Source organism: Herbaspirillum sp. Sphag64 (assembly GCF_014192645.1).
Lineage (GTDB): Bacteria > Pseudomonadota > Gammaproteobacteria > Burkholderiales > Burkholderiaceae_D > Herbaspirillum.
In genome coordinates, this window is record NZ_JACHYE010000003.1 from 1 (window position 1) to 114276 (window position 114276).

At 54.7% G+C, this 114276-nt stretch carries 111 protein-coding genes and 2 tRNA genes (1 of these 113 only partly in view); 78 read left to right on the forward strand and 35 right to left on the reverse strand.

Translation table 11 applies throughout. From position 1 onward, the window contains the following. Positions 1 to 184: 184 nt before the first annotated feature. The gene (locus FHW66_RS07165) at positions 185 to 745 is read right to left on the reverse strand and encodes a phasin family protein (RefSeq protein ID WP_183379094.1); all 561 of its coding nucleotides are present in this window, start codon (positions 743 to 745) and stop codon (positions 185 to 187) included. 282 nt (positions 746 to 1027) lie between these two features. Here FHW66_RS07165 and FHW66_RS07170 point away from each other — a divergent pair, with 282 nt between their 5' ends. Continuing rightward, complete coding sequence (locus FHW66_RS07170; protein WP_183379095.1) at positions 1028 to 1930, forward strand: histone deacetylase; 903 nt, start codon at positions 1028 to 1030, stop codon at positions 1928 to 1930. Between the two features lie 19 nt (positions 1931 to 1949). On the opposite strand, the gene FHW66_RS07175 is transcribed toward FHW66_RS07170, so the two are convergent. After that, a complete protein-coding gene (locus FHW66_RS07175; RefSeq protein ID WP_183379096.1) occupies positions 1950 to 2798 on the reverse strand; it encodes a helix-turn-helix transcriptional regulator in 849 nt (282 codons plus the stop codon). 106 nt (positions 2799 to 2904) lie between these two features. Between FHW66_RS07175 and FHW66_RS07180 the strand changes: the two genes are divergently transcribed. Both FHW66_RS07180 and pbpG read left to right on the forward strand, forming a co-directional pair. Continuing rightward, entirely contained in the window at positions 2905 to 3723 is an 819-nt protein-coding gene (locus FHW66_RS07180) for a class I SAM-dependent methyltransferase (protein WP_370543435.1), read from the forward strand. A gap of 439 nt (positions 3724 to 4162) precedes the next feature. Continuing rightward, the gene (pbpG, locus tag FHW66_RS07185; RefSeq protein WP_183379098.1) at positions 4163 to 5260 is read left to right on the forward strand and encodes a D-alanyl-D-alanine endopeptidase; all 1098 of its coding nucleotides are present in this window, start codon (positions 4163 to 4165) and stop codon (positions 5258 to 5260) included. A gap of 104 nt (positions 5261 to 5364) precedes the next feature. Here pbpG and rhaI read toward each other — a convergent pair whose 3' ends face one another. Both rhaI and FHW66_RS07195 read right to left on the reverse strand, forming a co-directional pair. Further along, positions 5365 to 6660 carry an L-rhamnose catabolism isomerase gene (gene rhaI, locus FHW66_RS07190; RefSeq protein ID WP_183379099.1) on the reverse strand — a complete coding sequence of 432 codons (1296 nt, stop codon included), beginning with the start codon at positions 6658 to 6660 and terminating at the stop codon, positions 5365 to 5367. 84 nt (positions 6661 to 6744) lie between these two features. Beyond that, positions 6745 to 8877 carry a bifunctional rhamnulose-1-phosphate aldolase/short-chain dehydrogenase gene (locus FHW66_RS07195; RefSeq protein WP_183379100.1) on the reverse strand — a complete coding sequence of 711 codons (2133 nt, stop codon included), beginning with the start codon at positions 8875 to 8877 and terminating at the stop codon, positions 6745 to 6747. Positions 8878 to 9161: 284 nt separating this feature from the next. On the opposite strand from FHW66_RS07195, the gene FHW66_RS07200 reads away from it, so the two are divergent. From FHW66_RS07200 to FHW66_RS07250, 11 genes are all read left to right on the forward strand, one after another. Next, positions 9162 to 9962: a DeoR/GlpR family DNA-binding transcription regulator gene (locus FHW66_RS07200; RefSeq protein ID WP_183379101.1), complete on the forward strand. Its 801-nt coding sequence runs from the start codon at positions 9162 to 9164 to the stop codon at positions 9960 to 9962. 96 nt (positions 9963 to 10058) lie between these two features. Next, the gene (rhaS, locus tag FHW66_RS07205; RefSeq protein WP_255458862.1) at positions 10059 to 11081 is read left to right on the forward strand and encodes a rhamnose ABC transporter substrate-binding protein; all 1023 of its coding nucleotides are present in this window, start codon (positions 10059 to 10061) and stop codon (positions 11079 to 11081) included. Between the two features lie 102 nt (positions 11082 to 11183). Then, positions 11184 to 12809, forward strand: a complete 1626-nt coding sequence (locus FHW66_RS07210) for a sugar ABC transporter ATP-binding protein (RefSeq protein WP_183379102.1) — start codon at positions 11184 to 11186, stop codon at positions 12807 to 12809. 27 nt (positions 12810 to 12836) lie between these two features. Beyond that, a complete protein-coding gene (locus tag FHW66_RS07215) occupies positions 12837 to 13895 on the forward strand; it encodes an ABC transporter permease (protein ID WP_183379103.1) in 1059 nt (352 codons plus the stop codon). Then, entirely contained in the window at positions 13892 to 14917 is a 1026-nt protein-coding gene (locus FHW66_RS07220; RefSeq protein WP_183379104.1) for an ABC transporter permease, read from the forward strand. The genes FHW66_RS07215 and FHW66_RS07220 overlap by 4 nt, the downstream gene beginning before the upstream one ends. 13 nt (positions 14918 to 14930) lie before the next feature. After that, positions 14931 to 15272: an L-rhamnose mutarotase gene (locus FHW66_RS07225; protein ID WP_183379105.1), complete on the forward strand. Its 342-nt coding sequence runs from the start codon at positions 14931 to 14933 to the stop codon at positions 15270 to 15272. Between the two features lie 30 nt (positions 15273 to 15302). After that, positions 15303 to 16730: an FGGY-family carbohydrate kinase gene (locus tag FHW66_RS07230; RefSeq protein ID WP_183379106.1), complete on the forward strand. Its 1428-nt coding sequence runs from the start codon at positions 15303 to 15305 to the stop codon at positions 16728 to 16730. A gap of 167 nt (positions 16731 to 16897) precedes the next feature. After that, positions 16898 to 17452: a fasciclin domain-containing protein gene (locus FHW66_RS07235; protein WP_183379107.1), complete on the forward strand. Its 555-nt coding sequence runs from the start codon at positions 16898 to 16900 to the stop codon at positions 17450 to 17452. 109 nt (positions 17453 to 17561) lie between these two features. Further along, on the forward strand, positions 17562 to 18281 hold the full coding sequence (locus FHW66_RS07240; protein WP_370543434.1) for an RNA polymerase sigma factor: 720 nt from the start codon (positions 17562 to 17564) through the stop codon (positions 18279 to 18281). After that, positions 18278 to 19042 (forward strand): anti-sigma factor domain-containing protein, encoded by a 765-nt coding sequence (locus tag FHW66_RS07245; protein ID WP_183379108.1) that lies wholly within the window; start codon positions 18278 to 18280, stop codon positions 19040 to 19042. The genes FHW66_RS07240 and FHW66_RS07245 overlap by 4 nt, the downstream gene beginning before the upstream one ends. A 95-nt stretch (positions 19043 to 19137) precedes the next feature. After that, complete coding sequence (locus FHW66_RS07250; protein ID WP_183379109.1) at positions 19138 to 19932, forward strand: EAL domain-containing protein; 795 nt, start codon at positions 19138 to 19140, stop codon at positions 19930 to 19932. A gap of 33 nt (positions 19933 to 19965) precedes the next feature. On the opposite strand, the gene FHW66_RS07255 is transcribed toward FHW66_RS07250, so the two are convergent. Further along, positions 19966 to 20757 carry an IclR family transcriptional regulator gene (locus FHW66_RS07255; protein WP_183379110.1) on the reverse strand — a complete coding sequence of 264 codons (792 nt, stop codon included), beginning with the start codon at positions 20755 to 20757 and terminating at the stop codon, positions 19966 to 19968. Positions 20758 to 21000: 243 nt separating this feature from the next. Between FHW66_RS07255 and FHW66_RS07260 the strand changes: the two genes are divergently transcribed. The 13 genes from FHW66_RS07260 (at position 21001) to FHW66_RS07320 (ending at position 32558) form a co-directional block, all read left to right on the forward strand. Then, the gene (locus FHW66_RS07260; protein ID WP_183379111.1) at positions 21001 to 22017 is read left to right on the forward strand and encodes a sulfate ABC transporter substrate-binding protein; all 1017 of its coding nucleotides are present in this window, start codon (positions 21001 to 21003) and stop codon (positions 22015 to 22017) included. 107 nt (positions 22018 to 22124) lie between these two features. Beyond that, entirely contained in the window at positions 22125 to 22715 is a 591-nt protein-coding gene (gene ssuE / locus FHW66_RS07265; protein WP_183379112.1) for an NADPH-dependent FMN reductase, read from the forward strand. A gap of 104 nt (positions 22716 to 22819) precedes the next feature. Next, the gene (locus FHW66_RS07270) at positions 22820 to 23806 is read left to right on the forward strand and encodes a sulfonate ABC transporter substrate-binding protein (protein WP_183379113.1); all 987 of its coding nucleotides are present in this window, start codon (positions 22820 to 22822) and stop codon (positions 23804 to 23806) included. 32 nt (positions 23807 to 23838) lie between these two features. Beyond that, positions 23839 to 25020 carry an FMNH2-dependent alkanesulfonate monooxygenase gene (gene ssuD, locus FHW66_RS07275; RefSeq protein ID WP_183379114.1) on the forward strand — a complete coding sequence of 394 codons (1182 nt, stop codon included), beginning with the start codon at positions 23839 to 23841 and terminating at the stop codon, positions 25018 to 25020. A gap of 32 nt (positions 25021 to 25052) precedes the next feature. Beyond that, a complete protein-coding gene (ssuC, locus tag FHW66_RS07280) occupies positions 25053 to 25886 on the forward strand; it encodes an aliphatic sulfonate ABC transporter permease SsuC (RefSeq protein ID WP_183379115.1) in 834 nt (277 codons plus the stop codon). Positions 25887 to 25908: 22 nt separating this feature from the next. Continuing rightward, positions 25909 to 26754 (forward strand): ATP-binding cassette domain-containing protein, encoded by an 846-nt coding sequence (locus FHW66_RS07285; protein ID WP_183379358.1) that lies wholly within the window; start codon positions 25909 to 25911, stop codon positions 26752 to 26754. A gap of 52 nt (positions 26755 to 26806) precedes the next feature. Continuing rightward, positions 26807 to 27022: a molybdopterin-binding protein gene (locus FHW66_RS07290; protein ID WP_183379116.1), complete on the forward strand. Its 216-nt coding sequence runs from the start codon at positions 26807 to 26809 to the stop codon at positions 27020 to 27022. 26 nt (positions 27023 to 27048) lie between these two features. After that, complete coding sequence (locus FHW66_RS07295; RefSeq protein ID WP_183379117.1) at positions 27049 to 27903, forward strand: EAL domain-containing protein; 855 nt, start codon at positions 27049 to 27051, stop codon at positions 27901 to 27903. A gap of 1 nt (position 27904) precedes the next feature. Continuing rightward, entirely contained in the window at positions 27905 to 28480 is a 576-nt protein-coding gene (locus tag FHW66_RS07300) for an alpha/beta hydrolase (protein WP_183379118.1), read from the forward strand. A gap of 221 nt (positions 28481 to 28701) precedes the next feature. After that, a complete protein-coding gene (gene cysT / locus FHW66_RS07305; RefSeq protein ID WP_183379119.1) occupies positions 28702 to 29571 on the forward strand; it encodes a sulfate ABC transporter permease subunit CysT in 870 nt (289 codons plus the stop codon). Between the two features lies 1 nt (position 29572). After that, complete coding sequence (cysW, locus tag FHW66_RS07310) at positions 29573 to 30505, forward strand: sulfate ABC transporter permease subunit CysW (protein WP_255458863.1); 933 nt, start codon at positions 29573 to 29575, stop codon at positions 30503 to 30505. 3 nt (positions 30506 to 30508) lie between these two features. Next, complete coding sequence (locus FHW66_RS07315) at positions 30509 to 31579, forward strand: sulfate/molybdate ABC transporter ATP-binding protein (protein WP_183379120.1); 1071 nt, start codon at positions 30509 to 30511, stop codon at positions 31577 to 31579. Positions 31580 to 31628: 49 nt separating this feature from the next. Further along, positions 31629 to 32558: a CysB family HTH-type transcriptional regulator gene (locus FHW66_RS07320; protein ID WP_183379121.1), complete on the forward strand. Its 930-nt coding sequence runs from the start codon at positions 31629 to 31631 to the stop codon at positions 32556 to 32558. 95 nt (positions 32559 to 32653) lie between these two features. Here the strand turns inward: FHW66_RS07320 and FHW66_RS07325 are convergent, their stop codons facing one another. The 4 genes from FHW66_RS07325 to FHW66_RS07340 are packed head-to-tail and all read right to left on the reverse strand — an operon-like array spanning position 32654 to position 36186. After that, entirely contained in the window at positions 32654 to 33787 is a 1134-nt protein-coding gene (locus FHW66_RS07325) for a hypothetical protein (RefSeq protein ID WP_183379122.1), read from the reverse strand. After that, positions 33787 to 35625 carry a carbamoyltransferase gene (locus FHW66_RS07330; protein ID WP_183379123.1) on the reverse strand — a complete coding sequence of 613 codons (1839 nt, stop codon included), beginning with the start codon at positions 35623 to 35625 and terminating at the stop codon, positions 33787 to 33789. The genes FHW66_RS07325 and FHW66_RS07330 overlap by 1 nt, the downstream gene beginning before the upstream one ends. 1 nt (position 35626) lies before the next feature. Continuing rightward, positions 35627 to 35776, reverse strand: coding sequence for a DUF5989 family protein (locus tag FHW66_RS07335; protein ID WP_183379124.1), 150 nt, complete (start codon positions 35774 to 35776; stop codon positions 35627 to 35629). 8 nt (positions 35777 to 35784) lie between these two features. Continuing rightward, positions 35785 to 36186 carry an SxtJ family membrane protein gene (locus FHW66_RS07340; RefSeq protein WP_183379125.1) on the reverse strand — a complete coding sequence of 134 codons (402 nt, stop codon included), beginning with the start codon at positions 36184 to 36186 and terminating at the stop codon, positions 35785 to 35787. A gap of 281 nt (positions 36187 to 36467) precedes the next feature. Between FHW66_RS07340 and FHW66_RS07345 the strand changes: the two genes are divergently transcribed. Continuing rightward, entirely contained in the window at positions 36468 to 37106 is a 639-nt protein-coding gene (locus tag FHW66_RS07345; RefSeq protein ID WP_183379126.1) for a tRNA-uridine aminocarboxypropyltransferase, read from the forward strand. Positions 37107 to 37115: 9 nt separating this feature from the next. Here FHW66_RS07345 and FHW66_RS07350 read toward each other — a convergent pair whose 3' ends face one another. Continuing rightward, positions 37116 to 37595, reverse strand: a complete 480-nt coding sequence (locus FHW66_RS07350; protein WP_183379127.1) for an Lrp/AsnC family transcriptional regulator — start codon at positions 37593 to 37595, stop codon at positions 37116 to 37118. Positions 37596 to 37736: 141 nt separating this feature from the next. On the opposite strand from FHW66_RS07350, the gene FHW66_RS07355 reads away from it, so the two are divergent. The 3 genes from FHW66_RS07355 to FHW66_RS07365 all read left to right on the forward strand — a co-directional run bounded on the left by FHW66_RS07355 (position 37737) and on the right by FHW66_RS07365 (position 40315). Then, the gene (locus tag FHW66_RS07355; RefSeq protein ID WP_183379128.1) at positions 37737 to 38810 is read left to right on the forward strand and encodes an ornithine cyclodeaminase; all 1074 of its coding nucleotides are present in this window, start codon (positions 37737 to 37739) and stop codon (positions 38808 to 38810) included. After that, positions 38807 to 39715 (forward strand): arginase, encoded by a 909-nt coding sequence (rocF, locus tag FHW66_RS07360; RefSeq protein WP_183379129.1) that lies wholly within the window; start codon positions 38807 to 38809, stop codon positions 39713 to 39715. Before FHW66_RS07355 ends, rocF begins: the two co-directional genes overlap by 4 nt. Positions 39716 to 39955: 240 nt before the next feature. Beyond that, complete coding sequence (locus tag FHW66_RS07365; RefSeq protein ID WP_183379130.1) at positions 39956 to 40315, forward strand: hypothetical protein; 360 nt, start codon at positions 39956 to 39958, stop codon at positions 40313 to 40315. Between the two features lie 73 nt (positions 40316 to 40388). Here FHW66_RS07365 and FHW66_RS07370 read toward each other — a convergent pair whose 3' ends face one another. The 4 genes from FHW66_RS07370 to FHW66_RS07385 form a co-directional block, all read right to left on the reverse strand. Then, entirely contained in the window at positions 40389 to 41423 is a 1035-nt protein-coding gene (locus FHW66_RS07370; protein ID WP_183379131.1) for a quinone-dependent dihydroorotate dehydrogenase, read from the reverse strand. A 72-nt stretch (positions 41424 to 41495) separates the two neighbouring features. Further along, positions 41496 to 42230: an arginyltransferase gene (locus FHW66_RS07375; RefSeq protein ID WP_183379132.1), complete on the reverse strand. Its 735-nt coding sequence runs from the start codon at positions 42228 to 42230 to the stop codon at positions 41496 to 41498. Positions 42231 to 42335: 105 nt separating this feature from the next. After that, positions 42336 to 43073 (reverse strand): leucyl/phenylalanyl-tRNA--protein transferase, encoded by a 738-nt coding sequence (gene aat / locus FHW66_RS07380; RefSeq protein ID WP_183379133.1) that lies wholly within the window; start codon positions 43071 to 43073, stop codon positions 42336 to 42338. Between the two features lie 118 nt (positions 43074 to 43191). After that, positions 43192 to 43782 carry an NUDIX hydrolase gene (locus FHW66_RS07385; RefSeq protein WP_183379134.1) on the reverse strand — a complete coding sequence of 197 codons (591 nt, stop codon included), beginning with the start codon at positions 43780 to 43782 and terminating at the stop codon, positions 43192 to 43194. A gap of 243 nt (positions 43783 to 44025) precedes the next feature. Here FHW66_RS07385 and FHW66_RS07390 point away from each other — a divergent pair. The 5 genes from FHW66_RS07390 to FHW66_RS07410 all read left to right on the forward strand — a co-directional run bounded on the left by FHW66_RS07390 (position 44026) and on the right by FHW66_RS07410 (position 49585). Continuing rightward, positions 44026 to 44102, forward strand: a tRNA-Met gene (locus tag FHW66_RS07390). A 330-nt stretch (positions 44103 to 44432) separates the two neighbouring features. Continuing rightward, positions 44433 to 45869, forward strand: coding sequence for a TIR domain-containing protein (locus FHW66_RS07395; RefSeq protein WP_183379135.1), 1437 nt, complete (start codon positions 44433 to 44435; stop codon positions 45867 to 45869). Between the two features lie 291 nt (positions 45870 to 46160). Beyond that, a complete protein-coding gene (locus FHW66_RS07400; protein WP_183379136.1) occupies positions 46161 to 48425 on the forward strand; it encodes an AAA family ATPase in 2265 nt (754 codons plus the stop codon). Between the two features lie 43 nt (positions 48426 to 48468). After that, entirely contained in the window at positions 48469 to 48741 is a 273-nt protein-coding gene (locus FHW66_RS21205) for an HNH endonuclease (protein WP_183379137.1), read from the forward strand. Beyond that, on the forward strand, positions 48698 to 49585 hold the full coding sequence (locus tag FHW66_RS07410; protein WP_183379138.1) for a hypothetical protein: 888 nt from the start codon (positions 48698 to 48700) through the stop codon (positions 49583 to 49585). The genes FHW66_RS21205 and FHW66_RS07410 overlap by 44 nt, the downstream gene beginning before the upstream one ends. Before the next feature lie 267 nt (positions 49586 to 49852). On the opposite strand, the gene FHW66_RS07415 is transcribed toward FHW66_RS07410, so the two are convergent. From FHW66_RS07415 to FHW66_RS07450, 8 genes are all read right to left on the reverse strand, one after another. Further along, positions 49853 to 50179 carry a RidA family protein gene (locus FHW66_RS07415; protein WP_255458876.1) on the reverse strand — a complete coding sequence of 109 codons (327 nt, stop codon included), beginning with the start codon at positions 50177 to 50179 and terminating at the stop codon, positions 49853 to 49855. Between the two features lie 154 nt (positions 50180 to 50333). After that, positions 50334 to 51758, reverse strand: coding sequence for an NAD(P)/FAD-dependent oxidoreductase (locus FHW66_RS07420; protein WP_183379140.1), 1425 nt, complete (start codon positions 51756 to 51758; stop codon positions 50334 to 50336). Continuing rightward, positions 51755 to 52066, reverse strand: coding sequence for a (2Fe-2S)-binding protein (locus FHW66_RS07425; RefSeq protein WP_183379141.1), 312 nt, complete (start codon positions 52064 to 52066; stop codon positions 51755 to 51757). The genes FHW66_RS07420 and FHW66_RS07425 overlap by 4 nt, the downstream gene beginning before the upstream one ends. Beyond that, positions 52059 to 53165 (reverse strand): FAD-binding oxidoreductase, encoded by a 1107-nt coding sequence (locus FHW66_RS07430; RefSeq protein ID WP_183379142.1) that lies wholly within the window; start codon positions 53163 to 53165, stop codon positions 52059 to 52061. The genes FHW66_RS07425 and FHW66_RS07430 overlap by 8 nt, the downstream gene beginning before the upstream one ends. Continuing rightward, positions 53162 to 53962 (reverse strand): ABC transporter permease, encoded by an 801-nt coding sequence (locus FHW66_RS07435; RefSeq protein WP_183379143.1) that lies wholly within the window; start codon positions 53960 to 53962, stop codon positions 53162 to 53164. The genes FHW66_RS07430 and FHW66_RS07435 overlap by 4 nt, the downstream gene beginning before the upstream one ends. Next, a complete protein-coding gene (locus FHW66_RS07440) occupies positions 53959 to 54831 on the reverse strand; it encodes an ABC transporter permease (RefSeq protein WP_183379144.1) in 873 nt (290 codons plus the stop codon). Before FHW66_RS07440 ends, FHW66_RS07435 begins: the two co-directional genes overlap by 4 nt. Next, complete coding sequence (locus tag FHW66_RS07445; protein ID WP_183379145.1) at positions 54828 to 55892, reverse strand: ABC transporter ATP-binding protein; 1065 nt, start codon at positions 55890 to 55892, stop codon at positions 54828 to 54830. Before FHW66_RS07445 ends, FHW66_RS07440 begins: the two co-directional genes overlap by 4 nt. A gap of 24 nt (positions 55893 to 55916) precedes the next feature. Then, positions 55917 to 56948, reverse strand: coding sequence for an ABC transporter substrate-binding protein (locus FHW66_RS07450; protein WP_183379360.1), 1032 nt, complete (start codon positions 56946 to 56948; stop codon positions 55917 to 55919). 278 nt (positions 56949 to 57226) lie between these two features. Here FHW66_RS07450 and FHW66_RS07455 point away from each other — a divergent pair, with 278 nt between their 5' ends. From FHW66_RS07455 to FHW66_RS07475, 5 genes are all read left to right on the forward strand, one after another. Beyond that, complete coding sequence (locus FHW66_RS07455; RefSeq protein ID WP_221196951.1) at positions 57227 to 58126, forward strand: LysR family transcriptional regulator; 900 nt, start codon at positions 57227 to 57229, stop codon at positions 58124 to 58126. 226 nt (positions 58127 to 58352) lie between these two features. After that, positions 58353 to 59354, forward strand: a complete 1002-nt coding sequence (locus tag FHW66_RS07460; RefSeq protein ID WP_183379146.1) for an ABC transporter substrate-binding protein — start codon at positions 58353 to 58355, stop codon at positions 59352 to 59354. Beyond that, the gene (locus FHW66_RS07465; RefSeq protein WP_183379147.1) at positions 59335 to 60180 is read left to right on the forward strand and encodes an ABC transporter ATP-binding protein; all 846 of its coding nucleotides are present in this window, start codon (positions 59335 to 59337) and stop codon (positions 60178 to 60180) included. Before FHW66_RS07460 ends, FHW66_RS07465 begins: the two co-directional genes overlap by 20 nt. A 59-nt stretch (positions 60181 to 60239) precedes the next feature. Further along, positions 60240 to 61106: an ABC transporter permease gene (locus FHW66_RS07470; RefSeq protein ID WP_183379148.1), complete on the forward strand. Its 867-nt coding sequence runs from the start codon at positions 60240 to 60242 to the stop codon at positions 61104 to 61106. A 134-nt stretch (positions 61107 to 61240) separates the two neighbouring features. Next, positions 61241 to 62119, forward strand: coding sequence for an MBL fold metallo-hydrolase (locus FHW66_RS07475; protein WP_183379149.1), 879 nt, complete (start codon positions 61241 to 61243; stop codon positions 62117 to 62119). Positions 62120 to 62130: 11 nt separating this feature from the next. Here the strand turns inward: FHW66_RS07475 and FHW66_RS07480 are convergent, their stop codons facing one another. Continuing rightward, on the reverse strand, positions 62131 to 62748 hold the full coding sequence (locus FHW66_RS07480) for a LysE family translocator (protein ID WP_183379150.1): 618 nt from the start codon (positions 62746 to 62748) through the stop codon (positions 62131 to 62133). Between the two features lie 101 nt (positions 62749 to 62849). Between FHW66_RS07480 and FHW66_RS07485 the strand changes: the two genes are divergently transcribed. Beyond that, positions 62850 to 63746, forward strand: a complete 897-nt coding sequence (locus FHW66_RS07485; RefSeq protein WP_183379151.1) for a LysR substrate-binding domain-containing protein — start codon at positions 62850 to 62852, stop codon at positions 63744 to 63746. Positions 63747 to 63750: 4 nt separating this feature from the next. On the opposite strand, the gene FHW66_RS07490 is transcribed toward FHW66_RS07485, so the two are convergent. The 6 genes from FHW66_RS07490 to pxpB all read right to left on the reverse strand — a co-directional run bounded on the left by FHW66_RS07490 (position 63751) and on the right by pxpB (position 69057). Beyond that, the gene (locus FHW66_RS07490; RefSeq protein ID WP_183379152.1) at positions 63751 to 64755 is read right to left on the reverse strand and encodes a DUF2891 domain-containing protein; all 1005 of its coding nucleotides are present in this window, start codon (positions 64753 to 64755) and stop codon (positions 63751 to 63753) included. 104 nt (positions 64756 to 64859) lie between these two features. After that, positions 64860 to 65813 carry a DUF979 domain-containing protein gene (locus FHW66_RS07495; protein WP_183379153.1) on the reverse strand — a complete coding sequence of 318 codons (954 nt, stop codon included), beginning with the start codon at positions 65811 to 65813 and terminating at the stop codon, positions 64860 to 64862. Next, positions 65810 to 66547 carry a DUF969 domain-containing protein gene (locus tag FHW66_RS07500; protein ID WP_183379154.1) on the reverse strand — a complete coding sequence of 246 codons (738 nt, stop codon included), beginning with the start codon at positions 66545 to 66547 and terminating at the stop codon, positions 65810 to 65812. The genes FHW66_RS07495 and FHW66_RS07500 overlap by 4 nt, the downstream gene beginning before the upstream one ends. A gap of 66 nt (positions 66548 to 66613) precedes the next feature. Beyond that, positions 66614 to 67354: a 5-oxoprolinase subunit PxpA gene (pxpA, locus tag FHW66_RS07505; RefSeq protein WP_183379155.1), complete on the reverse strand. Its 741-nt coding sequence runs from the start codon at positions 67352 to 67354 to the stop codon at positions 66614 to 66616. Between the two features lie 39 nt (positions 67355 to 67393). Continuing rightward, on the reverse strand, positions 67394 to 68407 hold the full coding sequence (locus tag FHW66_RS07510) for a biotin-dependent carboxyltransferase family protein (RefSeq protein ID WP_183379156.1): 1014 nt from the start codon (positions 68405 to 68407) through the stop codon (positions 67394 to 67396). Beyond that, positions 68404 to 69057: a 5-oxoprolinase subunit PxpB gene (gene pxpB / locus FHW66_RS07515; protein WP_183379157.1), complete on the reverse strand. Its 654-nt coding sequence runs from the start codon at positions 69055 to 69057 to the stop codon at positions 68404 to 68406. Before pxpB ends, FHW66_RS07510 begins: the two co-directional genes overlap by 4 nt. A gap of 171 nt (positions 69058 to 69228) precedes the next feature. On the opposite strand from pxpB, the gene FHW66_RS07520 reads away from it, so the two are divergent. The 21 genes from FHW66_RS07520 to FHW66_RS07620 all read left to right on the forward strand — a co-directional run bounded on the left by FHW66_RS07520 (position 69229) and on the right by FHW66_RS07620 (position 88542). Continuing rightward, entirely contained in the window at positions 69229 to 69759 is a 531-nt protein-coding gene (locus tag FHW66_RS07520; RefSeq protein WP_183379362.1) for a winged helix DNA-binding protein, read from the forward strand. A gap of 36 nt (positions 69760 to 69795) precedes the next feature. Next, positions 69796 to 70776, forward strand: a complete 981-nt coding sequence (locus tag FHW66_RS07525) for an NAD(P)H-quinone oxidoreductase (protein ID WP_183379158.1) — start codon at positions 69796 to 69798, stop codon at positions 70774 to 70776. A 77-nt stretch (positions 70777 to 70853) separates the two neighbouring features. After that, positions 70854 to 71618, forward strand: coding sequence for a triose-phosphate isomerase (gene tpiA / locus FHW66_RS07530; protein ID WP_183379159.1), 765 nt, complete (start codon positions 70854 to 70856; stop codon positions 71616 to 71618). Positions 71619 to 71672: 54 nt separating this feature from the next. Then, positions 71673 to 72080 (forward strand): preprotein translocase subunit SecG, encoded by a 408-nt coding sequence (gene secG, locus FHW66_RS07535; RefSeq protein ID WP_183379160.1) that lies wholly within the window; start codon positions 71673 to 71675, stop codon positions 72078 to 72080. A 109-nt stretch (positions 72081 to 72189) separates the two neighbouring features. Beyond that, a tRNA-Leu gene (locus FHW66_RS07540) sits at positions 72190 to 72274 on the forward strand. 117 nt (positions 72275 to 72391) lie between these two features. Further along, positions 72392 to 72751, forward strand: coding sequence for an NADH-quinone oxidoreductase subunit A (locus FHW66_RS07545; RefSeq protein WP_183379161.1), 360 nt, complete (start codon positions 72392 to 72394; stop codon positions 72749 to 72751). 3 nt (positions 72752 to 72754) lie between these two features. Continuing rightward, positions 72755 to 73231 (forward strand): NADH-quinone oxidoreductase subunit B family protein, encoded by a 477-nt coding sequence (locus FHW66_RS07550; protein WP_183379162.1) that lies wholly within the window; start codon positions 72755 to 72757, stop codon positions 73229 to 73231. Between the two features lie 18 nt (positions 73232 to 73249). Further along, complete coding sequence (locus tag FHW66_RS07555) at positions 73250 to 73846, forward strand: NADH-quinone oxidoreductase subunit C (protein WP_183379163.1); 597 nt, start codon at positions 73250 to 73252, stop codon at positions 73844 to 73846. Further along, on the forward strand, positions 73846 to 75099 hold the full coding sequence (locus FHW66_RS07560; protein ID WP_183379164.1) for an NADH-quinone oxidoreductase subunit D: 1254 nt from the start codon (positions 73846 to 73848) through the stop codon (positions 75097 to 75099). The genes FHW66_RS07555 and FHW66_RS07560 overlap by 1 nt, the downstream gene beginning before the upstream one ends. A gap of 77 nt (positions 75100 to 75176) precedes the next feature. Continuing rightward, entirely contained in the window at positions 75177 to 75668 is a 492-nt protein-coding gene (nuoE, locus tag FHW66_RS07565; protein WP_183379165.1) for an NADH-quinone oxidoreductase subunit NuoE, read from the forward strand. Further along, entirely contained in the window at positions 75665 to 76960 is a 1296-nt protein-coding gene (gene nuoF / locus FHW66_RS07570; RefSeq protein WP_183379166.1) for an NADH-quinone oxidoreductase subunit NuoF, read from the forward strand. The genes nuoE and nuoF overlap by 4 nt, the downstream gene beginning before the upstream one ends. A 132-nt stretch (positions 76961 to 77092) precedes the next feature. Beyond that, positions 77093 to 79417 carry an NADH-quinone oxidoreductase subunit NuoG gene (gene nuoG / locus FHW66_RS07575; protein WP_183379167.1) on the forward strand — a complete coding sequence of 775 codons (2325 nt, stop codon included), beginning with the start codon at positions 77093 to 77095 and terminating at the stop codon, positions 79415 to 79417. Then, positions 79417 to 80496, forward strand: coding sequence for an NADH-quinone oxidoreductase subunit NuoH (gene nuoH, locus FHW66_RS07580; RefSeq protein WP_183379168.1), 1080 nt, complete (start codon positions 79417 to 79419; stop codon positions 80494 to 80496). Before nuoG ends, nuoH begins: the two co-directional genes overlap by 1 nt. Positions 80497 to 80527: 31 nt before the next feature. Further along, the gene (gene nuoI / locus FHW66_RS07585; protein WP_183379169.1) at positions 80528 to 81016 is read left to right on the forward strand and encodes an NADH-quinone oxidoreductase subunit NuoI; all 489 of its coding nucleotides are present in this window, start codon (positions 80528 to 80530) and stop codon (positions 81014 to 81016) included. Between the two features lie 114 nt (positions 81017 to 81130). After that, positions 81131 to 81775, forward strand: coding sequence for an NADH-quinone oxidoreductase subunit J (locus FHW66_RS07590; protein ID WP_183379170.1), 645 nt, complete (start codon positions 81131 to 81133; stop codon positions 81773 to 81775). Between the two features lie 15 nt (positions 81776 to 81790). Beyond that, entirely contained in the window at positions 81791 to 82099 is a 309-nt protein-coding gene (gene nuoK / locus FHW66_RS07595) for an NADH-quinone oxidoreductase subunit NuoK (protein WP_183379171.1), read from the forward strand. 115 nt (positions 82100 to 82214) lie between these two features. Then, positions 82215 to 84314 carry an NADH-quinone oxidoreductase subunit L gene (nuoL, locus tag FHW66_RS07600; RefSeq protein WP_183379172.1) on the forward strand — a complete coding sequence of 700 codons (2100 nt, stop codon included), beginning with the start codon at positions 82215 to 82217 and terminating at the stop codon, positions 84312 to 84314. A 27-nt stretch (positions 84315 to 84341) separates the two neighbouring features. Then, a complete protein-coding gene (locus FHW66_RS07605) occupies positions 84342 to 85835 on the forward strand; it encodes an NADH-quinone oxidoreductase subunit M (protein ID WP_183379173.1) in 1494 nt (497 codons plus the stop codon). 190 nt (positions 85836 to 86025) lie between these two features. Next, positions 86026 to 87537 carry an NADH-quinone oxidoreductase subunit NuoN gene (nuoN, locus tag FHW66_RS07610; protein WP_183379174.1) on the forward strand — a complete coding sequence of 504 codons (1512 nt, stop codon included), beginning with the start codon at positions 86026 to 86028 and terminating at the stop codon, positions 87535 to 87537. Positions 87538 to 87559: 22 nt separating this feature from the next. Further along, on the forward strand, positions 87560 to 87874 hold the full coding sequence (locus FHW66_RS07615; RefSeq protein WP_183379175.1) for a DUF2818 family protein: 315 nt from the start codon (positions 87560 to 87562) through the stop codon (positions 87872 to 87874). 104 nt (positions 87875 to 87978) lie between these two features. Next, the gene (locus FHW66_RS07620; RefSeq protein ID WP_183379176.1) at positions 87979 to 88542 is read left to right on the forward strand and encodes an NUDIX domain-containing protein; all 564 of its coding nucleotides are present in this window, start codon (positions 87979 to 87981) and stop codon (positions 88540 to 88542) included. A gap of 68 nt (positions 88543 to 88610) precedes the next feature. Here the strand turns inward: FHW66_RS07620 and FHW66_RS07625 are convergent, their stop codons facing one another. After that, complete coding sequence (locus FHW66_RS07625; RefSeq protein WP_183379177.1) at positions 88611 to 90287, reverse strand: electron transfer flavoprotein-ubiquinone oxidoreductase; 1677 nt, start codon at positions 90285 to 90287, stop codon at positions 88611 to 88613. A 313-nt stretch (positions 90288 to 90600) separates the two neighbouring features. Between FHW66_RS07625 and FHW66_RS07630 the strand changes: the two genes are divergently transcribed. The 11 genes from FHW66_RS07630 (at position 90601) to FHW66_RS07680 (ending at position 101801) form a co-directional block, all read left to right on the forward strand. After that, on the forward strand, positions 90601 to 91011 hold the full coding sequence (locus FHW66_RS07630; protein WP_183379178.1) for a thioesterase family protein: 411 nt from the start codon (positions 90601 to 90603) through the stop codon (positions 91009 to 91011). Between the two features lie 126 nt (positions 91012 to 91137). Further along, a complete protein-coding gene (locus FHW66_RS07635) occupies positions 91138 to 92301 on the forward strand; it encodes an ABC transporter substrate-binding protein (RefSeq protein WP_183379179.1) in 1164 nt (387 codons plus the stop codon). A gap of 209 nt (positions 92302 to 92510) precedes the next feature. Next, entirely contained in the window at positions 92511 to 93401 is an 891-nt protein-coding gene (locus FHW66_RS07640; RefSeq protein ID WP_183379180.1) for a branched-chain amino acid ABC transporter permease, read from the forward strand. A 4-nt stretch (positions 93402 to 93405) separates the two neighbouring features. After that, positions 93406 to 95388: an ATP-binding cassette domain-containing protein gene (locus tag FHW66_RS07645; RefSeq protein ID WP_183379181.1), complete on the forward strand. Its 1983-nt coding sequence runs from the start codon at positions 93406 to 93408 to the stop codon at positions 95386 to 95388. A gap of 1 nt (position 95389) precedes the next feature. Beyond that, on the forward strand, positions 95390 to 96118 hold the full coding sequence (locus FHW66_RS07650) for an ABC transporter ATP-binding protein (RefSeq protein WP_183379182.1): 729 nt from the start codon (positions 95390 to 95392) through the stop codon (positions 96116 to 96118). Positions 96119 to 96201: 83 nt separating this feature from the next. Further along, a complete protein-coding gene (gene glp, locus FHW66_RS07655) occupies positions 96202 to 97434 on the forward strand; it encodes a gephyrin-like molybdotransferase Glp (protein WP_183379183.1) in 1233 nt (410 codons plus the stop codon). Between the two features lie 78 nt (positions 97435 to 97512). Further along, positions 97513 to 97770, forward strand: a complete 258-nt coding sequence (moaD, locus tag FHW66_RS07660; protein ID WP_183379184.1) for a molybdopterin converting factor subunit 1 — start codon at positions 97513 to 97515, stop codon at positions 97768 to 97770. Positions 97771 to 97836: 66 nt separating this feature from the next. Next, complete coding sequence (locus FHW66_RS07665) at positions 97837 to 98493, forward strand: bifunctional 2-polyprenyl-6-hydroxyphenol methylase/3-demethylubiquinol 3-O-methyltransferase UbiG (protein ID WP_183379185.1); 657 nt, start codon at positions 97837 to 97839, stop codon at positions 98491 to 98493. Positions 98494 to 98536: 43 nt separating this feature from the next. Next, a complete protein-coding gene (locus FHW66_RS07670) occupies positions 98537 to 99913 on the forward strand; it encodes a gluconate:H+ symporter (RefSeq protein WP_183379186.1) in 1377 nt (458 codons plus the stop codon). 29 nt (positions 99914 to 99942) lie between these two features. Next, a complete protein-coding gene (moaE, locus tag FHW66_RS07675; protein ID WP_183379187.1) occupies positions 99943 to 100413 on the forward strand; it encodes a molybdopterin synthase catalytic subunit MoaE in 471 nt (156 codons plus the stop codon). A 62-nt stretch (positions 100414 to 100475) separates the two neighbouring features. Next, positions 100476 to 101801: an Nramp family divalent metal transporter gene (locus tag FHW66_RS07680; RefSeq protein WP_183379188.1), complete on the forward strand. Its 1326-nt coding sequence runs from the start codon at positions 100476 to 100478 to the stop codon at positions 101799 to 101801. 22 nt (positions 101802 to 101823) lie between these two features. On the opposite strand, the gene FHW66_RS07685 is transcribed toward FHW66_RS07680, so the two are convergent. From FHW66_RS07685 to FHW66_RS07700, 4 genes are all read right to left on the reverse strand, one after another. Next, positions 101824 to 102723, reverse strand: coding sequence for an HlyD family secretion protein (locus FHW66_RS07685; RefSeq protein WP_183379189.1), 900 nt, complete (start codon positions 102721 to 102723; stop codon positions 101824 to 101826). A gap of 51 nt (positions 102724 to 102774) precedes the next feature. Beyond that, positions 102775 to 103011, reverse strand: coding sequence for a DUF1656 domain-containing protein (locus FHW66_RS07690; protein ID WP_370543433.1), 237 nt, complete (start codon positions 103009 to 103011; stop codon positions 102775 to 102777). 16 nt (positions 103012 to 103027) lie between these two features. Then, on the reverse strand, positions 103028 to 105217 hold the full coding sequence (locus FHW66_RS07695; RefSeq protein ID WP_183379364.1) for an FUSC family protein: 2190 nt from the start codon (positions 105215 to 105217) through the stop codon (positions 103028 to 103030). Positions 105218 to 105303: 86 nt separating this feature from the next. Next, positions 105304 to 106821, reverse strand: a complete 1518-nt coding sequence (locus tag FHW66_RS07700; RefSeq protein ID WP_183379190.1) for an efflux transporter outer membrane subunit — start codon at positions 106819 to 106821, stop codon at positions 105304 to 105306. 198 nt (positions 106822 to 107019) lie between these two features. Here FHW66_RS07700 and FHW66_RS07705 point away from each other — a divergent pair, with 198 nt between their 5' ends. From FHW66_RS07705 to FHW66_RS07715, 3 genes are all read left to right on the forward strand, one after another. Beyond that, positions 107020 to 107961, forward strand: coding sequence for a LysR family transcriptional regulator (locus tag FHW66_RS07705; RefSeq protein ID WP_183379191.1), 942 nt, complete (start codon positions 107020 to 107022; stop codon positions 107959 to 107961). Between the two features lie 142 nt (positions 107962 to 108103). After that, complete coding sequence (clpB, locus tag FHW66_RS07710) at positions 108104 to 110710, forward strand: ATP-dependent chaperone ClpB (RefSeq protein WP_183379192.1); 2607 nt, start codon at positions 108104 to 108106, stop codon at positions 110708 to 110710. A 332-nt stretch (positions 110711 to 111042) separates the two neighbouring features. Then, positions 111043 to 112767: a diguanylate cyclase gene (locus FHW66_RS07715; protein WP_183379193.1), complete on the forward strand. Its 1725-nt coding sequence runs from the start codon at positions 111043 to 111045 to the stop codon at positions 112765 to 112767. Here FHW66_RS07715 and FHW66_RS07720 read toward each other — a convergent pair whose 3' ends face one another. Then, positions 112768 to 113700, reverse strand: coding sequence for a LysR family transcriptional regulator (locus FHW66_RS07720; protein WP_183379194.1), 933 nt, complete (start codon positions 113698 to 113700; stop codon positions 112768 to 112770). A 107-nt stretch (positions 113701 to 113807) separates the two neighbouring features. Here FHW66_RS07720 and metE point away from each other — a divergent pair, with 107 nt between their 5' ends. Beyond that, a protein-coding gene (gene metE / locus FHW66_RS07725; protein ID WP_183379195.1) for a 5-methyltetrahydropteroyltriglutamate--homocysteine S-methyltransferase crosses the window boundary here: on the forward strand, positions 113808 to 114276 show its 5' end (the start). It continues 1556 nt past the right edge of the window; only the first 469 of its 2025 coding nucleotides appear in the window; its start codon is at positions 113808 to 113810; the stop codon falls past the right edge of the window.

A 114276-nucleotide genomic window follows, 5' to 3' on the forward strand; every position in this document is an offset into this window, starting at 1 on the left:
CGTTGCACTACCTCATGCTTGAATTTCGTTTCGTACTTCGCCATGAAAAACACCCCAAAGGTTGGATTGGTGTCCAACTTTTGGGGTGCGGTTCACTTAGCCGAGGCATTTGCAAAAGCAGGCGGTCATGAGCAACCCACCTGCCGAGGAGAAAGCGGGGAAGCGCGCAGGCGCTTCCAGTCGCTTATTTCTTGCGCGAAGTAGCCTTGACGGTGGCTTGGGACAATTGTTCGACTGCACTCGAGACATTGCTTTCCAGCGCTTCGGCTGCCTGCTTGGCGGTCTTGCTGAATTGTTCGTAACCGGCGTTGAAATTCCCGATCGTGCTCTTGACCAGTGAAATTGCCGACTCAGACCCTGCCGGAGCGTTCTTTGATGCTTCATCAATCAGCGAGATGACCTTGCGATTGGCTTCGGCGATCTGTACTTCTGCCGTCTTGGTCAATTCTGCCTGGGTTGAAGAAAAGATACCTGCCAGATGACGGCCATAGGCCAGGCTCTTTTCCACTGCTGGTTGAGTATGGGCGCTCGAGAGCGAGAAAAATTCCTGTGCATCTTTTGCAGACAGCAGCTTGTGTGCTGCATCCTGACCTTCTTCCAGAGAAGATTTGGTCGCTTTCAGATTCAGGTCGATCAGTTTTTCCACGCCTTCAAACGTCTTGTGGGCAAATTGGTTAAACAACGCAATTTGCGCTTCTACGTTGGCTTTGGTCGCTGCAGAAAATTGTTCAGTGAAGGTTGTCATATGCTCAGTCCTTTGGTCCTAATCAAGTAGATACAAGTAGATAAAGCGAAAAAGTATATGCACCCGTTTTTTTACAACTCGATTTGTGCGGTGCACAATATGGATTCTAAGATAACCCAATCCATTGTCAATAGGCACAATTGACTTTTTAAAATAATTCTGGGTAGTTTTTGATTTGCCGCATAAAACCTCTTTCATCTTGGCAATATGGCCATCATGGCGTGATGTTTGTGTTCAAGGCGGTGAAGCAAGTTGATGTAAAGAAATAAGTGAGGAATTTCTGTGCGTGCGTATTACAGTGACCATTTTGTCTTGCCTTTGCCGCCAGGCCATCGGTTTCCGATGGCTAAGTACCGGATGATTCGGGAAGGGGTGGCGCAAGGTGTCGTATCGGTCGAGTTTCATGAGGCAGCTGCAGCTACCGATGGCGTGCTGGCATTGGCTCATCATCCGGTCTACGTGGATCAGGTATCGCGTGGTGTATTGCCTGAGCGGGTGCAGAAAGACATTGGTTTTCCCTGGTCACTGCAAATGGTGGAGCGCTCCCGACGTTCTACCGGCGCCACCATTGCCGCCTGTCGCAGTGCGCTGGAACAAGGAGTCGCCGTCAATCTGGCAGGCGGAACCCATCATGCTTATGCTGACCGCGGTGCCGGCTTTTGCGTATTCAATGATGCGGCCGTGGCAGCGCGCTTGATGCAGGCAGAACGGCGCGTCAAACGCGTTGCAGTAGTTGATCTCGATGTGCATCAGGGTAATGGTACCGCCTCCATTCTGGCCAATGACGATTCAGTGTTCACCTTGTCGCTGCACGGTCAGAACAATTATCCGTTCGAGAAAGAACGCAGTGACCTCGACGTGGCCTTGCCCGATGGCGTCACTGATGATGATTATCTGGAAGCGCTCGAGGGTGCCCTGTCACAGCTCATGCAGCGCTTTGTGCCAGAGCTGATCATTTATCTGGCAGGAGCCGATCCGCACGAAGGAGATCGGCTGGGCCGCATGAAACTCACTCTGGCAGGACTGGCAGCGCGTGACCGACAGGTCTTTGCGCTAGGGCGACAACATCGGATCCCCATTGCGGTGGCGATGGCAGGCGGCTACGGCAAGAAAATTGAAGATACCGTTGCAGTGCACGTGCAAACGATCTCGATTGCGGCTCAATATACGTCAAATATTGTATAAATCGCTCTAAAATTCAATATCATTCATCATCTTTGTCTTTTGTTGTCGCACTGCTGTTACTGGTCTCAGCAGTGTCGGCTGGCATGAGTGTGACCAGCTTCAGGTCAGGTCGGTGTGCAACCCGGAAGTTGACCTGCTGATAGGTCAGCAAGCCGCGCGCCGGGTGATGAAACTGGCGCCTGCCACCTTCCCGTTCCACGACATCCTGCAAGCGCCAGGCCCGCTTGAACAAACTGCTGCGTGCAGACAAGTCTTCCACCATGCGATGCAATTGCGGGTCATCCAGATAATGTCCGCAGTCGGCGCGGAACTCTGCCACCAACCTGTGCGCGCGTTGCTCCCAATCGGTAATGAGATGTTGTGAGGCCGGATTGCAAAGCGTAAAGACCAACAAATTAGTGCTCTCGCTACGACTACTGAGCCAGCCGACGAACAAGCTGCGCGCGGGGCTGTTCGAGGCCAGAGCATTCCAATACCTATCCAGAACGTAAGCCGGTGCTCTGATGCTGTTGACCACGGCCAATATGTCTTCAGGCACAGGCTCATCATAGTCACTGGGTTGCGCCGGATCTTTCTTCTCTGCCAATTCAAACAAATAGGCGCGCTTGGCACGCGGCAGGTGGAGCGTGTCTGCAATTCTTGCCAAGGCCTGAGGCGAGATCGAGTCCGATCGACCCTGTTCGATCCAGGTGTACCAGGTCACGCTGATGCCGCACAGTTGTGCCACTTCTTCGCGCCGCAGGCCTGGTGTACGCCGTCGTGTTGCATGGCTGAGATGTCCCACGCCCGCTTGGGCCGGCGTGATTTGTTCGCGTTGCGACTTGATGAATTCACCCAGTGCGCGGCGCTTGTTGTCGTCAGTGAGCATGATCCTGTTATCTTTAGTAATAGTATAAATGCTGAACTTGTACCAGCATCCAGGATGATTAGACTAGCGTTGCCGTGTGCGGTCAATAGGGATCGCCGTTTGGTTAATTCGTCAACTTCACCATCTTAAGGAGCCTGTCATGCGTAGTCACAATCAGCTTATTTCGGAACAATTCGGCAGCACCGCTGCTGCCTACCTGACCAGCGCAGTGCATTCGCAGGGGGCGGATCTGCAAGAGCTTGCAGCCTATGTTGCAGCCAGTGCCACTGACAATGCCGGTGGTGTCAAAGCAGTCAGGGTACTGGATCTCGGATGTGGCGGCGGGCATGCCAGTTTTGCCATGGCAGCTCATGCGGCGGAAGTGGTCGCTTATGACTTGTCGGCATCGATGCTGGAAGTGGTACATCAGGCCGCACGGGAACGCGGCCTCGGCAACGTTGTGATTCAGCAGGGCAGTGTTGATCAATTGCCCTTTGCCGATGCCAGCTTTGATCTGGTGTGCACGCGCTACAGTGCGCATCATTGGCGTGGCTTGCCCCAGGCTTTGCTGGAAGTGGTGCGGGTGCTCAAGCCGGGTGGTCGTTTTATCCTCATCGATACGGCGGCACCTGAGGATGTTCTGGCTGACAGCTATGTGCAAGCGATCGAACTGTTGCGTGATACATCACATGTGCGAAACGTCAGTCCGTCTTCCTGGAAAAAGCTGCTGAGCCAGGCTGGGCTGGTGATTGCGTCCGAGAAAACATGGAAGTTGCCGCTAGAGTTCTCTTCCTGGATCGCCCGCATGCGCACACCGCCACATCATGTACGCGCAATCGAGTCGCTCTGGCAGTCGGCACCCGCAGAAGTACGTGAATATTTTCGGCTCGCGGAAGATTATTCATTCGAGATCGATACAGTCATGATCGAGGCAATTAAGCGTTGATGATGTCAATACGGCGATGAATCTGCAATGGTTGGCAAAGCTGGTCTAGAGCAGGCAAGATTGGTGACGAAAATCTTGCCTGCAGGTCAACCTGGCATGGAAGATGTTCGTTAATCGCAGCACATCCTGCCGATTCAGCACAGAGAATTGCCGCAAGTTTATGCCTTTGTTGTTTCGATGGCATGGCGCTTGAGCAGCCTAGACTGATATCATGCGTGGGTTTTAATTTAATGTGCTGGCGGATCGGTTTTACGCGAACCGGAAGGCCCGGGGAAACCGAGAAAAACATTACATCGAGTTGTTCCTAACAACGTTCCGTAATTTTTCTAGAATTTTGTTTAAATAATTGCGCTAACTGCCTAATTATCTTGCGATTTTCCCTTGGTTTGCTACACTGCCAACAGTTTCATGTACGTATTATTCAGGGGGAGATCCGCCAATGCTTAAATCTGCGCTAGCTGCAACTACGACGCTTCTTTTTGTGCTGGTCACGATGGGCCCTGTTGCCGCACAGGATGCGGGTACCGCCAACAAGACGCCAACCAAGAAGACAGCCTTCAGGAAGCCTGTCGTCAAGAGTAGGCCAGCCGCCGCTCGCAGAGTGGTAGCGGTCAAGCCTGCGCAACATCGCCGGGTGGTACGTAAGGTGGTTGCTGTGAATCATCGGCCAGGTATCCAGCGAGCATCATTTATTCCAGTCGCACCTGTAGAAACCGCCGGTGATCTCGCTGGTCTGAACCGTACTCCTGATCCCTTGTCGCTGCGCTCCAATGTGGCATTGGTGATTGATCAGGCAACGTCGCAGGTATTGTTTGAAAAAAATTCCACAGTCGCTTTGCCGATTGCTTCGGTGACCAAGCTGATGACGGCAACCGTTGTTGTCGAAGCGCATCAGAACATGGATGAAGTTCTCACCGTGACGGAAGACGACGTCGATCGTGAAAAGCACAGCAGCTCGCGCCTGCGTGTGGGTGCGCAACTGTCGCGTGATGACATGCTGCACATCGCCCTGATGAGCTCTGAAAATCGCGCTGCTTCGGCACTGGGACGTAATTATCCGGGTGGTGTCACAGCCTTTGTTGCGGCCATGAATGCCAAGGCTCGTGCGCTTGGAATGACCGATACCCACTACGCCGATCCAACCGGTCTGGACAGCCGTAATGTGGCCAGTGCCCGCGATCTGGCCAAGCTGGTCGTGTTTGCCTACAACTATCCTATCCTGCGCCAATATTCGACTGATGCAAAATATGTCGTCGAGCCAAGCGGTCGTCCATTGCAATATGCCAGCTCCAATCGTCTGGTTGCCAGCAAGGATTGGGATATTGAATTGCAAAAAACAGGTTTCATCAATGAAGCAGGTCATTGTCTGGTCATGCTGACCAAAATCGATGGCCGTTCGGTGCTGATGGTGTTCCTCGACTCCAAGGGCCGCGCTTCCCACGTCGCCGATGCTGCGCGTATGCGGCGCTGGTTGACCGAGCAGGGGCCGCAGAATCTGACACGCATGAATTTGCGTGCCCGTGCTGACGAAAGTTGATCTTATCGCTAGCGTGCAGCAGTGGCGCTTGCATCAGCCAGTCAAACAAAAAGGCGAACCATCTGGTTCGCCTTTTTGTATTGCAGCGTCTTTTTATATTGCACTCAGACGATGCCGCTGCTGCTGACTCCGCTGCGTGCAGGGCGCTCCTCATGTTTCTGCTCACGATAGCCACTGACGCGATAGCAATGGACCGGATCTGCAGCACCGCCGGCACGTACGCGGGCCATGGCCATAATCGGGCCGACATCAGTGCGGAATGCCTGTTTGAGCATCTGTGCTGCCATCAAGGCATCATTGTTTTGCTGATAATGTCCCAGAATGCTGAGATCCACCAAGGCTGATTGCAGATACGCACGTTGTACTTCCACGGCGCTTGTCATCAGACTCTCGATTGGATCGGTCACATTATGCGACTGGTCCAGCATGTAGGCAGGCTTGAATTGCGCGCCATCGCGGATTGCCGCATCGCGCAACTCATTGAAGATGAGGAACAGCTGGAAAGGATTAATGCTGCCAGAATCCAGATCATCGTCGCCATACTTGCTGTCGTTGAAATGGAAGCCGCCGAGTTTTCCGAACTGCGCCAGACGTGCCACGATCATTTCGATATTGGTATTCGGTGCATGGTGCCCCAGATCAACCAGACATTTGGCTTTGGGACCGAGTTCTGTCGCGCAGGCGAAGCTGGTGCCCCAATCGGCAATGGTGGTGGCGTAAAAGGCTGGTTCAAACAGCTTGTGTTCAATATAGATGAGCCAGTCAGGCGGTAGCGCATCATAGATGTCGCGCATGCTTTCCAGATAATTCTCCAGCGCAGTGCGTAAATTATGTTGTCCGGGGAAGTTGGATCCATCACCCACCCACACGGTCAATCCTTTCGATCCCAGACTATGTCCAAGCTCGATGCAGTCGATATTGTGTGCAACCGCCTGCGCACGCACGGCTGGATCGCGCGCAGTCAGGCTGCCATATTTGTAACTCAATGCCTGACCAGAGGCATCCTGGAACGTGTTTGAGTTGACGATATCAAAATGCAGGCCCCGCGCCTCGGCGATTTCGCGTAGTGCACGTGGATCCTGAGTGCGATCCCAGGGGAAGTGCAGCGATACGCCCGGCGTCGCGCGGGTAAGCTGGTGGATCGTTGCGCAGTCATCAATTTTTTCGAAAACATTGCGTGGCTCACCTTGTCCCGGGAAGCGGGCAAAGCGGGTACCGCCGGTACCCACACCCCAGCTCGGTAGTGATACGGCAAAGTCAGCCGCCATCCGGGTCAATGTTTCAATATCGATACCGCGGCGTTGCAGCACGCCGGCCAGAGCATCATAGTCAGCTTGCAGCTGGCTGCGCAGACGCGCATTCTGCTGGGCGATGAAATCGTCTTGGATCAGGTAGGGCATGTTGTCTCCATAGTTTGTTTTGTGGTCTCGGCGCAGTGCGCCGGACATGTCTTATCAGTGATGGTGATCATTTACCGAGCGTATTTAACGTGTAAAGGCCGCGGCATTGCCTGCATCAACGTTGAGAATATTGCCGGTGCTCTTCGCCGATTTTTCGCTGACGAAGAAATAGACCGCCTCTGCAATATCTTCCGGCAAGACGCTGCGCTTGAGCAGGCTGCGCTGGCGATAGAATTCCTCAATATTTTCCGTTTCGATCTTGTTGGAGGCGGCGCGCTCCTCCTTCCATTTTCCATCCCAGATGCGCGAACCACGAATGACAGCATCGGGATTGACGACGTTGACGCGGATGCCATGCGGTGCACCTTCGAGCGCAATGCAGCGTGCCAGATGAATCTCGGCAGCCTTGGCGGTGCAATAAGCCGAGGCGCCGGCAGAGGCAACCAGACCATTCTTGCTGGCGACGTAGACAATACTGCCACCCAGTCCCTGCGCAGTCATGCTGCGGAAGGCGCTGCGACTGACCAGAAAATAACCGGTTGCCAGCACTGACATGTTACGTTCCCAGACGTCAAGACTAGTATCTTCGAGCGGAGATGCTGAGGCGATCCCCGCGTTGGAGACCAGCAAATCGATGCCACCGAAGCGCAGCGCAACGCTCTGCAGCACTTGTTCGACTTCACCTTCTTTGGTGATATCGGCACGCGCGACGCTGATGGCATCCGGGCCGCCTTGCTTGAGCAAGCTTTGATAGGCACTGTCAATCGCGCTCTGATCAATATCGGTCAACATCACGCATGCACCTTCGGCCAGCAGTTGGCGCGCTACCGCCTGACCGATGCCGCCGGCACCACCGGTCACCAATGCGACTCGTCCGGCGAGGCTCTTGGGCTTGGGCATGCGTTGCAGTTTGGCTTCTTCCAGCAGCCAGTACTCGATGTCAAAAGCTTCCTGTTCCGGCAGACCGACATAAGTATCGACGCCGTTGGCGCCGCGCATGACATTGATTGCATTGATATAGAACTCGCCGGCGATACGCGCAGTTGCCTTGTCCTTGGCAAAGGACAGCATGCCCACACCCGGGATCAGATAAATGATCGGATTGGCATCGCGCATGGCTGGGCTGTTGCTGCGACGGCAGCGTTGGTAATAGGCGCTGTAATCTTGACGATAATCTTCCAGCGCCTGATCGAGGCTCGCAACCAGTGCGTCGAAATCGGGTGCCGCGGGTGAGAAGTCCAGCACCAATGGCCGGATCTTGGTGCGCAGGAAATGATCGGGGCAAGAGGTGCCAAGCGCCGCCAGTGCAGACAGATCGCGACTGCAGACAAATTCCAGCACAGCGGCGCTATCGTCGAAATGCCCCAGCTTGAATTCCTGCTTGCTGATCTTGCCGCGCAGCAGTGGCATCAGCCGTGCGGCAAGGGCGGCGCGCTCGGCAGCTGGCAGGGCGCTATGTAGCGTGCCGCCAAAGGCGGGTGTACGGCTATTGGCTGCCAGCCATGTGTCGGCACGACGAATGATATCGATGGTTGTTTCATAGCAGGATTTGGCGCTATCGCCCCAGGTGAACAAACCATGTCCCTCCAGGACGATGCCCTTCAGCTGTGGCTGTTCGCGTGCCACTTTTTCCAGCTTCAAACCAAGGTCATAGCCAGGGCGTTGCCACGGCAACCAGCCCAGTTCGCCGCCGAAGATGCTGGCGGTCAGCGCCGCACTATTCTTGCAGGCCGCAATGGCAATGACCGCATCCGGATGCATGTGATCCACGTGAGCGTGCGGGATATAGGCGTGCAACGGTGTATCAATACTGGCCGCTCGCGGGTTCAGATTGAAGGTGCAATGCGGCAGATACGCGACCATCTCATCTTCATGTTCGAGGCCGCGATAGCGGGCACGCAAGGCTTGCAGCTTCTCCATGTACAGCGTCGAAAATCCATCAAGGCGAATACTGCCAAGATCACCACCCGAACCTTTGACCCAGAGCACCTCGGTAGCCTGCCCCGATAGTGGATCCTGCATGCTGATCTTGGCAGAGGTATTGCCGCCACCGAAATTGGTGATGGCCTTGTCAGCCCCGAGCAAATTGGAACGGTATAGCAGCAGTTGTGGTTCGTCGAGCGTGGCTGCATAGGTGTTATCCCAGGCGGAAACAATGCGTGGCGTACTGGTCGGGGCGGGCGCAGATTTGGCATCTGCAAAGAGGGTCGTTGTCATGGCGTCTCCGGTAATGTTTTATAGGTAATCTGAAGCGGATGTGTTGCGGGCCTTCCTGATCTGATCGGACCCTGATGCACAGAATGAAGTAGAAAACAGTCGACAATCAGAGTCAATCGTTCTGCAATCAACTTTTTGATTGATTGTGAAGTAATCATCAAGTTGATTGATTGTGGATTGACTTGTTTTTCGTGGATCGCTTAGTCTTGCAGCATAACGAAAAGCACTGAAATGGATGTCGTGGCAATGACCACGATGCGCAGTGCCACATGATGGAGACAAGCATGATCAACCACAAACGCCGCAAGCGGCTGCTCGGGCTGGTGAGCGACCATGGCAACGCTACCGTTGAGCAATTGTGTCAATGGCTCAATGCGTCGGCCGCGACGGTGCGACGTGATATTGCCTGGCTGTCCGAGCGCAATATGCTCAACCGCATTCGTGGCGGTGCCGAACAGGTCGCGCCCAAACGCAATCCCTATGCGCTTTCGGGAGAAAGCTTTCAGGCGAGTCTGGCCTGCTTTCCTGCACAAAAGCGGGCTATCGCCAAATATGCTGCCAGTCTCTGTGAAGATGGCCAGACCATCATCATCAACGGTGGCACCACGACCTTCATGATGGCCGAATATCTGGCCGACAAGCAGCTCAAGATTCTGACCAATTCCTTCCTGATGGCGGAGCGACTGCTGACCACTAGTGAAAACCAGATCATCGTTCCCGGCGGTCAGGTTTATCGCGAGCAGAACGTGATCCTGAGCCCCTTCGACAACGACATTACCCAACACCATTACGCCGCTAAGATGTTCATGGGCGTATATGGCCTGTCGATGCTGGGACTGATGGAAGTTGATCCGCTCCTGATTCAGGCAGAAAAGCGTCTGATCGGTCAGGCAGAAGAGTTGATTGTACTGATCGATAGTTCCAAGTTTTCCCGCAAGGCTGGTTTGATTCTGTGCGCACTGAACCGAGTCAATTGTCTGATCACCGACGATCAGGCTAGTGATGCGGCGGTACAGATGCTGGAGCAGGCGGGTGTCAATGTCGTGACGGTGGCAGCAACACCAGAACTGGCGCTGGCGGACTGAACGTCGGCTACCGGAACAGACCCGGCAGCGACTGCAGCAAAAGGCCAATCGTCCATTCGAGTGTGGCCTTCATTTCACTATAACAGGAGACATTTCATGATAAGAAGAACCGCAGCTACTGCCGCATTGCGCGCAGGGATCGCGACCCTGCTGGTCGCTACATTCGGCTGGACTTTACCAGCCATCGCCGCAGACAAGGTACGTATTGCGATGGTCGTCAAGAGTCTGGGTAACGGCTTTTTCGACGCCGCCCATGAAGGTGCGAAGGAAGCGGCACAACAGCTCGGTGACGTCGAGATCATTTACACCGGCCCCACCACACCGACGGCAGAAGGGCAGATTGAAATCATCAATTCTCTCATCAGCCAAAAGGTCGATGCCATCGTGATCTCGGCCAATGATGCCAACGCCTTGGTGCCGATTACCAAGAAGGCGATGCAACGTGGGATCAAGGTCGTGTCCTTTGATAGCGGTATCGCCCGTCAGGGGCGCCTGATGCAACTCAATCCGTCCAATGCCGAGCTGATCGGTCGCAAGCAGATTCAAATGGCATCTGAAGCCATCGGTGGTAGCGGCGACGTCGCCATTCTGTCGGCCACGGCGCAGGCGACCAATCAGAATATCTGGATTGGCGAAATGAAGAAGGCGCTGGCTAAACCGGAGTTTGCCAAAATCAAGCTGGTCGCAACCGTCTATGGTGATGACCAGTCCGACAAGAGCTATCGCGAAGCGATTGGCCTGTTACGCAGCTATCCCAACCTGAAGGCCATCATTGCGCCAACCACCGTTGGTATCAACGCCGCTGGTAAAGCAGTGGTCGACGAGAAGCTGGTGGGCAAGGTCTACGTCACTGGTCTGGGATTGCCATCGGAGATGGCAGGGCATGTTAAGAGTGGTGCTGTGAAGAGCTTTGCAATTTGGAATCCGATCGATCTCGGTTATGCCTCCACCTATGCGGCCTATGAGTTTGTCAAAGGCCGCGCCCAGGGTAAGCCGGGCGAAACGATTGCTGTTGGCCGGATGGGTAGCATCAAGCTCGACGACAGCGGTGAAGCTGCGCTGGCACCGCCGTTCACTTACGACGCCAGCAATGTCGATAAATTTGCCAAGATTTTCTGATCTGCGTCAGGTCGGGACGACTTGATGCCCACCGGTGTCGTCCCGCGCATCACGATTTGCGTGGGGGTGTTCTCTGCATTCCAATATCATTACTGAACCGACATGTCTTCTTCTGTCTTATCTGTCCATGACAGCCTGTTTTCGGGCTCGCAGCTTGTCCCTGAAGGTATTGCGTCGACTGTGGCCGATCAGGCGCAGGCACCAGTACTGGAATTGTCCGGCATCAGCAAACGCTTTCAGGGCATTGTAGCGCTCCAGGATGTCGGCTTTTCCCTGCGTCCTGGCGAAGTCATGGCCTTGCTGGGCGAAAATGGTGCCGGCAAATCCACGCTGGTCAAGATCCTGACGGGAATTCATCAACCCGACGAAGGCGCGATCCGGCTTGGTGGCAAGACAGTCTCGTTTGCCACGCCGCAGGCTGCGATACAAGCGGGTATCACGGCGGTACACCAGGAAACCGTCATGTTTGAAGAGCTGACGGTGGCCGAGAATATCTATATCGGCCGTCAGCCGTTGCGCGGCATGCCGGGACGGATTGATTGGCAACGCATGCAGAGCGAGGCGGCGCAACTATTTGCCCGGCTTGAGGTCGAGTTGCCGGTGACGGCGAAGGTCAAGGACCTGAGCGTGGCGCAACGGCATTTTGTTGAAATTGCCCGTGCCTTGTCGCAGCAGGCACAGGTGGTCATCATGGATGAGCCGACTGCGGCTTTGTCACAGCGCGAAATCCGTGAACTGTATCGGATCATCGGACAGCTGCGTGCTAGCGGTACGGCCGTGATTTTCATTTCACACAAGTTCGATGAGATATTTGCTGTTGCCGATCGCTACACGGTACTGCGCGATGGCTGCTTCATCGCCGCTGGCGCGTTGGCTGATATCAGTGAACCGCAACTGGTGGCCCTCATGGTCGGACGCGAAGTCGGGCAAGTCTTCCCCCATCACGAGATTGCCGACCCTGAGGCTGCACCGGTGGTGCTGGAGGTGGAGCATTTTTCGCATCCGACTGAATTCCACGACGTCAGCTTCAGCTTGCGGCGCGGTGAGGTCATCGGATTTTATGGCCTCGTCGGTGCCGGTCGTTCCGAGTTGATGCAGGCCTTGTTTGGGCTCTCTCCAGCGGCGCACGGCACGTTGCGTATGGAAGGCCAGACCTTGCGGATTACCTCGCCAGCACAAGCGATTGCGGCCGGTATCGCCTATGTGCCGGAAGATCGTCAGCATCAAGGTGTCTTGCTGTCATTGCCGATATTTCAAAATATTACCTTACCGGTGCTCTCCGGTTTTGGCTTCTTTTTACGCCGGCATCGCCGGCGCGAAATGGAGATCAGCCGGCGTTTGAGCACCCAGCTTGAACTCAAGGCAACCCATTTTCATCAGCAGGTTGCGCAACTCTCAGGCGGCAATCAGCAAAAGGTGGTGCTCGCCAAATGGCTGGCGACCAATCCACGCGTAATCATTCTCGATGAGCCAACCAAAGGCATTGATATCGGCTCCAAGGCAGCGGTACACCGGTTCATTAGTGAGCTGGTGCAACAGGGGCTGGCGGTCATTCTGGTCTCGTCCGAGTTGCCGGAGGTACTGGGCATGGCGGATCGAGTGGTGGTGATGCATCAGGGTACCGTCCAGGAGGAGTTTGCGCGGCATGAGGCAACGCCGGAACTGCTCATGGCCGCCGCCTCAGGAAGTAGCCAGCATGCGCCGGCGCCATGCCATTTTTCTTCATAGATCTGCCTTTGTTTTGTGGAGTCGTTCATGTCAGTAACATCTTTTTCTGGTACCGCTACTGGCTTCGGTGCCAGAATTCTGCGCGGCCCGCGTGAGCCATTGCTGGCGCTCCTGATCACGCTGTTGATCGCACTGGTTGGCTGGCGTGCTCCGGTGTTCCTGAGCCTGCACAGTATGGACAATTTGCTCACCGACAGTGCCTTGATCATCATGTTGGCGCTGATCCAGATGCTAGTGATCGTGACCCGCGGAATTGACTTGTCGGTAGCATCGAATCTGGCCTTGTCGGGCATGATGGCGGCACTGCTGGCCATGCATTTCCCGCAACTTCCGGTCGAACTGGTAATTCTGTTCTCGGTGGCGATTGGCCTGACACTGGGCTTGCTCAACGGTTGGTTGATTGGTTATCTCTCATTGCCGCCTATCGTGGTCACGCTGGGTAGCATGAGCGTCTATCGCGGCCTGGTCTTTGTGCTCTCCGGCGGTGCCTGGGTCTCGTCGCGCAATATGCCGGCCGACTTCATTGCTTTTCCACTGACGCGGCTGGCCGGACTGACCTATCTGGTGTGGCTGGCGCTGCTGGCGGTGATTGCACTCTGGTCACTGGTACGCTACACCCGTTTTGGCCGCGATCTGTATGCCATTGGTAATGATCCAGTAGCGGCTGGTTATGTCGGTATCAAGGCACCTCAGCGGCTGCTTTGGACCTATGGCCTGTCGGGCGCGATGGCAGGCTTGTGTGGATATCTCTGGGTGGCCCGTTATGCCGTGGCCTATTCTGAAATTGCCTATGGCTTTGAGCTGACCGTCATCGCTGCCTGCGTGATCGGTGGGATCAGCATTGCCGGTGGTGTCGGCAATATCAGCGGGGCAGTACTGGGGGCATTATTCCTGGCGGTCATCAGCAATGCCTTGCCGATCGTACAGATTTCACCGTTCTGGCAAAGTGCCCTGACTGGCATCGTGATCCTCTGCGCTGTCATCATCAATGGCCGTGGTGAGAAAAAACGTCACAAGCAAATCCTGCCTTTACATTTTCACGCTGTCAGTAAAACCAGCAAGACCATCACGAGGATGCCGTCATGAGCACAACAAGTCTCCCCCCATCGCATACCTCTTCGGTCAATCCATCCCGTTATCGCATCAATGACCGTGGGCAGTGGCGTCTGGCAGATGTCCTCAATCACTGGGAATTTTTACTGGGCATGCTGTTGCTGGCAGTGTTTTGCATCAACAGTCTGTTTTTGCCGCATTTTCTGGATATCTATAACCTGGCCGACAGCACCTTCAATTTCAATGAAAAGGCCTTGATTGCGCTGCCGATGGCCTTGCTGATTATTTGCCGGGAAATCGATATTTCGGTCTCGGCCATCATTGCACTATCGTCGGTAGCCATTGGACTGGCCAATCACGAAGGGATACCCGCGCCGGGCCTGTATGTGATCGGCATTGGTACCGGCGCACTGTGTGGTTTGCTCAATGGTACGCTGGTGACCCGATTCGCACTGCCATCGATTGTTGTCACGATTGGGTCCATGTCGCTGTTCCGTGGACTGGCCAGCGTGGTTCTGGGGGATCAGGCATTCACCAATTATCCCGAGTTACTCAGCGATTGGGGGCAGGGCTACTTCTTTGAGATCGTGCCGCGGTCGTTCGTCATCCTCATCGTCGCCGCGATCCTGTTTGCCCTGTTGCTGCATGCCACCGTCTGGGGCCGTCGTTTATACGCGATTGGTAACAATCCGGTAGCCGCGCGATTTTCCGGGATTGCAGTGGACCGTTATCGGCTGATGCTGTTCATCCTCACCGGTGCCATGGCGGGGCTCGCCTCCTGCTTGCTGACCGGTCGCATTGGCAGCACCCGCCCCAATATCGCCATGGGCTGGGAGTTGGAAATCATCACCGTCGTCATTCTGGGCGGTGTCAGTATCAGCGGCGGAGCCGGTAGCATCGGTGGTGTGCTGTTGGCGGTGCTGACGCTGGGCATGGTTACCTACGGTCTGGCACTGGCAAATATTCCCGGGATCATCATGACCATCGTGATTGGCTTGCTGCTGCTGATCACCATTGCTGTGCCACGTCTGTTGCGCGGCAAGCAGCGCCGCTAGCCAAGGAGTGCAGATGGAACAAAAAGAACAAAGAGAACAGAACGCACAGATCGCCTTCACGATGCAGTTGCGAGCAGGCTGTGCTGACGAATACCGCCGTCGCCACGATGCGTTGTGGCCCGAGCTGGGGGAGCTGCTGCGTGCTGCCGGAATCAGTGACTACAGCATCTTTCTCGACGCTGACAGCGGCAAACTGTTTGCCGTGTTACGGCGCAGCGGTGCCCATGGTATGGATGATTTGCCCTCACACCCGCTCATGCAACGCTGGTGGCGTTACATGGCGGATTTGATGGAAACCGGCCCTGATCAGCGTCCACTGACGTTCGATTTGCAGCCGCTATTTCATCTGGAATAAGTGTTTTTCACCGCGAAGGATCGGGAATTCATGGTTGAAGCCTTAGCCGTGTTCGATATCGGCAAAACCAATATCAAACTGACACTGGTCGATGACGATGGCCGCGAACTGGTGGTACGTCGTCGCGCCAATGTGATCCGTCATGATGGCCTGTATCCGCATCATGACGTCACAGCAATTGAAAGCTGGCTGCTGGCTACGCTGAAAGAGCTGGCCCAGCAGGCCAATATTACCGCCATCGTACCCATTACCCACGGCGCGACTGCGGCGCTGGTGGATGCGCTTGATCTGGTATTGCCCATTGTCGATTACGAGCAAGGTTTGCCCGATGCCGCACTGGCGCAACAGTATGAGGCGCTGCGTGCACCATTTGGCCAGACCTGTTCACCTTTGTTAGGGCAGGGCCTGAATCTGGGACGTCAACTCCATTGGCTACAGCAGCGCTATCCTGATGCCTTTGGCCGCGCACGTCATCTCCTGATGTATCCCCAGTATTGGGCCTGGCGACTCTGCGGCGTGGCCGCCGCTGAAGTGAGCTCGCTGGGCTGCCATACGGACTTGTGGCAACCCGCACAGGCTGATTATTCGACACTGGTCAGTACTTGCGGCTGGTTACCGCTGATGCCGCCGCTACGCGCTGCCTGGGATGTGTTGGGGAACTTGCAGCCCCATCTGGCAGCGGCTACCGGGCTTTCGCCCGCATGTCGCATTCTGTGCGGAGCGCATGACAGCAATGCCTCGCTGCTGCGCTATCTCAAGGCGACGCGAGAAGGTCCGCGGACGGTGCTTTCCACTGGAACCTGGGTCATTGCCGCCGCGCTGGATGGCCGAGCAGAGCACTTGCAGGAACAAAGCGACATGCTTTGCAATGTCAATGTGCTGGGCCAGCCGGTCAGCTGCATGCGCTTCATGGGCGGTCGGGAGTTTGCCGAGCTGGCTGGCTCGCCGACCCAGGTATGCGACATCGCTGACCTTCAGATGCTGATCGATCAACACAGCATGGCTTTGCCAAGTTTTGCCGACTGCGGTGGACCTTTTGCCGGTAAAGTCGGACGTTTGCTTGGGCCATTGCCAGCATCCGCGGCGCAGCGCTATGCCATGGCAACGCTGTATTGTGTCTTGATGACCGAATATTGTCTGGAGTTACTCGATGTCCAGACGCCAGTGGTGGTAGAGGGAAGTTTTACGGCCAATCCATATTTTGCGCCTTTGCTCGCCAGCCTCGCCGGTACGCCTGCCGTCTATTGCTCTAGCGATAACAGCGGCACCACGGCTGGTGGCTGGCTGTTACACCACTGGCAGGAAAATGAGCGGTCTGCCCAACTAACGCTGCCTGCCGTGGCTACGCCGTTGCCATTACGCGGCTGGCAAGCCTATCGTCAGCAGTGGCGCATACTGATAGAGGAGCTCTCCGAGGCGGGCATTGCATCGGCGTCGATTCCCGTCACCATTGCCTGATCAGATGCACGTGAGGACAAGATCAACCTGAACCATCGTGATGGAAAGGGTATTTACACAATTCTGAAAAAAGTTGAATCCAAATCGACACCGGCTTCGTATAAGACTATGCGTGACAAAGCAGTCATTGCCTTACGATCAATCGATTCAACTTTAAAGGAATTGCCATGAACAAGCTGACTCAAGCGCTGATTTTTTCAGCCGCCCTAGCAACAACTGGTCTGGTCGCAGCCGCCGACACCGTCATGGTTGGCGGACAAAGCATGTTTCCGACCAAGGATATCGTCGATAACGCCGTCAATTCTGCCGATCACACCACACTGGTGACAGCGGTCAAGGCTGCGGGTCTGGTCGACACTCTGAAGGGCAAGGGTCCCTTTACCGTATTTGCACCGACCAATGCTGCTTTTGCCAAGTTACCGGCAGGGACGGTCGATAGCCTGGTCAAGCCAGAAAACAAGCCCACATTGACCAAGATCCTGACCTATCACGTGGTCGCCGGTAAATACGACTTCAACGCTCTGGCCAGCGCCATCCAGCAGCATGCAGGTATGGCCGAGCTGCCAACGGTCAGCGGCGGCAAACTTATGTTCATGATGAATGGTGCACACAATATCCAGGTCAAGGATGAGTCAGGTAACGTCGCCAGCATCAGCACCTACGACGTCTATCAATCCAATGGCGTCATCAACGTCATCGATACCGTTCTGATTCCCAAATAAATGTGAGCCAATATTGCCACGCATGGCGGTGATACGCCTGCGTGGTGGTCACTAGCAATAACGATTGGAAGCTACTAACTAGCATGGATAGATTCATTCTGGATGCGTTTTGTCGTATTTTTGTTGTCTTGTTGTCGGGCCGTTCGGGCTCGACAATCTACGCCATAATCATGGTCAGGCGAGCGAAGGTGCACCAGCAACCGTGCCAACGTCGGCATTACCATCGAACTGGATTTGTATGGCGTTTCCCGATAACGAGCAATTAAAGCGCTTGCTGGCGGCTGTTGCCAGACAAGATCGACAGTCTTTTGAGCAACTCTATACGGCGACGGCACCCAAGTTGCTCGGCTACGCCATGCGCGTGCTGCGGCAGCAGGAAATCGCTGAAGAGGTCTTGCAGGAGAGCTTCGTCAACATATGGAGCCACGCGGCCGACTACCAAAGCAGTCTGGCGGCCCCATTGACCTGGATGACTTCCATCGTGCGCAACAAGGCGCTCGATTTTCTGCGCAGCCCCAATGAACTCACCTCAACTCAACACAACAGCCTGGAAGACCCGGATATGCAAGACCTGATGCTCTCTCTCGAAAGCGCAGCCCTCAAGCCAGCCGATGCCTTGCAATTCAGTCAGGAAGCGCTGGCGTTGGCGCGTTGCCTGCAGCGGCTCGATGGCGCGCAGCGTCAGGCCATTGCAATGGCGTTCTATCACGATCTCACTCATGGTGAGGTCGCCAGCCAGCTCAATCTGCCATTGGGAACCGTCAAGACCTGGATTCGGCGTGGCCTGTCCAGTCTGCACGGCTGTATGAGCAAGTTGGGAGGCGTATGAACATTCGTCACAACGAAGTACTACGGGAAAAGCTGGCCGCCGAATACGTGCTCGGGACTTTGCGGGGCGGTGCGCGTCGCCGGCTTGAATCCTGGCTACTGGAAGATGCGGCCTTGCGGCGTGCTGTCGCTGAATGGCAGGACAGGCTGCTGCCGTTGTCGGAGATGGCTGCCAGAGTGCTGCCGTCGCCGCAGGTCTGGCAAGGCATTGATCGTCAGATCACTGCTGAGATTGCAGGTAAGGCGGGCAAACCCGCGCACTGGCTCGATAGTCTGCGCTTCTGGCGCGCACTCAGTATGGCTTCGTTCGCATTGTCACTCGTGCTGGCGGCTTTTATCGTGCTGCATTCGCAACAGCGTTCACCATTGGATGATTCCTCCACGATGCAGGCTAGCCTCGATCAGCAGCACGCAGCCACTGCCGGTGTCAGCTACGTTGCTGTCCTTACCGGCAAGGATGCGCAAGCCGCCATGGTAGTGACCGCTGACCAGACACGCCATCAATTACAGGTCAGGGTAGTCATGCCACAGCCGGTTACCAGCAACGAAGATTTGGAACTGTGGGCCTTGCCCGAACAGGGGCCTCCGCGCTCGCTGGGATTGCTGGTCAATCAGGGCGAGGCTATCGTTACGCTGCCCGACAGTCTGATGCTCGCACAGGTACCCGCGTTGGCAGTGTCACTGGAACATAAAGGCGGTTCCGGGAATCCAAATGCGCCCGGTGGGCCAGTGCTGCTCAAGGGAGAGTTGATCAAGATCTGAGGAAAATAGAGCAGCTTCAGGGAGGCTGAATTATTGGTAACATAGAGGCTTTTAAGCGCTGACGTTATCACGGCAAAGTGCGCACTGGAGCATCCATGATCCCAATTTCAACAGAGTCTGCAGGCGCGTCCCATCATTCCGGGCAGGAGACCGCCTGCGGTGGTTGTGGCGACAGCGCACAATTGGACATCGAATTCGAATATGCCTATCAGCCTATCGTCGATTTCAATACACGCTCTATTTACGCCTATGAAGCATTGGTGCGCGGCCCTGAAGGGGAGTCTGCAGCCAGTGTTTTGGCGCAGGTGAATGACAATAATCGCTATCGCTTTGACCAGGCCTGTCGGATGAAGGCGGTTGAAGGCGCATCTCGCTTGGGGATGCGCGAACTCCTCTCGATCAACTTCCTGCCCAATGCAGTGTATCGGCCAGAGGTCTGTATTCGCAGTACGTTCGAGGCCGCGCGCAAGCATAACTTTCCGATTGAAAACATCATTTTTGAAGTCACAGAAGGTGAACGGGTTCAGGACCGACCGCATCTCGTCAACATCTTCAGGGAGTATCGGCGCTTTGGTTTTCAGACAGCGATTGATGATTTCGGTGCCGGTTACGCCGGGCTAAACCTGCTCGCCGAGTATCAGCCGAACCTGGTGAAGATCGACATGGACCTGGTACGCAACGTCGATCAGAGTCGCCCGCGTCAGGCGATTGTGGCAGGCATCGCTGCCATCTGTCGTGATCTTGACATACGCGTGCTGGCCGAAGGTATTGAGACCCGTGCTGAACGGGATTTTCTGTTGAGAGCTGGTATCAGCCTGATGCAGGGCTACTGGTTTGCCAAACCGGCATTCAAGTCACTCGCGGTAATTGTGGACGCAGCCTGGGAATGATTGCGGCAGCCTTGCCACTGGCAGATCCTAGGATCACTTGCTCTGCTGATCGACATCAAAGCCCAGCGCAGACGAAATCTGTGCGGCGGTATTAATCAGATCATCTACCCAGTCTTCCTGCAGACGATCAGCCGGTGCCGAGATCGACAAACCGGCGACCAGCTTGCCGGAATCATCCCGGATACCGGCAGCCATGCAACGTACACCCAGCTCCAGCTCTTCGTTGTCACGCGCATAGCCGAGCGCACGCACCATGCTCAACTCGCGCTCCAGTTTGGCCAGATCGGTAATCGAATTCTTGTTGTGGCCCGCCAGTCCGGTACGGGTGGCATAGGCACGCACGGCCTTTGGGTCATCAATGGACAGGAACAGCTTGCCGGTTGAGGTCAGATGCAATGGTGCACGACCGCCAATCGCGCGCACCACCTGCATACCCGAACGCTCGGAGAAAGAGCGATCAATGTAGACGATTTCATCGCTTTGACGCACAGACAGGTTGATTGTTTGATGGGTCTTGCGATGCAGGGCGCGCATGAAATCCAGCGCTGCTTCGCGCACGCTGAGGCGGCTCTTGACGATATTACCCAACTCCAGCAAACGCATACCAAGACGATAGCTACCTGGCTCCGAGCGATCCACAAAGCGCTTGGCTACCAGATCATTAAGAATGCGGTGGGCAGTGGAAGGGTGCAGTTTGGTGGCGGCAGACAACTCCTTGAGGCTGACCGGGTCGGGATACTGGGCGAGCGCATCCAGCAGGGAGACCAGTCTTTCAATGACCTGGATGGAGATGGCGCCTGTCTCGTCGGTGGCTTCTTTTTTCATGTCCGTATTTGATGCATTGCAATAACGCTTTTATACCACATTGTGAAAAAATCAAAAAGTATGGCTATGTGCTTATATGGTTTTTAAGCAGTTTGCGAACTTCTATATTCAGCGCGATTGCGATTGCATATCTGTTTTTCGCATAATCAGAGAAGAAAGTATTCGTTCGTTTTTTTATAGCCACTCATTAACCTGTGCTCTTCCCGAAATCAAGCAATGAAGTAACAGAGAAGAGAGAAACAGATGCGCCTCAAAAAATGGATCAAGTCAGTCGCCGTAGCCTCCTTGTTCGCACAGATGGTGCCGCTGGCGCATGCTGCTGACATTTCCTTGCTCAATGTATCTTATGACCCGACGCGGGAACTCTACGCCGATTACAACAAGGCATTTGCCAAATACTGGAAAGCCAAGACCGGTGACAACGTGACCATCAAGGCCTCCCATGGTGGTTCCGGTAAGCAGGCGCGCTCCGTCATAGATGGCATCGACGCCGACGTTGTTACGCTGGCGCTGGCCTACGATATCGATGAAATCGGCGAAAAAGCCAAGCTGGTTGCGCCTGACTGGCAAAAGCGCCTGCCGAACAACAGCTCACCCTATACCTCCACCATCGTGTTCCTGGTGCGCAAGGGCAATCCCAAGCACATCAAGGATTGGGATGACCTGATCAAGCCCGGCGTGTCCGTGATTACACCGAATCCCAAGACTTCCGGCGGTGCCCGCTGGAACTACCTGGCAGCCTGGGCCTACGCCCTCAAGAAGGGTGGCAATGACGCTGCTGCACGTGACTATATCGCCAAGCTGTTCAAGAACGTACCCGTCCTCGATTCGGGTGCGCGTGGCGCCACGATCAGCTTTGTCGAACGCGGTCTTGGTGATGTGTTGCTGGCCTGGGAAAACGAAGCATTGATTTCGCTCAAGGAATGGGGGCCAGACAAGTTTGAGATCGTCGCACCGTCGATTTCGATCTTGACTGAACCACCGGTTGCCGTGGTTGACAAGGTGGTGGATCGTCGTGGCACCCGCAAGGTCGCTGAGGAATATCTGAACCACCTCTATAGCGACGAAGGACAGGAAATCATTGCCAAGAATTACTATCGTCCGATCAATCCGAAGATCGCCGCCAAGTATGCCTCGCAATATCCCAAGCTCAATCTGGTGACAGTCGACAATACCTTCGGCGGTTGGCAGAAAGCCCAGAAAGATCACTTTGCTGACGGCGCCAGCTTTGACCAGCTGTATGTCCCCAATCGCAAGTAAGACCGAAGTCTGGCTGGTCTGGTGACAGTCATTCGAGCGTAATAGTAGTCGCTCACCCGAGCGGGCTGGGCGACCAGAAGTAACGACTTATCCATACGATTTTGATCATGACGATTCTTTTGCTGGCAGGTAGTCCCTCGGCTCCATCCCGATCCACCCGCTTATTGCATCATGTTGGCGAGAAGCTGGCAGCCCTTGGGCATCGCTATACCAAACTGGAAGTGCGTGATTTGCCGGGACAGGCACTGGTGCGCGCCGATTTCAATGACAGCACGATCAAGGCTGCCATCGCGCAAGTGGCCGAAGCGTCCGCCGTCGTTGTCGCCACGCCGGTTTATAAAGCCGCTTATAGCGGTGTGTTGAAGGCTTTTCTGGATCTGTTGCCGCAGTTCGGTCTGACCGACAAGCTGGTATTGCCGCTGGCCACCGGCGGTAGTCAGTCACACATGCTGGCACTCGATTACGCGCTGCGTCCGGTGCTGTCGTCATTGGGCCCGAAGCATGTGTTGCCGAGCATTTATGCGACAGAAGCGCAGGTGACGTGGTCCGAGCAGGACGGGCTGGTCCTTGATCGCCCGATTGTCGAGCGCGTCGAAGAAGGCGTGAACCAGCTGTCGCTGAGCTTGTATGCGTTGCAGCAGCTTAACCCGGGAGCGTTCGCCGATGTGCCGTTCTCGCAGATTCGCTGTAGCGTCTGAGATCAATTTAACGCCTAGTAATCATTACCGCAGGTCGTCCGGGAAGCACCAGTTTGCTGGTGCAGCGGGGACCGCTTGTCTACAAATTCGGGAGAAAGAAGTTCATGTCCATTTTTACTGATCGTCCGTCTACACAAGCAATCCGTCGCCGCACACTTGGTGCACTCTGCGCCCTGACCCTGATGACCACTGTCGGTCTGTCTGTCTGCAACCTGGCGCAGGCAGAGTCCAACACCGTCTTGCGTATTGGCTATCAAAAGGCAGCCAGCACGCTGGTGCTGCTGAAGGCACATGGCGCACTGGAAAAGCGCCTGAAGGCACAAGGCGTTGAGGTCAAATGGGCTGAGTTTGCAGCCGGACCACAATTGCTCGAAGCCCTGAATGTCGGTTCGGTTGATTTTGGATACGTTGGTGAGGCACCACCGGTGTTCGCACAGGCCGCCGGCGCCAATTTTGTCTACAGCGCCTATGAAATTCCAACGCCGGATGCCGAAGCCATTCTGGTGCCGAAAGACTCGACATTGAAGTCGGTCGCTGATCTGAAGGGCAAAAAGGTCGCCTTCAATAAGGGCTCTGACGTGCACTGGCTGGTTGTCGCCTTGCTCAAGAAGGCAGGCCTGCGCTACAGCGATATCGAACCGGTCTATCTGGCGCCTGCCGATGCCCGCGCGGCGTTTGAAAAAGGTGCTGTTGATGCCTGGGCAATCTGGGATCCGTTCCAGGCAGCCGCCGAGAAGCAATTGCAAGCACGTCGTCTGGCCTCTGGTGTCGGTGCCGTCAGCCATCATCAATTCTTCCTTAGTGCCCGTCCGTTTGCGGAAAAACACGCTGATGTGCTGCGTATCGTGCTGGAAGAAGTGTCTCGCGAAGGGCAATGGATCCGCGCCAATACGGCGCAGGCAGCAGCCCAGCTAGCACCGATTCAAGGACTCGATCCCGATGTGATCGAAGTCGGTCTCAAGCGTTACGCCCATATCTTCAAGCCGGTTGATGCACAGGTGCTGGAAGAGCAGCAACGCATTGCTGACACTTTTTACGAACTGAAGCTGATTCCCAAGAAGATCAACGTCAGTGACGCCATATTGAAATAAATAACGCTGCTGTTTTTTATTCGGAGCAAGACATGAATGTTTTCTGGTTTATCCCTACCCATGGCGACAGCCGCTATCTTGGTACCGCCGAGGGTGGACGTCTGGTCAGTCATGACTACATGAAGCAGGTTGCTGTTGCGGCTGATACGCTCGGCTACGATGGTGTCCTGCTGCCTACCGGGCGGTCCTGTGAAGATGCCTGGGTGACGGCTGCCAGCCTGATCGGAGAAACCCGACAACTGAAGTTTCTGATCGCAGTACGCCCCGGACTGACAGCGCCAACCCTGTCGGCACGCATGGCAGCGACCTTTGACCGGCTCTCGGGCGGACGCCTGCTGATCAATGTCGTCACCGGCGGCGATCCGGTTGAGCAAGAGAGTGATGGTGTTTTTGGTACGCACGCCGAACGCTATGAGATTTCAGATGAATTCCTGAAAATCTGGCGCGATGTACTCGCCAAAACCCATACCGGTGGCGAGACCAATTTTGAAGGCAAGCATCTGAGCGTGAAGGGGGCCAAGGCACTCTATCCGTCGATTCAGAAGCCTTATCCACCGCTGTATTTCGGTGGTTCATCGGACGAGGCCATTGACCTTGCCGCCGAGCAGGTTGATGTCTACCTGACCTGGGGCGAGCCACCGGTAGCGGTCGCCGAAAAAATTGCCAAGGTGCGCGCGCGTGCCGCCAAGGCTGGTCGCACCCTGCGCTTCGGTATTCGCCTGCACGTCATCGTCCGTGAGACCAATGAGGCTGCCTGGCGTGCCGCTGACGAGCTCATCAGCAAGCTCGACGATGCCACCATTGCCAAGGCACAAGCCAGTTTTGCCAAGATGGATTCGGAAGGGCAACGTCGGATGGCAGCATTGCATGGTGGCCGCCGCGACAAGCTCGAAGTCAGCCCTAATCTGTGGGCTGGTGTCGGTCTGGTACGCGGTGGTGCCGGCACTGCCCTGGTGGGGGATGGCAAGACCGTCGCTGCGCGCATGCAGGAATATGCTGACCTGGGTATTGATACTTTCATCTTGTCTGGTTACCCGCATCTGGAGGAATCCTATCGCTTTGCTGAACTGGTCTTCCCGCTGTTGCCGCGCAAACTGAAAGAGAGTCTGCCGGGCTTTAATCTGACCGGTCCATTCGGTGAAATTGTCGGCAACATGCATGTGCCGACGGCGCCCGGATCGTCGAGCACAGCGCCACAGACCGTTGCCAGTTGAGGGGCGCAAACGTCAGGAATGAAGGAGTTGTCATGAGTAGCAGCATCGTCAGCGCGTCAGCCGGAGCCGTCAGCAGTAAAGTCGGGCAGCGCGCCGCAGCCGCCAAAGGCGTGATCGGATCGCAGTTGCTGGCATGGGCTTTGCCCGTCGCCTTGATTGTGATCTGGGAGATTGCTGCCCGCGTTGGCTGGTTGTCCAGCCGCATTCTGCCGGAACCATTGGCGATCCTCAGCGCTGCGTGGAACCTGGCTGTCACAGGCGAATTGTGGACCCATCTGTGGGTGAGTACCTGGCGCGCGGCCAGCGGCTTTGCGGTCGGAGGCGGTCTGGGCTTGTTGCTGGGTCTGCTCACCGGCAGTTTTCGCAAGGCCGAGTTGCTGCTCGATACCAGCCTGCAGATGATTCGTAATATCCCGGCATTGGCGCTGATTCCGCTGGTCATTCTATGGTTTGGCATTGATGAGACCGCCAAGCTGTTTCTGGTCTCGGTAGGCGTGTTCTTCCCAATCTATCTCAATACCTTTCACGGCATTCGTTCGGTTGACCGTGGCCTGATTGAGATGGCAAAGAGTTATGGCTTGTCTGGCTGGCCGCTCTATCGGGACGTGATTCTGCCTGGGGCCTTGCCGTCGATTCTGGTGGGCGTGCGCTTTGCACTGGGATTGGTCTGGGTTCTGCTGATCGTGGCGGAAACCATCTCCGCCCAGGCGGGTATTGGCTACATGACCATGAATGCACGGGAATTTCTGCAGACCGATGTGGTACTGGTCGGTATTCTGCTCTATGCCTTGCTAGGCAAGCTGGCCGATGTGCTGGCGCGCTGGCTTGAGCGATTCTGGTTGCGTTGGCATCCGAACTATCAGTAAAGATTTCAATGAGGACCGCATGATGCAGATCAATCTCGCAGAAAACAGCCAGATACAGCAGACCAGCAGCGCCCATGCCAACGGCGTACGCGTGGTTGTGCAGGGTCTGTCCAAAACGTATGGCCAGCGTGACGTGCTGAAGTCAGTCGGTCTGACGGTAGAGCCGGGCGAATTTGTCGCCATCGTTGGCCGTAGCGGTTGCGGCAAGAGTACCTTGCTGCGCCTGATCGCCAAGCTGGAACATGCTAGCGCTGGCGAGCTCCTTTTTACCGAGGCAGGTATAGCAACGACCGAGCCGCAAACGCGCATCATGTTTCAGGATTCGCGTCTGCTGCCCTGGAAGCGCGTGCTGCAAAACGTCGCGCTGGGCTTGCCCAAGACCGCGCTGGGCAAGGCAGCACAGACGCTGAGCCAGGTTGGCCTGAGTGAACGTGCCAACGAATGGCCGGCAGTGCTGTCAGGCGGTCAGCGACAACGGGTTGCATTGGCCCGTGCGCTGGTACATGAACCCGAATTGCTGCTGCTGGATGAACCATTGGGTGCGCTCGATGCGCTGACCCGGATCGAAATGCAGCAACTGATCGAGTCACTCTGGCAAGCACGTGGCTTTACCGCAGTGCTGGTCACTCACGATGTGCAGGAAGCGATTGCACTGGCTGACCGCGTTGTCCTGATTGAAGATGGCAAGATCACCCTCGATCAGACGATCAATTTGCCACGCCCACGGGCACGCGGCAATCCCGAGTTTGCGCATCTGGAGGCGAGCATTCTGGCGCGCGTGTTGCAGCAACCGGCGATCGCACTCGACAGCACACTGGGCGATATCTCATTGCAAAAGACCGTCGGTCAGGTGCAGTGGGCCGTCTAGGCAAGACAAGATTGAAATTTTTTTCCAACCGTAGTGACTCAAGGAGCCAAGCATGACCATTCAAGCTATCAACGTTCGTAACCAATTCAAGGGTAAAGTGAAGACCATCATCGAAGGTTCGGTCGTCTCCGAAGTCGATGTTGAAACCCCGGCCGGTATCGTCACCTCCGTCATCACCACACGTTCCGTCAAGGATCTGGGTCTGGTGGTTGGCAGTGAAGTGGTGGCGCTGGTCAAGGCGACTGAAGTATCGATCGCCAAACTGTAATCACGATCAGTTTCTCAGGAGTACCTATGAAGTATCCAGCCCTGGAAAAATATCTTGCTCGCCTTAACGACACCGTCAAGGAGGAGTCCAGGGTATGGCTGGATGCGCAGGGAAGGGCGCAGGGGAAGTATTTCAATACGACGCTCACCTCCGCATTCCAGCCGATTCGGGTGGTCGCCAGTGGGACCGAAACACCCGCGACTGTCGTGGCCCATGAAGGCTTTGCCCGTAGTTATTCGCAGGACGATACTGGTCTGCATCTCTGGCGATTGCTGGATCAGGCCGCCAGCGATGATGAATCGGTGGCGCTGGATCGGCTGTGCCGGGTCTTGCACGCGGTCAATTTCTATCGTCAGATAGAAGACCAGAGCAAACTGCATCTCAGCGTGCATGCGCGTCTTTTGGCAGCGGTGGATAGCAATCACGGGATTGCCTTCCGGCGACTCTTGAATCTGCTGGAGCTGCCGCACGACAATATTGTGCTGCAGATGCCCGTGGTCACGCAAAGTCAGGGCTGGTTACTCAATTACGTACTCGATAATTACCGTCGCAATGGCTTCAAGCTGGGCGTCGGTGCCGTCGATGCGCGCGATGCGCTGTTCCTGCTGGACAAGGTTCGACCTGACATGATCAAGGTCGATGCCCGTGAAATTACTTATCCGGCTGATATCGAACGTCTCTTGATCAAGGCCGCCACCAGCGGCGTGCAGATTGTGTTCAAGCGCGTGGAAAATCCGCAGGTGGCACAACTACTGACCGAACTCAGCGCAGTGCTCGGGCAGACAGTATATGGGCAAGGCTATATTTGGGATATGCCCGGCTCAACGCTGGCCACTACCGAAAACAGTGGCAGTGCACTCACCCACAACAAGGTAGCCTGACATGCCAGCCGTGCAGACCAAGCCCATCGTGGTCAATCAAGGCCGCAGTCTGGCCGATTACCGGGTGCTCGTGCTGCCGGGTTTGTATGGCAGTGAACCGGCGCACTGGCAATCGCGCTGGGAGCGTTTGTATCCAGCCTTTGAGAGAGTGGTGCAAGACGACTGGGACACACCGGCGCTACCCGTCTGGTCGCAGCGCCTGCAACAGGTACTGCATACCAGTGGTCAACCAGCCATCATTGTGGCGCACAGCTTTGGCTGTCTGACCACAGCGCATCTGGCCAAATTGCAGCAGGATGACGGCTTGATTGCGGCGGCACTGCTGGTGGCACCAGCCGACCCGGAAAAGTTCAAGGTAGTGCCAGAAGTGCAGACCACGCTGCCGTTCCCCTCGCTGGTGGTCGGCAGCAGCAACGATCCCTGGATGACGGCCAGTCGCGCCAGATACTGGGCCGGGCAGTGGGGCAGTGACTTTGTGCAGGCGGGTGCCTTGGGTCACATCAATGCCGAGTCGGGTCTGGGAGACTGGATCGAAGGTCAATGCCTGTTGCTGGATTTACTACAGCGCATCACCTGAACATAGCATTTTTGAGGCGCTGGGTTAGGCAAATTTCTAGATGCTTATTCCATATACATCTATGAACATTCCAAAAAGTTACTTCGTTTTATAACATCGCGATGCGAATATCGACTCCCGTTAGTCGTATTTGTAATAAGAACGCCTAAACAAGCCTGATAGATAAGGCTAACAAAGCAATCCCAACCGGCTGCCATGACAGAACTGAAGGAAAGTTGAAAGTGACTGTATCGCTCGCTGCACCCGTGATCCCTGCCAGAAAGACGCCTTTTCGCGTCTTGCCGGGCTTCAGGCTGTCACTCGGGTTCACCTTGTTTTATCTGACGCTGATTGTGCTGATCCCGCTATCGGCAATCTTCCTCAAGACCTTCACCATGACCTGGGTGGACTTCGTCGCCGTGGTCACCTCGCCACGGGTGGTCGCTTCGTATCGCCTCACATTTGGCGCATCGCTGCTGGCGGCGCTCCTGAATGTAGTCTTCGGCGGCATCGTGTCGTGGGTGCTGGTGCGTTATCAATTCCCAGGTAAGCGCATCATTGATGCGCTGGTCGATTTGCCCTTCGCCTTGCCCACCGCCGTGGCGGGTATTGCGCTGACCACCCTGTATTCGAGCAATGGCTGGATCGGCCGGTATCTCGAACCACTCGGTATCAAGGTTGCCTTCACCCCGCTCGGCGTGCTGGTGGCGCTGACCTTTATTGGCTTGCCATTCGTTGTGCGCACGGTACAACCGGTGCTTGAGGATGCTGAGCGCGAGCTGGAGGAAGCTGCAGCCAGTCTCGGTGCCTCAAGGCTGCAAATTTTTTGGCGTGTGATCTTGCCGACCGTGCTGCCGGCTTTGTTGACCGGTTTTGCGCTCTCGTTTGCACGCGCGACAGGGGAATACGGATCGGTCGTTTTCATTGCCGGCAATATGCCAATGGTCTCCGAAATCACGCCGCTATTCATCATCACCAAGCTGGAGCAATACGACTCTGCCGGTGCCACCGCGATTGCGGTGGTAATGCTGGTGGTATCGTTTGTCCTCCTGCTGAGTATTAACTTGCTGCAGGCCTGGACGCGTCGTCGTGGTCGCGCCGGGAAAGACTGATATGAGCGCTGTTATTGCTGCGGTGCCGACGCAATCGACGCCACCGATTCATGCCCCCGCACAACGCGGTCCACGAACCCCCGCCGCCACACTAGAGCCGTTGTGGGTTCGAGTGAGCTTGCTAGTGGTCGCATTTGCGTTCCTCACCCTGTTCCTGTTTGTTCCGCTGATCGCGGTTTTCTATGAAGGCTTACGCAAGGGCTGGGATGTCTATGTGGCTTCCATCACGGAAGACGACGCCTGGTCTGCCATCAAGCTGACCTTGCTGACGGCTGCCATTGCCGTACCGCTCAATCTGGTGTTTGGTGTCGCCGCCGCGTGGAGCATTGCCAAGTTCGAGTTCCGGGGCAAGCAGATATTACTGACCCTGATTGATCTGCCGTTCTCGGTCTCGCCGGTCATTTCCGGCTTGATCTATGTATTGCTGTTCGGTCTGCAAGGTTACTTCGGCCCCTGGCTACGCGAGCACGATATCAAGATCCTGTTTGCGGTACCCGGCATTGTGCTGGCGACCGTGTTTGTCACCTTCCCGTTTGTCGCACGCGAACTGATCCCGTTGATGCAGTCGCAGGGCAGTGAAGAAGAAGAGGCCGCACTGGTACTCGGTGCTTCCGGCTGGAAGACGTTCTGGCATGTCACCTTGCCTAACATTAAATGGGGCTTGCTGTATGGCGTGATTCTCTGTAACGCCCGTGCCATGGGTGAGTTTGGTGCCGTCTCGGTGGTGTCGGGACATATCCGCGGCGAGACCAATACCATCCCCTTGCAGGTCGAAATTCTCTACAACGAATTCAATATCGTCGGCGCATTCGCAGTGGCTTCGCTCTTGGCCTCACTGGCCTTGGTGACACTGGCCATCAAGAGTTTTATCGAATGGCGCTTGCATCAGCAGCTATCGGCACAGTCGGCGACTAACCAGCCGCATCAGGAGTAAGGCATGAGCATCGAAGTCAAGAATATCCATAAAGGTTTTGGCAATTTTGTTGCCCTCAACAATGTGTCGCTCAATTTCCCTGCCGGGGAATTGACCGCCTTGCTGGGGCCATCTGGCTGTGGCAAAACAACCTTGCTGCGCATCATCGCCGGTCTGGAGTCGCCCGATGCCGGACAGGTATTGCTCGATGGTGAGGATGCGTCGTCGCGCCATGTTCGCGAACGTCAGGTCGGCTTTGTGTTCCAGCATTACGCCTTGTTCAAGCATATGACCGTGTTTGAAAATATTGCCTTCGGTCTGCGCGTTAAACCACGCAGTCAGCGGCCATCGGAAGCGCAGATTCGCGACAAGGTCACACGATTGCTGGAGCTGGTACAGCTGGACTGGCTGGCGGATCGCTACCCGCCGCAACTCTCCGGTGGTCAGCGTCAGCGTATTGCGCTGGCCCGGGCATTGGCAGTTGAGCCGCGTGTGCTGCTGCTCGACGAACCATTCGGTGCACTCGATGCCAAGGTCCGTAAGGAGCTGCGCCGCTGGTTGCGCCGTCTGCATGACGAGCTGCATGTGACCAGCATCTTCGTCACCCATGATCAGGAAGAGGCGCTGGAAGTGGCCGATCAGATCGTGCTGATGAACAAGGGTAATGTCGAGCAGATTGGCGCCCCGGCCGAGGTCTATAACCAGCCGGCTTCACCGTTCGTCTACAGCTTCCTGGGCAATGTGAATCTGTTCCATGGCCGCGTGCATGAGGGCGTACTGGATACCGGTACGGTCAGTTTCGAGGCTCCCGAACATGCCCGCGCACAGGACGAGAAGGGCGTTGCCTACGTGCGGCCCCATGATCTCGAAGTCGAGCGTTATGCCGCCGGTGCCGATGGCATTGTCGCGACCTTGCAGCGGGCGCATGCGATCGGCCCGCTGGCGCAGCTGGAGCTGGAACGTCAGGACGAGAAAGGCCTCATTGAAGCCGTCATCTCGCATGAGCGCTTTCGTGAACTGAACCTGAAAGAGGGCGAAACCCTGGTGCTGCGACCACGTCGCCTCCAGGTTTTTGTCGATAAGCCGGCTGCGTGACATCTCAGTCAATCCGCTACAACACTAGAATAGAAGCAGGACAACGATCATGAATTTTCAACAATTGCGCTCCATCCGTGAAGCTGCTCGCTGCGGCTTCAATCTGACGGAAGTCGCCAATGTGCTGTTCACTTCTCAACCAGGTGTGAGTCGGCAGATTCGCGAGCTCGAAGATGAGCTCGGGGTCGAGATTTTTGAACGCAACGGCAAGCGACTGATCGGCCTGACCGAACCGGGTAAAGGCATTTTGCACATCATCGAACGCTTGCTGCTGGAAGCCGAGAACCTGCGCCACGCGAGTCAGGAATACGCCGGTGAGCAAAGTGGTACGCTCAGCATTGCCACTACCCATACGCAGGCCCGTTATGTGCTGCCACAGGTGGTGCAAGCCTTCCGCAGCAGCTTCCCGCAGGTACGTATCGCCTTGCAGCAAAGTGCGCCAGAGCATATTGCCGAGTGGGTGATCTCCGGCAAGGCCGATGTTGGCATTGCGACCGAAGGTCTGAGCCAGTTCAAGGATCTGGTGTCTTTCCCTTGCTATACCTGGAGCCACGCGGTGGTGGTACCGCAGGGCCATTCGCTATTGAGCCTGTCGCGTTCACTGACGCTGGACGATCTGGCCGAGCATTCATTGATTACGTACGATGTCGGCTTCACCGGTCGTGGTCACATTGACGCAGCGTTCCGCGATGCCGGTATCGACAAGGATATCGTCCTCACCGCCATGGATTCAGACGTGATCCAGCAATATGCAGCGCTCGGTCTGGGTGTCGGGATCATCGCCTCAATGGCGGTTGAACAGGGCAAGCATCACGGCTTGCAAGCCATTGAAGCGTCTCATCTTTTTGCGCCCAACATCACGCGACTTGCGGTGCGTCGCGGTGCTTATCTCAGGGCCTACACTTATGATTTCATTCTGCAGTTTGCACCATCGCTCAAACGTGGTGACATCATTGCGGCATTGAACGAACAGGTTTGATGTTGTCGTCAGCGGCGTGAAGCAATCCCTGTAAAACGGCCCTCACATAGTGAGGGCCGTTTGCATTCAGGCTATTCATCCCGGCATTGCCAGCGTCAGTGCGGCAATGTCCGCAGCAGCAAATCCGCACGCGCCTTGTTGGCCTGCATCGAAGGATGCTTGTCCAGCGGGCTGAGGAAATACATCATCGGTGTTTGCTCGCTGGTCGGCGCCAAGGTCATATCGATCACCTTGATACCATCCTGACGCAAGGTATCCATGATTTTTTCGTTTGACCAGTTGGTCCCTTGGAAGAAATCCTGATCCGCCTTGATAAACCCGATCACAAAACTCTGGCCACGAGCCTGCGAGATCGCCTGCATCTGCTTGATGATGGCCAGATATAAGGCAATTTGCTGGTCCTGCGTGCCGCCATAATGCAGCAGTGTCTTCAGAGACGCCACCAGTGCCGAGCGCTTGGTAATGGCATTGCCGCCACAGAAACCATCACGCACCAACTCGCCATTGGGGGCAAGCCGGTAACGCGGCGTACCTGCTGCATAACTTGGGATGCAGGCCGAACGATCGGCATGCCACGGTGCCGTCAGCAGGAAGTTGATCTCACCGGTCGGCTTGCGATCACTCTGCATGATTGCCAGCGCCTGATGCACGCCATAGCCACTGACACCATAATTTTTGACCTCGACATCCTTGCCATCCTGCTGCGCAAAATAGGGCAGGGACTGGTTATCCTGCAAGCCTTCGCCGAAGGTAAAGGAACAGCCAAAGAAATTGATATGCAGATGTTTTCTGCCATCTAGCGCCACCTTGCCCGGTGTGATCCGGAAGCCATCGGTGCCAATCGAGTAGATGACGTCATAGACCACGTTGTCCTTGTCATCGAGCGAGCGCGCCGTGTGTTGGCCCGGACGCGGCTGCGGACCGATATCCGACTTGAACCAGAAGTCGTTGACGAAGCCGGACGTCGGATCAAAATGGGTTTCCACCTTGATCGGGCTGAACACCGTCAATACTGTTTCGGCAATGGCCAGCGAGACTGTCAGTGAGGTCAGAAACAGAAACACATTGCGTCCACGCGTCAAGCCAATGGTCATCGCCAGCCAGAGCAGGCCAAGCGACCACAACATCAGGCTGACGTTTTTTTCATGCAGGCTCAGCGCGCCAGCAACTATCGCTGCCACCAGCGCGATGGCGGCAGACAGCACGCCCCAGGTTTTCTTCGTCATCATCAATCCAGTTCGTAAGCGCCTTCGTAGCTTTGCTTGAGGCCAGGGTCCTGCTCATGTTTGTGCAGCAAACAGTTACCCACGACCAGCATCTCGATCTCGGACCCCATAAAGCAGCGGAAGGCATCCTCGGGTGTCGACACAATCGGCTCACCGCGCACATTGAAGGAAGTATTGACCACCACCGGGCAACCGGTGAGCGCCTTGAAGCGGCGAATCAACGCCGCATAGCGCGGATTGGTATCGGCATGCACCGTCTGGATACGCGCCGAATAGTCTACATGCGTGACGGCCGGCACGGTCGAGCGTGGCACATTGAGTTTGTCGATCCCGAACAGTTGCTGCTCTTCATCTGTCATCGCTATCCGCTTTGATGCCGTGACGTCGGCCACCAGCAGCATATAGGGACTATCGGTGTCGATATCGAACCAGTCCGCCACATCCTCACGCAATACGCTGGGTGCAAACGGACGGAAGGATTCACGATACTTCACCTTTAAATTGAGCAGCTTCTGCATCTCCGGCGAGCGCGGGTCGCCCAGAATCGAGCGGCCGCCTAGCGCCCGTGGCCCAAACTCCATCCGTCCCTGATGCCAGCCGAGCGCCTTTCCTTCTGCCAGACCCTGTGCCGCAGCATTGATGGTCTCATCGTCGCTAAGCGTCGTGAAGCGCGCACCGGCAGCCTGCAGGCGGCGCTCAATGTCGTCCTGGGTATAGCTGGGACCGAGATAGGAGCCATGCATGGCATCACGTCCCGGCGTCACCTGGCGAGGCTTGTCATGCACCATGTAATAGGCAGACAGCGCAGCACCGACGGCACCGCCGGCATCACCGGCGGCAGGTTGAATCCAGATATGGTCAAAAATCTTTTCCCGCAGCAGCTTGCCATTGGCCACGCAATTGAGCGCTACGCCACCGGCCAGACACAGGTTCTTCATCCCGGTCGATTTCGCAATACCACGCGCCAGACCGATCACCACTTCCTCGGTCACCGCCTGCAACGACGCTGCCAGATCCATCTCGCGCTGTGTCAAAGGCGATTCAGGCTTGCGCGGCGGCGCGCCAAACAGTTGGTCAAAACGTGCATTGGTCATGGTCAGGCCGGTGCAGTAATTGAAATACTGCATATCCAGCGCAAAGGAACCATCTTCCTTGATATCAAGCAGATGCTCGCGGATCAGCGCGGCATATTTCGGCGTGCCATAGGGTGCTAGTCCCATCACCTTGTACTCACCCGAATTGACCTTGAAGCCGAGGTAATAGGTCATGGCTGAATACAACAGCCCCAGCGAATGCGGGAAGTGGATTTCCTTGTGCACTTCCAGCTTGTTACCACGGCCAATGGCCAGCGAAGTCGTGGTCCATTCACCGACGCCATCCATGGTCAATACGGCCGCTTCCTCAAAGGGGGAAGGGAAGAAGGCGCTGGCGGCATGGCTCAGATGGTGTTCCGAGAACAGCAAGCGGCTGGCACAATCAAAATCCTTGCCCCACAAGGCTTTGAGCGCATCCTCGATCGCCCGTTTCTGAAACAGTTTGTCCTTGAGCCACACCGGCAGCGCTTTGGCAAACGACACAAAGCCACGGGGAGCAAAGGCGAGATAGGTTTCCAGCAGCCGTTCAAATTTCAGGAAAGGCTTGTCGTAGAAGACCACATGATCAATCTCCGCAGGCAGGCAGCCAGCCTGCTCCAGGCAATAGGCAATCGCCTGCACCGGGAAGTCCTGATCATGCTTCTTGCGTGTAAACCGCTCTTCCTGGGCTGCAGCAACGATCTCGCCATCGACCACCAGACAAGCTGCCGCATCGTGATAGAAGGCGGAAATGCCAAGAATCTTCATATCAGAACAGCGTATAGATGAACGGTGCGAGGATCGAGGTCTGCGCAAAAATCAGCAAGGCCCCCAGCAACACCATCACCACAATCATTGGCAACAGCCACAGTTTTTTACGCTTGCGCAGAAACGACCACAGTTCGGACAGGAAAGACATGGACCGCCTTAAAATTGGTTTTTGAAAGAAGAAGCATCAGGGCCCGGAGGCGTGCGATCAATCCAGTAGCTCGCTACCTTGCGGCTATTGGCGCGCATTTTTAAGGAGTCGCGTCCCAACAGCCGCTGAAACAGGCCCACAGGCGTAATGCACAGGAAGAAAATCGCTCCCAATACCACCGGGCTGACAATTTTACCCATCACGTTACCCAGCAGAAACCAGGCCTTGGTCAACGGCGCAAGCACCCTTGGCAACAGCAGCGCCGCCAGCAAGAACAGCAGTGCCAGTATCAGCAAGGGCAACACGCCCGGACGATGATGATGCGCCGCACGCAGGCCAAGCCAGGCGAACAGCACGGCAAACATCAAACCAAATTTGCGCTCCGAAGAGAGAGGGAAGAAGGGTTGCATCAACAAAAATTATCCTGGTATGCCGTCACACGAAGTTGCTTCGGAAGTTGTCAGCAGTATATCGATACAGGAAATAATTTGAAATTAAACTAGAAGATTTTGTTGTTTAAAAATCAATTATTTGCGATATATTTTGAGTATTGTGTCAGGATTTTTACCAACGTCCCAAAACTGCGCAGGAGGTTATCGAGTCACGGCAAGCAGCAGTTCAGACCGCATCGCGCGTTATACTGCGGCCCGCCCACTATTGCAGATCGCAGTAAAAGAAAGGACATTCTTCCATGCCGCTCACCTCCAGCGCCCGGCGTGCCAGTTGTGAACGCTGTCAGCGACCACAGTCGGCCTGCATTTGTCAGTGGATTTGTCCTGTCACGCCACACCATCAGGTACTGGTCTTGCAGCATCCGCTGGAAGTGAAACAGGCAAAAGGCAGTGGAAGATTGCTACAACTGAGTCTGCAGGGCAGTCAACTGGTGGTTGGTGAACAATTCGATGTGGCGCAATTGCAGGACCTGCTGTTTGGTGTCTGGCCCGGTGCAGATCAGCCAGTCGAGCGAGTTCAGCCTGTATTGCTATATCCGGAAACCGGGCAAACTGCCTCACCGCCGGTGATGGTGCCCGCGCAGCAGCGACTCAGATTGGTGATCCTGGATGCGACCTGGCGCAAGAGTCGCAAAATGCTGTATCTCAACCCGATGCTGCAGCAATTGCCACGCCTATCCCTACAAAATCCGCCGCCGTCGCACTACCGCATTCGCAAAGCGCATCGGCCGGATCAATTGTCGACGCTGGAGGCAAGCTGTCATGCATTGGCACAACTAGAGCAGGGACAGGAGAAGGAGCGTTATCTGCCGCTGCTGCAGGCGTTTGATGGTTTTGTCGGGCAGCAGGCTGCTTATGCTTCCGGCTCACCAGATTGAGCACGAACCTTATCCCTTATCCAACTGCGCTTGCAGATCTAGCGGCAAGCCCGACACCGGTTTGACTTCCTCCATGCAAATCATCGATCGCAGGCCAGCCACGCCCGGTACCTGCATCAACCGATCCGTGAGGAAGTGCGACAGGCCCTTCAGATCACAGGCGACCACCTTCAGCAGATAGTCGAAGTCCCCCGAAATGGTGTGACATTCAATGATCTCCGTAAATGCCTTGATCACCTGCTCGACTTCCCGCACCTGCTTGAACTGCGCCCGATCCAGCGACAGGGCAACGTAGGCAGTCACCTCCAAGCCCACAGAAGAGGGCGCCACCAGCGCTGCATAGCGCCGGATCACACCCTGCTCTTCCAGCATGCGCACCCGGCGCAGACATTGCGGTGCCGACAGATGGATGCGCTCGGACAATTCGACATTGCTCATGCGCCCATCCTGTTGCAACAGTTCAATGATCTTGATGTCGATTTTATCCATGTGATTTCTTTAAATATGAAATAAAACTGCATTTTAATAGAATAAATCGCATGATAACGAAAGCATATTTCTATAAATATTCAGTAAAATTTCTTCGTTACCACTGCCAAGGCAGCTGCGGAAACCTTGCTGCCTCCTATCATGAAGAGCCTCGTTCACTACATCGGTACGCAGGAATTGCAAGCGTTTCTGCGCCATCATCCGGTACCGCAAGTCATCGACGCGATTGCTGGCTATATCGAATCCGACTACCTGCGCTGGCACGCCTTTGACAAAACAGCCCGTCTGGCCAGCCATAGCAAGATTGGCGTGATTGAGCTGATGCCTATTTCGGACGGTCAGCTGTACAGCTTTAAATACGTCAACGGCCATCCCGCCAATACCGCAGCAGGCTTGCTGACCGTGACCGCGTTCGGTGTACTGGCCGATGTAGAGACTGGATATCCACGGCTGCTCAGCGAGCTCACCATCACGACTGCCTTGCGCACTGCGGCGACCTCGCTACTGGCAGCGCGTGCCATGGCGCGCAAGGGAAGCCGGGTCATGGCCTTGATCGGCAATGGCGCACAGAGTGAATTCCAGGCAATCGCCTTTCACTGCCTGCTGGGGATAGATGAAATCCGTGTCTTTGATGTCGACCCAGCCGCGACCGACAAGCTATGTGCCAATCTGCGAGCCTATGCCCAGCTCACCGTGCGACGTGCTGCCAGCGTCGCCGAGGCGGTGCAGGGCGCAGATATTGTCACCACGGTGACCGCCGACAAACGCAACGCGCTCATTGTGACGCCAGAGATGGTCGCGCCCGGCATGCACTTCAATGCCGTCGGAGGAGATTGCCCCGGCAAGACCGAGTTGCATCCGGCGATTCTGGCGCAGGCAAGGGTGGTGGTAGAGTTTGAGCCGCAGTCGCGTATTGAAGGAGAATTGCAGCAAATGCCGGCAGATTTTGCCGTCACCGAGTTATGGCAAGTGTTGCATGGGCAAGCCACGGGGCGCGGCAGTGATGCGGAAGTGACGGTGTTTGATTCAGTGGGTTTTGCGCTGGAAGATTTTTCTGCCTTGCGTTATCTCGATACCCATCTCTCCGACTATGCGCAGGTGATTGGCCTCATCCCGCAACTGACCGACCCCAAAAATCTGTACGGTGCGATTGCGCCGCACAGCCCGGCAGTGCGGATACCGGAACTGGTTTCTTTGATCAAGGAAGTGGAATGAAGACAATTCGACTCATCGGCGCGCCCACCGACATCGGTGCCAGCCGCCGTGGTGCCTCCATGGGGCCAGAAGCCCTACGCGTGGCAGGACTGCAGCAGGCATTACAGGAACACGGCTTGCGCGTGATCGACAGCGGTGATGTCAACGGCCCGGCCAACCCCCAGCTGCCACCAGTGGATGGCTTTCGCCATCTGCCCGAAGTAGTGGCCTGGAACGTACAGATCCATGCTGCCGTGCAGGCCAGTTTGCAAGAACATCAGTTGCCGATCCTGATGGGTGGTGATCATGCGCTCGCCATCGGTTCCATCAGCGCCATTGCCCAACACTGTCGCCAGCACGGAAAGAAGTTGCTGGTGCTGTGGCTGGATGCGCATGCTGACGCCAATACCCACACCTCGACACCAACCGGCAATATTCACGGCATGCCGGTCACCTCGCTACTCGGCATCGGGCCGGCTGCGCTCACCGGTATCGGTGGCAAAACGCCGGCGCTGCTTCCCGATGCGATTCGCCAGATCGGCATCCGCAGCGTTGACCGGGAAGAAAAGCAGCATCTACGTGAACTAGGCCTGCAAGTGTTTGACATGCGTCACATCGACGAGCATGGCATGCGCGTGACGATGGAACAGGCACTGGCTGGCATCGATGCCGACACCCATCTGCATGTCAGCTTCGATATTGATTTTCTGGACCCGGCGGTGGCGCCCGGTGTGGGCACGGCGGTACCGGGCGGTCCAACCTATCGCGAAACGCAGCTCTGCATGGAGATGATTGCCGATACCGGACGTCTGGCCTCGCTCGACATCATGGAGCTCAATCCTGCCTGTGACGTGCGCAATCAGACGGCAGAGCTGGTGGTGGAATTGGTGGAGAGCCTGTTTGGGAAGTCGACGTTGATACGCTGAAGAGATAATCAAACAATGCTTTGAAAGGATCTGGTCGCTTGCTACATAAAATCTCTGGATTATCGAGCAAGGTCTCTTCTTGAGCGATTCGTGCAGGATTTTTCATTGACCCCTGTTTTATCGAACGGTATCCTTTGCACGTCCCTGATAAAGAGGGGAACTGGTTTGACGACCTGATTGCGTAGTTGGTGAAAGCCGCGTCTTTACGACGCATTTTTGTGTTTATCCAACGGAGGCTCCATGAGCAATCACGACAGTAATTCAACCCGTCATTCCACCAACACCACTTCCGCATCTGATGCACCCACGCACGAAGATTTCCACTGGATAGAAGGCCCGCAGCAAGGCAGCCTGTATGGCAATCTTCTGGAAACCACGCTCGATGTCAGCGCCGGCATTCATGCCTGTCTACAGATTATTTATACCAATACACTGGAACATGCCGCCAACGACGATGCCGATGACGGTGAGAAGGCATCACCGGCGGTGAGTGTGATGCACGCTGATCAGTTGATGCGGCTGGCAATTGTGTCTGCAGGCTTGCTACGCGATGAGGCGTGGCGGCAGGTGGAGGATTGCAATGAGGTTGAAGTTAGTTAATCAGTGAAGCTATCGCCATAAAAAAACGCCATTGCAACTACATGCAATGGCGTTTTATTTTGTCCAGCCAGAATCAACGCAGCGCGTCAGCACATTCCTTGACCAGTGCCGGGCCACGATAGATCAGCCCTGAATACAACTGCACCAGCGCAGCACCTGCCTGCACCTTGGCTTTGGCATTGCTGCCACTGAGAATACCGCCGACGCCGATGATCGGCAGCGCATCACCCAGCTCGGCCTTGAGGCCACGCACCACACGATTGGATGCTTCGAATACCGGTGCGCCGGACAGACCACCGGTTTCTTCTGCATGCTGCAGGCCGGTGACCGCATCACGGCTGATGGTGGTGTTGGTGGCGATGACACCATCAATCTTGTGACGCAGCAGGGCATCGGCGATGTTTTTGATCTGCTCGGTGTCGATGTCGGGTGCGATTTTCAGCGTCAATGGCACGTAGCGTTTGTGCTGGTCTGCCAGACGCAGTTGCGCCTCCTTGAGCTGGGATAGCAGTGCGTCGAGCTCAGAGGCACCTTGCAGCTGGCGCAGGTTCTTGGTGTTGGGCGACGAAATGTTGACCGTGACGTAGCTGGCGTAGGGATAAACCTTTTCCAGGCAATACAGGTAATCGTCAGCGGCACGTTCAATTGGGGTATCGAGGTTCTTGCCGATATTCAGACCAAGTACGCCTTGCTTGCTTTGGTAGAAGCGCGAGGCTTGTACGTTGGTGACGAAGGCATCGACGCCGCCGTTGTTGAATCCCATCCGGTTGATCACGGCATGCGCAGCTGGCAGACGGAAAATACGTGGCTTTGGATTGCCGGGTTGGGCGCGCGGCGTGACGGTACCGATTTCGATAAAGCCAAAACCGAGTGCGGCCAAGCCATCGATATAGGCGCCATCTTTGTCGAGACCGGCGGCCAGGCCGACCGGGTTGGCGAAGCGGATACCCATGACAGTACGTGGGTCGTCAGCTGGTTTGGCGATCAGTTTGGTCAGGCCAAGTGCGGCGGCACGGCGCAGTGCTGGCAGGGTCAGGTTGTGGGCGGACTCGGCGTCGAGAGAAAACAGCAGCGGACGGACCAGGCCGTAGAGGGAATTGTCAGGCACGATGGGCGGCAAGGAGTGAAAAAGTGCCGCTATTTTAGCGTGTCTGCGTGTATTTTCTGGAAAAACTGCGTTCTAGAGCGGGTCTTGTAGCAGAGCCCACTCTCCATTCTGCAAAGCTTCCAGCGGCTGGAAGTTGGTCTTGTAGGCCATCTTTGGGCTTTGACGGATCCAGTAGCCGAGATACACATAAGGTATGCCGAGTTGCCGGGCCTGCTCAATTTGCCACAACACGTTGTAGGTACCGAATGAGCTGCCGGGGATATCGGGGTCGTAGAAGGTGTAGACCGAGGACAAGCCATCATCAAGCACGTCGATAATGCTGATCATGCGCAATGTGCCATCGGGCTCGCGGAATTCCACTAAGCGGGTATTGACCTTGCTCTGCAGCAGGAATTGCGCATATTGGTCGCGGCTGTCCTGATCCATGCCGCCGCCGGCGTGGCGCACGGATTGGTAGCGCAGATACAGTTCGTAGTGCTCGTGGGCGTAATTGAGGTTGGTAACCAGAGTCATGAGTTCCTGGTTTTTGCTCCAGGCGCGGCGCTGGCTGCGATTGGGTTCGAACTCGTTGACCCGGATACGCACCGGCACACAAGCTTGGCAGCCGTCACAATAAGGGCGGTAGGTGAAGATACCGCTGCGCCGAAAGCCAGTCTTGACCAGTTCGGAGTAGACATCAGCATTAATCAGGTGCGATGGCGTGGCAACCTGTGAGCGGGCTTGCTGGTGATCGAGGTAGCTGCAGGGATAGGGTGCCGTTGCATAAAACTGCAAGGTGGAAAACGGCAGGTCTTTAAGGTGCGTCATGAGCGTCCTGAGAAGTCCTTGATGATCCCTCGCCCGGCATGCGCTGGCGGGCGGGAGATCACCACTATCGTTGTCACAAAATCGATGGATTTCTAGTAATTTACACTACTTTTTCTGGATGCTGGGGGTGGGAAACAAATCAAGTGGATGCCAGAAATTGATTTGGGGTGTGTCGATGGCGCTGCGCAAGTGTTGGAGGAACTCACTGCGCGGTATCGGTGCTGCACCGAGCGACGCCAGATGTTGGGTTTCCTGCTGACAGTCGATCATCTTGACGCCTTGCTGGCGCAGAAAATGGACCAGATAGGCGAGTGCTACCTTCGAGGCATCGCTGACGCGAGCAAACATCGATTCGCCATAAAACATGCTGCCGATGCTGACACCATAGGCACCACCGACCAGTTTGCCGTCAAGCCAGACTTCGGAGGAATGGGCATAGCCTGCGCGATGCAGGCCGTAATAGCCGTCGACGATGTCTTTGGAAATCCAGGTGCCGACTTCGCTGCGGCGGGGCTCGGCGCAGGCGCGCATGACCTCGCGGAAGGCAGAGTCGAAGCGCACTTCCCAGCGATGGTCGGTATGACGGCTGCGCTCGATCTTGCGCAGGGTCTTTTTGAGACTATCGGAGATGATGAAGCGGTCGGTGTAGAGCACCATACGCGGATCGGTGCTCCACCAAAGGATCGGTTGGCCTTCTGAAAACCAGGGGAAGATGCCTTGCCGGTAGGCTTGCAGCAAACGCTGTGGAGATAGATCAGCACCCGCAGCCAACAGGCCGGCCGGATCGGTCAGTGCCTTGGAGACATCAGGGAAGGGGGTGTTGACATCCAGCCAGGCAATCATGTCGCGCCCCGTTTCTTAGAACGTGGTGACTAACACCGGAATGTACTCAAGTACATGAAGATGTTGAGCACTGGTTGGCGGACAATCAGGGGCACGCAGTACGATCATAAACACGTTCTTAGTCAGGTTGCATCATGCGTTTACGGATATCTTCGGTATGCAGGCCAAAGACTGGCTGACTGTCGCCATCACTGTCTTTGTGATGGCGTTGCAGATCGGCGAAGAAGGAGCGCAGCGTATATTCGACGGTCGGGAAGGCGATCTCACCCCAAGGGATATCGGCTTCCTTGAACATGGCCACTTCCAGGCTTTCGGTACCGGCGGCGTAATCGAGATCTTTGAGCTGGGCGAGGTAAAACAGATGGACCTGATGTACATGCGGCACATTGATCATCGCAAACAAAGCGCCGAGCGTGATGTGGGCACCGGCTTCTTCCTCGGTTTCACGCAGGGCGGCATCGGTGGTGGTTTCTCCGTTTTCCATGAAGCCGGCAGGCAGAGTCCAGAATCCGTAGCGGGGCTCGATGGCCCGCCGACACAGCAGCACTTGCACTTCACCTTCGACTTCCCAGCGCGGAATGGAGCCAACTACCAGTTTGGGATTCTGGTAGTGAATCGCGCCGCAATTGCTACAGACGAAGCGCGGGCGATTGTCGTCAGGAGGTATCTGTAAGGAAACCGGATGCGCACATTCAGAACAAAATTTCATAAAACCCGTCAATTTTTTGGTGTCCTGTCGACAACTCGGGAGAAATCGTCGTTGCCTGGATCATTCCTGGAAAAAGTGTGAATCGAAGTGTAACACTGTCGTTAGCAGGGATAGGAAGTCGCGGCGACTCTTTTATTATTGTCGCTGGCGCCGCTATGTGGGCGATGTTTTCTGTAGGATAAAACTATTTCAACGAATGGTTTGCATAGTTTCGATAAATCGCATATACTTTCATTCTTCAGACGCGGGGTGGAGCAGTCTGGCAGCTCGTCGGGCTCATAACCCGAAGGTCGTAGGTTCAAATCCTGCCCCCGCAACCAAATTGTCTAAAACCGTTGATCGCTTATGGCTTTCAGCGGTTTTTTGCATTTCGGCTGGTGTGCCACTAAGTGAGCCACCTACACATGCCACAGATCAAGGCCCCAAGGTTGTATCTCAACCGTTGCGGAGTGTTCTACTTCCGCTTAAAAACCAAAGAAAAAGACCGGAAAGTCAGTTTCCGCACGAAATGCCCGGTGACTGCTAACATTGTTGCGTTACAACTTAACGCAGTCATTGAACGGGGTCGGGCAATGAACATAGGGATTAGTGTTTGTTAAAATTTTTTACCGAGGGCGAGGACCAAGTAACAGAAAAATTGAGGATAAGAAATGACGAATACGCCGGCACCAAAACTTTTTATTTCGTACAGTTGGACGACGCCGACCCATGAACGGTGGGTTATAGAACTTGCAGAACGCCTCCGTGATGACAATGTAGATGTCATTTTGGACAAGTGGGATCTTCGAGAAGGTCATGATGCCCATGCATTCATGGAGAAGATGGTTTCTGATGACGAAATAAAAAAAGTAGCCATGATTTTCGACATCACCTATGTCGAAAAGGCCAACAAGCGAGGTGGCGGCGTAGGAACGGAAACGCAGATCATCACCGGTGAAATATACGGTCAGACCGATCAAGATAAGTTTGTAGCCGTTATTGCGGAGAAAGATCCCGATGGAAAGGCCCCTGTTCCCGTGTACTACAAGGGGCGGATTTACATCGACTTGACGGACGCCGACCGCTTTGAAGCCGAGTATGAAAAATTACTCCGCTGGATCTACAACAAACCTCTCTACGTCAAGCCAAGCCTTGGAAAAACGCCGGAATTTATTTTGGGTGAGACCGTCCGAGCATTTGGAAATCGCTCGTCAATGAAACGTGCGATTGATCATCTGCGGGAAGGTAAGAACACGGCATCTGCCATTTTGGAGGAATATCTATCGAGTGTTTCTTCTGCAATGGAAGAAATGCGGATTAAGAAAGAGGCTTCCGTGGAGTTTGACGATCAGATCGTTCAATCCATCGACAATTTCTTAGTGACCCGAGATGACGTTATTTCTGTGATGCAGGCTGTTTCGAGATATCAGCCCACGGAAGACAATGTGAAGAAGATCCATAGGTTTTTTGAGGGATTGCTTCCTTATTATTCACCACCAAGTAATGTTTCAAGTTACCAGTCATGGGACTTTGATAATTTCTTTTTCATCGTTCACGAATTGTTTTTATACACTGTCGCCATCTTCATTGAGCGAGAGCAATTTGAGCAAGCCCGGGCCTTGATTGCCACGGATTTTTATGTCGGTAACAGAGGTTCGTATGGTGATGGTCCAATGATTTCTAGCGAAATGATTGATCAAAACATGGATTCATTGGAGCATCGCAACCAGCGACTTATCCTAGGGAAAAAATCGCTCAGATCACAATTACTGCACGACCGAAACAAAACCTCTGGCGTTCGGTATGACATTCTCGCTCAGGCGGATCTTGTGATTTATTTGAATTCGATGCAGCACCAGGGTTATTGGTGGCCCTATACATTGCTTTATTTGGGGCATGGCCGATCACCGCTTCCCGTGTTCGCTCGATCTTCGTCCAAGAAGTATTTTGAAAAATTTAAGGCTGTGATTGGACTGCCTTCTGTGGAGGTGTTGCGTGCATTGATCACAGAGTTGACGGCGGTCGGAGGAAGAATGCACCGAGCTGGCCAGTATGGATTCTCTATTGAATGGCTGACCGGGATTAATGAAATTGCAAAAAAGGACTGATTCCCAACGTAAGGTCATTTTTTAAGACTGTGAAATGACGTCAAATTGATTGAAGACTATGGTCTTTCAGCGTTAAACAACGGAACAGGATCCAAGTCATTTTCATGAGGTCTGTTCCTTTTTACTGGATGCAACGACCATCACAGATTTTCAATGGTTCTTTCTCGATTCACGGTTCCATCACTTGAAAGTTGATAAATAAAAAAACGGGACTGCTGCTAATATGAAATCCATAAAAACAATGAAGCGAATCGGGAAATCGCTTTTTGATAAATAACACTAGGGGAAGAAATGCTTAAAAGCATTCAAAAGATCAAAGGACTGGGAGTATTCAACGATTACGTCATGCCAGCGGGAACCACCGAATTTGGCGTTAAGAACCTGATTTACGGCTGGAATTATTCCGGGAAAACCACGTTGTCACGGCTGATCTCCTTGCTGGAACATAAAAAGCCTGACCCCGATCTACCCAACGTCTCTTTCTCAATCTTGAGTGGTGCGGACGTGATCAATGAGATCAACTTTCAAACCTCCTCGGTCGTATGCAGGGTCTTCAATTCGGATTTCATCACCAAGAATATCAACTTTGCCGGCAATCCCTTTAAGCCCATTTTGCTGTTAGGTGCAGATGCAGGAGATGCCCAAAAGAAAATTGACCGATTTCAGGAGTATCAAGAGAACATCTCCGCAAGGGTCGTTAAAAAGAACAAAGCCTTTGCAGACGCAAAAGCAGCAATGGATCGAGCCAAAACGGATAAAGCCTCTTCCGTAAAGGCTACGATGTCTTTGGTGAAGGCATATGGAGCTTCCCATCTTGATAAAGACATTCAGACCATCCGTAATCTCTCGGTCACGGATCATGAATTGCTGCCTGCAAATTATGAGGCCGATTTGAAATTGGCCAGAACGTCTGATCAAGACCAACTCGCTTCCATTCCGAAATTGTCGTATGCCTTGAATTACGATCAACTCCATAAGAAGGCAGAAACGCTACTTTCAACAAAACTCAACCTAACCAACACCATCGACTATCTGTTGGAGCATCTTGCTGTTTCGAATTGGGTGGAGACGGGATTAGACCTGCATGCCGATAAAGCAGAATGTGAGTTTTGCGGAAATACATTGACCGAGAAGCGAATGCAGGAATTGAGGGATCATTTCTCTCTCGACCTTGCAGATCACAAACACGCCCTCAATACTTTAAGAGAACAGGTGTCGTCTGCGAGAGTTGTTTACAGCCCCAATAAAGCCTCGGAATTCAATGCTCAATTTCGAGAGCAGTTCACGACCTTGAATGCCACGTTAAAAACGGCGGTCAGTGCTTACAACGCGGCCCTCGATGTGCTTGATGATAGAGCTAAAAAGAAATTTGATGCCCCAACGGTTCTCGGTATGCTCGCCGCAATTGATCCGAAAATTCAATCCGATTTATCGGATTCGATCGACGCCATCAATGTCGTGATTGCCGACAACAACAAGATATCCAATAATTTTTCATCCGAAAAAGAGCAAGCGATTGATCGGTTGAAAATGCATTTCGCACAAGCTTTCATCAAAGAAAAGAAACTTCAAGAGTTTGAAGACAAGCAGGCCATGTTAGAGCGGCAGGTTAAACGGTGCATGGGGTATCTGGCCAATATCGGCGTAGAGATTGAAAAATTACAAGCCACGATCAGTCAGGCCCAGCGTGGCCGAGAAGAGATCAACCTTCTCATTGAGCGATTGCTCGGAAGCGATAGTGTCCAGATTGTCGTGGCGAAGGTGGCCGATAAAGAGCAGTTTCAACTCATCCGAAAAGGCGGGAAGCCTGCAAACCATTTAAGCGAAGGTGAAAAGACAGCGATTGCATTCTCGTTCTTTATTACCTCCTTGAAAGAGATCAAGGATTTCAGTCAAGCCATCATTTACATCGACGATCCGATTTCGAGCCTGGACAGCAATCATATTTTTCAAGTGAATGCGATCATCAAAGAGACATTCTTTTACAAAGACCCGAACGACAAGCAAGCACCGGTCACGACAACGTGCAAACAGATTTTTCTGTCCACGCATAATTTCGAGTTCTTTTCATTGCTCAGAGAACTGAAGCCCGATGGGAAGGCATCGAGCCATTACTTGGTTAAAAAGATTTCGCCATTGTTCTCAACGTTCGGCAACATGCCCAAGTCGATGTATCGCTATTCGTCTGAATACCATTTCCTCTTTGACGTGCTGAATGGATTTCATACAGCACCGGCAGAAGATAAGACTGATTTGAAATTGTTGATGCTGCTACCCAACGCGGTTCGACGGTTCGTGGAACTCTATACGTATTCAAAGTATCCCGGCCAGAAAGACATGACGGTGGATCAGCGGGCGGAAATATTGTTCGGTGGGGAGAAGTCGAAACGGCTGTTGAAGGTGTTTCACTATTTTAGCCATGCTAACAACATCGAACGAATGGTGGAGCAAAACGATTTGATGTGTGATATCGAGGGGGCGGTGGATGACCTGATGACGCTACTCAATGAGAAAGACCCGCTCCACATGGAGGCGTTGAAAGCATCTCTTGCATGATCTGCTTTACCGATAATTCACCGTCTAGACTAATGGTTTGCGAATGAATACTAAGAAATGTCAGTTATGCAGGGATGAGTTGAATCACTCCAACGATTCAAAGGAGCACATCATCCCCAATGCAATCGGGGGTAAAAAGAAGGTTTCGGGTTTCATTTGCAAGTCGTGTAACAATAAGGCCGGCGAGACTTGGGACGCCGAGTTGGCTTCCCAGTTGAACTGGTTTTCCCTATTTTTTTGGAATTGTCAGAGAACGTGGAACTCCGCCTTCCATGACGGTAGAAACGAATATTGGGAAACTCATTCTTCACTATGATGGCACGCAGTCATTGACTAAGCCCATCTATGAAGTGACCGAAAATGACGGAATTGGAACGCTAAGAATTCAAGCCCGTACCGAAAAAGAAGCCTATCAATTGCTGCGGGGCGCTAAGTCTAAATATCCAAATTTGGATGTTGATGAGGTGATGAAACAAATGCAGGTGACGGATGACTACACTCCACGAATCGTCAATATGTCGATTGAACTTGGTGGTGAGGAATGTGGTCGTTCGGTGGTGAAATCTTGCCTTGCATTAGCCTCTTTCCGGGGAATCGATATTGATCAATGCTCTCCTGCTGACCACTATCTGAATTACGGTGGTTCGGCAAATTTTGGGGGCTACTACGACAGTGATTTAGTTTTGAATAGACCGCCTGATAGCATCTTTCATTGCGTTGCTGTTACGGGTAACTCCAAATCCCAAATGCTCCTAGGTTATGTCGAGTATTTCAGTGTTCAGCGTGTTGTCGTTTGTTTGTCTGATACGTATGAAGGAGATGACTTTGAGTCCATGTACGCCATTGATCCACGTGATGGAAATGAATTGGAGCTGAAAGTAGACCTTTCATTTTCGAAGGCTGATGTGGCAGCGATATGCGACTACAAAAGAGCCTCACAGGAGGGCATGCACTTTGCGGTGGGGGAAGTTATGCGGATAGGCTACGCGGCCTCCCTCGAGCGTCAGAAGAATAAAGTGCTAGGAGAAGCCGTTGACTATGGTCTTGCAAATTGCGGGGCAAAGGAAGGGGATATTCTCACTGAGGAACATCTCAGAAAATTGTCCCAGTTGATCGCGGAAAAAATGACGCCATACCTTTTGCAAAGAATTAAAAAATAGTACTACAACTACTTTCATATAACACTGAGGAAAAATTATTGCTGTTTCGGGGAGATATCTTCCACCACCTGAAAGATATTGCTCAATAACAGCTAATTTGAATTGTGTTGGGTATTTAGCCAATGAAAAACCCCGAAAGTTGATCTCCAACTTTCGGGGGGCAGTTTGTGGCAGTTTTTTCCTGACGACAGCCGATGTGGCGTGATAATCAGGAAAGCAAGCATTGCACATCACCGTAACTGATGAGCTGTTTCTTTCTGTTAACGCTTAATTTGGTGCAGCAACAACCGTCATTTCCACCAGCAAGCTAGCAGCGCCAAGCTTGGCTTCAACGGTCGTTCTTGCCGGTGCGGTGCCTGGTGTCACCCATTGATCCCAGACCGCATTCATCGCTGCGAAGTCGTCGATATTGCGTAGATAGATGGTGGTGGAGAGCAGTCGGTCCCGGCTGCTTCCTGCTTCGGCCAGCAAGCTGTCAATACGGGACAGTACCTCCTGTGTCTGTGCTGTGATGTCACCGGTCGCACTCTCGCTACCGTTAGCGGTCTGCCCGCACAGATAAACCAGACCGCCATAACTGACGATCTTGCTCATCCGCGAATTAGTGTGTTTTCGTTCAATATCGCTCAAATTAATCTCCTGGTTGAAAATACGTTCTACCGTACAAGTAGTCTTGCCAACGTCAATAGCAAGACCATTTAGCAAGACCATGTTCAGGTGTGGCCTGATGAAATCTGCTGTGTCGTCATTACTCTGCTTGCGTCTCTTTTTCGTTCGCCAGCGAGGCCAGCGACGCGAGCGACCCCAATGACACCGGCTTGAGTGGTGTGCGTATGTGATAGGCACCGACCTCTGCAGGCGATTTTTGGAGTTCCGTAGAGAGGATTTGGGTAACCGTTAATCCGCACATCCGACCTTGGCAAGGCCCCATGCCACACCGGCTGAAAAACTTGGTCTGATTGGGGCCTTGGCAGCCCAGACGGGCCATCTCGCGGATGCGACCGGCACTGACTTCTTCACAACGACAGACGATTGTTTCATCGCTCGGGTTCGCCAGCCATTGCGGCGGCCGGTAGAGGGCATCCAGGAAAGGGCGAATACGCAGATGCTGCGTCAACTTCTGACTTTCTACCTGGGTGAGGCGAGCATGATCATCCTCATTCAAACGTCCCAATACGCTGGCTGCACCAAGTGCAGCTAAGGCACCGCTTGCTTCGGCAGCTCTGGCACCGGCAATTCCTGAACCATCACCAGCAATGCGAAAGCCAGTCAGCGACGTTTGGCCCCAGGCATCGACAACTGGTCGCCAGGCTACCTGAGTGTCGTCCCAATCATGGGCGACGCGAAGTTGACGGCTGAGTTGCGTATTTGGGACCACACCATGATGCAACAGCACGACGTCGGCATCCAGGCGATGATGGATGCCATTGGCGGTAAACACCACTGCTTCGGCGTGCTCTGTGCCTTCGATGCGTACCTCCGTGACTGCCGAAAACAAAGGGATTGCTGCGCGGCGCAAGCGCCACAGCATGCGCATGCCTTTAAGTAGATAGGATGGTGCCAGCAGGGCTGCTCCGATATGCGCCAAGGCTTTCTGCCGGTTTTCTCGCGGTGAAGTTTCGACGATGCCTGCAATCGATGCGCCGGCATCGAGCAATTGGCAGGCTACCAACAACAGCAAAGGCCCCGCACCCACCAAAACAACCCGTCCCTGAGGCACGATGGCAGCACTCTTCATGGCAATCTGTGCCGCGCCTGCGTTGAGCACACCGGGCAGCGTCCATCCCGGGATCGGAGAAGGGCGCTCCATTGCGCCGGTGGCGGCAATGAGTTGTGGTGCACGTACGCGCGATGAGCGGCCATCCTGCTGTACCGTTACCGTGAGGTCGGGGGCTACCTCCCAAACCATAGCGCCGAAGCGACGTTCGACGTTGGCCTTGGACAGACGGTCAGACAGTGTCTTGCCGTGACGATAATCAGGGCCAAGCAACGCAGCAACGGAGGGCGCTACGGCTGTGATGTTGCGATAAATCTGTCCACCCGGTCGCGGCTGTTCGTCGAGCAGCAGCGTCTTCAATCCCTGAGCCGCGCCGGTCAACGCGGCGGCCATACCGGCCGGCCCTGAGCCGATGACGATGAGATCGTGTGTGAATGTCAATGTCGAGGTCGTCATTTCACATCTCCTACCCGACGGGCGCCATCTTGCAGGCGTACTGTCATTCCCGCATGCACTTCGATCATGCACGATTGCGTATTCTGTACGCCATCGACTTCAACGAGACAATCAAAGCACACGCCCATCAGACACAACGGTGCCCGTGGTTGGCCCGATATTGCAGTGTGTCGAAACGGAACCACGCCTGCATTGAGGAGTGCTGCGGCCAACATTTCCCCCTCACGTGCTTGTACCGACCTGCCGTCGACAACAATTTCCACGAGAGGACGCAGTTCCTCCGTAGAAGCCAACATTGTTTTAAACATCGAAGCGCTCCGATTTGAAAGTATGAATTTCTGGCGGCTCGCTGGCGCCGCGCATCCAGTCCACCAACGGACCAGCATGCATGGCGGCCAACGTGATGCCACTGTGGCAAGTCACAAGAAAAGCACCAGGGCAGTCGCCAGACTCCTGATAGATGGGATAACCATCCGGTGTCATGACCCGGAGAGCACCCCAGGTACGCACGATGTTGGCATTCTCCAGAATCGGGAAGTAGCGTCGCGCACGGTGGGCGATCCGGGCTAACTGGTCAATTGTGGTGCCGTCATCGAATCCCACGCCTTCTTTTGAGTCGCCAATCTGGACAACGCCTTCTCCGGTCTGCCGCACATGCACAGAGGGGTGGCGCAAGAAGGGTTGCATGCGTTCCGTGACGAGCACCTGGCCTCTGTTCGGTGCAATCGGTGCCTGCATGCCGACCATGGGTGCCAGGTCCCGGTTTCCAAGTCCGGCGGCAAGAACCAGACGGCCAGCAACGTGCTCGCGGCCATCGGTCCAGACATGAAATGCCCCGTCACGATGTTCAATCCGGTCACAGTGGACACTGCCAATCATCTCCCCACCGAGCATCCTGAAATTTTCGGTCAGGGCACGTAGCAGTCGTAAAGGACTGACATGACCATCAAGCTGCCCGTAGACGGCACCAACCACGTCAGGCCCGATATGGGGAGAGAGTTCGCGCAGGCTTTGCGGATCCAGTACTTCAAACGGATAGTGCGTGCCAATGGCGCTTCTCAGCGTCTCAAGACTGGCGACGTACTCGCGCAACTCAGCTTCTTCAAGGCAGATGGTTAGTCCACCTACTTGAGAAAGTTCAAGATCGACACCGGATGTCTGCGTCAATTCTTTCGCAAACGATGACCACCGACCGACCGAGGCCATGGTCCAGCGTGCATAGTCGGGATTGCTCAACCCTTTTCCCTGCAGCCAGACCAGTCCAAAGTTACCGCGTGCGGCACGAAAGGCGTCATCGCCTTCGTCCAGCAAGCGTACCTTTTCACCGGCTTTGGCAAAACCATAGGCGATGGACATCCCGACCACGCCACCGCCAATGATCAGTGTGTCTATGTCACGTATTGTCATGAAGTTTTCCCAACAAGAATGCGATCAAGTCCGTAGAAGCGATCAAGTAAGACCATCAATACCAGCGTCAAGACAATCAATACCGCCGACACGGATGCCAGCAGGGGATCAATCGTGTTGGCGATGTGGTTGTACATCTTGACCGGTAATGTCTCCGTCCCGGATGAAGCTACAAAGATGGACATCGTGAGTTCGTCGAAGCTGTTGATGAAGGCAATGATCCAGCCGCCAGCGACACCGGGGAGGATAAGCGGCAGCTCAATGCGACGAAACACGGTCCAGGGCGAAGCACCCAGTGACTCGGCTGCCTGCGACACGGTACGGTCAATGCCGGTTGCCGCAGCCACCACCAGGCGCAGCGCATACGGCAGCACAATGACGGTATGCGCCGCGGTTAATCCTGACAGCGTGCCTGGCAATTCCAGCAGGGTAAAAAAACGCAACAGCGCAATGCCGAGTACAACATTGGGCACCATCAGTGGGGATAGCAAGATGCTGAGAATTGCTTCCCGCCCACGAAAGCGATGCCATGCGATTGCCATGCCAGCCGGCACCGCTAGCAAGGTTGCCAGCGTTGCCGCAACCACGCCCAAGGTCAGGCTGCGATAGAAGGCATCGATGAAGCTGTCATCTTTAAGAATCGCCAGATACCAACGAAACGAGGCACCATCAAAGGGCATGGCGATATAGCCCTTGTCGGTGAACGATACCAGCACAACGACCAGCAGCGGCGCCAGCATGAACGCCCCAAACAGCCAATGGAATATCAGCAGGGGAAGTGGAGTGCGATTTTTCATTGAAACACCTGCTTGTAACGACGCTCAACCCAGCGGTTCACACCGATAGAAATCATCAGCACGATGACCAGAAGAACCACCGATAATGCAGCCCCCAAAGGCCAATTCAGATTGCCCAGAAATTCATCATAAATACTGGTTGGCACGACCTTCAGGCGTCGTCCGCCAATAATGGCAGGCGTTGCAAATGCGCTGGCTGCCAACGCAAATACGATGAGACCGCCAGAGAGCACGCCGGGAATAACCTGCGGGAAGACGATACGAGCCAGCATGGTCGGCAACCCTGCACCTAGCGATTGCGCCGCCTGTTCAATGGCCGGATCAAGTTTTTGCAAAGAAGCCCAGACGGCCAGGACCATGAACGGTACGAGCACATGGACCAGCGCCATCACGACACCGCCCAGCGTAAACATCATCTTGATCGGTTCAGACACGACCCCGGTTGCCATCAGAACCTTGTTGATGACGCCTTCGTTGCCGAGCAAAATCGCCCAGCCTAGCGTGCGCACGACCACGGAGATCAGCAATGGACCGAGAACAATCACCATGGATACGGCCCGCCAACGGGCGCTCAGGCGACTGAGAACGTAGGCTTCTGGCACGCCAAGCACAATGCAGATGAGCGTGACCATGACAGACATGCCAAAGGTACGCGCAAAAATGGTGTGAAAATAACCATCGCTGGCGATGTCGGCATAGTTGGCAAACGTGATCTGCTCGCCAACACCACCTCCGGGTAAAAAGGCAAAAAAACTCAGTGAGAGGGTGACGATCAAAGGCAAGGCAACCAATGCCAGCACGACCAACATGCCGGGAGCGGAGAGCCAGTAGGGCAGTTCATTGCGTCTGGAACGCGTTCCCGCAGTCATGACTGCACACCTGCGGCAGTTCCTTGCCGCACGACGAGTCGCGCATGTTCGGGAGGCCAGTGAAGACCAACCTGGTCCCCTTCAGCAGCTTGTGGGGCACCGGCATTGACGTGCGTCAGCTGTACGCTACCCAAAGGCGTCTCGACCTGGAACAACCAGTGATTGCCAAGGAATACTCGGGCACTGACAACCCCTTGGAGTAGGGCATCCGTGCGAGTTGAAAACTGGATTTTCTCGGGCCGCACAATGTACTCAAGAGAGCCGACACACTCGGTATCGCTGGTCGGTAAAAAAAGCTCCCCGACCTCCACGCGTGCAGAGGTCTGCGAGCGCCTGCCCTCAAAAACGTTAGCCTTTCCCAGAAAGGTGGAGGAGAAGCGACCATTGGGATGTTCGTACATATCAAACGGTCGTCCGACTTGCTCAATACAGGCTTTGTTCATCAAGACAACGCGATCTGACAGCGTCATCGCTTCGGCCTGGTCGTGCGTGACCATGATTGTGGTGACACCGACGCGATGTTGCAGTGCACGCAGTTCAATCTGCATTTCCTCGCGCAATTTGGCATCGAGTGCCCCCATCGGCTCATCAAGCAGCAATACCGGTGGTTGAATCGCAAGCGCACGCGCCAGAGCGACGCGCTGACGTTGTCCACCGGACAGCTCCCTTGGATAGCGGTTTGCCATTGCGCCAAGGTGAACCAGCTCCAGGGTGGAGGTCACGCGCTTGCGACGCTCCCCGGATGGAACGCCCTGCATTTCCATGCCAAACGACACATTGTCTGCCACAGTCATGTGCGGAAACAGCGCATAGTTTTGAAAGACAATCCCCAAGCCGCGCCGACTAGGTTTGACATCAGTGATATCGCGCCCATCGAGGTAAATACGACCAGTGGTCGGCTGGACGAATCCTGCCACCATCTGCAAGGTTGTCGTCTTGCCACACCCCGAAGGGCCTAACAAACTGATGAATTCTCCCTTTTCCACCGACAGATCACAGGCAGCAACGGCGGTAACATCACCGTAGCGCTTGGAGAGTCCTTTCAATGTCAGAAAGCTCATAAGATATGTCTCGTCCGTAATCTCTTACTGTTCAACTTCCCGGTTCCAGCGATTGGTCCATTCAGCGCGCTTGGTATTGATGACATCGTAGTTGGGGGCAAACAATGCGTTGACCTTCTCCGGACCATAGACGACCTTCTTCATCACCTCAGCAGAGAGCTTGGTGTTCTTGTTGACGGGGCCCCAGCCCTGCGCCGTAGCAAGAATCGACTGCACCTCCGGGGACAGGATGTACTGCAAAAACTGCTGGCCCAATTTGGCCTGAGGGGCACCTTCGACCACGCAACCTGCGCTCAATAGCGTCACGGCACCCTCTTTGGGATAAACAAACTCGACTGGTGCGCCTTGGTCTATGACGGTTTGTACGCGACCGTTACCCCATACGACAAGGGCGGCTTCGCCGGTCTGGAGCATTTGCGCCATTTTTCCTGGTGATGGCTCCCATGCCAGGACATTGGGGGCGACCTTCTTGATCATGACGTTGAAACCGGGATCCATTTTCTGCTCACCGCCGCCATTGAGCTTTGCCATCATCACCAGTGTCAGGAGACCATATCCGTTCGTGATGGGAGGGATGACAATTTTCTGTTTGTACTTCGGATCGGTGAGATCCATCCAGGAGGTCGGTGCTTTCCAGCCGTTCTTGGCAAAAATCTCCTTGTTGTAGGCAAGTCCGGTTGCAATAAAGCCGATACCGACGGACTTGTCGCCGATCATGCGGGCATTCGGATAGACCTCCTTGAGGGCCGCACTGTCTTCGACTTTGGTACACAAATTCTGTCCTACAGCCTGGTACATCGGGCCATCGTCGATCATCGCAACAGAAAGCTCCTGGCGGCCCTTTTGTGCCTGAAGCTTGGCCAAAATATCGGTTGAGTTACCCGGCACGTAGACAAGCTTGGCGCCAGTTTTTGCTTCAAAGGGGGGAATAATTTTGTCTTTAAAGAACTGCTCGACGGAGCCACCGTAACCGCCGACATACATCGTCTCCGCGGCATGCGCACTTGAAATATTCACCAACGTCAGTAGGGTCATCACACTCAGATATTTGCGCATCATCGGATTCCTTTGAAAGTGGTTGTCGAAAATTTAGCCATTCGCCATTCGTCATTCGCCAGTGGCAGCCTTGGCGAGTTAGCTTTTGCGTAGTCTATGCTTTATACAATTTCTTAAATATTAAAATTTTTGGTGTTGCTTATGTCTAAATGTTATACATTCAGAAGCAAGGGAGACCAGAGGGGGAAAACGTAAAAAGTAGGCGCAAACGATGCGATACTGAAGTTCGTTAGCTATCTTTTTTATCCTGCTTACTGTGCTGGAGTGCTGAGTCTTATATGCGTAATAGCGTGAATCTGCGACAAATCGAGGCGTTCTATTCCGTCATGCGGATAGGAACAGTGGTTGGTGCAGCGAAGATGATGAGTGTGACCCAACCGGCTATCAGTCGAGCGATTGCCCATCTTGAGATTCGTATTGGTTATAAGTTGTTCGAGCGCACTGGGCGCAAGCTGGTGGCGACACCCGAGGCGCAAGCGCTGTACAGTGAAATCGAACCAATCTATGGCAGCCTGGACAGAATTGCCCAGGTTGCGTATGACATTGGTCACCAGCGTTCCGGGGCACTGCGTGTGGCGACCTTGCCAGCAATGTCGCAGAGTTTGATTCCGCGTACCATTGCGCGCTTTCTGGCAACGCGTCCCCAGGTCACTGTATTGGTACAGACCTTGCCATCGCGGCAAATTGCCGCCATGGTTGCTGGCAAACAGTTTGATGTGGGCGTGGTAGAGCTACCGCTATCACAACCATCCATTTCAATCGAGCCGCTGGAGCCATTCGAACTAGCGTTAGTCATGCCGGCCGACCACCGCCTGGCCAGCAAGCGCCGCATATCCCTGAAAGAACTCGACGGTGAGCGGATGATACTTTTATCGCAACAGAGCTACATGCGATATCAGATCGACGATGCCTTTTCGATCCTTAACGTGTTTCCCAATGTCGTGATGGAAACCCCGAACTCGCTCGTGGCTTGCGCCTCGGTTGCCGCGGGTGTTGGCATTACCTTGGTTACGCGTTTCGCGGCAGAGCCCTTTATTACTTCCAATGTCGTGATGCGCCCCATCGCTGAAGAATTGCATTCACGCTCTGCTGTCATTTTCCCGTATCCCGGTAAGCGGCTATCGCTGGCAGAAACATTTGTGGCTGATTTAAGAGATGAGATTCGCAAGAAGAGTTGAGTGGTCTTTAGCCGAAGAGACCCGTGTGCGTGACGAACTCGCCCGTCTGAACAGCATCAAAATCAAAAAACGCATATGGATAGACGGTAAACGCGTTTTCCATTCGCTCCATCGCTTTATATACTTCGAGGTAGTAAGCAAGCACGTTTTATTGCAGTTTCCTTATTAAGCTTCCGCTATCTCCGCGATAACGGAAGTTTTTTGTTATTTCCTCGATGGAGTGGTCATGTTTCGCAAGCAAATGGTTGCCGCGGTTGCGGTATTGGCGAGTCTGCTGCTGAGTTCAGCTGCTCACGCCGAAGGTCATATCCGTATCGCTCAGCAATTTGGTATCGGTTATCTCATTCTTGATGTCGTCCAGGATCAAAAGCTGATCGAGAAGTACGGCAAGCAGGAAGGGATTGATATCAAGGTCGAGTGGAACAGTATTTCTGGTGCAACGGCCATGAATGAAGCTTTGCTGGCAGGTGCTCTGGACGTGGTGTCAGCCGGTTTGCCGCCGATGCTGGCGATCTGGGATCGCACCCGCGGCCGCCAGAACGTGAAGGCGATTGCCTCGCTCGGTTCCATGCCTAATTACTTGGTGAGCAATAACCCGAAGGTCAAGACGATCGCTGACTTGAGTGATAAAGACCGGATTGCGCTGCCGGCAGCGGGCGTTGGTTTTCAGTCGCGGACATTGCAAATTGAAACAGCGCGCCTGTTCGGCAAGGCCGATTACAAGCGCTTCGACAGTCTTTCGGTGAGTCTGGCCCATCCGGATGCGACCGCTGCATTGATCGCGGGTGGCTCGGAAATCAATACGCATTTCTCAAGCCCGCCTTTCCAGTATCAGGAACTGGAAAACAAGAACGTGCATAAAATTCTCAGCTCTTACGACGTGCTCGGTGGTCAGGCAACCTTCAATGTGCTCTACACCAGCCAGAAGTTCCATGATGAGAATCCCAAGACCTACAAGGCGCTATATAACGCGCTGGTCGAAGCCGCGCAGTTTATCCGTGCCAATAAGACCAAGGCTGCCGATACGTTTATCCGGGTACAGAAGTCCAAGCTTGCTCCGGCACTTGTTCGCCGGATTGTGGAAGACCCTGAAATCTATTTCACCGTATCTCCAGAGCGCAGTTATGTCTATGCAGACAAGATGCACGAGTTGGGCGTCTTGAAGAACCATGCCGCCTCCTGGAAAGATTATTTCTTTGAGGAAGCATATGCGCAGCCCGGTAGCTGATTTTTCTCCCGCGCCGCTGCTGCAGGTTAATGGCGTTGGCTTGCAATATCGTACGCAGACAGCGCTGGTACAGGCGACGCATGACGTCAGTTTTGATGTGTATCCGGCAGATCGGTTTGTGTTGCTGGGGCCTTCCGGCTGTGGCAAGTCGAGCCTGCTGAAGGCGACTGCCGGCTTCCTCACGCCGGCAGCCGGTGAGATTCGGCTCGATGGTGAGCTTGTGCGGCAACCTGGCCCTGACCGTATCGTCGTTTTTCAGGAGTTTGATCAACTGTTGCCGTGGAAGACCTTGCAGCAAAACGTGATGTTTCCACTGCTGGCATCCAAGACGTTAAACAAAAAAGAGGCCGCCGAGCGTGCTACGCACTATCTGGGCAAGGTTGGTCTGAGTCGCTTTGCCGACGCGTATCCGCATACCTTGTCTGGCGGTATGAAAGCACGGGTGGCGATTGCGCGGGCCTTGGCCATGCAGCCAAAGATCCTCTTGATGGATGAGCCGTTTGCCGCGCTCGACGCTCTCACACGTCGCAAAATGCAGGAGGAGTTGCTGGCCTTGTGGGATGAGGTCCGTTTTACTTTGCTGTTTGTCACGCATTCGATTGAGGAGGCGCTGGTGATTGGCAACCGCATCTTGCTGTTGTCGCCCCATCCGGGCCGCGTGCGGGCAGAAATCAATAGTCATCAATATGACCTCAAGAATCTCGGCGATGTCAGTTTTCAGGAAAGCGCGCGCCGTATTCATCGCCTTCTGTTTGATGAGGGTAGTGCAGAAAGCGTCCCTGAGTCTGTGCAGGTCAATTTCAAGGATGTGCGCTTTTCTTACTGAACTGCTGATCGTTCCGATTTCTCCTATTTTTCATGTCATTTTTCTCTGCCGGATCACGTATGCCTCTCCAACCTCCGATTCGTGAAGAATACGAAGTCACTCTGACGCCACTTGAAGATCTACCGCTGGAGCGCCAGTTCTCGCTGGCCCAACGTATCTGGCAGCAAGGCTGGATACGTAAAACGCTGATCCTGTTGGTCTTGATCGCAGTGTGGGAGGGAGTGGCGCGCTGGCAAAACAATGATCTGTTGTTGCCTGGCTTTATCGAGACAGCTCAGGCCTTCATTGATGGCGTGATGACTGGTGAGTTGCTGCAAAAAGTATGGATTTCGCTGCAAGTATTGATCAAGGGATATCTGATCGGGATCGCGCTTGCCTTTGTGTTGACGACATTGGCGGTATCCACCCAGATTGGTCGTGATTTGTTGAGTACCTTGACGGCAATGCTCAATCCGTTGCCGGCCATCGCCTTGTTGCCACTGGCGTTGCTCTGGTTTGGGCTGGGTGAGAACAGCCTGATCTTCGTGCTGGTGCATTCGGTGTTGTGGGCGCTGGCACTCAATGCGTATACCGGCTTCCTGAGTGTGTCCGAGACCTTGCGCATGGCTGGACGTAATTATGGCTTGCGTGGTTTGCGCTTTGTCTTGTTCATCCTGATTCCCGCTGCACTGCCTTCGATTCTGTCGGGCTTGCGGGTTGGTTGGGCATTTGCGTGGCGCACGCTGATTGCAGCGGAGCTGGTCTTTGGCGCTTCCAGCGGCAAAGGCGGATTGGGTTGGTATATTTTTCAGAATCGTAATGAGCTGTTCACAGACAAGGTGTTTGCGGGATTGGCAATGGTCATTCTGATTGGTTTGCTGGTGGAAAACCTTGGTTTCACGACCATTGAGCGGCTTACGGTCAAGCGTTGGGGCATGCAGCGCTAAAGCATTGCCGTTCAGAATTGCTCCCACGTATCGCGGGCGGATACCCGATTTTTCCCAAAAGATGACTTGGCATGCGATTTGCCATCGTTGATACTGCGATAACGAGTAAATTTTTGTTATTGCGGAGATGTGGCATGAGCGAGCAAGTTCTTGTTGAGGGATTGTTTGATCCGTCAACCAGCACAGTCAGTTATCTGGTGATGGATGCGCAGACACGGCAGTGCGCGGTAATCGATAGTGTGCTCGATTACGATCCCAAATCAGGTCATACCTCGACAGCGTCTGCAGATCGCCTGATAACACGTATCCGGGAGCTTGATGCGCGGGTGGAGTGGTTACTGGAAACCCATGTTCACGCAGATCATCTGAGCGCTGCACCGTATCTGCAGGGCAAGTTGGGCGGAAAAATCGCCATCGGTGCGCACATTACGACTGTTCAAAAAACCTTTGGTGCACTCTTCAATGTCGGTGCCGAGGTTGCCAGAGATGGCAGTCAGTTTGACTACCTGTTCCAGGACGGTGAATCGTTTTCCATTGGTAGCTTGCGTGCAGTTGCCTTGCACACTCCTGGCCACACGCCTGCCTGCATGACCTATGTGGTCAGTGATCCCCGGCAATCAGTCGCCTTTGTCGGAGATACCTTGTTTATGCCCGACTATGGCACAGCGCGTTGTGACTTCCCCGGTGGCGATGCGCGGGTGTTGTTCCGCTCGATCAACAAGGTCCTGAGCCTGCCGCCGGAAACTTTGCTTTATATGTGTCACGATTATCAGCCCGACGGCCGGCCGGTACAATTTGTGACAACGGTCGCAGAACAACGTGAAAATAACATTCACCTTCGAAATGGCGTCACCGAAGACGCCTTCGTTGCGATGCGTACCAGCCGTGACAAGACATTGGATATGCCGACCCTGTTGCTGCCATCCGTGCAGATCAACATGCGTGCCGGACATCTGCCGGAGCCAGAAGAAAACGGCACACGCTATCTGAAAATCCCTCTAAACAAGGCTTGATAAACGGTGTATCAGCCGGGCATCTGACTCAGTGACAGTGCAATTCCCAAGCCTACCAGGACGATGCCAATGCAAGTGTCAACGCGTCGTTGCTGAGTCAACAACCGTGTACGTAGCGTTGGACAGGAAATGAGCAGGGCAACGATCGCAAACCACAGAAAATGTGTCGCCGACATGAATAAGCCATAGCCAAATTGCGTCGTCAATGCCGTGTCGGGATTGACGACTTGCGTGTAGGTACTGACCACAAAAAGTGTGGTTTTCGGATTAAGGGCATTGGTCAAAAAACCATTGCTGAACATTGTCATCGTGGACATCGGGGACGCAGCCTGCAAATTGATCTGCAAACTGCTGCGATTGCGGAAGGTCTTCCAGCCGATGTAGATTAAATAGAGGGCACCGACCAACTTGATCGCGGTGAACAGGGTAGGCGAGTGGTCTATCACAAAACCAACGCCGAACATGGTGTAGAACACATGGATTTGTACACCGCAGGCAATCCCTAGTGCGCTCAATACGCCTGCTTTGCGACCATATAGATAGCTGTTACGTGTGACCATCGCAAAATCGGGGCCGGGGCTGATGGTTGCCAGGATGGTGATGAGTGCTACGGCAATGAGTTCGCTCATGTTTCGTTCTCCATTGTTGTGACACGGCCATTATCGGATGTGCCATGCCATACGAAAAACGATTTATAGTGGCACTGATACGTTAGAAAAAATCACAGATTATGTCGAATTCAGTACCGCTGAATACTTTGCGTTTTTTTGAGGCAGCTGCACGCCTGGGAAGTTTTGTCGATGCTGCGCAGGAGCTGCATCTGACCCATGGTGCGATCAGTCGACAAATACGCCTGCTGGAAGAGTCCTTGGGGGTTGCCTTGTTTGAGCGCCGTAATCGGGGTGTTTTTCTCACACAAAAAGGCGTGCAATTGCTGGCCGCAACCCAGCAGGCCTTTGAGCATCTCAATGCGACGATGGCAGCACTACGCGAGCCGGAATATACGCAGCCCTTGGTTGTCTCATGTGAGCCGACAATTGCTATGAAGTGGTTGATTCCGCGTCTCGGCGATTTTTATCAGCACCATCCGGAGGTGCAATGTCATCTGTTTGCTGCAGGCGGTCCGATTGCGTTCCAGCAGCAAGGGGTTGATTTGGCCTTACGTCGCAACGATTTCAACTGGGGTGCCGAGATCTTCAGTGAGGTCGTCGGTGAGGAATGGATCGGGCCAGTCTGTGCTCCGACGTTGTTGAAACGTCAGCGTCTTGACCTGACGCGGCACAAACTCTTGCATACCAGTTCGCGCAAAACTGCCTGGAGCAACTGGTGCAAGGCGGGCAAGAAAGCGGCCTGGCAGCATGGCAATCTGCATTACGAGCATTTCTATCTGAGCCTGCAGGCCGCCTGTGCCGGTTTGGGCGTGGCGATTGGCTCATTGTTCATGGTGCAGGAAGAACTGGCGCAAGGACGACTGGTGGCACCGTTTGATTTTGTGCCGGATGGTTCTCACTACGTGCTGCTATCGCCTGTAGCGATGCAGAGTGACCCTCGTCGCGCAGCCTTCCTGCAGTGGATTCGTGAACAGATGCAGGCGGATCAGCAATCCTGGCGAACTACACTGAAATAAAAGGTCAGTCTTCCAGTGCCAGCATGGCAAAGGTCGCCAGCCAGTGTCCACCGCTGTAGTGACTGCCGACGACATGATCGATGCTCGCCTGCAGATGCAGCGGCACTGCCTGAGCAAAGGCAGGCTGTGCAGGATGATCGGCAGGCAAGTGCCGCGCAATGTGCTTCATGCACCAGGTACGGCTCAGGTTGAGACCGTCGAGATGCGCGATTTTGGGATCGGTTCGGTCACTCAGGGTGGCTGGTTGCATCAGTTGCCTGACGTGTGCTAATCGCGGCAAGAATCCGTCAAACCACGTCGTGAACGCAGAGCCTTGCAATACCTTGCTCATCAACAGCGCTTCGGTCAATGCTGCCGAGAGATACTCGTCACCACCGGGTTCGTAATGCGCGGGGTAGTCGCGATCCTCTCCATAGTAGCGCAGGGCAGCAGTGGTGATCGCGGTGGTCAGCTCGTCGTCAGCTACTGCGCGCGCATAATCGAGTGCCAGTGCCAGAGCAAACGCTGTGTTGTAGTGAGTGCCAACCCGAATCGGATAGGTCAGCTTGTGCAGATAGCTGATCAGATTGTTGCGGATGGTACTGGTCAATGGTTGCATGGCGGCCAACCAGCCGGCGGCGTGCGAATGGGATGATGCTGCCAGTTCCTGTGCCAATGCCAATAACCATCCATAGCCGTAAGGACGTTCAAATGAATTGCGTCCCGCTGCGTGGAAGTAGCTGGCTTCCTGCTGCATGCGTTCCGGTGTGAAGTGTTCGTCAAACAGAGCGCCGATCTCGGTGGCGGCTGGTAAGTCTGGATAGCGGCGCAGGCAGCGCAGCAGCAGCCAGTAGCCATGTACTGCAGAGTGCCAGTCATAACAGCCGTAGAACACCGGATGCAGTGCGCGTGGTGAGAGCACATCGCTGCTGTTGTTGAGCACGTGCATGATGTGGTTCGGATATTCGAGGCGCAGATAGGCTAGTGGTAATGCGGCAAACGCCGTAGCGCGTTCAGAAGTGAGTTGCATGATGCAGTCTCCGTTGGAGAAGGGCGCTGCAGCGTCAGATCATTGGCAGATTGGACGCTGCAGCGATAGTCGGCAAGTTTGAAACAAGCTTGCGCCGTTATTGATTAGCTCATCAGGAAATACATCAGTACGATATTCACGATCAGCAACGCCGCAGCGGTTGGCGCCTGTGCCTTGATGACGGCATTCTTGTCAGGTAACTCCAGCAGTGCTGCTGGCACGATGTTGAAGTTCGCTGCCATCGGCGTGAGCAGGGTGCCGCAATAGCCAGAGAACATGCCAATCGCTGCAATCACTGCCGGGTTGCCATGATGGATGCCGATCAATACCGGGACGGCAACACCGCCTGTCATCACCGGGAAGGCCGCAAAACCATTACCCATGATGATGGTGAACAGCGCCATGCCCAGCACGTACACCACGACTGCCACCAGCCGCATGTCCATATTGATATAGGAGGTGGTCAAGTGGGCGACCGCCTTGCCAACGCCAGCATCGGAAAATACCAGTCCGAGCATGCCCAGCATCTGCGGTAGGACCACAGCCCAGCCTAGCGCATCGGTCAGACGGCGCGATTCGCGCATACCTTGCGCCGGAGTGTCACGCGTCAACCAGCAGCTCAGTGCGAGCGCGATGATACAGCCGATTCCGAGGCTCACCAGGGTGATGTTTTTGGGATCCAGCAGGAAAGCATCGCCGATCTTGACGTTTTTCATCATCACGGTACCGATCACGGTCACCAATGGGATCGAGAGTGCCGGAATGAACAGCTTGTGTCCCAGACGTTTGGCGCTGGCCTTGGCATCCTGTTCAGACAGTGGTCGGTGTTTGCCGATACCGACGCCACCAAAACCTGCCAGCAAGGCCATCACGATCACACCAACGCCAACCAGTTCCGGTGGCAGGTGTTCGCCGATCAGAAAGACGACCGCATACAAGCCCCAGAACAGGGCGCTTGAAAAGCGTTTTGGATGTTCTTTGTCGGCCAGCGTCATCAGCGCGGTCAGCGCCAGGATTGCGCCGACCAGGTAGTAGAGGTAGTTGATCGAAATAATCATGCTGCACCGCCATCGTGTTGATTTTTCTTGGATTGTGTTTGTAGCTGCGCGGCCAGTTCCTTGTCGAGTGCAGCATCGAGTCGACGCAGCCGGTAGGCGTGGATAATGAAGGCGCTGATCGCCGTCGGAATGCCCCACATGGCAATGTGAATAGGTTCGACGTCCACGCCGGCCTCATGCAGAAAGGTCGACATCAGCACGATAGCGCCGAAGGCGACAAACACGTCTTCACCAAAGAACAGGCCGACGTTGTCAGTAGCGGCGCTGTAGGCGCGCAGCTTGAATCGGATGTTGTCAGAGAGTTTGCCGTAGCGACTTTCTGCTGCGCCTTCTGTCATCGGTGCAATGAGTGGACGAACCATTTGCGGGTGACCGCCGAGGCTGGTCAGACCCAGTGCTGCAGTAATTTCGCGGACGAACAGATAAACAATGAGCAGACGGCCGGCCGTGGCAGACTTGATGTTGGCGATCCAGCTTTGTGCATGCTGACGCAAACCATGTCGCTCCAGCAAGCCGATGACTGCCAATGGGAGCAGGATAATAAGCGGCAGATTACGGGTCTTGACGAAACCTGTGCCGAGGGCAGCCAAGACTTTATCAACCGGAAAGTTGGCAGCGAAGGCGGTGACGATTGCGGTGACCGCTACGACCAGCATCGGATTGAATCGGAGCACAAAGCCCACGATAATGACGGCAACTCCGATGAGTGGCCATAGATTAACTGCCGTATTCATAAGTTCTCCCTTTATGTTGTCCTGCAATGATCCAGATGACGAACTGCGGCTTTACTTTTTTGCTACTCAGGCTGGCGCCTGCACACTAATATGTTCTTGATTTAACCGTGCTCTGATCAGACGGGCGAAGCTCAGCGCGTGGGCACCATCCCCATGCAGGCAGACTGTTTGCGCATTGACCGGGATGATGCTGCCATCAATGGCGACCACTTGCTTGTCTTTGACCAGCGACAGCGTTTGCTGCAGCGCCTTGTCATCATCTTCAATCAAGGCTCCGGGAAGACTGCGGTTGACCAGACTGCCATCGGCTTGATAGCCCCGATCAGCAAAGACTTCTTCAATTGCCTTCACGCCGGCGCGCTGTGCGGCGCGAATCAACTCGCTTCCCGCCAGGCCAAATAAGGCGAGTTTCGGATTGAATGTCTTGATCGCGCTGCAGATGGCATCAGCCAGTGCTGGTTCACGCGCAGCCTGGTTGTACAAGGCGCCATGCGGTTTGACATGCGCCAGCTGACCACCTTGGGCGCGCACGATGGCATCGAGTGCACCAAGCTGATACAGCATCCCGTTGAAAATCTCATCAGCAGTCAGCTGCATAGCGCTGCGGCCGAAATTCTCTCGGTCGGGGAAGCTGGGATGGGCGCCAATAGCTACACCATTTTTCAGTGCCCAGCGGACGCTTTGGGCGATCGTGTTGGCGTCCCCTGCATGCCAGCCACAGGCGATGTTGGCTGAGCTGACCAGAGTCAGCAGTTGCTCGTCACTATTGCACCCCTCGCCGAGGTCGGCATTCAGATCGATATGCATGATCATTCCAGTCATGGTTCTTTGATGATTTTTCGCCGGCTATTTTCGATATTGAGTAGCGCGCGACCAACTTAGTGCCGCAACTGTCTGTTCAATGTGAGTTAAATAGTTCTGCTGTTCCTCGCTGGCACGCAAGGCTTGTTCCAGGTCACACAGCCGCAGCTGTAGCTGCGCGTTCAGGGGGGCTTGCGCGAGTTTCCACAGATCGGCTGAAATTACTACACCGATTTTCGGATAGCCGCCGGTAGTTTGCGCATCTCCCAGCAAAATGATCGGTTGTCCTGAAGGTGGTACCTGAATCACGCCGGGCACGACGCCATGGGAGAGCAGATCTCGCCCTGGCTTACGCTTGAGTTCGGGGCCTTCTAGTCGATAACCCATGCGGTTGCTGTTGGGGGTGATGCGCCACTTGTCTTGCCATAGCTGCTCTCGCGCGGCGACGGTAAACTGTTCGTATTCGGGGCCTGGTAGGACACGTAGCGTGATCTGTTTGCTGCTGTCATGTTCCAATACGCCGAGCCCGCTCCATTGTGGTGAGCGCACACCGAAAGCAGGGCCGAATACGGTAGGAGAATTCACTTCGGCGGTTGGCAGGCGGTCGCCTTTGCGCAGTGCCCGACCTTTGTAGCCTCCGAAGCTTGCTTTCAGATCGGTGCTGCGTGAGCCGAGTACTGGCGTGGTATCGATACCGCCGGCAATCGCCAGATAGGTGCGAATCGCAGGTGCGCCACCGGGGCCGCAAGGTGAGAGTTTGAGTGACTGACCAGCACGGACCGGAATACTCCAGTAGGTGGCAATTGGCTTGCCGTCCAGGCGTGCATCGAAATCATCGCCGCACAAGGCGATGCGGGTGTCATCGGTGAAGCGCATTTCGCAGGCGCCCATAGTGATTTCTAGGCCGGCGGCAGTGTTTGGATTGCCAACGAGTAAGTTGGCTGTCGAAAGTGCCAGTAGGTTCAATGCACCGCCCGGATGTATTCCTTGCTGCCGATGGCCAATGCGGCCCAGATCTTGTACCGAGGTGAGCATGCCTGGTTGCAGGATATCGATCATTTGGCAATCCGTTCGACGGTAAAGCGTACCCGGTCACCCGGTCGCAGCAATGTTGGGGGTTCTTGTGCAGGATCAAAAAGGGAAAGCGCGGTGCGCCCCAGTAATTGCCAGCCGCCAGGAGAAGTCATGGGATAAATTCCGGTTTGCTCACCGCCGATACCGACCGAGCCGGCCGCAATGGACAGGCGTGGCTGCGTGTGGCGGGGTGTTGCCAGTGCCGGATCCAAGCCGCCCATGTAGGCAAAGCCCGGCATGAAGCCAATGAAATACACCACATAGTCTGCGCTGCTATGCCGCTCGATGACTTCCTTTGTCGATAAACCGGTGTGCCGGGCGATGGCCTCAAGGTCCGGGCCATCGTTGCCGCCATAGACGACAGGGATGTCGATATCCCGTCCGGCAACGCTGTTGGCATCAATATCTTTCCAAAGTGCCAAGATCCGACGTGCCAACGGATCGAGGTCGGTAACTGCGCGTTTCAGAATCAGTGTCAGGTTGTTCATGCCTGGCACTACTTCGGCAACTTCAGGCCAGCTGACAGCCTGATCGGCAAGTCCCCAGATACGCTGTTGCTGCTTGAGTGTGGCCGGCGGTGCGAGTGTGCACAGCAAGGCGCTGTCGCCCAGGAAGTGAATTTGTGGTTGGCTCATGGTGGTGATATCTGGAAGGGCAGCATGACCTTGGTTAGACATTGTTTGTCACATAATTCGATCAAAGTATAAACAATATATCGATAAATTACTTATTTAAGATTGCTATATAGTGTCGCTAATCTGACAAAACTTTGAGAGACGCTGATGAGTGATAACGCCCTCGATTCTATGCAGGCAGACCCAGAGGTACACAAAAAAACGACCAAGATTGTGTCCTCCAATCACCTGGTTTCCGAACGCAGCGCCGAGCTTTCTGAGCTGGAGTATGCACTGATCATGGCAGGCAATGCATTCAACCGTTGGATGGTGCGGTGCATGATGGCGGCTGGCGCCAAAGACATGACAGCGATTGAGGTGTCGTTACTGCATCACGTGAATCATCGTGAGCGCAAGAAGAAGTTGGCCGATATTTGCTTTGTGCTCAACATTGAGGATACCCACGTGGTGACCTATGCGCTCAAAAAATTAGTCAAGGCAGGCCTGGTGCAGAGTGAAAAGGCGGGCAAGGAGCTGTTGTTCTATACAACGCAGGCCGGCCAGGATCTGTGCATGAAGTATAAGGAAGTGCGCGAGCGCTGCCTGATCGAGGTCCAGGTGGAGAGCGGGATTCAGAATGAAGCTATTGGTGAGGCGGCGCAACTGCTGCGCAACGCCTCTGGTTTATATGACACAGCGGCAAGGGCTGCGGCATCGCTGTAGTCATTTGTTGATTCGAGTATTGCAAGAGAGAAAAGTATGAAAGCAATCGAAATTACCCAGTTCGGCGGTCCGGAAGTGTTGCAGATGTGTGAGCGTCCAACACCGGAATGCAAGGTTGGCGAGATGTTGATCAAAGTACACGCCGCTGGTGTCAATCGTCCGGATGTATTTCAGCGGCAAGGAAATTATCCAGTACCACCGGGGGCTTCTGATTTGCCGGGACTGGAGGTGGCAGGTGAAATAGTCGGCGGTGATCTGAGCGGCAGTGATTTCAAACTTGGCGATCAGGTCTGTGCGCTAGTGCAGGGTGGGGGTTACGCCGAATATTGTGCGGCTCCGCTCGCGCAGTGTCTGCCAGTTCCCAAAGGGTTGAGCATGATTGAGGCGGCTTCGTTGCCAGAGACCTACTTTACGGTCTGGAGCAACGTATTTGAGCGGGCTAGGCTGGCGCGCGGTGAGACTTTGCTGGTGCAAGGTGGAACGTCAGGAATTGGTGTTGCGGCAATTCAGATCGCCACTGCACTGGGGCATCGGGTGTTTGCGACAGCAGGCTCGGAAGACAAGCGTGTGGCCTGTGAGACACTGGGTGCCGAGCGCGGGATCAACTATCGCACGGAGAAATTCGAGGAGGTGGTGCGCCACTTGACGGACGGTTGCGGTGTGGATGTCATTCTCGATATGGTCGCGGGAGACTATTTGTCACGTGAGCTTTCGGCACTCGCCGACGATGGACGTGTCGTCGTGATTGCGCTACTTGGTGGCGCTAAAGCGCAAATTGATGCAGGTCAGGTCTTGCGCCGTCGGCTCACCATTACTGGCTCTACGCTACGTCCGCGTCCGGTGGCTTTCAAGGCTGCGATTGCAGCGAGCCTGCGCGAGCGCGTATGGCCGTTGCTTGAGCAGCGAACAATCAAGCCAGTCATATTCAAGACTTTGCCCTTGGCACAGGCGGCACAGGCGCATACCCTGATGGAGCAAGGCAGTCATATAGGCAAGATCATGCTCACCGTTGCTTGATTGGGCCTCTGTTATTGGTTTGACCGGCTTTGCCACGACAAGATAGAATGTGGGGTTATTTTGCTAAAGTCTCCTATATGCGCCGCAAACTCGTAGCCGGTAACTGGAAAATGAATGGCAGTCTGGCTGCCAATACGGCCTTGATCAGTCAGATCAGGGCTGGCCTGTCCTCACTGGGTGAGGATGTCGATGTGGCAGTCTGTGTGCCGGCACCTTATCTTGCCCAAGTGCAGGCGCAGATCCTGGGTTCAATGCTGGCGCTGGGGGCGCAAGACGTATCGGCGCACGCCAGTGGTGCTTACACTGGTGAGGTGTCGGCGTCGATGTTGCGTGAATTTACCTGTCTGTATGTGATTGTTGGTCACTCAGAGCGTCGCGCCTATCATGGTGAAACGGATGTGGTGGTGGCGGCTAAAGTACGTGCAGCCCTGCAGGCAGGTCTGGTGCCGGTGATCTGTGTTGGTGAAACGCTCGCCGAGCGCGAGGCTGGGCATACTGCTGAAGTGGTGCGTCGTCAGTTGGGCGCGGTGCTTGCGGTGCTGGCGCCGGCTGATCTTGAGAATATTGTTGTGGCCTATGAGCCTGTGTGGGCGATTGGTACTGGCAAAACTGCGACGCCCGCAATGGCGCAGGAAGTGCATGCGCAGTTGCGGGCGCAGTTAGCGCAAAAAGATGCGGGATGGGCACCTCGTGTGCAATTGCTCTACGGTGGCAGCATGAAGCCCGACAATGCGAGGGAGTTGTTGGCTCAGCCTGATATCGATGGTGGCCTCATCGGCGGGGCAGCCTTGAATGCGATGGATTTTCTGACGATTGTCGAGGCTGCTGCTGACGCTGTCTGATGGGATGCTGGAATGTTGGAATAATGAATTGTTGTTTTACTTGAAGATGGTGATATGAATACTTTATTTACGGTGATTGTGGTCGTTCAGGTTCTGGCGGCGCTGGTGATTATTGGTCTGGTGCTGCTGCAGCACGGCAAAGGTGCAGACATGGGGGCGGCATTTGGTTCGGGTGCCTCGGGTAGTTTGTTCGGTGCGACAGGTTCCTCCAACTTTTTGTCCAAGTCGACTGCAGTCGCTGCGGCGGTCTTTTTTATTGCGACTTTAGGCTTGTCGTTCGCAAGTACACATCGTTTGTCCTCGACTGGTGATGTGATGGATAATCTGCCTGCGACTGCGCCAGCTGTTGCGCCTGCAGCGGCAATTCCAGCGCCTTCTGATGCAACCAAAGCTGCTGCTGTTGCGCCTGCTGCGGGAGTGTCAGCGAATCCGGCGGATAAATCCAGTCAGATTCCGAAATAAGTTTTTACGCAGGCTGCAATAATGCGTAAAAGTTAAAGCACTTTCTTAAGTTTTAGTACGATTGTGCATTGAACAATAGCATTATTTCGAGTTACAATAGCAGCCTCAAGCCGACGTGGTGAAATTGGTAGACACGCTATCTTGAGGGGGTAGTGGCGAAAGCTGTACGAGTTCGAGTCTCGTCGTCGGCACCATAGCAATACTGAAAAAAGCCAGCAAAGGACAAAAACCTGAGCTGGCTTTTTGTCGAGGAAGAAGCAGTTTGATATTGAGAATCATTCCGCTAATTATCAACAAACCTACGCCAAATCGTGAACCTCGAAAATTATTTTCCCGTTCTTTTGTTCATCCTAGTCGGCATCGGTGTCGGTGTCGCTCCTCAGTTACTTGGTCGTCTGCTTGGTCCTCACAGGCCTGATTCAGCCAAAAATTCTCCTTACGAATGCGGCTTTGAAGCCTTTGAAGATGCGCGCATGAAGTTCGATGTGCGTTATTACCTGGTCGCCATTCTGTTCATTCTGTTTGATCTCGAAACTGCATTTTTCTTCCCGTGGGGCGTATCCATGCGCGACCTCGGTTGGTCTGGCTACGTCACGATGATGGTGTTCATCGCTGAATTTGTTGTCGGTTTTTGGTACATCTGGAAAAAGGGTGCCCTGGATTGGGAGTAAATCATGTCAATTGAAGGCGTATTAAACGAAGGGTTTGTTACCACCTCGCTGGATAAGGTAATCAACTGGACTCGTACCGGCTCATTGTGGCCGATGACCTTCGGTCTGGCCTGCTGTGCGGTTGAAATGATGCATGCGGGCACCTCGCGTTACGATCTGGATCGCTTTGGTATGGTGTTTCGTCCGTCGCCACGTCAGTCTGATGTGATGATTGTGGCAGGCACCCTGTGCAACAAGATGGCACCTGCCTTGCGTAAGGTGTATGACCAAATGGCTGAGCCACGTTGGGTGATTTCCATGGGGTCCTGTGCCAACGGTGGTGGTTACTACCACTACTCGTATTCGGTTGTGCGCGGTTGTGATCGTATTGTTCCAGTGGATGTGTACGTGCCGGGCTGTCCGCCGACGGCCGAAGCGCTGATTTATGGCGCAATCCAGCTGCAGAACAAGATCAAGCGCACCAATACGATTGCGCGTTAAGAGAGTGGAAGGGTTGGCATGACAACAAAATTAGAAACTCTCGAAGCTGCCTTGCGTAATGCGCTGGGTGGTTATCTTCAGAATTTGACTGTGGCGCTGGGTGAGATCACTGTGGTGGTCAAGCAGGCTGACTATCTTTCGGCAATGCGCGTGTTGCGCGATCACGCTGATACCCGTTTCGAAGAACTGATCGATTTGTGTGGTGTGGATTACTCCACCTACGGTGATGGTGCATGGGAAGGTCCACGCTTTGCCGCGGTATCGCATTTGCTGTCGATTTCTCATAACTGGCGTGTGCGTGTGCGCGTGTTTGCTCCGGACGATGATTTGCCGCTGGTTTCTTCGGTGACTAGTCTGTGGGCTTCGGCAAACTGGTATGAGCGTGAAGCATTCGATTTCTTCGGTATCCTGTTTGATGGTCATGATGACTTGCGCCGTATCCTCACGGATTACGGTTTCATCGGTCATCCGTTCCGCAAGGATTTCCCGGTGTCAGGCTACGTGGAAATGCGCTACGACGCCGAACAGAAACGTGTGGTTTATCAACCCGTAACGATTGAGCCGCGTGAAGTTACTCCGCGTATCATTCGTGAAGAAAATTACGGGGTTAAATAATGGCTGAAATTAAGAATTACACGCTCAACTTTGGTCCTCAGCACCCTGCGGCGCACGGCGTGTTGCGTCTGGTGCTGGAGTTGGATGGCGAAGTCATTCAACGTGCTGATCCGCATATCGGCCTGTTGCATCGTGCAACTGAAAAACTGGCAGAGCAAAAAACCTTCCTGCAGTCGGTTCCGTACATGGATCGTCTCGACTACGTGTCGATGATGTGTAATGAGCACGCTTATGTGCTCGCCATCGAGAAACTGCTGGGCCTCGAAGTGCCGTTGCGCGCGCAATACATTCGTGTGATGTTTGATGAAATCACCCGTCTGTTGAATCACCTGATGTGGATCGGTGCGCACGGTCTGGACGTGGGTGCGATGGGCGTGATGTTGTATGCGTTCCGTGAGCGCGAAGACCTGATGGACTGCTACGAAGCCGTCTCCGGTGCACGTATGCATGCTGCCTACTATCGCCCGGGTGGTGTGTATCGCGATTTGCCGGATGTCATGCCGCAATACAAGTCGTCCATCGTTCGTAATCAGAAGTCGGTAGACCAGCTCAATGAAGATCGTCAGGGTTCACTGCTTGATTTCATCGAAGCGTTCACCAATCGCTTCCCGAAATACGTTGATGAGTACGAGACACTGCTGACCGATAACCGTATCTGGAAGCAACGTCTGGTTGGTATCGGCGTGGTCTCGCCAGAGCGTGCGATGGCAATGGGCTTTACTGGTCCGATGCTGCGCGGTTCGGGCATCGAATGGGATTTGCGTAAAAAGCAGCCCTACGAAGTCTACGATCTGCTCGACTTTGATATTCCGGTTGGTAAAAATGGCGACAGCTATGACCGCTATCTGGTGCGTGTGGAAGAAATGCGTCAATCCAATCGCATCATCAAGCAATGCGTGGAGTGGCTGCGTAACAATCCGGGTCCGGTCATTACGGATAACCATAAGGTTGCGCCACCACCACGGATGGACATGAAGTCCAACATGGAAGATCTGATTCACCACTTCAAGCTGTTTACTGAAGGATTCCACGTGCCACCAGGCGAGGCGTACGCATCAGTCGAGCATCCAAAGGGTGAATTTGGTATCTATCTGGTGTCAGACGGTGCCAACAAGCCATACCGCATGAAGATCCGCGCACCGGGCTTTGCTCATCTGCAGAGTCTCAATGAAATGGCCAAGGGCCACATGATCGCCGATGCGGTGACCATCATTGGTACGCAAGACATCGTGTTTGGAGAAATTGACCGCTAAGTCGGTAACTGGATGTTTTTGAAAACCCGCTGTAAGTTGGGGAATATCCGATAAACCCGCGCAGATCATGCGCACGGATGGCAAACGATATGCTGTTAAGTCAAGACGCTCTAAAGAAAATTGATCGCGAACTCGCGAAGTATCCTGGGGATCAGCGCCAGTCTGCGGTCATGGCCGCACTGGCCATTGCTCAGGATGAACATGGCTGGTTACCAGCCGAACTGCAACAGGAAATTGCCGACTACATTGGCATGCCTGCTGTCGCAGTGCAGGAAGTGGCGACGTTCTACAACATGTACAACACCACGCCGCAGGGCAAGCACAAGATCACTGTCTGTACCAATCTGCCATGCCTGCTGTCCGGTGGCGAGCGTGCTGCACATCATCTGAAGCATAAACTTGGCGTCGGTTACAAAGAAACCACGGCGGATGGTAATTTCACTCTGGTTGAGGGTGAGTGCATGGGCGCCTGCGGTGATGCGCCTGTCCTGCTGGTCAACAACAAGCGCATGTGTAGCTGGATGTCGAACGACAAGATCGACGCGCTGCTGGAGGAACTGAAGAAATGACCTGTCTGCATGATCGTCACATCAAGCCGCTGATTTTGGCGGGACTGGATGGCCAGAACTGGCACCTGGCTGATTACGTCAAGCGCGGCGGCTACGAGTCGCTCAAGCGCATCCTGACCGAAAATATCACACCCGAACAAGTTATCGCCGAGCTCAAGACCTCCGGTCTGCGTGGTCGCGGCGGCGCGGGCTTCCCGACTGGTCTGAAGTGGAGCTTCATGCCACGTCAGTTCCCTGGTCAAAAGTACCTTGTCTGCAATAGCGACGAGGGCGAACCGGGTACATTCAAGGACCGCGACATCATTCGCTACAATCCGCATGCGCTGATTGAAGGCATGATCATCGGCGGTTACGCCATGGGTATCACGGTTGGTTACAACTATATTCACGGCGAGATTTTTGATGCCTACCTGCGCTTTGAAGAAGCGCTGGAAGAGGCTCGTGCTGCAGGCTTCCTGGGCGACAACATCCTCGGTACCAACTTCAGCTTCCAGTTGCATGGTCACCATGGTTATGGCGCTTACATCTGCGGCGAAGAAACCGCGCTGCTGGAATCGATCGAAGGCAAGAAGGGGCAGCCGCGCTTCAAGCCGCCATTCCCGGCAAGCTTTGGTTTGTACGGCAAGCCAACCACAATCAACAACACAGAAACCTTTGCTGCAGTGCCATTCATCTTCAAGGTGGGCGGTGAAGCCTATGCAGCGATGGGCAAGCCAAACAATGGCGGCACCAAGATTTTCTCGATCTCGGGTGACGTTGAACGTCCGGGTAATTACGAAATTCCGCTGGGTACGCCTTTCTCCGAGTTGCTGGAACTGGCTGGGGGTATGCGCGGTGGCAAGAAGATCAAGGGTGTAATTCCAGGTGGTTCTTCCGCACCCGTCATTCGCGGTGACGTGATGATGGACACCACCATGGATTACGATGCGATTGCCAAGGCTGGCTCGATGCTGGGTTCCGGCGCCGTAATCGTCATGGACGAGACACGTTGCATGGTCAAGTCGCTGCTGCGTCTGGCTTACTTCTACTTCGAAGAGTCCTGCGGGCAATGTACACCATGCCGCGAAGGTACCGGCTGGATGTATCGCGTCGTTGAACGCATCGAAAATGGTCACGGCAAGCCTGAAGATCTGGATCTACTCAATTCGGTAGCAGACAATATTCAGGGTCGCACGATTTGCGCACTGGGTGATGCAGCGGCGATGCCGGTGCGTGCCTTTGTGAAAAATTACCGCGAAGAGTTCGAGTATCACATCGAGCACAAACACTGCTTGGTGCCAGCTTACATTTAACGATTGTCGTTCGAAATAGCGCTTCGTGAAGCAGGGTAAAACTTGCACACAGCGCTGCGGCGGGTAATACCAGCAGCAGGGATGTGTGCCTGTTATCAGGGTCAAAAGAATACTTAGCTTGGGCAAAAAGCCATGGTTGAAATCGAAATAGACGGCAAAAAAGTTGAAGTGCAAGAAGGCAGCATGGTCATGGATGCTGCCAACAAGGTTGGCACTTACATTCCACATTTTTGCTACCACAAAAAATTATCCATCGCGGCGAACTGCCGCATGTGCTTGGTCGACGTAGAAAAGGCTCCCAAGCCTTTGCCTGCCTGCGCCACGCCAGTCAGCGCCGGTATGATCGTACGCACTGCCAGCGACAAGGCAGTCAAGGCACAAAAAGGCGTGATGGAATTCCTCCTGATTAACCACCCATTGGATTGCCCAATCTGCGATCAGGGCGGTGAATGTCAATTGCAGGATCTGGCAGTTGGTTACGGTGGATCCAGCTCACGCTACACTGAAGAAAAACGCGTGGTGCCGCCGAAAGATGTCGGTCCGCTGATTTCCATGAAGGAAATGAACCGCTGCATCCACTGCACACGCTGTGTTCGCTTTGGCCAGGAAGTCGCTGGTGTGATGGAACTGGGTATGCTGGGTCGCGGTGAACACTCCGAGATCACCACCTTCGTCGGTAAAACCGTCAACTCCGAATTGTCCGGCAACATGATTGACCTGTGCCCGGTCGGTGCCCTGACATCCAAGCCTTTCCGCTACGCTGCGCGTACCTGGGAGTTGTCGCGTCGCAAGTCCGTCAGCCCACATGACAGCGTGGGTGCCAACCTGATCGTTCAGGTCAAGGGTGGTAAGGTCATGCGCGTCCTGCCGCTGGAAAACGACGACGTCAACGAATGCTGGATTTCCGACAAGGACCGTTTTGCTTACGAAGCGCTGGATAGCGAAGAGCGTCTGACCAAGCCAATGCTCAAGCAAGATGGCAAGTGGCAGGAAGTTGAATGGCAGGTCGCGCTGGAATATGTCGCGCACGGTCTGCGTAACATCCGTCACGAACACGGTGCCAATGCAATCGCTGCACTGGGCACACCTTATTCGACGCTGGAAGAGCTGTCGTTGCTGCAAAAGGTCGTGCGCGGTATTGGCTCTGAAAATATTGACTTCCGTCTGCGCCAATCCGATTTCGCGCTGGATCATCAGGTTACTCCGTGGCTGGGTATGTCGATTGTTGAATTCGGTGAGCTCAATCGTGCCTTCATTATTGGCTCCTTCCTGCGCAAAGATCATCCTCTGCTGGCAGCACGTCTGCGTCAGGCGGTCAAGAACGGTGCCAAGATCAATGTTCTACATGGTAGCGACGATGATCTGCTGATACCTGTTGCCAACAAGATTATTGCTGCACCATTGGCCTGGCTCGCAGCTCTGAGCGAAGTAGTCGTGGCTGTGGCGCAAGCCAAGGGAGTCGCTGCTCCAGCTGGCTTCGAGAGCGTTCAGGCTTCGGATGCTGCCAAGCAAACTGCGGCGAGCCTGTTGTCCGGCGAGTCCAAGGGTGTGTTCCTGGGCAACGCGGCGGCACAACATCCGCAAGCGTCGCAACTGCACGCAGCAGCGCAATGGATCGCTGAACAAACTGGCGCCAAGCTGGGATATCTGGTCGAGGGCGGTAATGCTGTTGGTGGTTACCTGGCCAACGCGATTCCTGGCAAAGACGGCGCTAACGCTGCGCAGGCATTTGCCCAGGCACGCAAGGCTTATCTGTTGCTCAATGCTGAGCCAGAGCTCGACAGCCACGATCCTCAAGCTGCCGTAGCTGCGCTCAAGCAAGCTGAGATGGTTGTTGTGATGTCTGCCTACAAGCATGGTGCTGATTACGCCGACGTGCTATTACCAATCGCGCCATTTACCGAGACATCCGGCACGTTTGTGAATGCTGAAGGTCGTGCGCAAAGTTTCAACGGTACCGTTAAGCCGCTGGGTGATGCGCGTCCGGCATGGAAAGTTTTGCGCGTATTGGGCAATCTGCTGGGTCTGCAAAACTTCGACTACGAAACATCGGAAGCCGTGCGCGCCGAAGTGATCGGTTCCGAAACGCTGCTCGCCGAGCGTCTGAACAATACAGGCAAGCTGGCACCACAGGCCGCCGCAGGCGCGGTAACTGGTGTTGAGCGCTTGGCTGATGTCCCAATCCACTTTGCTGATGCGGTGGCTCGTCGTTCGCCTGCGCTGCTGGCGACGCTGGATGGGCAAGCGCCGAAGGCCTGGTTGTCGGCAGCGTTGTCGCAAAAGCTCGGTATCGTTGCAGGTGACCGTGTGAATGTAAAGCAAGGGCAGGGCAGCGCCGTGCTGACTGCGGATATCGATAAGACATTGCCAGAAAATGTTGTGCGTGTGGCTGCTGCACATGCCAGCACTGCAGCGCTGGGTGGCATGTTTGGCGCAATCGTTGTGGAGAAAGTGTAATGGATCAACTGATTGCAAACATCAACGCAGTCGGCCCCAACTATCTGGGGACATCGTGGCCGTACGTCTGGACGTTGGTCTGGTCACTGCTCAAAATCATCATTATCGTCCTGCCACTGCTCGGCGCTGTCGCGTATCTGACGCTGTGGGAACGTAAGCTGATCGCCTGGATGCACGTCCGTATGGGCCCCAACCGCGTGGGCCCTGCCGGTTTGCTGCAACCAATCGCTGATGCGCTGAAGCTGATTTTGAAGGAAGTGATTGCGCCAACACGTGCCAACAAGGTGCTGTTCTTTATCGCGCCAATCATGACCATCATGCCTGCGCTGGCTGCCTGGGCAGTGATTCCGTTTGGTCCACAAACTGTACTGGCTAATGTGAATGCCGGTTTGCTGTACGTGATGGCGATTACTTCGGTGGAAGTCTACGGCGTGATCATCGCCGGCTGGGCATCCAACTCCAAGTACGCTTTCCTGGGTGCGATGCGCGCCTCGGCACAGATGGTGTCCTACGAAATCTCGATGGGTTTCTGTCTGGTGATCGTACTGATGGTGACCGGCAGCCTGAACATGACCGATATTGTCATGGGGCAGAGCAAGGGTTACTTCGCCGCACATGGCGCAGGCATCCTCTCGTGGAACTGGTTGTCATTGCTGCCGGTATTCGTGATTTATCTGGTCTCCGGTATCGCCGAAACCAACCGTCACCCGTTTGACGTGGTCGAAGGTGAGTCAGAAATCGTGGCCGGTCACATGATCGAATATTCAGGTATGTCGTTCGCCATGTTCTTCCTGGCCGAATACGCCAACATGTGGCTGATCTCGATTCTGACTACGTTGCTGTTCCTGGGTGGCTGGGCATCGCCGTTCGACGCGCTGAACTTTATCCCCGGCTGGATCTGGCTCGGACTGAAGACTTTCCTCGTGGTATCGATGTTCATCTGGGTACGTGCCTCGTTCCCACGTTACCGTTATGACCAGATCATGCGTCTGGGCTGGAAGGTGTTTATTCCGTTGACTCTGGCGTATCTGGTCATCGTTGCGACCTGGATGCACACGCCATGGAACATCTGGAAATAAATTCGGACGCAAAGAAAAAGGTGGAATAAGCATGGAAGCAATCAAGGATTTTTTCGGCAGTCTGATGCTCAAGGAGCTCTTCAAGGGCTTGGCGCTGACTGGCCGGTACCTGTTCGCGCGCAAGATCACGCTGCGCTTTCCGGAAGAGAAGACGCCGCAGTCTCCGCGTTTTCGCGGACTGCACGCACTGCGCCGTTACCCTAACGGTGAAGAGCGTTGTATCGCCTGCAAACTGTGTGAAGCAGTGTGCCCGGCAATGGCAATTACGATCGAGTCGGAACAGCGCGAGGATGGTTCGCGTCGGACCACGCGTTATGACATCGACCTGACCAAATGTATTTTCTGTGGTTTTTGCGAAGAGTCGTGCCCGGTGGATTCCATCGTTGAAACGCACATTCTCGAATATCACGGCGAAAAACGTGGTGACTTGTACTACACCAAGGAAATGTTGCTGGCCGTTGGTGATCGTTATGAGAATGACATCGCTGCTGCCCGTACTGCAGATGCTGCTTACCGTTGATTATTGTTGATTAGTGTTGAACTAGCTTGATTCGGCGAAGCAGGTTATACATCTGCTCGCCGGGTACCGTGATCTGAATGATCTGATGCTGATTTAGCCGACTATTGGTTGATTATGGAATTTAAAACAATCTTGTTCTATGTGTTTTCAGCGATCCTGGTGCTCGCTGCACTACGCGTCATAACGGCTCGCAACCCAGTGCATGCTGCGTTGTTCCTGGTGCTGGCGTTCTTTAATGCCGCAGGTATCTGGATGTTGCTCAAGGCCGAATTTCTGGCCATCGTGCTGGTGTTGGTTTACGTCGGCGCAGTCATGGTGCTGTTCCTGTTCGTGGTGATGATGCTGGATATTAATCTCGACAAGCTGCGGGAAGGGTTCTGGGGCTACTTCCCGTTGGCGGCGACCATTGGTGTTGTCATCGTGCTCGAAATGGCATCAGTTCTGTTGCGCAGTTTCTGGGCTCCAGAAGCACAGGTTCCAGCAGCATCCGACACGATTGGCACGACCAAGGCACTAGGTATGCTGATCTACACTGATTACGTCTATGGCTTTGAAATTGCCGCAGTGATTCTGCTGGTGGCGATTATCGCTGCAGTGTCGTTGACATTGCGTCGTCGCAAGGACAGCAAGTACTACGCGCCTGGTGATGCGGTGAAGGTACAACGTAATGATCGCGTGCGTCTGGTCAAGATGCAGGCTGAATCTACTCGAAACAATGGCGGCGATGCGCAGGCATCTGGCGCGGAACCACAAGCTTAAGGAGCGGCCGATATCATGACACTTTCGCTCTCACACTACCTGATCCTCGGCGCGATTCTATTCGCGATCTCGATCGTCGGTATTTTCCTCAACCGCAAGAACGTCATCGTTTTGCTGATGGCAATCGAACTGATGTTGCTGGCGGTGAACATGAACTTCATTGCTTTTTCGCATTATCTGGGTGATGCAGCCGGACAGATCTTTGTCTTCTTCATTCTGACCGTCGCTGCCGCTGAGTCGGCAATCGGTCTGGCCATTCTGGTGGTGTTGTTCCGCAATCTGGATACCATCAACGTGGAAGATCTGGACTCCCTCAAGGGATAAAGAAGCGCAGTGTATTTGGATAGTATTTAAATTTCATTCAAAGATGGGTGTCCTGCCGATGATGTTGTCATAGACGACATTGGAACGCAGGGCCCAAATAGCGATAAGGTTCATCATGGCGGGGCAACTTAACCCACATCTTCTTTTAGCCGTTCCTCTGGCTCCCCTGGCTGGCTCTGCGATTGCAGGCCTGCTCGGTACGAAGTTCTTTGGTAACGTCGTCGGCCGCAAGGTGTCGCATACGGCGACCATTCTTGGCGTGCTGATCGCCCTTATCATTTCCGTGCAGACGCTGCTGGCTGTGCTCGACGGCGCGACCTACAACGGTACGCTTTACACATGGATGAATGTGGCAGGTCTGAAGCTGGAAGTCGGCTTCCTGATCGATAGCCTGACGGCGATGATGATGTGTGTCGTCACCTTCGTGTCGTTGATGGTGCACATTTACACGATCGGCTACATGAAAGACGATGACGGCTATAACCGTTTCTTCGCCTACATTTCGCTGTTCACCTTCTCGATGCTGATGCTGGTCATGAGCAACAACTTCCTGCAACTGTTCTTCGGTTGGGAAGCGGTGGGGCTGGTGTCGTATCTGCTGATCGGTTTCTGGTATACCCGTCCGACCGCGATCAAGGCCAATATGAAGGCGTTTCTGGTCAACCGTGTTGGCGACTTTGGTTTCATTCTCGGTATCGGTCTCTTGCTGGCGTATTCCGGCTCCATGAACTACGCAGAAGTGTTTGCCAAGCGCGCTGAACTGGCACAACTGACACTGCCGGGTACCGACTGGATGCTATTGACCGTTGCATGTATCTGCCTGTTCGTTGGCGCCATGGGTAAGTCGGCCCAGTTCCCGCTGCACGTGTGGCTGCCAGACTCAATGGAAGGTCCTACTCCTATCTCGGCGCTGATTCACGCGGCGACGATGGTGACTGCAGGTATCTTCATGGTCTCGCGTATGTCGCCGCTGTTTGAATTGTCGGATACCGCTTTGTCCGTGATTCTGGTGATTGGTGCCATTACAGCGCTCTTCATGGGCTTCCTGGGCACAATGCAAAACGACATCAAGCGCGTCGTTGCTTACTCGACGTTGTCTCAGCTCGGTTACATGACGGTGGCGCTGGGTGCTTCGGCCTATTCGGTGGCGGTATTCCATCTGATGACGCACGCGTTCTTCAAGGCATTGCTGTTCCTGGGCGCAGGCTCGGTCATCATCGGTATGCACCATGATCAAGACATGCGCAACATGGGCGGTCTGCGCAAGTACATGCCGATCACCTGGATCACTTCATTGTTCGGTTCACTGGCTTTGATCGGTACGCCGTTCTTCTCGGGCTTCTATTCGAAGGACAGCATCATTGATGCCGCAGCTGCCTCGCATCTGCCTGGTTCCGGTTTTGCGTATTTCGCTGTGCTGGCAAGTGTGTTCGTGACCGCGTTCTACTCGTTCCGCATGTACTTCATGGTGTTCCACGGTGAAGAACGGTTCGGCAAGGCACACGCTCATGACGACCATCACGCTCCTGTAGCAGCGCACGGTGTGCATGATGATCATGCAGGCCATGATGCACACGCAGCGCATGATGATCATGATGATCACGAGCACCACGGATTGGCACCAGGACAAAAACCGCATGAGTCGTCGCTGGTAGTGACGCTGCCACTGATCCTGCTGGCAATTCCATCCGTGATCATCGGTTTCTTCGCGATCTCGCCGATGCTGTTTGGTGATTTCTTCAAGAATGTCATTTTCGTTGGTGAAAACCACAAGGTCATGGAAGAGCTGGCAGAAGAGTTCCACGGTCCGGTCGCGATGGCGGTGCATGCTGTCAGTTCGGCGCCGCTGTGGCTTGCAATTGCCGGTGTTGTAGTGGCTTATTACTTCTACATGGTCAATCCACGTGTACCTGCGTGGATCAAGAAAAATTTCAGCGCCATCTACACGCTGCTGGACAACAAGTACTACATGGACAAGTTCAATGAAGTCGTGTTTGCCGGTGGTGCACGTTTGTTGGGTGGTGGTCTGTGGGTGGTCGGTGATCGCGGCTTGATCGACGGCCTGGTCGTCAATGGAAGCGCCAAGGTAGTCAACTGGTTCTCGAAGCTCACACGTTTGTTCCAGTCCGGTTACATCTACCATTACGCGTTTGTAATGATTATTGGGGTACTGGGTTTCTTGGTGTGGGCTCTTCCGTTTCCGTTTGCCAAATAAGTTGGCGGAGTAAAGTAAATAACAACCATGATGCAGTCAACTTTTCCTATCCTGAGCCTTGCGATCTGGTGTCCGATCGTATTTGGTGCGCTCGTCCTGGCCGTTGGCCGTGACGAAAATCCATCCATTGCACGCTGGTTGGCGTTGCTTGGTGCCGTCGTCAGTCTGGCGGTGACCATCCCGCTGATACTGCATTTCGATGCAGCCGCACACGGCTATCAATTCGTCGAAAAGACACCTTGGATTGATCGTTTCAACATCAGCTACTTCCTCGGCATTGATGGCATATCGCTGTGGTTCATCCCGCTGACGGCGTTCATCACCGTGATCGTGGTGCTGGCGGGCTGGCAAGTCATTGAGAAGCGTGTCGGTCAGTACATGGGCTCCTTCCTGATTCTGTCCGGTCTGATGAACGGTGTGTTCTCGGCACTCGACGGCATGCTGTTCTACGTGTTCTTCGAAGCCACGCTGATTCCGATGTTTATCATTGTGGGTGTCTGGGGCGGTAGCAACCGTGTGTATGCGGCGTTCAAGTTCTTCCTCTACACCTTGCTCGGCTCCTTGCTGATGCTGATCGCACTGATCTATCTGTACATCGTTTCGGGTGGAAGCTTTGAAATTCCGACATGGCATCAACTGTCACTGTCGATGATCGAGCAAAAGCTGCTGTTCTTCGCATTCCTGATGGCGTTTGCGGTCAAGGTACCAATGTGGCCAGTGCATACCTGGTTGCCGGATGCCCACGTGGAAGCGCCAACTGGTGGTTCCATCGTACTGGCGGCGATCATGTTGAAGCTGGGTGCTTATGGTTTCCTGCGTTTCTCGCTGCCAATCGCACCTGATGCCAGCCATGCGCTGTCGGGTTTCATGATTACCTTGTCGCTGGTCGCTGTCATCTATATCGGTCTGGTTGCACTGGTTCAGCAAGACATGAAAAAACTGGTCGCCTATTCGTCGATTGCTCACATGGGTTTCGTGACGCTGGGCTTCTTCATGTTCAACGACATGGCAGTGCAGGGTGCGATTGCCCAGATGATTTCTCACGGTTTCGTATCTGGTGCGATGTTTATGTCCATCGGTGTGCTCTATGACCGCATGCATACCCGTGAAATTGCGCAATACGGTGGTGTGGTCAACAAGATGCCGCGTTTCGCAGCTTTCTTCATCCTGTTCTCGCTGGCCAACTGCGGCTTGCCTGCAACCTCTGGCTTCGTTGGCGAATTCATGGTGATCCTGGGCGCGGTCAAGTTCAATTTCTGGATTGGCTTGTTGGCAGCGACTGCACTGATCCTCGGCGCAGCCTATTCGCTGTGGCTGACCAAGCGCGTGATTTTTGGCAAGGTCGCCAACCACCATGTTGCCGAACTGACTGATGTCAACAAGCGTGAGTTCTTCATTCTCGGGCTGCTGGCAATTGCCGTGCTGGTCATGGGTCTGTATCCAGCACCAGTCACAGATGCGATGCAAACCTCGGTAACCGATTTGCTGCAGCACGTGTCGGTGTCGAAGATCACGAACTGATGTTGTATTTGATGTGGTAACAAGGTAGCAAACGCGGGCTGGGCTTGATAGTCTTGCCCGCGTCAGGCAGCGATGCGGTGCGACGTGTCGGGAAATGCTGGACGACGGCGCCACGGTGATGTCGCTACAGCAGATCACGGCGGCAACGGTAAGCGGACAAAATACGCGGACGAAAATAAGCGGTAACTAAATGAACAACATGAATCTGATCCCTGTCTATCCGGAAATATTTCTGCTGATTGCGGCTTCTGCAATCCTGCTGATTGACATGTTTTTGCCGGATGCAAAACGCTTTATCACCTACTTGCTGTCGTTGGTGACACTGGTAGTGTGCGGCGTGCTGACCTACAACAGCTACGTTGGCGGCGAAACTGTCTATGCCTTCAGTAACATGTTTGTCTCCGATCCGTTGTCGGGCATTCTGAAGCTGTTCTCGTATCTGGCCATCGGCCTGACACTGGTCTACGGCCGTCAATACAACAGCGACCGCGGTATCGTCGGTGGTGGTCGTCTGGGTGGTGAGTTCTATGCCCTGGCGTTGTTCTCGCTGCTGGGTCAGATGGTGATGATCTCCGGCAATAGCTTCCTGAGCATCTACCTCGGGCTTGAGCTGATGTCATTGTCCCTCTATGCACTGGTTGCGCTGCGTCGTAACAGTGTCGCAGCAACTGAAGCAGCCATGAAGTATTTCGTCCTTGGTGCGTTGGCTTCCGGTTTCCTGCTGTACGGTATTTCGATGTTGTATGGTGCCACCGGTTCGCTCGAACTCAACGAAGTGTTCCGCGCCATTGTCTCTGGTGCTGTTGACCGTACTGTTCTGGTGTTCGGCGTTGTATTCGTCGTGGCAGGTTTGGCATTCAAGCTCGGTGCCGTACCATTCCACATGTGGGTTCCTGATGTCTATCAAGGCGCGCCGACGCCGGTCACACTGCTGATTGGTGGTGCGCCGAAGTTGGCAGCATTTGCGATCACATTCCGTCTGTTGGTCGAAGGCTTGCTGCCGCTGGCGCTGGATTGGCAGCAAATGTTGACAGTGCTGGCTGTCCTGTCGATCGTGATCGGTAACCTGACCGCGATTGCACAGACCAACATCAAGCGCATGCTGGCCTATTCGACCATTTCGCACATGGGCTTCATGCTCTTGGGCATGCTGGCTGGTGTCGTCAACGGTAATCTGTCGCAGTCGCTCAATGCCTATAGCTCGTCGCTGTTCTATGTGATCACTTATGTGTTGACGACCTTGGGTGCATTCGGTGTCATCTTGTTGCTGTCACGCTCTGGTTTTGAAGCCGACAATCTGGAAGATTTCAAGGGGCTCAATCAACGTAGCCCATGGTTCGCTGCCGTGATGCTGATCCTGATGTTCTCGTTGGCTGGTATTCCACCAATGGTTGGTTTTTACGCCAAGTTGTCAGTATTGCAGGCGGCGCTCGGTACCGGTCAGATCTGGTTGCCTATCGTCGCCGTGCTGTTCTCGCTGGTGGGTGCTTTCTACTACCTGCGTGTGGTCAAGCTGATGTACTTTGATGAGCCTGCTGACGCCGGCAAGATTACTGCCACTCTGGATGTTCGTGTTGTCCTCAGCCTCAATGGCCTGGCGGCACTGGCCATCGGTTTGTGGCCAGGTCATTTGATGGAGGCTAGTGCCAACGCATTGGCGACCACGCTGGCTACCTATCTCACCCGCATCATCGGCGGCTAGTCAAGGATTGGGAGCGCTGACGGTGAATCTGTCGCTGTTAAGCTGGTGTGTGATCGTGTTGGCGGCGCTAGCCGCCAATCTCCCATTCCTCAATCAACAGTTGTTCGGGCTGCTTCCTTTGAGCCGGTCCACTTCCTACCGCAAGCCTGTCTGGCTGCGTCTGCTTGAGCTTGTTTCTTTATATCTGCTGGTTGGTGTTGTCGCCCGCTTACTGGAATCGAGCCTTGGCAATTCCTTTGCACAGACCTGGGAATTCTATGCTGTGACTGCCTGTCTGTTTCTGGTTCTGGCGTATCCCGGCTATGTAATCCGTTACCTGCGCAAACAGGTACGTTGAGCGCTTCTTCAATCGCAGTCTCTGCGATATGACGGATGTTTCGTCACTCACGTTGGCTATTTTTTCGCACTGTCTGTTTTCACCACTGATCGTTGTCAATTCCCATGGATGAACATCTCAAAGAAAGTAAAGTAGACGGTGGCCTTGTCTATGAAGGTCATTTTCTGAAGGTTCAACGCGATGTCATCCGTCTGCCTGATGGCAAGCAGGCTGCACGGGAATTTATAGTGCATCCGGGTGCTGTGACGATTTTGCCATTGTTCGAAGATGGCTCTGTGTTGCTTGAACGGCAGTACCGTTATCCGCTGGGGCAAGTATTCGTTGAATTTCCTGCAGGAAAAATCGACCCCGGTGAAGATCACCTTGCTTGTGCCAAGCGCGAGCTCAAGGAAGAGACCGGCTATACAGCCAGTGAGTGGCACTATGTCTGCACCATCCACAATGCGATCGCCTACTCGGATGAACACCTTGATCTGTATCTGGCGCGTGGTTTGCAGGCTGGCGAGCGCCAGCTGGACGACGGTGAATTTCTCGATGTGTACAAGTTACCATTGACCGAATTGCTCGCACAGATCCGCGAAGGCAAAGTCACCGATGTCAAAACTGTCATTGGTGCCTTCTGGCTGGAAAAGATCGTCAACGGCGAATGGAGTCCGAAGGCAGCTTGAGTCCTTCGCTGCAACTAGCTCCCCGTGCCGGACCAGCAATACGGGAAGCTTTAAAGCAGTTCCCGACTTTACATATTGGAATAGTTCGGTCCACCACCGCCTTCAGGAGTGACCCAGACAATGTTCTGGGTTGGATCCTTGATATCGCACGTCTTGCAGTGGACACAGTTTTGCGCATTGATCTGCAGGCGGTCGGTGTTGTCATCGTTTTTGACGAATTCATACACGCCAGCAGGGCAGTAGCGGCTTTCCGGACCCGCGTACTTTGCCAGATTGAGTCCGACCGGCACCGAAGCATCCTTCAAGGTCAGATGCACAGGCTGATCTTCAGCATGGTTGGTGTTGGAAATGAAAACTGACGACAAGCGATCAAAGGTCAGTTTGCCGTCTGGCTTCGGATACACAATCGGGCTAAAGTTTGCTGCAGGCTTCAGGCAGCTGTGGTCAGCGTGGCTGTGACGCAGTGTCCATGGGGCTTTGCCACCAAGCAGAACCTGATCGATACCGACCAGCAAGGTGCCGGTGAGCAGTCCCTTGCTCATCGATGGCTTGAAATTGCGCGCCTTGTGCAGCTCTTCATGCAGCCAGGATTTTTCAAAGGCAGCACTGTATGCGCTCAGTTCATCATATTGGCGACCATTGCCGAGTGCCTCGAACACGGCTTCGGCCGCCAGCATGCCGGTCTTGATCGCAGCGTGGCTGCCCTTGATACGAGACGCATTGAGGAAGCCAGCATCGCAGCCGATCAGGGCGCCGCCGGGGAAGGTCAGCTTGGGCAACGATTGCAGGCCGCCAGCCGTGATCGCACGGGCACCATAGGCCAGGCGTTTACCGCCTTCGAAGAATTTGCGGATTTCAGGATGGGTCTTGTAGCGCTGGAATTCTTCGTAGGGCGACAGATAAGGATTTTCATAAGCCAGTCCTACCACGTAACCGACCGCGACCTGATTGTTTTCCAGGTGATACAGGAAAGAACCGCCATAGGTACTCCGATCCAGCGGCCAGCCAGCCGTATGCACGACCAGGCCTGGCTGATGCAGCTTTGGATCGATTTCCCAGATTTCCTTGATGCCGATGGCATAGGTTTGTGGATCTTTACCCGCATCGAGCTTGAACTTGCTAATCAGTTGCTTGCCCAGATGACCGCGTGCACCCTCGGCAAAGAAGGTGTACTTGGCGTGCAGTTCCATTCCGAGCTGGAAGGCAGAGGTCGGCTGGCCGTGGCGGTCCACGCCCATGTTGCCAGTGGCAATGCCCTTGACCGAACCATCGTCGTTGTACAGTACTTCAGCGGCCGCGAAGCCGGGGAACACTTCCACTCCCAGTGCTTCAGCCTGCTGGCCAAGCCAGCGCACCACGTTGGCCAGCGAAATGACGTAGTTGCCGTGATTCTGGAAGCACTTTGGCAGCAACCAGTTGGGTGTCTTGTAAGCTTTCTCTGCACTCAGGAACAGGAAACGGTCTTCAGTCACAGCCGTATTGAGTGGCGCACCGCGTTCCTTCCAGTCGGGAAACAGCTCCGTGATCGCCTGTGGGTCCATGACTGCGCCCGACAGGATGTGGGCGCCGACTTCACTGCCTTTTTCCAGTACGCAGACGGAAACCTCGCGGCTTGTCTCTGCTGCCAGCTGCTTGATGCGGATAGCCGCCGACAGGCCCGCTGGCCCGCCACCGACGACCACCACGTCATATTCCATCGTTTCGCGGGGGCCAAATTGCGCCAGCAGGTCTTGAGTTTGAGTCATGGAGTGTCCCGTAGTATTTTTTTGAAATGAGATTTACGAACGATCGTGCTATTGTAAATATTTTTGGAGAGAAAGCTAGTCAGAATTCGAAGAAAAACCAGCGATTGGCGCAAAAGTAGTACGAAAAGCGAAATTGGCAAGCGTGCCCAGCATTTTATGTGATTTCCTCGCGGTGGTCAGTTCAAGGACCCAAGGGCAGCATTGTGGATTCAATGCAACAATGGAGACACATTCACTGACTGAATTTGCCGCAACGCCCAATCCGAGCGAGCCCGTATGTATCTCGCAAACCACCAAGAAAGGCAGTATCTGAATGAGCGATAAAACCTTGATTTATACGGCGCAAATGAAGTTGCGCTGGGGAGATATGGATGCATTTGGCCATGTCAATAACACGATTTATTTCCGCTACATGGAGCAGACCCGTATCGAATGGCTGGAGCAAGCCGGCTCCAGCATGGTGATTGACGACCACGGTCCCGTCATTGTCAATGCCAGTTGCACGTTCCTGCGTCAGCTCAAGTACCCGGCTGATATTGAAATCCGCATGTATGCGCAGACCCCGGGACGCTCAAGTTTCGACACCTTGTATGAGATTCGTCGTGTCGATCAGCCCGACATTTTGTACGCAGAGGGGAGTGCCAAGGTGGTTTGGGTGAATTTCAAGCAAGAGAAGTCAGCACCGCTACCTGAGGTAGTCAGGAAAATGCTGACAGCGTTGTAAGCTTTGCGAAAGAAAGCAGGAACAGAATCAGGATCACAAAAGAGGACAAGAACTGCGCACAGCGGTCAGCCATGAGTCGGGCTACACAGGATAGCTCGACCAGATAATTTATCCAGGAGGAAGACAATGACATACAAGACACATGCCGTGGTTGCGGCAGCTCTGCTCGGCCTTTCATTTTCGCTTGCCAGTACTTCTCAGGCCGCTGATCCAATCAAGATTGGTGTCTCTGGCCCCTTTACCGGTGGTTCTGCGCCAATGGGCGTATCGATGCGCGACGGCGTCAAACTGGCCGTAGCAGAGATCAATGCCGCAGGTGGTGTCCTTGGACGTCCATTGCAACTGATTGAGCGTGACGATGAGGCCAAGAATGAACGCGGTGTTCAGGTTGCACAGGAATTGATCAACAAGGAACGGGTCGTAGCTACCGTCGGTTTCATCAATACCGGCGTGGCACTGGCATCGCAGCGTTTTTATCAGGAAGCGAAAATTCCGGTACTCAACAACGTGGCAACCGGAACGGTCATCACCAAGCAGTTCGAGAAGGACAAGGATAATTATATTTTCCGTACCTCGGCCGCTGACCAGATCCAGGCCAAGATGATCGCCGACGAAGCGATCGACAAGCAAAAATATACCAAGGTCGCGATTCTGGCGGATTCGACCAATTACGGCCAACTTGGCCGGGAAGACCTGGAAAAGGTCTTGGCTGCCAAAAAAATTACGCCAGTCGCAGTCGAGAAGTACAACATCAAGGATGTCGACATGACTGCGCAGTTGCTCAAGTCCAAGCAGGGTGGTGCGCAAGTCGTACTGACCTACGGTATTGGTCCTGAACTGGCCCAAATTGCCAACGGCATGGAAAAGCTCAACTGGCATGTACCTATCATCGGTAGCTGGCCGCTGTCGATGGGTAACTTCATCGATAACTCCGGCAAGAACGGTGATGGTGCCCGGATGCCGCAAACCTTCATCCAGGAAGGCAGCACGCCCAAGCGCAAGGCCTTCATCGAAGCCTACCAAAAGGCCTACAAGATCGACCGCATGCCCTCTGCTGTCTCCGCTGCACAGGGTTACGACTCGATCTATCTGCTGGCAGCTGCCATCAAGCAGGCTGGCAGCACCGATGGCGACAAAGTACGCGCCGCGCTGGAAAATCTCAATACCAAGGTGGAAGGCGTTGTAACGACTTACAACAAGCCATTTACTCACGACGATCATGATGCAATCAAACCAGCCATGGTGGTGATGGGCGAAGTCAAGAACGGTCGCGTCGTCCTCGGTCAGTAATGCGATCCAAGGTGATTGTGCATTAATGGAAAAGGCCAGTCCGCCACAAGGACTGGCCTTTTTTACAGACTCGGTGATGGGTTTTGTGGATGTCGCGCTGGTGGTAGCTCAAAGGTCGATCTGGCTCAAGAGCGGACGCCTCAGCCTGCACAAGCCTCATTGTCGAACCAGTCGGCCACTGCATGGCCGTCGCATCTTGGGTAGATATCATGGATATTCTGTTACAGCTGATTTTCAGTGGCATTGCGCTGGGCATGATTTACGCCGTCATTGCCTTTGGTTATCAACTCACCTTTGCCACCTCCGGCACCCTTAATTTCGGGCAGGGCGAGGCGCTCATGCTTGGCGCGCTGGTCGGTCTGTCGGTGGTTGGCAACATTCACGGCGGTCCTTATCTCAATTACTGGTTGATGATTCCGGTAGTGCTGGTATTTGGCGCGTTACAAGGCATGTTTGTCGAATACATCGGGGTCCGTCCTTCCATCAAGATCAAGTCCGAGTTTGGCTGGATCATGTCGACCATTGCCCTGGCAATCATTTTCAAGAATGTCGCAGAAAATATCTGGGGAAAAGATGATTTGCCGTTTCCCAGCCCGTTGTCGGGCGCTCCGTTCCAGATTTTTGGCGCCAATGTACAGCCGATGCAGGTACTGGTTGTCGTGGGAGCGTTGGCAATGATGCTGGCGGTGGAGGCATTCAACCGCAAATCGATCTACGGTAAGGCAGTCGTGGCGACTGCCAATGACCGCGATGCAGCCGGCCTGATGGGGATCAATACCAGTATGGTGATCACTTTTTCCTACGCCTTGTCGTCGGCAACAGCAGCCTTCGCTGGCGTATTGGTGGCGCCGCTGACATTGACCGGCGCGACCATGGGCTCAGCGCTTGGGCTCAAGGCCTTTGCCGTTGCCATTATTGGCGGACTTACTTCCGGTATGGGCGCGATTGTCGGTGGACTGATTTTGGGCATAGCAGAAACGCTGACTGGTTTTTACATTTCGACCGGTTATAAGGAAGTCCCAGGACTGTTGCTGCTGTTGCTGGTGCTAGCGATCAAACCAGCCGGTCTGTTCGGCAAAACCGCGATCAAAAAGGTCTGATGCCATGAACAAGAAAATCCTCTTTTTTTCCGTACTTGGTATCGCCGTGCTGGCGGCTCTGCCACTGGTGGTGCGTAATCCTTACTACCTGCATCTGGCAGAAACCATTCTGATTTATGCGATTTTGTTGTTCGGGCTCGATATTGTGGTCGGCTATACCGGGCAGGTATCGCTGGGCCATGCCGGTTTGTTTGGTATCGGGTCTTACACCGCGGGCGTGCTGTATTTTCAGCTCGGGTTACCGATGTTGGTCGCATTGCCGGCCAGCATTGTCGTGACTGCCTTATTCGGGGCCGTGCTGGCCTTACCTGCGTTGCGTGTGACTGGGCCTTATCTGGCCATGGTGACATTGGCATTTGGCACCATCATTCAGATTCTCATCAATGAAATGAGCTTTCTGACGAACGGTCCGATGGGCGTGAAGATCCCCAAGATGCTGGTGGGTGACACCAAGCTTGATGAGGTGCAGTTTTTCTACGTCGTCGCCGTATTGATGGTGTTATCGCTGATCGTGGTGCATCGTGTTCTGCGCTCGCATCTCGGTCGTGCTTTCCAGGCCCTGCGGGACAGTCCTATCGCCTCAGATTGTATGGGCGTGTCGGTCTATCGCTACAAGGTCTACGCGTTCGTCATCAGTGCCGGGCTGGCTGGCCTGTCAGGGGCGCTGTATGCCTACTCGGAAGAGTACATCTCACCCAATACCTACAACTTTGAGCTGACCATCCTGTTCCTGCTGGCGGTAATTATGGGTGGGCGCAAGTCGCGCATTGGTTCGTTGATCGGGGCGTTGATCGTGGTGATGCTGCCAAGTCTGCTTTCCGACATTGACCTGTTCCGCCAGATCGCCACCATTGCCGCTGTCATTGTGTTGGCCGGTGGTGTGACCGCGCTGGTGCGACGGACCAAGACCCCGCGTGAGGTCGCGGTGCCGGTGGTGGCAACGATTGTGATGGCTGTCTTTTCATATCGACTGGAAAATATTACCGACTGGCGGCTCACCATTTTTGGTCTGATGACCTTGTTCGTTGTGTATTACCTGCAGGATGGTATTGTCGGCTTTGTTCGCAACCTGTTCGGCCGCATCCAAAACAGGCCGCTGCAGACTGAACAGCAATTGCAACAGCCTGGCAGCTCGGTCGAAGCGGTCATTACCACGGCGGCTGTGAGGGAGAATGGTGCCACGCTGCTCAAGGTCAATCAGATCCTGATGCAGTTTGGTGGCCTCAAGGCACTCAATCAGGTGGATCTGGATGTGCGCAAGGGCACCGTTCATGGCCTGATCGGACCAAACGGTTCGGGCAAGAGCACCATGATGAATGTGCTCACAGGGATCTATCAACCAACAGCAGGCGTTGTCGAGTACGACGGTCGTCCAATCACCGGGCAGACGCCATCGTTGATTGCACTGGGTGGCGTGGCACGGACCTTCCAGAACGTCCAGCTGTTTGGTGAGATGAGCGCGACTGAAAATATTCTGGTCGGTCTGCACCACACCTTCCATAGCAATGTCGCCGATGTCATGGCGAACAGCCCGCGCTATCTACGCGAAGAACGGGCGGCTCGCGAACGTGCAGCCGCGATTCTCGCCTTTATCGGGTTGTCAGATCTGGCGCAGGAAGAGGCGCGCAATTTGCCCTACGGCAAACAACGCCTGCTGGAGATCGGCCGCGCGCTTGGTCTCAACCCCAGCCTGTTGCTGCTCGATGAGCCTGCTGCCGGGTTGACTGCGCCTGACATTAAGGAACTGGTGGCCATCATCCACAAGATCCGGGATGTCGGCATCACCATCATCCTCATTGAACATCACATGGATGTCGTCATGGCGATCTGTGACACGCTGACTGTGCTGGATTTCGGGCAAAAAATTGCCGAAGGCAAGCCAGCCCAGGTCCAGGCTGATCCGAAGGTGATTGAAGCCTATCTCGGTGGCGGTGCCGCCGAGACTGCCCATGATCCCCATGCCAACACCGCTAGCGCAGGAGCCTGAGATGCTGACGATTTCAAATTTACAAGCGGCTTACGGCAAGGTGCAGGTATTGCATGGTATTTCGCTGGAAGTCCCAAAGGGAAAAGTAGTGACTTTGATTGGTTCCAACGGGGCCGGCAAAACGACCACCATGCGCGCCATCTCCGGCATGCTCAAGCCACGTGGCGGTACGGTGACGCTGGGCGGCAAGGATGTTACCGGGCAGGATTCGCATCAGATTGCCCGTGCCGGACTGGCGCATTCACCCGAGGGGCGGCGCGTATTTGCCACCATGAGCGTGACCGACAACCTTTTACTGGGGGCCTTCCCGAGGTTCACCAGGTCCCGTCCCAAGGGCGACATTGCCCACGATCTGGCGCGCGCACTGGAGTTGTTTCCACGGCTGAAGGAGCGGCAGACTCAACTGGCCGGTACGCTCTCTGGTGGAGAGCAGCAAATGCTCGCCATGGCGCGCGCTGTCATGCTCAATCCGGAAGTCATTCTGCTTGATGAGCCCTCCATGGGGCTGGCGCCGATTCTGGTGGATGAAGTGTTTCGCATCATTTTACGTCTGAAAGAGCAGGGCATCACCATGCTACTGGTCGAGCAGTTTGCCGCTGCGGCATTGAATGTGGCTGACTACGGCTACGTGCTGGAGAACGGCAAAATCTCGGTACATGGTCCTGCCCACAAGTTGCAGAATGATCCTGCAGTGCAGGCGGCTTATCTGGGAGGCGGTGCAGCACATTGATGGCGATGTGCAGGCGACAAGGTGGCGTTTGCTCTAAAATGGCGGCTTACCGATTTTGGTTTCCGTCGCCACTATGTTTACCCATGTCCACCAAACCTACTTTGCTAAGCGTTGCCGCCGCGAGTGAATTCCTGATCCAGTCAGCGTTGCCGATTTCGGAAATCGAACAGGTCGATACGCTGGCTGCCAATGGCCGCGTGCTGGCAGTACCTCAATTGGCGCAGATTAATGTTCCAGGCATGGATAACTCGCAGATGGATGGCTATGCCGTGCGTACTGTTGAGTGTCACGAAGGCGTCCGGTTGCGGGTGTCGCAGCGGATTCCTGCCGGACACGTGGGCGCCGTGCTGGAGCCCGGTACCGCAGCAAGGATTTTCACCGGTGCGATGGTCCCGCAAGGGGCCGATGCGATCATCATGCAAGAGGCTTGTGAGGCAGATGGTGACTACGTGACCTTGCACCAAGTGCCTGCAGTAGGCGAGTGGATACGCCGGATCGGCGAAGATATTCGCAGTGGTGCCACTATTTTGCCCGCAGGAGTTCGTTTGCGGCCACAGGAGCTAGGGCTGGCCGCCTCGGTCGGACTGGCCAGTTTGCCGGTGCGACGCAAGGTGCGCGTCGCCGTATTCTTTACCGGTGATGAACTGACCATGCCCGGTCAACCATTGGCACCCGGTGCCATCTATAACTCAAATCGATTTTTGCTGCGCGGCTTGCTGGAAAACCTCGGCTGCGAAGTCAGCGACTACGGCATCGTCCCAGATCAACTGCAAGCCACACGCGAGACGTTGCGCGCTGCAGCAGCGCGGCATGATTTGATCATCACCAGCGGTGGTGTATCGGTCGGTGAAGAAGATCATATCAAGCCAGCCGTGGAAGCCGAGGGACGGCTCAATATGTGGCAAATTGCCATGAAGCCCGGCAAGCCACTTGCCTTCGGTGAGGTTAACCATAGCAGCGAGGGAAGGGGCGGCAAAGCTTTCTTCTTCGGCCTGCCGGGTAATCCGGTATCAACCTTTGTTACCTTCCTGATCTTCGTCCGGCCATTCTTGCAGCGTCTGCAAGGCGTGGAACAGGTCGCGCCACGTGTGCTGACCCTGCGTGCCGACTTTAACTGGCCCAAGGCTGACCGGCGCCAGGAATTCCTGCGCGCGCGGATCAATGCAAACGGCGGTCTGGATTTGTTTCCCCACCAGGGTTCGGCTGTGCTGACGTCCACGGTGTGGGCCGATGGCTTGATTGATAATCCTGCAGGGCAAACTATTGCAGCCGGTGATCTGGTACGCTTCCTGCCGTTTGACCATTTGCTCCATTGAGTCGGGAGTGTATGTGAGATTGATTGTGGCTGAATACGACAACGTAATTGATGGTGTAAATGTGAGTGTGAACTTCAGATGAAAATTGAACTACGTTTTTTTGCCAGCGTACGTGAGGCGCTTGGCATTGCCGAGGAAATCATTGATCTGCCACCGCATGTGCGCACGGTCGGTGATGTACGCGCTTTTTTGATGGGGCGCGGCGGCATCTGGTTCGATGTTCTCGCGCCGGAAAAGGCACTGCGCATGGCCTATGATCACAATATGACAGGACCTGAAACCGAGCTCGCCGAGGGCGGGGAAGTGGCTTTCTTTCCACCGGTGACTGGTGGTTGAGGCGCCAGGATATCTGCCAGTAAAGCAGAAAATAAGTCAGGCAGACAGTACAACACATTTCTCATCATGACGCTCTCCAGACAGGAACTAGAACTGATTTCCCGCGGAACGCTGGAGCACTATGCTGGCCGTGCGGAGGAGTTTCGCGAGAATACGCGTGACCATGATGTCAGCCAGAACATCCATGCCTTGCTCTCTGCCATCGGCAAACCGGCACCATTGACAATACTCGATTTTGGTTGTGGTCCCGGACGCGATCTGCGCGCTTTCAGTGCATTGGGTCACCGTGCTATCGGCCTCGATGGCAGTAGTCGCTTTGTCGAGATGGCGCGCGCCGATAGTGGCTGTGAGGTATGGCATCAGGACTTCTTCGCACTGGATCTGCCTGAACATTACTTTGACGGTGTTTTTGCCAATGCCTCGCTGTTTCATGTCCCGCATTCAGAGCTGCCGCGTGTGCTGGGTCAACTGCGTGCGACATTGCGGCCGGATGGCGTATTATTTTGTTCCAATCCGCGTGGTAGCAACAGCGAGGGCTGGAGTAGCGGACGCTACGGGTCTTATCATGATCTGGAGGCTTGGCGCAGCTACCTGCAAGCCGCTGGTTTCGTAGAGCTGGCCCATTATTATCGTCCGGACGGATTGCTGCGGGACCAGCAGGCCTGGCTCGCCACGGTCTGGAAAGCGGTCGCGACAGGCATCACAGAAGCCAATAACAAATAAACCAACAAGCTATTTTACTCAGGTATTCAAGGGAAGGAATTTCGTGCAAACCACTACTGCAATCGCCGCCTGGGCGGCGCACGACACGCGTCTTTTGCTCTCCGTGCTGGGAGCATTGATCGCCATCGTGGTGCTGATCAGCATTCTCAAGATCGCACCATTTCTCTCCATTCTGCTCGGCACGTTCATCGCCGGTAGTGCCGCCGGCCTGCCGCTGGAAAAGATCGCCGGTGCTTTCAGCAAAGGCGCTGGCAGCATTCTTGGCGAGGCTGGCATCATCATCGCATTAGGTGCCATGCTCGGGGCGCTGATGGCAGACTCCGGTGCTGCCGACAAGATCGTGACCACCTTGTTGCGCTATGCCAAGGGCCGTGCCATTCCCTGGATGATGGCCTTGGTGGCGCTGGTGGTCGGCTTGCCACTGTTTTTTGAAGTCGGGCTGGTGATGATGGCGCCGATCATCTTTGTCATGGCGCGCCGTGCACAACAACCGATCCTGCGGGTTGCAATTCCAGCACTGGCTGGTATGACGACCTTGCACGCTTTGTTGCCGCCGCATCCTGGCCCGTTGATCGCCGTCAGCGCCTTGCATGCTGATCTTGGTACGACGATGGTGCTGGGTTTTGTGGTTGCCATTCCTGCCGTGATTCTGGCGGGGCCGTTGTACGGCATGTGGTTGGCACCACGTTTGCAGGTCGGTGAACCAGAGCAGATCGGTGCCTTGTTCAAAGGTCAGCAGGAAGAACGCTTGCTGCCAGGGTTCTGGCCATCACTGATTACCATTCTGTTGCCGGTGGTGCTGATGCTTGGCCGTACTGTGGCAAAGATCTGGCTGACCCCGGAAACCAGTCTGTTTGATGCACTCAATTTCTTTGGCGAACCGATCATTGCGCTGACGGTAACGGTGCTGTTTGCGGTCATCGTACTGGGTTGGGGGCGCGGCAAGAGCCGTACCGAAGTCGGTGTCATCCTGCGCAAGGCTTTGCCACCGATTGCGGGCTTGCTGCTGACCATCGGCGCCGGTGGTGGACTGAAACAGGCGCTCCTGACGGCGGGCATCAGTGACACCATCACCAAGGTTGCCAGCGGTACCCATATGCCGCTGATTTTGCTGGCCTGGCTGATTGCCGTGGCGCTGCGTCAGGCAACCGGATCGGCAACCGTTGCGACTACCGCGACGGCCGGGATTGTGGCGCCGCTGGTGGCGACCTTGTCGGGCACCCACAATGCACTGATGGCCTTATCGATTGGTGCTGGTTCGGTGTTTTTCTGCCACGTTAATGACGCCGGCTTCTGGATGGTGAAGGAGTATTTTGGTCTTGATCTGAAGCAGACCTTTGCCACCTGGTCGGTGATCCAGACGATCGTATCGGTGGTCGGTCTGGTCATGACGCTGTTGCTCTGGGGCGTACTGAGTTAGTCCAGATAACGTCACGTGTGAGAGAGACCATGCCAATTCGCATCCAGACCGCCGACTTTGATCTCAGTGCTGAAATTGCAGCACTGCGGCTGTCCAACCCCAAGGTTGGCGCGGTGGTCAGCTTTGTTGGCACGGTACGCGATCTCAATGACGGTGCCAGTGTGTCGGAGATGACACTGGAGCACTATCCCGGCATGACCGAGAAAGCGCTGGAGCAAATTGTCGAGACCGCGCGCACGCGGTGGGACATCGCCGATGCATTGGTGATCCATCGGGTTGGCCCACTTTTGCCGCTGGCGCAGATTGTGCTGGTAGCGGTAAGCGCCAAACATCGCGGGGAAGCTTTTGCAGCCTGCGAATTCATCATGGATTACCTCAAGACTGAGGCACCGTTCTGGAAGAAGGAACAAACGCCAGACGGTGCCCGTTGGGTGGATGCCCGAGATAGTGATACCTCGGCGCGCGACAGATGGAGTTTGCCACCCGCAACGCGCGAGTAATCCCGCCAGCCCGCATTCGATTGCGTCGACCAACTCCACTCATCAGCCTTTTGTTCACCTCCATGTTTCGACTCCCAACAACTGCTACCGCGCCATTTTGTCCCTCTGAAGTTGCCGGTAGTGTCACGGTACCAGTGTCAGCCTCGCTCTGGCAGAAACTCAAGGTTTATGTCGGTCCAGGTCTGCTGATTTCGATTGGTTACATGGACCCGGGCAACTGGGCAACCTCGGTGCAGGCCGGGTCACAGTTTGGCTATCAGTTGCTGTTTGTGGTGATGCTCTCCAGTCTGGCCGCCATCGTGCTGCAATGCCTGTGTGCCCGGCTCGGCATTGTGACCGGCAAGGATCTGGCAGTGCACTCGCGGGAAAACTATTCGCCGGCCGTTGGCAAAGGCATGTGGCTCTTTGCCGAATTGTCGATCGTTGCCTGTGATCTGGCCGAGGTGCTGGGTTGCGCATTGGCGTTCAAGCTGTTGATGGGGGTGTCGCTACCGGTTGGCGTGGTCTTGACCGCCTTCGATACGCTGATTGTGCTGGGCTTGCAGGGCCGTGGATTCCGCCAGGTGGAGGCAATCATTCTGGGCTTGGTGGCAACCATCGCCGTATGTCTGTTTGCGCAACTGGCGCTGGTCCAGGCGGATTGGCATGCCGTTGCGCAGGGTTTTATTCCCTCGTTGTCGGCGCTGTCGTCGCGCGACCCGCTGTATCTGGCCATTGGAGTGCTGGGGGCAACCGTGATGCCACACAATCTGTACCTGCATTCCTCGATTGTGCAAACCCGGGTGGTCTCGCGTGATGCCGGGAACCGCCGTGGTTTGCTGGAAGCGATCCGCTTTACCCGTGTCGATACGATTGTGTCGCTGGTGATGGCGATGGCGATCAATGCCGCCATCCTGATTCTGGCGGCTTCCGCTTTCTTCCGCACGGGACGCACCGATGTGGTCGATCTGGACGTTGCCTATCATTTGCTCGATCCGATCACCGGCGGCTCGCTGGCAGCGATTCTCTTTGGTATCGGCCTGTTTGCGGCAGGGCAAAGCTCCACCTTCACCGGCACAATTGCCGGACAGGTGATCATGGAAGGCTTTTTGAAACTGCGGATTCCTTGCTGGCAGCGCCGCATGATCACGCGTGGCCTGGCATTGATCCCGGCGCTGATCGGGGTGCTGACGTTAGGGGAGCATTCGGTGGGTCGCTTGCTGGTACTGAGTCAGGTTGTTCTGAGCCTGCAACTGCCGTTCGCGATGTACCCCTTGATCCGCCTGACCAGCCGGCGCGACATCATGGGCGAGTTTGTCAATCTCTGGTGGACGTCAGCACTGAGCTGGGTGTTGTTCATCGGTATCAGCGCCGCCAATCTATGGCTGGTAGTGCAGTTGTTCATGTGACGGCGCTTCTGCTGGTCTGTATTTATTTCTTTTCCTGTTTGTCAGCCTGACTACGAGCCTGACTGGCTGGCTCCAGCACCACGGTGCAGGTCAGGCCAGCAGCCAGCAAGACACCCTTGGGCACTTCATCAATCTGAATGTGTACCGGAATCCGTTGTGCCAGGCGAACCCAGTTGAAGGTTGGATTGACGTCGGCCAGCAGCTCGCGGCTTTGTGGATTGTCGCGGTCATAAATACCACGTGAAATACTGTCCACATGGCCGCGCAGGGTGGCACCATTGATCAATTGAATCGTCGCCTTGTCACCCACGGCCAGATAGGGCAGTTTGGTTTCTTCAAAATAGCCGTAGACCCAGAAGGAATGGCTGTCGATGATGGCGATCTTGGCAGCCCCGGCACTGGCGAAGTCACCACGACGCACGTTCAGATTGGTAATGTAGCCATCCACGGGAGCGAACACCTTGGTGCGGTCTAGATTGAGCTTGGCGGCATCGCGCTGCGCTACGGCTACCTGATATTGGGCCGCTGCAGCGGCAACAGCACTGTCCGCATCTTCACGACTTTCGCGCGAGACTACCAGGCTATCCATATCGGCACGGCGATGTGCCTGTGCGCGGCGCATGTCGAGTTCGGCCTTGCGTACCTGCACGGCAGCATCTGCTTGTTGCAGCGCCAGCTGGTAATGGGCCGGGTCAATCTGCATCAGCAGATCGCCTTTGCGGACCTGCTGGTTGTCGTGCACCGGCAGCTCGACCACCTGACCGGAGACATCCGGTGCAATATTGATGACCTCGGCGCGGACTCGACCATCACGGGTCCAAGGTGACTCCATGTAGCGCTGCCAGAGCGTGCGCGCTAGCAAAATTGCGGCTGCGAAAATCAGCAACGTCACTAAAAAACGAAAAATCGATTTGACCGACATGATGAAAAGCTCCTGATAAATTCAATATGGGGTTGCGATGCAGGCGACAGCTCAGCGATAGATTGCCAGCCCTAAAAGGGCGGCGACGCAAGTCAGCAGACTGACCCGGAACAAGGCGGGATGCCACACCAACTGGTAAAAATTCACGCGCACCAAGAGTCTGTCCACCAAGAGCACGATGGCCCCAGCCAGCAGGACTGCCGGCAGCAGCGTCGGAATATAGGCGTCGAAAAAGGAAATTTCGCGCGGCAGCAGGGTGGGCAGGATCGTTGGCGTCAGTGACAACATGAAGGGCTCCGTCAGACTATGAGGCAGAAGATGTTGGGGTTTTGTCGTTAGCAGTATAGGCATTGCCAGTCACCCGCAACGTATTGAGCGGCGACTGGGCATCCAGCATCGCAGTACGAATGAAGTGCAGATAGCTCAGCGCGCGTTGCAGCCGATGGCGCTCGCCGCGTTCGCGATAATGCGGTCCGATTGCCAGTTGCACTGTCTGGATGGCTGCATTATTGGCCTGCAGGGCCACTTGTAGCGTCGCAGGTGAGGGGCGTTCGAACAACGCAGGCAGGTGTTGGCGCAACTGATCCAGGCTGGCATAGGCCGCCTCTGGCAGCAATTCGGGATGACTAGTGCGAATTCCCTGCAGTTCGCTACGCAGTTCAATGACCGCGTGGCCGATTTCCAATGTTGCGTACATCCAGCCGAACGCACGCCGACGCAAGACGGGACGGCTGCTGGTGACCAGCATGATTTGATGCATCAGGTCACGGGTGCCACTTTCAAACTGCAATGCCAACTGTGTCAGCTTGCCACGGCAGGCTTGAAGTACCTGCTTGCGCAATTGCTTTTCCAGATGCCGTACCGACCAGTCGGTGGTCGGTGGTAACAGCAGTGCAAAGGCAAGGGTGGTGACGACCAGCGATACTACGAGTGCAATGGCTTCGTTGATGTAGGCAGTCGCGTTGAGCTGAATCAGGTTATCTGGCACTGCCAGGAACGGGAAGAAAATACACATTCCCATGCCATAGCCAGCCAATGTGGGTCGGGTGGTCAACAGCACCGCCAGCATCAATACCGGTGTCAGCGCCGCTGCCAGCATCCAGAATCCGTCCAGGTTTGGCAGGATATGGAAGGTATAGACATAACCCAGCAAGGCTGCCAGCACGACGCCCATGGTCGTGGTGCGGGTAGCTTTGGCAGGATCCGGCGCGGCCGAAGTGATGGCACAGAATGCCGCCGCATTGAGCGCGGCGACGTCGCCACTGGGCCAGCCACTGAGGAGCCAGAATGCCGACAGACCAATCAGGGTGATGGCGGCCCGGGCACCAGCAATGGCGGCAATCACCGCACTGGTTTTGGGGGCATAGCTGTGGTCCCAGTCTTCCCGCGCATGGTGGCGTTGTCCCAGCGAAGCGTAGGTCAAGGTATAGGCATGCAGCTCTTCGACGACACGGTACAGCAGCTCACTGGCAGTATCGAAATCGAGCATCGCTTCGTCGGTCAGTGTCGTCGCTAGTGTAGTACGGGTAGCGCGAACGCGGCGTGGCAGGGTCTGTTTGTAACGATCCAGCTGGAGTGCCGCTTCGCCAGCATCGACTGCGCTCATCACCGGTTCGCCGGTATGGCGGGTCAGCAGTGGCTGGACTTCGCGGAAATACGGTGAAATCTCGGTAATGACAGTTTCCGTCGCGGGGGTCTTGCTGGCGTGCAGGCGATTCATCAATTGATGCAAGGCATGTACGCGTGTCGACAAGGCCATGAATTCGCTGTTCATCCGGGTCAGGCGACCACTCCGTATGCGGATTTCCGGATCTTCAAAAATGGCGGAACTGCGCATGGCTTCGAGGCCAATGATGTCAGCCACAAAGCGGGCATTGGCGCCTTCAAGCTGCTTACGCTCGGCGCTGCCACCGAGGGTGTTGCCAATCAGATCGACGAAGGCAGAAAAACGGCCACGAATGATCTTCACCAGACGTGGAGCGCTGGCCTGTGGCAAGACCAGTGCGCTGACCACGGCACAGCAGATGATGCCAACCGTGATCGAGGTCACCCGGCTCATGATCGAATTGAAGGTGACTGCAGGATGCAGGGCAGCGGGCAGACCGATCAATGCCACGGTATAGCCCGAGAGCACAAAGCCGTAGGAGCGGAAGTTGCGGTTATGCGCCGAGCCAAAGGTACACAGTCCGATCCATAGCGAGGTGGTCAGCAAGAATAACTCTGGCGTCTGGGCGAACAGGCCCACCGAGACCACGATGGCGATCGAGCCGACCAGCGTACCGACGACGCGGTAAAAGCTCTTGGACAGAATCATCCCGCTTTGTGGTTGCATGACGATAAAGACAGTAATCATCGCCGAGCGTGGTGACTCCAGGTCCAGCGCATAGCCAATGCCAAGCGCCAGCAAGGCTGCGGCCACCATCTTGAAGACGTAGATCCAGTTCGGCAACTCGTTGTCGCGCCAGTCTTCGGCGACATCGTATGCCTGATGCATCAGGCGTTGCCCCAGTGTCCGGCCAGATCCGGTACGATCAGGCGTGCCCGATGAGTCTGCCGTAGCGGCAGAATTGGCAGAGGTACTCACCGTTCTACTCCATCCACAATTTCAGCCGGAGCTGATGGTGGTGCCGGGATGATTTCAGGTTCCAGACCGCCGCCCAGTGCCGTCGTCAGGTTGGCAAAGGCGCTTAGCTTCTGGGCCTGCAATTGCTGCACGGTTTGCAGCTGATGCAGATATTGTGTTTGCGCGGTCAGCACGTTGAGATAGCTGGTCAGGCCGCGTTGGTAAGCGCGGGTGGCGATGTTCACATTCTTCTGGGCAGCAGCAACCGACTGATTGGCCAGGTCCTGTTGTTTGACCAGCGATTGCAATGTCACGATCTGATCAGCAATCGTCTTCAGTGCCTGACTCAGCAACTGGTTGTATTGTTCGACTGCCAGATCGTAGCTCGCTGTAGTGGCGCTGAGCTGACCACGCAGGCGTCCACCGTCGAAGATCGGCAAGGAGACTGCTGGTCCGTAGACCGTTGAGAAATTTTGCGCATTGAGAAAACTCAACATACCACCACCGGCCGCAACTGGGCCGAAGCTGGCAGCCAGATTGACGTTGGGATAGAAGGATGCCTTGGCAACTTCAATGCCCTTGCTGGCTGCCTCGATGCGCCAGCGTGCGGCACTGATATCCGGTCGGCGTCCGATCAGTTCGGAAGGGATCTGACTCGGCAGACTGAGTATGGCATGCAGCGTCAGGCTCGGACGTGTGATACTGTCGCCAGCACCTGGACCCTGACCAAGCAAGGCTGCGAGCTGGTTGCGGGTCAGTGCAATATTCTCTTGCAAGGCTTCCATCTGACGGCGTGTTTCTGGCAGTGGCACCTCAGCCTGCGTAATTTCCATCTGGGTGCCAATGCCACCTTTGAGGCGCCGTTGCGCAAATTGCAAAATACGTTGTTCTTCGGCCAGCGTACTGCTGGCGTTGTCGAGCAGGCCGTACTGCAATGCCAGATAGACATAGGTACGCACCACATTGCTTTCCAGGTCAAGCTGGGCCGCGCGCGCATCGGCAGCGGCGGCATGGACTTCGTCGATGGCCCGTTCGGTATTGTTGCGATCCTTGCCCCACAGGTCCAGACCGTACGACAGTCCCAGTGTTGCGGTGTTATTCCAGGTTAATTTCCCGGGTAGGGTGGCGCCGTAGTAAATATTCTTGGACCAGTCGTCACGGGTGATCGAGCTTTCGAAACCGAGTTGAGGCAATTCGCCGGCATGGGTCACTTCGGCCATGGAGCGCGCCTGGCGCACGCGGGCAGCAGCAACCGCCATGCTGGGGTTGCCGGCAACGGCGGTGGTGACCAGACGGTTCAGTTGCGGATCGGCGTAATTTTCCCACCAGTTGCGTTGTGGCCATCCGGCTTCGGTACCGATGCTGGCCATGGCTTTGCTCAATGTCAGTTGATCTACCTGGCGTTGCACGGACTGCGGTTTGATGTTGCCCATGTCGGCACAGCCCGCAAGCAAGAGCGTGGCAGACAGCAAGGGGACCGCAAAAAGCGGTGCAGCGAACGAGCCTGAGCGACATTTTTTGGCAACAGTGATCATGAGATTATCCAAAAGATTGCAAATATCCAGCGGATCTCATTGTATTTCGTAATTATTGCTAGAAAAATACCATCAAATACAAATGGTCATTTCAATATTCGCAATAATAGTCAGACTATTTTCGGCAACAATGTCGCATCATTGACGGTGCGATATTGCTTCGCACAACCCTATTTGAATTGAAATCGAGCTGGAGCGATGGATACCTTGCAGAATATGCGCATCTTTATGCGTGTTGTTGATGCTGGCAGTTTTACGCTGGCTTCGCAACAAATGAACCTCACTACGGCGCATGTTTCGCGCGCCGTTGCAGATTTGGAACGCCACTTGCGGGCGCGCTTGCTCAATCGGACCACGCGCCGGATTGCGCTGACCGAGGCTGGTGAGCGCTACCTGTTGCGTTGCGAACAGATCATGGGCTACGTGGAGCAAGCTGAAGCCGAAGCCAGCGATGCGTACGTGCGGCCGTCGGGTCGTCTGCGCATCCACACCATGAGTAGCTTTGGCCAGCGTTACGTGATTCCGGCCATTTCCAGTTACCAGAAGCATTACCCGGATGTCGCCATTGAGCTTACGCTGGCGCAGCGCGTGCCCGATTTGCTGGAAGAGGGCTTCGATGTATCGATCGTGCTGGCGCGCGAGCTGCCGGATTCCGGTTTGATTTTTCGCCAGTTGGGTGAAATCTACAGTGTTGCCTGTGCCTCACCTTTTTATCTGGAAAAACATGGGATGCCCCAGCGTCCTGAAGATTTGGAAAACCATGCCTGCCTGCAACTGGTCAGTTCGGTATCGCCGCTTAACGAATGGAACCTGCAAGGCGCAGAGGGGACTGCGTCGGTGAATATCAAGTCCAATTTTCAGGTTAATGTGGCTGAAGCCATGCTGGTCAGCCTCAAGGAGGGCATGGGGATCGGTGTCTTGCCGACCTATTCTGCCGTCGATGCCTTGCGGGCTGGCACCATCATGCGCGTGTTGCCGCAGTATAGTCTGCAGCATATGGGCGTGTATGCGCTCTACCCCTCGCGTCAGTACATCGATGCCAAGATCAGTACCTGGATCGACTGGGTGCATCAGAGCGTGGGTAAGGCGATGCAGGAAGATCATCAGGTGCTGGAGCGACTCGCCGTAGCGGCGACCTGAAGCGCCAGCAGTTGCGCTTGAAACAGGGAGACCTTTGATCTGTATCAATTCCACCTGAAATCGATGAGGACGTGTGCCGAAGTTTCCTTGAAAATGATCTCCGTGGCCCAATTTGTCAGCTATTGAATCTTTGGAGCAAAACATGCGTCTCGACAAACTCACGACTAAATTGCAGGAAGCTCTGGCAGATGCGCAGAGCCACGCGGTTGGTAACGATCACCAGTACATTGAGCCAGTACATCTGGTGCTGGCTTTGCTGGCACAGGATGATGGTGGTAGCCGGTCATTGCTGCAACGCGCCGGTGTCAACGTCGCCGGCTTGCAATCAGCATTGCAACATGCGCTGACCCGACTGGCCAAGGTCAGCGGCAACGGTGGCGAAGTACAGATTGGCCGAGAATTGTCGGCCTTGCTCAATCTGGCGGACAAGGAAGCACAAAAGCATGGTGACCAGTTTGTTGCCAGCGAAATGGTCTTGCTGGGGCTGGTGGATGATAAATCGGACGCTGGTCGCTCCGCGCGCGAGAACGGGCTCAGCCGTAAATCGCTGGAGGCGGCGATCAGCGCCGTGCGCGGCGGTGCCAATGTGTCCTCGCAGCAGGATGAAGGACAACGCGAGGCACTCAAGAAGTACACGCTTGACCTTACTGAACGCGCCCGTAATGGCAAGCTCGATCCGGTCATTGGTCGTGACGACGAAATCCGCCGGGCGATTCAGGTATTGCAACGCCGCAGCAAGAATAACCCAGTACTCATTGGTGAGCCGGGCGTCGGTAAAACCGCGATCGTCGAAGGCCTGGCGCAGCGTATTGTCAGTGGCGAGGTGCCTGATAGCCTGAAATCCAAGCGTGTACTGTCGCTGGATATGGCGGCGCTGCTCGCTGGTGCCAAATATCGTGGCGAGTTCGAAGAGCGGCTCAAGGCTGTCCTTAAGGAAATCGCCCAAGACGAAGGGCAAACCATTGTCTTCATTGATGAGTTGCACACCATGGTTGGTGCCGGTAAGGCAGAAGGCGCAATGGATGCCGGCAATATGCTCAAGCCCGCATTGGCCCGCGGCGAGTTGCATTGCGTCGGGGCGACTACGCTCGACGAATATCGTAAATACATTGAAAAGGATGCCGCCCTGGAGCGGCGTTTCCAGAAGATTCTGGTCGATGAGCCCAGCGTCGAAGCGACCATCGCCATCTTGCGCGGTCTGCAGGAAAAATACGAAGTGCACCATGGCGTCGACATCACCGACCCGGCCATTGTTGCCGCAGCCGAGTTGTCGCATCGCTACATCACCGACCGTTTTCTGCCAGACAAAGCCATTGACCTGATCGACGAAGCAGCATCGAAGATCAAGATCGAAATCGACTCCAAGCCGGAAGTGATGGACAAGCTGGACCGTCGTCTGATTCAGCTCAAGATCGAGCGTGAAGCTGTCAAGCGCGAAAAAGATGAAGCCTCGCAAAAGCGCCTGGCACTGATTGAGGAAGAGATCGTCCGACTGGAACGCGAATACGCTGATCTGGAAGAAATCTGGAAGGCCGAGAAGGCTAGTGTGCAAGGCAGCCAGCACCTGAAGGAAGAAATCGAACGGGTTCGGCTGCTGATGGATGAGGCAACGCGCAAGAGTGACTGGCAAAAGGTCTCTGAGCTCAAGTACGGCAAGCTGGCTGAGCTTGAGCAGGCGCTGGAGGCGCAGAACAAGCGCGATGCCGCTGCAGGTGCAGAGGCGGCTAATCAGCCGGGTAGCAAACCCAGACTGGTGCGCACGCAGGTCGGTGCGGAAGAAATTGCCGAAATTGTTGCCCGTGCCACCGGGATTCCTGTTTCGCGGATGATGCAGGGCGAGCGCGAAAAATTGCTGCACATGGAAGATGTGCTGCATCAGCGCGTGGTTGGTCAGGATGAGGCGATTGTTGCGGTGTCCGATGCAATCCGTCGCTCCCGCGCGGGTCTTGGCGACCCTGATAAGCCTTATGGCTCCTTCATGTTCCTGGGACCGACCGGCGTGGGGAAGACCGAGTTGTGCAAGGCCTTGGCGTCCTATCTGTTTGATACCGAAGAGGCGATGATAAGGATCGACATGAGTGAATTCATGGAGAAGCATTCCGTCGCCCGCCTGATCGGTGCACCACCTGGTTACGTTGGCTATGAAGAAGGTGGCTATCTGACCGAGGCGGTCCGGCGCAAGCCTTACAGCGTGATTCTGCTCGATGAAATTGAGAAGGCGCATCCGGATGTTTTCAACGTCTTGCTGCAGGTGCTTGATGATGGTCGCATGACCGATGGTCAGGGCCGTACGGTAGACTTCAAGAATACGGTTATCGTGATGACCTCCAATCTTGGTTCACACAAGATTCAGGCCATGGAAGAGAGCGATCCAGCCTTGGTCAAGATGGCAGTCATGGCGGAGGTGAAGTTGCACTTCCGGCCGGAGTTCATCAATCGGGTCGATGAAATTGTGGTGTTCCACGCGCTCGACGAAAAGAACATCGGTGCGATTGCCAAGATTCAGTTGCAGATTCTGCAGCAACGACTAGCCAAACTCGATATCGGGCTGGTGGTGACGGACAGCGGTTTGCAAAAGATTGCGGAGGCCGGTTTCGATCCTGTCTATGGCGCGCGACCCTTGAAGCGGGCGATTCAGCAGGAAATCGAGAATCCGTTGTCAAAACTGATTCTGCAAGGCAAATTTGGTCCCAAGGATGTGGTCCATGTGCGCGTCTCTCATGGTGAGTTGACGTTTGAATCAAGCTGACGCTAGCCTAAAACAGGCTTGGTGCACTCAATAGCAGTAGCGGCCAACGTTGTAAATATGCCGTCCTGTCATCTGGAAAATCGCCGAACTGGCGCTCTCTTTCCAGATGGCAGGATTTTTTTTTATTTAACGATTAAACTAGTGAGCCTGTCTGTAAAAGATAAGCAGTCTCGCGGGCGTACCGAAAACCTCAAAAGGGTTGTCGTAAGCGCCGACTAAAAACAACAAGATGAAAAATGTAATCTCAACATGATGCCGTTTTCAGTGCAGGGAGTGGAACTCTGAAGCAATCGTCCTTACAGCGGCTGTTCATTCTGCCTTTTATCTTTCTGATGCTGTGTCTTGCTGTCACGATAGGCTGGTTTCTCTATCGTGCCAGCGATGATGCGACCGAGGTGCTGGCGCGCGACTCCCTGATGGAAATCATGGGGCGCGTCGGGCAGGCGACTGATCGCCAGTTGCAAGCTGCGCGAGGCGCACTGCTGGTGGTTGCGCCTGCGGTGATCAAGCCCGCATATGGGCATGATCCGGGTTTGTTTATTCCTTTTCCGCACGATTTTGCAGCTATCGAAGAGCGTTTGTGGATTGCTGATGGCTTGTCCAGGGAACCGACCTATGTCTATTTTGGCGCGGAGGATGGCAGTTTCATTGGCCTGCGCAGAGATATTCACAACCATTACATGTTCACGCGTCGGGACAAGGAAAACAGAAGCTATCTTTATTCGTTAGAGGGGCCAGGCGCCAAGCTCGATCCGATTCTCAATCAGAATTTTGATCCACGGACCCGGCCCTGGTACATCCACGCGATGGAGCGTCAACAAGAGACCTGGTCTCCGGTATATAGCGACTTTCGCACCAAGCGTCTTGGCATCACCTTGTCCAAGCCGGTCTATGGGCCGGGACGCGTGCCGGTGGGCGTGGTGGGCAGCAGTATTGGTCTGAACCGGCTCAGTGATTTTCTGGCGGCGCAACAGTTCACGCATGGTGAAGTGGTGTTCATCATCGAGCAAAACGGCAATCTGGTAGCGACATCGGTTGATGAGCCGATCCACCATTTTGAAAACGATATCCTGGTTCGCCACAGTGCCAGCCAAAGTCGCTCTCCCATGGTGCGGCAGGCTTATGCCCACTTGCTGGATCTGCTGGAAAAGCGTGAACTGGTACCGGGACAACTGTTGGTGACCCGTTTGCAGGGCGATGCGTCATCGATTGAGCTGGCCTACCGTCTGCATCACGATGATGCCGGTCTGGACTGGATTGAGGTGAGTGCCGTAAGTCGTCTCGGGTTCCTCGGATCCGTTACCGGCGGCGTCTACCAGACACTATTACTGGGGCTGGTGGCCGTCTGCATGACATTTGTGCTGGGTTTTGCCATTTTGCGCTGGGTCTTGCGGGATATTCGCAAGTTGACGCTGGCGGCCAAATCGATTGGCAATGGTGAGCCTTTTGTCCCCCTCAACATTGACCGTAAAGATGAAATTGGTCAGCTGGCGCAGAGCTTCCAGGAGATGGAGCACAATTTGCGTACTGATCGTCTGACCGGCGTGCTCAATCGTGACTCCTTCTTCGCTCAGATTGATTTTCGTTGCAAGCGTGGTAATCCCGGTGTACCGGTTCAATTCGCCCTGCTGTTTATCGATCTCGACAAGTTCAAGGAAATCAACGACCAGTTCGGTCATGACGAGGGCGATCGGGTCTTGATGGCGGCTGCAGTACACCTCCAGCATGCGCTGCGCAAGGACGATGCGGTTGCCCGTTTTGGTGGCGACGAATTTGTAATTTATCTCGATGGTGTGGCCGACGAAGACGTTGCCAAGTCCATTGCTGAGAAGGTCCGTCATTGTCTGAATCAGCCGATTGCCGGCCGTGACGGAGTCAGTCTGTCCATCGATGCATCGATTGGTGTCGCGCTGTTCCCCCGGGACGGACTGGATATGGAGACCCTGATGCGGGTGGCCGATGCTCGCATGTTTGACCAGAAACGTATCCACCGGATCTTGTCGCCGCAAGACCCGGCGCGTGCGCATCCAAAATCGCAATCCATTGCGGATGCGTGATTACAGCAGCGCCACGCTGGCCAAGTTTAGATAGCTGGTCTCCCGTGTGGACGCAATAAAATCGGTCAGGTAGGTTTTGGCTGACAGGGCAGGCAAGCAGGCGGCATAGAGCTTGCCGGTCAGTCCGTCGGACGTGATGCGTTTTGCTAGTACATAGTCCCGGTTCAGATAGTTTTGTGCTGCCCACAGCGGTAAGGTGGCAATGCCGCGGCGACTGGCAACCAATTGCAACATGGCGACGGTCAGTTCGGTGGTGCGACGGGCCGGATTGATGCCTGCGGGTTTGAGAACCTGCCTCACCACGTCCAGCATGTCGTCCGGCACCGGATAGGTGATCAGCGTATCGGTCGCAAAGTCGGCTGCCTCCAGATAGTCCTTGCCTGCAAGCGGATGGTCGTGCGCCAGTAGCGCCACAATTTCAAATCCGAACAGCGCGTGGTAGTCGACCTCCTCATCGGGATCGGCCTCCGACACAATCGCCAGCTCAGCCCGTTGCCCGTAAAGCAGACCGACCGGATCAGCCTGAAAACCGGAGACAATATCCAGATCAACCTCAGGCCAGCGTCGCCGAAATACATCCATCGATGGCATCAGCCAGTCAAAACAGGTATGGCACTCCACTGCAATGCGCAACGGTCCAGCTTCACCTTGCTGTAGCCGTGCCAGATCCCGTTCTGCCTCTGCCACACGCGGCAATACCTCTACCGCTAGCCTTAGCAATCGGTCTCCTGCCGGGGTGAACCGGATGGGTACCGACTTGCGCTCAAACAAGGCGGCACCGTGATGGTCTTCAAGTTGCTTGAGCTGATGGGATAGTGCCGATTGCGTCACATTGAGCAAGGTTGCCGCGCGCAGCAGATTTCCGGCTTCTTTCAACGCTTGCAAGGTTTTCAGGTGACGCAATTCGAGAATGCTGGAGAGTCCTGTTGGCATTATTAGTAAAATTCAAGTTGATTCTTAAAATTTATCGTTTGAATCATAGTGGATGTGCGCGCAAGATGCCAGCCTGATAGTGAATATGAATAAACGAGGATCAGGTGATGGCATTGAAAGATCAGGGGCAGATCGCCCACGTCTTGGGTTTTCCGCGCATTGGCGCGCAACGGGAACTCCCTCAGGCCTGGCAGGCGTTCTGCGACGGCGATAGTGACCTGGCAGCGGTGAAGGCAAGCGGTGCAACGTTAAGAGCGCGTCACTGGCAATGGCAGGCCGAGGCTGGATTGGACTTTGTCTGCGTGGGGGACTTTGCCTGGTACGATCAGGTGCTCAATACGCTGACCTTGCTGGGGGCGTTGCCGACGCGTTTCGGGCTTGATCCGTCTACGCTGGATTTATATGGTTGCCGCCATCTGGTGGAGGGAGAGGAACATCAGCCGGCGATGCAATTGCGCTCCTGGTTCGATACCAATACCTGTTATCTGCAGCCCGAATGGACCAGCGATGTGCGTTTCGACGGCGGTGTTGACTGGCTGTTTGATGAAGTACAAGAAGCACAGCAGCAAGGCTATC

Excerpts from the sequence above, each read along its gene's own strand:
- FHW66_RS07165 (WP_183379094.1), bottom strand. The coding sequence starts at position 745 with ATGACAACCTTCACTGAACAATTTTCTGCAGCGACCAAAGCCAACGTA.
- FHW66_RS07175 (WP_183379096.1), bottom strand. The coding sequence starts at position 2,798 with ATGCTCACTGACGACAACAAGCGCCGCGCACTGGGTGAATTCATCAAG.
- pbpG (WP_183379098.1), top strand. The coding sequence starts at position 4,163 with ATGCTTAAATCTGCGCTAGCTGCAACTACGACGCTTCTTTTTGTGCTG.
- rhaI (WP_183379099.1), bottom strand. The coding sequence starts at position 6,660 with ATGCCCTACCTGATCCAAGACGATTTCATCGCCCAGCAGAATGCGCGT.
- FHW66_RS07195 (WP_183379100.1), bottom strand. The coding sequence starts at position 8,877 with ATGACAACGACCCTCTTTGCAGATGCCAAATCTGCGCCCGCCCCGACC.
- FHW66_RS07200 (WP_183379101.1), top strand. The coding sequence starts at position 9,162 with ATGATCAACCACAAACGCCGCAAGCGGCTGCTCGGGCTGGTGAGCGAC.
- rhaS (WP_255458862.1), top strand. The coding sequence starts at position 10,059 with ATGATAAGAAGAACCGCAGCTACTGCCGCATTGCGCGCAGGGATCGCG.
- FHW66_RS07210 (WP_183379102.1), top strand. The coding sequence starts at position 11,184 with ATGTCTTCTTCTGTCTTATCTGTCCATGACAGCCTGTTTTCGGGCTCG.
- FHW66_RS07215 (WP_183379103.1), top strand. The coding sequence starts at position 12,837 with ATGTCAGTAACATCTTTTTCTGGTACCGCTACTGGCTTCGGTGCCAGA.
- FHW66_RS07220 (WP_183379104.1), top strand. The coding sequence starts at position 13,892 with ATGAGCACAACAAGTCTCCCCCCATCGCATACCTCTTCGGTCAATCCA.
- FHW66_RS07225 (WP_183379105.1), top strand. The coding sequence starts at position 14,931 with ATGGAACAAAAAGAACAAAGAGAACAGAACGCACAGATCGCCTTCACG.
- FHW66_RS07230 (WP_183379106.1), top strand. The coding sequence starts at position 15,303 with ATGGTTGAAGCCTTAGCCGTGTTCGATATCGGCAAAACCAATATCAAA.
- FHW66_RS07235 (WP_183379107.1), top strand. The coding sequence starts at position 16,898 with ATGAACAAGCTGACTCAAGCGCTGATTTTTTCAGCCGCCCTAGCAACA.
- FHW66_RS07245 (WP_183379108.1), top strand. The coding sequence starts at position 18,278 with ATGAACATTCGTCACAACGAAGTACTACGGGAAAAGCTGGCCGCCGAA.
- FHW66_RS07250 (WP_183379109.1), top strand. The coding sequence starts at position 19,138 with ATGATCCCAATTTCAACAGAGTCTGCAGGCGCGTCCCATCATTCCGGG.
- FHW66_RS07255 (WP_183379110.1), bottom strand. The coding sequence starts at position 20,757 with ATGAAAAAAGAAGCCACCGACGAGACAGGCGCCATCTCCATCCAGGTC.
- FHW66_RS07260 (WP_183379111.1), top strand. The coding sequence starts at position 21,001 with ATGCGCCTCAAAAAATGGATCAAGTCAGTCGCCGTAGCCTCCTTGTTC.
- ssuE (WP_183379112.1), top strand. The coding sequence starts at position 22,125 with ATGACGATTCTTTTGCTGGCAGGTAGTCCCTCGGCTCCATCCCGATCC.
- FHW66_RS07270 (WP_183379113.1), top strand. The coding sequence starts at position 22,820 with ATGTCCATTTTTACTGATCGTCCGTCTACACAAGCAATCCGTCGCCGC.
- ssuD (WP_183379114.1), top strand. The coding sequence starts at position 23,839 with ATGAATGTTTTCTGGTTTATCCCTACCCATGGCGACAGCCGCTATCTT.
- ssuC (WP_183379115.1), top strand. The coding sequence starts at position 25,053 with ATGAGTAGCAGCATCGTCAGCGCGTCAGCCGGAGCCGTCAGCAGTAAA.
- FHW66_RS07285 (WP_183379358.1), top strand. The coding sequence starts at position 25,909 with ATGCAGATCAATCTCGCAGAAAACAGCCAGATACAGCAGACCAGCAGC.
- FHW66_RS07290 (WP_183379116.1), top strand. The coding sequence starts at position 26,807 with ATGACCATTCAAGCTATCAACGTTCGTAACCAATTCAAGGGTAAAGTG.
- FHW66_RS07295 (WP_183379117.1), top strand. The coding sequence starts at position 27,049 with ATGAAGTATCCAGCCCTGGAAAAATATCTTGCTCGCCTTAACGACACC.
- FHW66_RS07300 (WP_183379118.1), top strand. The coding sequence starts at position 27,905 with ATGCCAGCCGTGCAGACCAAGCCCATCGTGGTCAATCAAGGCCGCAGT.
- cysW (WP_255458863.1), top strand. The coding sequence starts at position 29,573 with ATGAGCGCTGTTATTGCTGCGGTGCCGACGCAATCGACGCCACCGATT.
- FHW66_RS07315 (WP_183379120.1), top strand. The coding sequence starts at position 30,509 with ATGAGCATCGAAGTCAAGAATATCCATAAAGGTTTTGGCAATTTTGTT.
- FHW66_RS07320 (WP_183379121.1), top strand. The coding sequence starts at position 31,629 with ATGAATTTTCAACAATTGCGCTCCATCCGTGAAGCTGCTCGCTGCGGC.
- FHW66_RS07325 (WP_183379122.1), bottom strand. The coding sequence starts at position 33,787 with ATGATGACGAAGAAAACCTGGGGCGTGCTGTCTGCCGCCATCGCGCTG.
- FHW66_RS07330 (WP_183379123.1), bottom strand. The coding sequence starts at position 35,625 with ATGAAGATTCTTGGCATTTCCGCCTTCTATCACGATGCGGCAGCTTGT.
- FHW66_RS07335 (WP_183379124.1), bottom strand. The coding sequence starts at position 35,776 with ATGTCTTTCCTGTCCGAACTGTGGTCGTTTCTGCGCAAGCGTAAAAAA.
- FHW66_RS07340 (WP_183379125.1), bottom strand. The coding sequence starts at position 36,186 with ATGCAACCCTTCTTCCCTCTCTCTTCGGAGCGCAAATTTGGTTTGATG.
- FHW66_RS07345 (WP_183379126.1), top strand. The coding sequence starts at position 36,468 with ATGCCGCTCACCTCCAGCGCCCGGCGTGCCAGTTGTGAACGCTGTCAG.
- FHW66_RS07350 (WP_183379127.1), bottom strand. The coding sequence starts at position 37,595 with ATGGATAAAATCGACATCAAGATCATTGAACTGTTGCAACAGGATGGG.
- FHW66_RS07355 (WP_183379128.1), top strand. The coding sequence starts at position 37,737 with ATGAAGAGCCTCGTTCACTACATCGGTACGCAGGAATTGCAAGCGTTT.
- rocF (WP_183379129.1), top strand. The coding sequence starts at position 38,807 with ATGAAGACAATTCGACTCATCGGCGCGCCCACCGACATCGGTGCCAGC.
- FHW66_RS07365 (WP_183379130.1), top strand. The coding sequence starts at position 39,956 with ATGAGCAATCACGACAGTAATTCAACCCGTCATTCCACCAACACCACT.
- FHW66_RS07375 (WP_183379132.1), bottom strand. The coding sequence starts at position 42,230 with ATGACGCACCTTAAAGACCTGCCGTTTTCCACCTTGCAGTTTTATGCA.
- aat (WP_183379133.1), bottom strand. The coding sequence starts at position 43,073 with ATGATTGCCTGGCTGGATGTCAACACCCCCTTCCCTGATGTCTCCAAG.
- FHW66_RS07385 (WP_183379134.1), bottom strand. The coding sequence starts at position 43,782 with ATGAAATTTTGTTCTGAATGTGCGCATCCGGTTTCCTTACAGATACCT.
- FHW66_RS07395 (WP_183379135.1), top strand. The coding sequence starts at position 44,433 with ATGACGAATACGCCGGCACCAAAACTTTTTATTTCGTACAGTTGGACG.
- FHW66_RS07400 (WP_183379136.1), top strand. The coding sequence starts at position 46,161 with ATGCTTAAAAGCATTCAAAAGATCAAAGGACTGGGAGTATTCAACGAT.
- FHW66_RS21205 (WP_183379137.1), top strand. The coding sequence starts at position 48,469 with ATGAATACTAAGAAATGTCAGTTATGCAGGGATGAGTTGAATCACTCC.
- FHW66_RS07410 (WP_183379138.1), top strand. The coding sequence starts at position 48,698 with ATGACGGTAGAAACGAATATTGGGAAACTCATTCTTCACTATGATGGC.
- FHW66_RS07415 (WP_255458876.1), bottom strand. The coding sequence starts at position 50,179 with ATGAGCAAGATCGTCAGTTATGGCGGTCTGGTTTATCTGTGCGGGCAG.
- FHW66_RS07420 (WP_183379140.1), bottom strand. The coding sequence starts at position 51,758 with ATGACGACCTCGACATTGACATTCACACACGATCTCATCGTCATCGGC.
- FHW66_RS07425 (WP_183379141.1), bottom strand. The coding sequence starts at position 52,066 with ATGTTTAAAACAATGTTGGCTTCTACGGAGGAACTGCGTCCTCTCGTG.
- FHW66_RS07430 (WP_183379142.1), bottom strand. The coding sequence starts at position 53,165 with ATGACAATACGTGACATAGACACACTGATCATTGGCGGTGGCGTGGTC.
- FHW66_RS07435 (WP_183379143.1), bottom strand. The coding sequence starts at position 53,962 with ATGAAAAATCGCACTCCACTTCCCCTGCTGATATTCCATTGGCTGTTT.
- FHW66_RS07440 (WP_183379144.1), bottom strand. The coding sequence starts at position 54,831 with ATGACTGCGGGAACGCGTTCCAGACGCAATGAACTGCCCTACTGGCTC.
- FHW66_RS07445 (WP_183379145.1), bottom strand. The coding sequence starts at position 55,892 with ATGAGCTTTCTGACATTGAAAGGACTCTCCAAGCGCTACGGTGATGTT.
- FHW66_RS07450 (WP_183379360.1), bottom strand. The coding sequence starts at position 56,948 with ATGCGCAAATATCTGAGTGTGATGACCCTACTGACGTTGGTGAATATT.
- FHW66_RS07455 (WP_221196951.1), top strand. The coding sequence starts at position 57,227 with ATGCGTAATAGCGTGAATCTGCGACAAATCGAGGCGTTCTATTCCGTC.
- FHW66_RS07460 (WP_183379146.1), top strand. The coding sequence starts at position 58,353 with ATGTTTCGCAAGCAAATGGTTGCCGCGGTTGCGGTATTGGCGAGTCTG.
- FHW66_RS07465 (WP_183379147.1), top strand. The coding sequence starts at position 59,335 with ATGCGCAGCCCGGTAGCTGATTTTTCTCCCGCGCCGCTGCTGCAGGTT.
- FHW66_RS07470 (WP_183379148.1), top strand. The coding sequence starts at position 60,240 with ATGCCTCTCCAACCTCCGATTCGTGAAGAATACGAAGTCACTCTGACG.
- FHW66_RS07475 (WP_183379149.1), top strand. The coding sequence starts at position 61,241 with ATGAGCGAGCAAGTTCTTGTTGAGGGATTGTTTGATCCGTCAACCAGC.
- FHW66_RS07480 (WP_183379150.1), bottom strand. The coding sequence starts at position 62,748 with ATGAGCGAACTCATTGCCGTAGCACTCATCACCATCCTGGCAACCATC.
- FHW66_RS07485 (WP_183379151.1), top strand. The coding sequence starts at position 62,850 with ATGTCGAATTCAGTACCGCTGAATACTTTGCGTTTTTTTGAGGCAGCT.
- FHW66_RS07490 (WP_183379152.1), bottom strand. The coding sequence starts at position 64,755 with ATGCAACTCACTTCTGAACGCGCTACGGCGTTTGCCGCATTACCACTA.
- FHW66_RS07495 (WP_183379153.1), bottom strand. The coding sequence starts at position 65,813 with ATGATTATTTCGATCAACTACCTCTACTACCTGGTCGGCGCAATCCTG.
- FHW66_RS07500 (WP_183379154.1), bottom strand. The coding sequence starts at position 66,547 with ATGAATACGGCAGTTAATCTATGGCCACTCATCGGAGTTGCCGTCATT.
- pxpA (WP_183379155.1), bottom strand. The coding sequence starts at position 67,354 with ATGCATATCGATCTGAATGCCGACCTCGGCGAGGGGTGCAATAGTGAC.
- FHW66_RS07510 (WP_183379156.1), bottom strand. The coding sequence starts at position 68,407 with ATGATCGATATCCTGCAACCAGGCATGCTCACCTCGGTACAAGATCTG.
- pxpB (WP_183379157.1), bottom strand. The coding sequence starts at position 69,057 with ATGAGCCAACCACAAATTCACTTCCTGGGCGACAGCGCCTTGCTGTGC.
- FHW66_RS07520 (WP_183379362.1), top strand. The coding sequence starts at position 69,229 with ATGCAGGCAGACCCAGAGGTACACAAAAAAACGACCAAGATTGTGTCC.
- FHW66_RS07525 (WP_183379158.1), top strand. The coding sequence starts at position 69,796 with ATGAAAGCAATCGAAATTACCCAGTTCGGCGGTCCGGAAGTGTTGCAG.
- tpiA (WP_183379159.1), top strand. The coding sequence starts at position 70,854 with ATGCGCCGCAAACTCGTAGCCGGTAACTGGAAAATGAATGGCAGTCTG.
- secG (WP_183379160.1), top strand. The coding sequence starts at position 71,673 with ATGAATACTTTATTTACGGTGATTGTGGTCGTTCAGGTTCTGGCGGCG.
- FHW66_RS07550 (WP_183379162.1), top strand. The coding sequence starts at position 72,755 with ATGTCAATTGAAGGCGTATTAAACGAAGGGTTTGTTACCACCTCGCTG.
- FHW66_RS07555 (WP_183379163.1), top strand. The coding sequence starts at position 73,250 with ATGACAACAAAATTAGAAACTCTCGAAGCTGCCTTGCGTAATGCGCTG.
- FHW66_RS07560 (WP_183379164.1), top strand. The coding sequence starts at position 73,846 with ATGGCTGAAATTAAGAATTACACGCTCAACTTTGGTCCTCAGCACCCT.
- nuoE (WP_183379165.1), top strand. The coding sequence starts at position 75,177 with ATGGCAAACGATATGCTGTTAAGTCAAGACGCTCTAAAGAAAATTGAT.
- nuoF (WP_183379166.1), top strand. The coding sequence starts at position 75,665 with ATGACCTGTCTGCATGATCGTCACATCAAGCCGCTGATTTTGGCGGGA.
- nuoG (WP_183379167.1), top strand. The coding sequence starts at position 77,093 with ATGGTTGAAATCGAAATAGACGGCAAAAAAGTTGAAGTGCAAGAAGGC.
- nuoH (WP_183379168.1), top strand. The coding sequence starts at position 79,417 with ATGGATCAACTGATTGCAAACATCAACGCAGTCGGCCCCAACTATCTG.
- nuoI (WP_183379169.1), top strand. The coding sequence starts at position 80,528 with ATGGAAGCAATCAAGGATTTTTTCGGCAGTCTGATGCTCAAGGAGCTC.
- FHW66_RS07590 (WP_183379170.1), top strand. The coding sequence starts at position 81,131 with ATGGAATTTAAAACAATCTTGTTCTATGTGTTTTCAGCGATCCTGGTG.
- nuoK (WP_183379171.1), top strand. The coding sequence starts at position 81,791 with ATGACACTTTCGCTCTCACACTACCTGATCCTCGGCGCGATTCTATTC.
- nuoL (WP_183379172.1), top strand. The coding sequence starts at position 82,215 with ATGGCGGGGCAACTTAACCCACATCTTCTTTTAGCCGTTCCTCTGGCT.
- FHW66_RS07605 (WP_183379173.1), top strand. The coding sequence starts at position 84,342 with ATGATGCAGTCAACTTTTCCTATCCTGAGCCTTGCGATCTGGTGTCCG.
- nuoN (WP_183379174.1), top strand. The coding sequence starts at position 86,026 with ATGAACAACATGAATCTGATCCCTGTCTATCCGGAAATATTTCTGCTG.
- FHW66_RS07620 (WP_183379176.1), top strand. The coding sequence starts at position 87,979 with ATGGATGAACATCTCAAAGAAAGTAAAGTAGACGGTGGCCTTGTCTAT.
- FHW66_RS07625 (WP_183379177.1), bottom strand. The coding sequence starts at position 90,287 with ATGACTCAAACTCAAGACCTGCTGGCGCAATTTGGCCCCCGCGAAACG.
- FHW66_RS07630 (WP_183379178.1), top strand. The coding sequence starts at position 90,601 with ATGAGCGATAAAACCTTGATTTATACGGCGCAAATGAAGTTGCGCTGG.
- FHW66_RS07635 (WP_183379179.1), top strand. The coding sequence starts at position 91,138 with ATGACATACAAGACACATGCCGTGGTTGCGGCAGCTCTGCTCGGCCTT.
- FHW66_RS07640 (WP_183379180.1), top strand. The coding sequence starts at position 92,511 with ATGGATATTCTGTTACAGCTGATTTTCAGTGGCATTGCGCTGGGCATG.
- FHW66_RS07645 (WP_183379181.1), top strand. The coding sequence starts at position 93,406 with ATGAACAAGAAAATCCTCTTTTTTTCCGTACTTGGTATCGCCGTGCTG.
- FHW66_RS07650 (WP_183379182.1), top strand. The coding sequence starts at position 95,390 with ATGCTGACGATTTCAAATTTACAAGCGGCTTACGGCAAGGTGCAGGTA.
- glp (WP_183379183.1), top strand. The coding sequence starts at position 96,202 with ATGTCCACCAAACCTACTTTGCTAAGCGTTGCCGCCGCGAGTGAATTC.
- moaD (WP_183379184.1), top strand. The coding sequence starts at position 97,513 with ATGAAAATTGAACTACGTTTTTTTGCCAGCGTACGTGAGGCGCTTGGC.
- FHW66_RS07665 (WP_183379185.1), top strand. The coding sequence starts at position 97,837 with ATGACGCTCTCCAGACAGGAACTAGAACTGATTTCCCGCGGAACGCTG.
- moaE (WP_183379187.1), top strand. The coding sequence starts at position 99,943 with ATGCCAATTCGCATCCAGACCGCCGACTTTGATCTCAGTGCTGAAATT.
- FHW66_RS07680 (WP_183379188.1), top strand. The coding sequence starts at position 100,476 with ATGTTTCGACTCCCAACAACTGCTACCGCGCCATTTTGTCCCTCTGAA.
- FHW66_RS07685 (WP_183379189.1), bottom strand. The coding sequence starts at position 102,723 with ATGTCGGTCAAATCGATTTTTCGTTTTTTAGTGACGTTGCTGATTTTC.
- FHW66_RS07690 (WP_370543433.1), bottom strand. The coding sequence starts at position 103,011 with ATGTTGTCACTGACGCCAACGATCCTGCCCACCCTGCTGCCGCGCGAA.
- FHW66_RS07695 (WP_183379364.1), bottom strand. The coding sequence starts at position 105,217 with ATGCATCAGGCATACGATGTCGCCGAAGACTGGCGCGACAACGAGTTG.
- FHW66_RS07700 (WP_183379190.1), bottom strand. The coding sequence starts at position 106,821 with ATGATCACTGTTGCCAAAAAATGTCGCTCAGGCTCGTTCGCTGCACCG.
- FHW66_RS07705 (WP_183379191.1), top strand. The coding sequence starts at position 107,020 with ATGGATACCTTGCAGAATATGCGCATCTTTATGCGTGTTGTTGATGCT.
- clpB (WP_183379192.1), top strand. The coding sequence starts at position 108,104 with ATGCGTCTCGACAAACTCACGACTAAATTGCAGGAAGCTCTGGCAGAT.
- FHW66_RS07715 (WP_183379193.1), top strand. The coding sequence starts at position 111,043 with ATGCTGTGTCTTGCTGTCACGATAGGCTGGTTTCTCTATCGTGCCAGC.
- FHW66_RS07720 (WP_183379194.1), bottom strand. The coding sequence starts at position 113,700 with ATGCCAACAGGACTCTCCAGCATTCTCGAATTGCGTCACCTGAAAACC.